Source organism: Jiangella ureilytica, assembly GCF_004348545.1.
In the GTDB taxonomy this organism is placed as follows: Bacteria; Actinomycetota; Actinomycetes; order Jiangellales; family Jiangellaceae; genus Jiangella; species Jiangella ureilytica.
In genome coordinates this window covers 1-115343 of the sequence record NZ_SMKL01000004.1, presented here as the reverse complement: position 1 = coordinate 115343, position 115343 = coordinate 1, and the positions used below count along the sequence as shown (strand labels likewise).

General features: G+C 72.3%; 95 protein-coding genes (1 of these 95 running past the window's edge). 33 read left to right on the top strand and 62 right to left on the bottom strand.

All coding sequences use genetic code 11. The features are described 5' to 3' along the window. Positions 1-922, top strand: the 3' portion of a protein-coding gene (locus tag E1212_RS02980) for a class I SAM-dependent methyltransferase (protein ID WP_131978883.1). Its footprint begins 116 nt before the window's first position; 922 of the gene's 1038 nt are visible here — the last part of the coding sequence; its start codon lies beyond the left edge, outside the window; the stop codon is at positions 920-922. Between the two features lie 16 nt (positions 923-938). Here the strand turns inward: E1212_RS02980 and E1212_RS02975 are convergent, their stop codons facing one another. Then, positions 939-2357 (bottom strand): glycosyltransferase family 2 protein, encoded by a 1419-nt coding sequence (locus E1212_RS02975; protein WP_131978880.1) that lies wholly within the window; start codon positions 2355-2357, stop codon positions 939-941. A gap of 80 nt (positions 2358-2437) precedes the next feature. Between E1212_RS02975 and E1212_RS02970 the strand changes: the two genes are divergently transcribed. After that, positions 2438-3610: a hypothetical protein gene (locus E1212_RS02970; protein WP_131978877.1), complete on the top strand. Its 1173-nt coding sequence runs from the start codon at positions 2438-2440 to the stop codon at positions 3608-3610. An 89-nt stretch (positions 3611-3699) separates the two neighbouring features. On the opposite strand, the gene E1212_RS02965 is transcribed toward E1212_RS02970, so the two are convergent. Then, a complete protein-coding gene (locus tag E1212_RS02965; protein ID WP_131978874.1) occupies positions 3700-6846 on the bottom strand; it encodes a glycosyltransferase in 3147 nt (1048 codons plus the stop codon). 149 nt (positions 6847-6995) lie between these two features. On the opposite strand from E1212_RS02965, the gene rfbD reads away from it, so the two are divergent. Then, positions 6996-7826, top strand: a complete 831-nt coding sequence (gene rfbD, locus E1212_RS02960; protein WP_203416283.1) for a dTDP-4-dehydrorhamnose reductase — start codon at positions 6996-6998, stop codon at positions 7824-7826. Between the two features lie 79 nt (positions 7827-7905). On the opposite strand, the gene E1212_RS02955 is transcribed toward rfbD, so the two are convergent. Both E1212_RS02955 and rfbA read right to left on the bottom strand, forming a co-directional pair. After that, positions 7906-8532: a dTDP-4-dehydrorhamnose 3,5-epimerase family protein gene (locus tag E1212_RS02955; protein ID WP_131978868.1), complete on the bottom strand. Its 627-nt coding sequence runs from the start codon at positions 8530-8532 to the stop codon at positions 7906-7908. Continuing rightward, on the bottom strand, positions 8529-9401 hold the full coding sequence (rfbA, locus tag E1212_RS02950; protein ID WP_131978865.1) for a glucose-1-phosphate thymidylyltransferase RfbA: 873 nt from the start codon (positions 9399-9401) through the stop codon (positions 8529-8531). Before rfbA ends, E1212_RS02955 begins: the two co-directional genes overlap by 4 nt. Before the next feature lie 48 nt (positions 9402-9449). Here rfbA and rfbB point away from each other — a divergent pair, with 48 nt between their 5' ends. Together rfbB and E1212_RS02940 are read left to right on the top strand one after the other, a co-directional pair. Next, a complete protein-coding gene (gene rfbB, locus E1212_RS02945; RefSeq protein ID WP_131978862.1) occupies positions 9450-10424 on the top strand; it encodes a dTDP-glucose 4,6-dehydratase in 975 nt (324 codons plus the stop codon). Positions 10425-10508: 84 nt separating this feature from the next. Then, entirely contained in the window at positions 10509-12641 is a 2133-nt protein-coding gene (locus E1212_RS02940) for an FG-GAP-like repeat-containing protein (RefSeq protein WP_131978859.1), read from the top strand. Between the two features lie 594 nt (positions 12642-13235). Here the strand turns inward: E1212_RS02940 and E1212_RS02935 are convergent. After that, positions 13236-14378: an aminoglycoside phosphotransferase family protein gene (locus E1212_RS02935; protein WP_131978856.1), complete on the bottom strand. Its 1143-nt coding sequence runs from the start codon at positions 14376-14378 to the stop codon at positions 13236-13238. A gap of 202 nt (positions 14379-14580) precedes the next feature. On the opposite strand from E1212_RS02935, the gene E1212_RS02930 reads away from it, so the two are divergent. Genes E1212_RS02930 through E1212_RS02920 form a run of 3 tightly spaced genes read left to right on the top strand, consistent with a single transcriptional unit; the run spans position 14581 to position 19071 of the window. Then, positions 14581-15846: a nucleotide sugar dehydrogenase gene (locus tag E1212_RS02930; RefSeq protein WP_131978853.1), complete on the top strand. Its 1266-nt coding sequence runs from the start codon at positions 14581-14583 to the stop codon at positions 15844-15846. A gap of 11 nt (positions 15847-15857) precedes the next feature. Then, the gene (locus tag E1212_RS02925) at positions 15858-17099 is read left to right on the top strand and encodes a neutral/alkaline non-lysosomal ceramidase N-terminal domain-containing protein (RefSeq protein WP_131978851.1); all 1242 of its coding nucleotides are present in this window, start codon (positions 15858-15860) and stop codon (positions 17097-17099) included. Positions 17100-17109: 10 nt separating this feature from the next. After that, a complete protein-coding gene (locus E1212_RS02920) occupies positions 17110-19071 on the top strand; it encodes an acetoacetate--CoA ligase (RefSeq protein ID WP_131978849.1) in 1962 nt (653 codons plus the stop codon). A 115-nt stretch (positions 19072-19186) separates the two neighbouring features. On the opposite strand, the gene E1212_RS02915 is transcribed toward E1212_RS02920, so the two are convergent. Further along, a complete protein-coding gene (locus E1212_RS02915; protein ID WP_162605273.1) occupies positions 19187-20413 on the bottom strand; it encodes a metallophosphoesterase family protein in 1227 nt (408 codons plus the stop codon). Positions 20414-20533: 120 nt separating this feature from the next. On the opposite strand from E1212_RS02915, the gene E1212_RS02910 reads away from it, so the two are divergent. Continuing rightward, complete coding sequence (locus E1212_RS02910) at positions 20534-21682, top strand: epoxide hydrolase family protein (RefSeq protein ID WP_131978847.1); 1149 nt, start codon at positions 20534-20536, stop codon at positions 21680-21682. Between the two features lie 83 nt (positions 21683-21765). Here the strand turns inward: E1212_RS02910 and E1212_RS02905 are convergent, their stop codons facing one another. Then, the gene (locus E1212_RS02905; protein ID WP_131978845.1) at positions 21766-24309 is read right to left on the bottom strand and encodes a YfhO family protein; all 2544 of its coding nucleotides are present in this window, start codon (positions 24307-24309) and stop codon (positions 21766-21768) included. A gap of 203 nt (positions 24310-24512) precedes the next feature. Between E1212_RS02905 and E1212_RS02900 the strand changes: the two genes are divergently transcribed. Then, positions 24513-25400: a glycosyltransferase gene (locus E1212_RS02900; protein WP_238992227.1), complete on the top strand. Its 888-nt coding sequence runs from the start codon at positions 24513-24515 to the stop codon at positions 25398-25400. A gap of 381 nt (positions 25401-25781) precedes the next feature. Here E1212_RS02900 and E1212_RS02895 read toward each other — a convergent pair whose 3' ends face one another. The 4 genes from E1212_RS02895 to E1212_RS02880 all read right to left on the bottom strand — a co-directional run bounded on the left by E1212_RS02895 (position 25782) and on the right by E1212_RS02880 (position 34191). Further along, on the bottom strand, positions 25782-27944 hold the full coding sequence (locus E1212_RS02895; protein ID WP_131978841.1) for a SpoIID/LytB domain-containing protein: 2163 nt from the start codon (positions 27942-27944) through the stop codon (positions 25782-25784). Between the two features lie 11 nt (positions 27945-27955). Beyond that, positions 27956-29950, bottom strand: a complete 1995-nt coding sequence (locus E1212_RS02890) for an FG-GAP-like repeat-containing protein (RefSeq protein ID WP_131978839.1) — start codon at positions 29948-29950, stop codon at positions 27956-27958. A 136-nt stretch (positions 29951-30086) separates the two neighbouring features. Beyond that, entirely contained in the window at positions 30087-32708 is a 2622-nt protein-coding gene (locus E1212_RS02885; protein ID WP_131978836.1) for a glycosyltransferase family 4 protein, read from the bottom strand. Between the two features lie 172 nt (positions 32709-32880). Then, positions 32881-34191, bottom strand: coding sequence for a nucleotide sugar dehydrogenase (locus tag E1212_RS02880; RefSeq protein ID WP_131978833.1), 1311 nt, complete (start codon positions 34189-34191; stop codon positions 32881-32883). A gap of 110 nt (positions 34192-34301) precedes the next feature. Between E1212_RS02880 and wecB the strand changes: the two genes are divergently transcribed. Together wecB and E1212_RS30675 are read left to right on the top strand one after the other, a co-directional pair. Further along, complete coding sequence (gene wecB, locus E1212_RS02875; protein WP_131978830.1) at positions 34302-35372, top strand: non-hydrolyzing UDP-N-acetylglucosamine 2-epimerase; 1071 nt, start codon at positions 34302-34304, stop codon at positions 35370-35372. Further along, the gene (locus E1212_RS30675) at positions 35369-37558 is read left to right on the top strand and encodes an acyltransferase family protein (protein ID WP_131978827.1); all 2190 of its coding nucleotides are present in this window, start codon (positions 35369-35371) and stop codon (positions 37556-37558) included. The genes wecB and E1212_RS30675 overlap by 4 nt, the downstream gene beginning before the upstream one ends. On the opposite strand, the gene E1212_RS02865 is transcribed toward E1212_RS30675, so the two are convergent. The 6 genes from E1212_RS02865 to E1212_RS02840 form a co-directional block, all read right to left on the bottom strand. Then, positions 37479-38636, bottom strand: a complete 1158-nt coding sequence (locus E1212_RS02865) for an acyltransferase family protein (RefSeq protein ID WP_131978824.1) — start codon at positions 38634-38636, stop codon at positions 37479-37481. The genes E1212_RS30675 and E1212_RS02865 overlap by 80 nt on opposite strands. 21 nt (positions 38637-38657) lie before the next feature. Next, positions 38658-39650: a Gfo/Idh/MocA family protein gene (locus E1212_RS02860; RefSeq protein ID WP_131978821.1), complete on the bottom strand. Its 993-nt coding sequence runs from the start codon at positions 39648-39650 to the stop codon at positions 38658-38660. Further along, positions 39650-40741: a DegT/DnrJ/EryC1/StrS family aminotransferase gene (locus E1212_RS02855; RefSeq protein ID WP_131978818.1), complete on the bottom strand. Its 1092-nt coding sequence runs from the start codon at positions 40739-40741 to the stop codon at positions 39650-39652. Before E1212_RS02855 ends, E1212_RS02860 begins: the two co-directional genes overlap by 1 nt. Continuing rightward, entirely contained in the window at positions 40738-41337 is a 600-nt protein-coding gene (locus E1212_RS02850) for an acyltransferase (protein WP_131978961.1), read from the bottom strand. The genes E1212_RS02855 and E1212_RS02850 overlap by 4 nt, the downstream gene beginning before the upstream one ends. Positions 41338-41348: 11 nt before the next feature. Next, positions 41349-44120 carry a glycosyltransferase gene (locus E1212_RS02845; RefSeq protein ID WP_131978815.1) on the bottom strand — a complete coding sequence of 924 codons (2772 nt, stop codon included), beginning with the start codon at positions 44118-44120 and terminating at the stop codon, positions 41349-41351. A 205-nt stretch (positions 44121-44325) separates the two neighbouring features. Continuing rightward, the gene (locus E1212_RS02840; RefSeq protein WP_131978812.1) at positions 44326-45522 is read right to left on the bottom strand and encodes a hypothetical protein; all 1197 of its coding nucleotides are present in this window, start codon (positions 45520-45522) and stop codon (positions 44326-44328) included. A gap of 35 nt (positions 45523-45557) precedes the next feature. Between E1212_RS02840 and E1212_RS02835 the strand changes: the two genes are divergently transcribed. Both E1212_RS02835 and E1212_RS29205 read left to right on the top strand, forming a co-directional pair. After that, complete coding sequence (locus E1212_RS02835) at positions 45558-46928, top strand: glycosyltransferase (protein WP_203416271.1); 1371 nt, start codon at positions 45558-45560, stop codon at positions 46926-46928. After that, positions 46925-47440: a hypothetical protein gene (locus E1212_RS29205; protein WP_162605271.1), complete on the top strand. Its 516-nt coding sequence runs from the start codon at positions 46925-46927 to the stop codon at positions 47438-47440. The genes E1212_RS02835 and E1212_RS29205 overlap by 4 nt, the downstream gene beginning before the upstream one ends. Positions 47441-47537: 97 nt before the next feature. Here E1212_RS29205 and E1212_RS02820 read toward each other — a convergent pair whose 3' ends face one another. The 7 genes from E1212_RS02820 to E1212_RS02790 all read right to left on the bottom strand — a co-directional run bounded on the left by E1212_RS02820 (position 47538) and on the right by E1212_RS02790 (position 55130). Next, positions 47538-48638 carry a glycosyltransferase gene (locus E1212_RS02820; RefSeq protein WP_131978803.1) on the bottom strand — a complete coding sequence of 367 codons (1101 nt, stop codon included), beginning with the start codon at positions 48636-48638 and terminating at the stop codon, positions 47538-47540. A 3-nt stretch (positions 48639-48641) separates the two neighbouring features. Continuing rightward, on the bottom strand, positions 48642-49427 hold the full coding sequence (locus tag E1212_RS02815) for an ABC transporter ATP-binding protein (RefSeq protein ID WP_131978800.1): 786 nt from the start codon (positions 49425-49427) through the stop codon (positions 48642-48644). A gap of 10 nt (positions 49428-49437) precedes the next feature. Then, positions 49438-50298 carry an ABC transporter permease gene (locus tag E1212_RS02810; protein ID WP_131978797.1) on the bottom strand — a complete coding sequence of 287 codons (861 nt, stop codon included), beginning with the start codon at positions 50296-50298 and terminating at the stop codon, positions 49438-49440. A gap of 127 nt (positions 50299-50425) precedes the next feature. Continuing rightward, on the bottom strand, positions 50426-51592 hold the full coding sequence (locus E1212_RS02805; protein ID WP_131978794.1) for a glycosyltransferase: 1167 nt from the start codon (positions 51590-51592) through the stop codon (positions 50426-50428). Further along, positions 51589-52680 carry a glycosyltransferase family 2 protein gene (locus tag E1212_RS02800; protein ID WP_131978791.1) on the bottom strand — a complete coding sequence of 364 codons (1092 nt, stop codon included), beginning with the start codon at positions 52678-52680 and terminating at the stop codon, positions 51589-51591. Before E1212_RS02800 ends, E1212_RS02805 begins: the two co-directional genes overlap by 4 nt. 165 nt (positions 52681-52845) lie before the next feature. Further along, a complete protein-coding gene (locus E1212_RS02795; protein ID WP_162605270.1) occupies positions 52846-54402 on the bottom strand; it encodes an LCP family glycopolymer transferase in 1557 nt (518 codons plus the stop codon). Between the two features lie 215 nt (positions 54403-54617). Next, positions 54618-55130, bottom strand: a complete 513-nt coding sequence (locus E1212_RS02790) for an acyl-CoA thioesterase (protein ID WP_131978785.1) — start codon at positions 55128-55130, stop codon at positions 54618-54620. Positions 55131-55346: 216 nt separating this feature from the next. Here E1212_RS02790 and E1212_RS02785 point away from each other — a divergent pair, with 216 nt between their 5' ends. From E1212_RS02785 to E1212_RS02775, 3 genes are all read left to right on the top strand, one after another. After that, entirely contained in the window at positions 55347-56156 is an 810-nt protein-coding gene (locus E1212_RS02785) for an SAM hydroxide adenosyltransferase (protein ID WP_131978782.1), read from the top strand. Positions 56157-56243: 87 nt separating this feature from the next. Beyond that, positions 56244-57500 carry an LCP family protein gene (locus E1212_RS02780; protein ID WP_203416269.1) on the top strand — a complete coding sequence of 419 codons (1257 nt, stop codon included), beginning with the start codon at positions 56244-56246 and terminating at the stop codon, positions 57498-57500. A gap of 29 nt (positions 57501-57529) precedes the next feature. Then, positions 57530-58930, top strand: coding sequence for an FkbM family methyltransferase (locus E1212_RS02775; protein ID WP_131978779.1), 1401 nt, complete (start codon positions 57530-57532; stop codon positions 58928-58930). Between the two features lie 3 nt (positions 58931-58933). On the opposite strand, the gene E1212_RS02770 is transcribed toward E1212_RS02775, so the two are convergent. Then, positions 58934-60250 carry a UDP-glucose dehydrogenase family protein gene (locus E1212_RS02770; RefSeq protein WP_131978776.1) on the bottom strand — a complete coding sequence of 439 codons (1317 nt, stop codon included), beginning with the start codon at positions 60248-60250 and terminating at the stop codon, positions 58934-58936. A 112-nt stretch (positions 60251-60362) separates the two neighbouring features. Between E1212_RS02770 and E1212_RS02765 the strand changes: the two genes are divergently transcribed. After that, positions 60363-61532, top strand: coding sequence for an acyl-CoA dehydrogenase family protein (locus E1212_RS02765; protein WP_131978773.1), 1170 nt, complete (start codon positions 60363-60365; stop codon positions 61530-61532). 32 nt (positions 61533-61564) lie between these two features. Here E1212_RS02765 and E1212_RS02760 read toward each other — a convergent pair whose 3' ends face one another. The 18 genes from E1212_RS02760 to E1212_RS02690 form a co-directional block, all read right to left on the bottom strand. Beyond that, positions 61565-62809: a tyrosine-type recombinase/integrase gene (locus tag E1212_RS02760; RefSeq protein ID WP_131978770.1), complete on the bottom strand. Its 1245-nt coding sequence runs from the start codon at positions 62807-62809 to the stop codon at positions 61565-61567. Between the two features lie 9 nt (positions 62810-62818). Further along, on the bottom strand, positions 62819-62995 hold the full coding sequence (locus E1212_RS02755) for a helix-turn-helix domain-containing protein (protein WP_131978767.1): 177 nt from the start codon (positions 62993-62995) through the stop codon (positions 62819-62821). Between the two features lie 18 nt (positions 62996-63013). Further along, positions 63014-64588, bottom strand: coding sequence for a replication initiator (locus tag E1212_RS02750; RefSeq protein WP_203416267.1), 1575 nt, complete (start codon positions 64586-64588; stop codon positions 63014-63016). Beyond that, positions 64585-66054 carry a hypothetical protein gene (locus E1212_RS02745; protein ID WP_131978764.1) on the bottom strand — a complete coding sequence of 490 codons (1470 nt, stop codon included), beginning with the start codon at positions 66052-66054 and terminating at the stop codon, positions 64585-64587. Before E1212_RS02745 ends, E1212_RS02750 begins: the two co-directional genes overlap by 4 nt. 2 nt (positions 66055-66056) lie before the next feature. Continuing rightward, on the bottom strand, positions 66057-66185 hold the full coding sequence (locus E1212_RS30670; protein ID WP_275296145.1) for a hypothetical protein: 129 nt from the start codon (positions 66183-66185) through the stop codon (positions 66057-66059). A gap of 560 nt (positions 66186-66745) precedes the next feature. Then, positions 66746-66910, bottom strand: coding sequence for a hypothetical protein (locus E1212_RS29200; RefSeq protein ID WP_162605269.1), 165 nt, complete (start codon positions 66908-66910; stop codon positions 66746-66748). 87 nt (positions 66911-66997) lie between these two features. Next, positions 66998-67324, bottom strand: a complete 327-nt coding sequence (locus tag E1212_RS02740; protein WP_131978761.1) for a hypothetical protein — start codon at positions 67322-67324, stop codon at positions 66998-67000. After that, complete coding sequence (locus E1212_RS02735; RefSeq protein ID WP_131978758.1) at positions 67321-67623, bottom strand: hypothetical protein; 303 nt, start codon at positions 67621-67623, stop codon at positions 67321-67323. The genes E1212_RS02740 and E1212_RS02735 overlap by 4 nt, the downstream gene beginning before the upstream one ends. A gap of 2 nt (positions 67624-67625) precedes the next feature. Continuing rightward, entirely contained in the window at positions 67626-68096 is a 471-nt protein-coding gene (locus E1212_RS02730; RefSeq protein ID WP_203416265.1) for a hypothetical protein, read from the bottom strand. 107 nt (positions 68097-68203) lie between these two features. Next, complete coding sequence (locus E1212_RS02725; RefSeq protein WP_131978755.1) at positions 68204-69409, bottom strand: helix-turn-helix domain-containing protein; 1206 nt, start codon at positions 69407-69409, stop codon at positions 68204-68206. Continuing rightward, a complete protein-coding gene (locus E1212_RS02720; RefSeq protein ID WP_131978752.1) occupies positions 69406-69726 on the bottom strand; it encodes a putative quinol monooxygenase in 321 nt (106 codons plus the stop codon). Before E1212_RS02720 ends, E1212_RS02725 begins: the two co-directional genes overlap by 4 nt. Positions 69727-69843: 117 nt before the next feature. Next, the gene (locus E1212_RS02715) at positions 69844-70941 is read right to left on the bottom strand and encodes an MBL fold metallo-hydrolase (protein ID WP_131978749.1); all 1098 of its coding nucleotides are present in this window, start codon (positions 70939-70941) and stop codon (positions 69844-69846) included. Between the two features lie 600 nt (positions 70942-71541). Next, positions 71542-72270: a hypothetical protein gene (locus tag E1212_RS02710; protein ID WP_131978746.1), complete on the bottom strand. Its 729-nt coding sequence runs from the start codon at positions 72268-72270 to the stop codon at positions 71542-71544. 569 nt (positions 72271-72839) lie between these two features. Next, positions 72840-74006 carry a PIN-like domain-containing protein gene (locus E1212_RS02705; RefSeq protein WP_131978743.1) on the bottom strand — a complete coding sequence of 389 codons (1167 nt, stop codon included), beginning with the start codon at positions 74004-74006 and terminating at the stop codon, positions 72840-72842. A 194-nt stretch (positions 74007-74200) separates the two neighbouring features. After that, the gene (locus E1212_RS02700) at positions 74201-74602 is read right to left on the bottom strand and encodes a type II toxin-antitoxin system VapC family toxin (RefSeq protein WP_131978740.1); all 402 of its coding nucleotides are present in this window, start codon (positions 74600-74602) and stop codon (positions 74201-74203) included. Further along, on the bottom strand, positions 74602-74766 hold the full coding sequence (locus E1212_RS29190) for a hypothetical protein (RefSeq protein WP_162605267.1): 165 nt from the start codon (positions 74764-74766) through the stop codon (positions 74602-74604). Before E1212_RS29190 ends, E1212_RS02700 begins: the two co-directional genes overlap by 1 nt. Before the next feature lie 60 nt (positions 74767-74826). Next, positions 74827-75393, bottom strand: a complete 567-nt coding sequence (locus E1212_RS02695; protein ID WP_131978737.1) for a cytochrome c-type biogenesis protein — start codon at positions 75391-75393, stop codon at positions 74827-74829. 352 nt (positions 75394-75745) lie between these two features. Then, on the bottom strand, positions 75746-76594 hold the full coding sequence (locus tag E1212_RS02690; protein ID WP_131978734.1) for a hypothetical protein: 849 nt from the start codon (positions 76592-76594) through the stop codon (positions 75746-75748). Positions 76595-76737: 143 nt separating this feature from the next. Here E1212_RS02690 and E1212_RS02685 point away from each other — a divergent pair, with 143 nt between their 5' ends. Further along, positions 76738-77154: an NUDIX hydrolase gene (locus E1212_RS02685; protein ID WP_131978731.1), complete on the top strand. Its 417-nt coding sequence runs from the start codon at positions 76738-76740 to the stop codon at positions 77152-77154. 18 nt (positions 77155-77172) lie between these two features. Here E1212_RS02685 and E1212_RS02680 read toward each other — a convergent pair whose 3' ends face one another. After that, positions 77173-79038, bottom strand: coding sequence for a hypothetical protein (locus E1212_RS02680; protein ID WP_162605265.1), 1866 nt, complete (start codon positions 79036-79038; stop codon positions 77173-77175). Positions 79039-79144: 106 nt separating this feature from the next. Continuing rightward, on the bottom strand, positions 79145-80245 hold the full coding sequence (locus tag E1212_RS02675) for an alkene reductase (protein ID WP_131978725.1): 1101 nt from the start codon (positions 80243-80245) through the stop codon (positions 79145-79147). A 55-nt stretch (positions 80246-80300) separates the two neighbouring features. Here E1212_RS02675 and E1212_RS02670 point away from each other — a divergent pair, with 55 nt between their 5' ends. Continuing rightward, entirely contained in the window at positions 80301-80660 is a 360-nt protein-coding gene (locus E1212_RS02670; protein ID WP_131978722.1) for a MerR family transcriptional regulator, read from the top strand. Positions 80661-80702: 42 nt separating this feature from the next. Here the strand turns inward: E1212_RS02670 and E1212_RS02665 are convergent, their stop codons facing one another. Both E1212_RS02665 and E1212_RS02660 read right to left on the bottom strand, forming a co-directional pair. Next, complete coding sequence (locus E1212_RS02665; protein WP_203416263.1) at positions 80703-81095, bottom strand: DUF4234 domain-containing protein; 393 nt, start codon at positions 81093-81095, stop codon at positions 80703-80705. 196 nt (positions 81096-81291) lie between these two features. Further along, entirely contained in the window at positions 81292-81717 is a 426-nt protein-coding gene (locus tag E1212_RS02660; protein ID WP_131978716.1) for a MarR family winged helix-turn-helix transcriptional regulator, read from the bottom strand. Positions 81718-81802: 85 nt separating this feature from the next. Here E1212_RS02660 and E1212_RS02655 point away from each other — a divergent pair, with 85 nt between their 5' ends. From E1212_RS02655 to E1212_RS02640, 4 genes are all read left to right on the top strand, one after another. Then, on the top strand, positions 81803-83689 hold the full coding sequence (locus E1212_RS02655) for an ABC transporter ATP-binding protein (protein ID WP_131978713.1): 1887 nt from the start codon (positions 81803-81805) through the stop codon (positions 83687-83689). A 290-nt stretch (positions 83690-83979) separates the two neighbouring features. Further along, the gene (locus E1212_RS02650; protein WP_131978710.1) at positions 83980-84747 is read left to right on the top strand and encodes a FadR/GntR family transcriptional regulator; all 768 of its coding nucleotides are present in this window, start codon (positions 83980-83982) and stop codon (positions 84745-84747) included. An 83-nt stretch (positions 84748-84830) separates the two neighbouring features. Next, positions 84831-85637, top strand: a complete 807-nt coding sequence (locus E1212_RS02645; RefSeq protein ID WP_131978707.1) for a hydroxypyruvate isomerase family protein — start codon at positions 84831-84833, stop codon at positions 85635-85637. Beyond that, positions 85634-86524 carry a 2-hydroxy-3-oxopropionate reductase gene (locus E1212_RS02640; RefSeq protein ID WP_203416261.1) on the top strand — a complete coding sequence of 297 codons (891 nt, stop codon included), beginning with the start codon at positions 85634-85636 and terminating at the stop codon, positions 86522-86524. Before E1212_RS02645 ends, E1212_RS02640 begins: the two co-directional genes overlap by 4 nt. Here the strand turns inward: E1212_RS02640 and E1212_RS02635 are convergent. The 6 genes from E1212_RS02635 to E1212_RS02610 all read right to left on the bottom strand — a co-directional run bounded on the left by E1212_RS02635 (position 86521) and on the right by E1212_RS02610 (position 94038). After that, positions 86521-87426 carry a UbiA family prenyltransferase gene (locus E1212_RS02635; protein WP_203416259.1) on the bottom strand — a complete coding sequence of 302 codons (906 nt, stop codon included), beginning with the start codon at positions 87424-87426 and terminating at the stop codon, positions 86521-86523. The genes E1212_RS02640 and E1212_RS02635 overlap by 4 nt on opposite strands. Positions 87427-87492: 66 nt before the next feature. Further along, positions 87493-88977, bottom strand: coding sequence for a glycoside hydrolase family 3 protein (locus tag E1212_RS02630; protein WP_131978704.1), 1485 nt, complete (start codon positions 88975-88977; stop codon positions 87493-87495). Between the two features lies 1 nt (position 88978). Then, entirely contained in the window at positions 88979-89806 is an 828-nt protein-coding gene (locus E1212_RS02625; RefSeq protein ID WP_203416257.1) for a carbohydrate ABC transporter permease, read from the bottom strand. Beyond that, positions 89803-90660, bottom strand: coding sequence for a carbohydrate ABC transporter permease (locus tag E1212_RS02620; RefSeq protein ID WP_420814347.1), 858 nt, complete (start codon positions 90658-90660; stop codon positions 89803-89805). Before E1212_RS02620 ends, E1212_RS02625 begins: the two co-directional genes overlap by 4 nt. Positions 90661-90805: 145 nt before the next feature. Continuing rightward, positions 90806-92101: an extracellular solute-binding protein gene (locus tag E1212_RS02615; RefSeq protein WP_131978698.1), complete on the bottom strand. Its 1296-nt coding sequence runs from the start codon at positions 92099-92101 to the stop codon at positions 90806-90808. Between the two features lie 737 nt (positions 92102-92838). Continuing rightward, positions 92839-94038, bottom strand: a complete 1200-nt coding sequence (locus E1212_RS02610) for an ROK family transcriptional regulator (protein WP_131978695.1) — start codon at positions 94036-94038, stop codon at positions 92839-92841. Between the two features lie 86 nt (positions 94039-94124). Here E1212_RS02610 and E1212_RS02605 point away from each other — a divergent pair, with 86 nt between their 5' ends. From E1212_RS02605 to pip, 6 genes are read left to right on the top strand one after another with little or no spacing between them, the layout of a single operon-like run. Continuing rightward, entirely contained in the window at positions 94125-94838 is a 714-nt protein-coding gene (locus tag E1212_RS02605) for an SDR family oxidoreductase (protein WP_131978692.1), read from the top strand. A 43-nt stretch (positions 94839-94881) separates the two neighbouring features. Next, positions 94882-96093: a hypothetical protein gene (locus E1212_RS02600; protein ID WP_131978689.1), complete on the top strand. Its 1212-nt coding sequence runs from the start codon at positions 94882-94884 to the stop codon at positions 96091-96093. A 1-nt stretch (position 96094) separates the two neighbouring features. Further along, the gene (locus E1212_RS02595; RefSeq protein ID WP_131978686.1) at positions 96095-96628 is read left to right on the top strand and encodes a hypothetical protein; all 534 of its coding nucleotides are present in this window, start codon (positions 96095-96097) and stop codon (positions 96626-96628) included. Next, positions 96625-97323, top strand: a complete 699-nt coding sequence (locus E1212_RS02590; RefSeq protein ID WP_131978683.1) for a hypothetical protein — start codon at positions 96625-96627, stop codon at positions 97321-97323. The genes E1212_RS02595 and E1212_RS02590 overlap by 4 nt, the downstream gene beginning before the upstream one ends. Continuing rightward, positions 97320-100370, top strand: coding sequence for a coiled-coil domain-containing protein (locus E1212_RS02585; protein WP_131978680.1), 3051 nt, complete (start codon positions 97320-97322; stop codon positions 100368-100370). Before E1212_RS02590 ends, E1212_RS02585 begins: the two co-directional genes overlap by 4 nt. Continuing rightward, on the top strand, positions 100367-101317 hold the full coding sequence (pip, locus tag E1212_RS02580) for a prolyl aminopeptidase (RefSeq protein WP_131978677.1): 951 nt from the start codon (positions 100367-100369) through the stop codon (positions 101315-101317). The genes E1212_RS02585 and pip overlap by 4 nt, the downstream gene beginning before the upstream one ends. Before the next feature lie 22 nt (positions 101318-101339). Here pip and E1212_RS02575 read toward each other — a convergent pair whose 3' ends face one another. Beyond that, positions 101340-101987, bottom strand: a complete 648-nt coding sequence (locus E1212_RS02575; RefSeq protein ID WP_131978675.1) for a hypothetical protein — start codon at positions 101985-101987, stop codon at positions 101340-101342. 38 nt (positions 101988-102025) lie between these two features. Between E1212_RS02575 and E1212_RS02570 the strand changes: the two genes are divergently transcribed. Further along, a complete protein-coding gene (locus E1212_RS02570) occupies positions 102026-102457 on the top strand; it encodes a CoA-binding protein (protein WP_131978672.1) in 432 nt (143 codons plus the stop codon). A gap of 20 nt (positions 102458-102477) precedes the next feature. On the opposite strand, the gene E1212_RS02565 is transcribed toward E1212_RS02570, so the two are convergent. Further along, positions 102478-103284, bottom strand: a complete 807-nt coding sequence (locus E1212_RS02565) for a TrmB family transcriptional regulator (protein ID WP_131978669.1) — start codon at positions 103282-103284, stop codon at positions 102478-102480. 261 nt (positions 103285-103545) lie between these two features. On the opposite strand from E1212_RS02565, the gene E1212_RS02560 reads away from it, so the two are divergent. Beyond that, on the top strand, positions 103546-107964 hold the full coding sequence (locus E1212_RS02560) for a S8 family serine peptidase (protein ID WP_162605266.1): 4419 nt from the start codon (positions 103546-103548) through the stop codon (positions 107962-107964). Between the two features lie 75 nt (positions 107965-108039). Here the strand turns inward: E1212_RS02560 and E1212_RS02555 are convergent, their stop codons facing one another. The 4 genes from E1212_RS02555 to E1212_RS02540 all read right to left on the bottom strand — a co-directional run bounded on the left by E1212_RS02555 (position 108040) and on the right by E1212_RS02540 (position 112130). Beyond that, complete coding sequence (locus tag E1212_RS02555; protein WP_203416251.1) at positions 108040-108987, bottom strand: serine protein kinase RIO; 948 nt, start codon at positions 108985-108987, stop codon at positions 108040-108042. Positions 108988-109234: 247 nt separating this feature from the next. Continuing rightward, positions 109235-109906 (bottom strand): hypothetical protein, encoded by a 672-nt coding sequence (locus E1212_RS02550; protein ID WP_131978660.1) that lies wholly within the window; start codon positions 109904-109906, stop codon positions 109235-109237. A gap of 540 nt (positions 109907-110446) precedes the next feature. Then, complete coding sequence (gene purE, locus E1212_RS02545; RefSeq protein ID WP_131978940.1) at positions 110447-110971, bottom strand: 5-(carboxyamino)imidazole ribonucleotide mutase; 525 nt, start codon at positions 110969-110971, stop codon at positions 110447-110449. Between the two features lie 40 nt (positions 110972-111011). Next, entirely contained in the window at positions 111012-112130 is a 1119-nt protein-coding gene (locus E1212_RS02540) for a 5-(carboxyamino)imidazole ribonucleotide synthase (protein ID WP_131978937.1), read from the bottom strand. Between the two features lie 161 nt (positions 112131-112291). Between E1212_RS02540 and E1212_RS02535 the strand changes: the two genes are divergently transcribed. Then, on the top strand, positions 112292-112813 hold the full coding sequence (locus tag E1212_RS02535) for a GtrA family protein (RefSeq protein WP_203416247.1): 522 nt from the start codon (positions 112292-112294) through the stop codon (positions 112811-112813). Positions 112814-112826: 13 nt separating this feature from the next. On the opposite strand, the gene E1212_RS02530 is transcribed toward E1212_RS02535, so the two are convergent. Genes E1212_RS02530 through E1212_RS02520 form a run of 3 tightly spaced genes read right to left on the bottom strand, consistent with a single transcriptional unit; the run spans position 112827 to position 115258 of the window. Continuing rightward, complete coding sequence (locus E1212_RS02530; RefSeq protein ID WP_131978657.1) at positions 112827-113735, bottom strand: hydroxymethylglutaryl-CoA lyase; 909 nt, start codon at positions 113733-113735, stop codon at positions 112827-112829. Next, positions 113728-114513, bottom strand: a complete 786-nt coding sequence (locus tag E1212_RS02525) for an enoyl-CoA hydratase/isomerase family protein (RefSeq protein WP_131978654.1) — start codon at positions 114511-114513, stop codon at positions 113728-113730. Before E1212_RS02525 ends, E1212_RS02530 begins: the two co-directional genes overlap by 8 nt. A gap of 22 nt (positions 114514-114535) precedes the next feature. Continuing rightward, on the bottom strand, positions 114536-115258 hold the full coding sequence (locus E1212_RS02520; RefSeq protein WP_131978651.1) for a nucleotidyltransferase family protein: 723 nt from the start codon (positions 115256-115258) through the stop codon (positions 114536-114538). Positions 115259-115343 lie beyond the last annotated feature (85 nt).

Genomic DNA, 115343 nt, shown 5'->3' with positions numbered 1-115343 from the left:
CCAGGCGGCACTCGCGCTCCTGCTCGGCCTGGCCCTCCTCGGGCTGGTCGTCGTCGGAGCCAGCGCCCGCGAGGCCGAACAGCGTGCGCGCAAGGTCGAGAAGCAGCTCAAGGAGCTCGCCGCGACCACCCGTACCATCGCGTCCACCGTCGAGGCCATCGGGCGGCGGCAGAACGACCCCTCCGGCGGCCCGCTCGCCGCGATCATCGGCGCTCAGCGCGTCGACGCCGCCGTGCGCCACGACGAGCTGGTGGGGCTGCACGAGGACCTGCGCACCACGCTGACCGAGGACCAGCTGGGCGAGCTGTCCGCGCTGGCCAACCTCTACGCCGTGCTCGGCACCGACGACGAGGTCCCGGTGTTCGGCGGGTATGCGGCGTCGCCGCAGACGGTGCTCCGGCTGGTGTCGCTGGTGCGCCGGCTGCCGCAGGACGCGCTGATCGTCGAGTGCGGCAGCGGCAGCTCGACGGTCTGGCTGGCGCTGGCCTGCAGGCGGGCCGGCCGCGGCCGCGTCGTGGCACTGGAGCACCACGAGCGCTACGCCGGACGCACCCTCGACGCGCTGGCGCGGCAGGGCCTCGACGACGTCGCCGAGGTGCGGGTGGCGCCGCTCGAGCCGGTCACCGTCGGCACGGAGAAGCACGACTGGTACGCCGGATCCACCTGGTCCGATCTGCGCGGCATCGACCTGTTGTTCGTCGACGGGCCGCCTGCCTATGTCGGCACGCGCTCGCGCTACCCCGCGCTGCCGCTCCTCGCGGCCGCCCTCGACGACGGCGCGCTGGTCGCCCTCGACGACGCCCAGCGTCCCGCCGAGTCCGACATCGCCTCGGACTGGCTGGCAGAGGGCGCCGACGGCGTCCGGCTCACCGACGGCGGGCTGGTCGGGCGGACGCGTTTCTTCACCGCGAGCCGCAGCTGACGCCGTCGCCCCGTCGTCAGCCGCCGGGCGAGCCGTCGACGAGCATGCCCTGACGGGTGACGTCGACGACGGCCGGCCGGACGCCGATCTCCGAGCCGCTGACCCAGTGCACCCCGAACAGCCGCCGCGCGGTCTCGTCGATGCCCCCGTCGGCGACGTGCCGGCGGGCCCGGTGCAGCGCCCGGGTGGCCCACAGCTCGACCGGCGGGCGGGGCTCGTCGGACACCGTCGCGCGGACCAGGCCCACCGCCTCGGACTCCGACAGCGCCAGCAGCGTCCCGACTGCCGACCGGCCGATGGCCACGCCGGCCGGGACGACCAGCGAGAACGGCGCCGGGAAGCCGGTGCGGACGGGGTCGGGCGCGAAGCGGACCCGGGCGTCGGCGGCGAAGTAGTCGATGACCCAGCGCGGCAGCTCCTTGCTGGGCGACACCGTGACGACGAGGTCGGTGTAGGCCGAGGCCAGGATGCTGTCGACGGTGATCTGCACCTCCTCGGCCGTCCCGCTGGTGGCGTCGACGACGGCGTTGACCACCGGCACCTGCCACATGCGCCCGACGTCGGACGGGCGGAACAACGGGATCGGCAGGTGGTTCGCGGCGAGGCCGGACCGCTCGCGCTTGATCTCGTCGCCGCGAGTGGCGAAGTTGCGGGCGCCCTGGTGGTAGCTGCGCGCCGACGGCTCCGGAATCAGCACCCCGCCGGCGGTGAAGATGCGGTAGCCGAACTCGGTGTCGACGATGCCGCGCAGCCCGAACGTCGAGAACCCCCCGCTCTCCGCGTAGAGCGCGCGCGGCGCCGAGACGCTGGCCCCGACGACGGCGAGGAAGGTGTCGTCGGCGTACCTGGTGAGCCGATCGGCCTCGCGGATGAAGTCTTCCTGCCAGGTGTGCCGCTTCTGCTTGCGGCCGTCGAGCAGCTGGTCGAACGTGTCGCCACGGGTCGCGTCGAGTACGTCTCCGGCCGTGATGTCGTCGAAGTCGACGAACAGCTTGTACCCGATCACGACGGCGTCGGCGACGGCGTGGTGCCAGCGGGCGTGCGCCTCGACGTGCGTGCGCGTGGCGACGATGTCGGCGTCGAGGAACAGCACGACGTCGCCCGTGGCGGCCTCGGCGCCGGCGTGCCGCGCGCGGCCGGAGCCGTGCCCGTCGCCCGGCGGCAGCCGCAGCACCCGCGCGCGCTCCGGATGGATCGCGGAGAGCCGCAGCGGCTCGGCGGACGCGTCGTCGACGACGATGACGTCCATCAGCTCGGCCGGGTACGTCTGCGCCGCCAGCGCGGCCAGCGTCAGCTCGAGCTCGTCCTGGCAGTCCTTCGCCGGAAGCACCACCGTCACCGACAGGGTGGGCGCCCAGGTGCCGAGATCCGGCACCGCGACGGTGGTCCACTCCTGCCGCGGGACGGCGACCGGCGTCCGGACCGTGGTCGACATCGTTCCTCCGCTGCAGCCGGGTAGGGTGGGGGCCGCCGCTCTCCGGGCGGCGACACTTCGAGAACCTACCGGGCCCCGTGATGCCGACCAAAACCGACCTCCCACCAGCAGCGATATCTGACCCGTTCGTCCCGGACTGGGCCGGCCTGGCCGCACTCGCCCCGTCTGCGCTGAGTGCGGCGGCGGGCGCCATCGTCGCCGCGCCGCTGCCCGCGGTGAACACCACGCTGGTCTCTCCCGCCGGCTTCGACCCCTTCGACGACGACGGCCCCGGCTCGCCGCCGCGGCGCCTCACGCACCTGCGGACGCAGCCGTCCGGCGAACTGCGGATCGACGACGGCCGCACCCGCCTGGTCGAGCTGGACCGGCCCGCCGTGGTGTCGGCCGCCCAGCTGGCCGCGCTGCGCCCGTACGCCGGCGTGCGGGTGCCGTTCGGTGCCGGCGCCGGCCCGGTCGAGCTGGCCGGACTGTTGCGCCAGCTGCTGGTGGGCGGGGTCCCGGTCCTGGCGCCGGACCTGCCGCTGGTGGTCCGGCGGCTGCTCGGCACAGAGCTCGGCGGGCTGGTCGCCGGGCTGACGAAGGCGACGCTGGCCGACCCCGACCGGCGCGAGCGGTGGTCGGTCGCGGCCCGGCGGGCTGCGTTGCGGTCGGCGACCTCGGCCGCCGGTGTCGCCTCCTCGCCGCCGTCGGTCACCGCCGTCGTCCCTCCTGGTGATCGTGCGCTCGCGCGCGACCTGCGGCGGCAGACCTGGCCGGCGCTGACGGTTCGGGTCGCCTCGGGCGCTGTGGAGCGACGGCGGGCGCTGGAGTCGTGCGAGACGGAGCTCGTGACGCTGCCGGCCTCTGGTCTGAGCTACGCGGCCGAGCACATCGAGGACCTCGTGCTCGGGCGCGGCTACGGCCAGCGACCGCTCAGTGGGGCGGTCGTGCGACGGACGTACCTGCCTGCTCTGGACGTGACGGTGCGGGCGGCCGGCTCCGGGGCAGGCGAGCGGCCGGCGACGGTCCTGACGGCGGCGACGGTGCTCGGCTCGCCTGCCGACCTGCTGCGGCTGGGCGTGGACTCGCTGGAGGACGCTTCGGCGACCGTCGACGTCGGCGACGACGGGTACGCCATCCACGACCTCGGCGTGCAGCGGGTGGTCCGCGACGCTGCCGGCGTCGAGGCGGCGTTGCGCGCAGGTGGACGGCAGTTGGTGGGAACCGGCCGGGTCGATCCCGGGTACGCGTCCTACTTCGCCCGCACCGCCTGACGCTCGCCTGGGGCTCCGTCCGCCGGGCCGAGTGGGCGCACCACCCCCATGAGGCGGGTGCCCGCGGCTCAGAGAGCGGTACCAGCCGGCTAGCGGGCCAGGTCGCGTTCGACGTGGAGCTTGCGGACGGTCTCGACCAGCTCCTCGGCGCGCGCGTCGAAGGAGTGCTCGCGCCGCACCAGCTCGGACAGCTTCTCCCGCGCCGCAGCGCGCTCCGGCGTCTCCGCGAGCTGAGCGTTCACGGCGGCGGCCAGCTCCTGCGGCGTCGTGTACGTCAGCACGACGTCGCCGAAGACGTCCTCGATGCCGGGAACGACGTCGGTCACGATGCGCGCCCCACACGCCGCCAGGTCGAACAGCCGGTTGGACATGAGGCCCTCGGCCTTCATGTCGTCCCAGTGGTCGTTCAGCACCACGCCGGCCGCGGCGTAGACGGCGGGGAGGTCCTCGTTGGGGATGTACTCGCCGAGCCAGGCGCCCTCGGGCAGCAGCCCGCGCCAGCGCACGCCGTAGACCGACGGCACGATGCCGGCCGACAGCGCGGCACCGACGGAAGCCCGCATCCCGCGGGCGTTGCCCACGAACAGCACGTCGTGGCGGCGGCGGGGGTCGGGCGGCACCGGACGGAAGCGATGAGCGTCAGTGGCCTGCAGCAGCGGCCGGACCGGCGCGCCGAGGTCGGTGGACATCCGCCGCGCCAGGCTGGTGGAGGCCGCGAAGACGGCGTCGAAGGAGGCCAGCTCGCGGCGGGTGACCCGCTCGGGATGGCTGATGACCCACGACAGGTTGATCTGCTGCGGATTGACGGTGTAGACGCTCACCCCGCGCAGTACGAGCGCGACGTCGTCGAAGCGGGAGGTGGGGCGGTACCAGGCCCGCTTGGCGTCGATGACGGCCTCGTGTCCCAGCCGCTCCAGCGCCTCCTTGAGCCCGATGGCGAAGTGCCAGTCGCCCCAGTTGGTACGGCGCTCGACGTCGGGCGCGCCGATCTTGATGGCCCAGCGCAGCGGCCGCTCGGCGCGGTCGCGCACGACGATGGGGTCGAACCCCCAGTGGGTCGGTGCGCCGCCGTCGTAGCCGACGATCGTGTACCCGCGCGCGCTCCACACCGCCACGTCGTCCTGGCCGACGGTGTCCTTCCAGCGGCCGGTGAACAGCTCGGCGTTGTCGGTCGCGGTGGTGGTGGCCGACGCCGTGGTGCGACGCTCCGGGGTTTCGGTGAGCGCGACCACCGCCGCGGGCTCGTACCGCAGCGCCCGCCCGGTCCGGCGGGCCAGCCGCAGGCTGAGGTCGGGGTTGTCGATGTCGTTGACGAACAGCGGGTCGAAGCCGCGGACGGCGGCGAAGTCGGCGGCCCGGACGGCCAGCGCGACCGGCGACAGGCCCGACGGGGCCGACGGCGCCACGACCTCGGCGGCGTCGCCGGGAAAGCGGCGGAAGAGGTGGTGCGGGTGCGCGCCGCGGGCGAACGCCGCGCCGGCCGACCACACCGTGCCGTCGCGCAGCAGGACCAGCGGCTGGACCGCCGCGGCGCCGTCGGCCAGGGCCGCCGTCAGCGGCGCGAGCCAGCCCTGCTCGACCCAGGCCGCCGGGGGCAGGAAGACGACGGTCTCGCCGGTGGCGTGCGCCGCGCCGATGGTGCGCGACAGCTCCGTCGACAACCGCTGCGTCTGCCGCAGCACGCGCACGTTCGGGTACCGGATGGTCAGGAACTGCAGCCGCATGGCCTCGGCCTCGGTCGCCTTGGCGTCGACGATGACCACCTCGACGTCGTCCTCGGTGACCTCGAACAGCCGCTCGACGGTGGCGGTGACGGCCTGGGCGTCGTCGCCGGCGTGGATGACGACGGACACCGTCCCCGGACCGCGCGAGGACAGCCCGGCGTCGACGGCGTCCCAGTCGACCAGGTGCTTGGCGCGGATGACGAAGCGGTAGCCGAACAGCTCGTTGATGGTGATGCGGTCGCTGCGCTCCTCCCACGCGTCGTAACGGGTCGCGATGAACGGCGCGAGCTCGAAGTCGGTGACCGCCGACATGCGGATGAACAGGTCCCAGTCGACGTTGCGGCGCAGCTGCTCGTCGAACGTGCCGACCTCGTCGAGCAGCGACCGCTCGTGCAGGACGACGATGCAGTCGATGAAGTTGCGCTCGACCAGCGCCTCGCGGTTGAACGGCAGCGACCGGTAGCCGGTGCGGCCGTTCTTCTTCTCCTCGGCCAGCTCGGAGACGGCGTAGCCGAACCGCAGGCCGCGGGTGCGCACGAACGCGACCATGACCTCGAGGAAGTCGTGCGACCACACGTTGTCGGAGTCGAGGTACGCGACGTACTGACCGCGGGCCTGCGCGAGCCCGGCGTTGCGGGCGGCCGAGACGCCGCCGGCCCGCTCGCGGCGGACCAGCTCGATGCGCTCGTCGCCCAGCAGCGCCTCGACCGCCTCGGCGGTGCCGTCGGTGCTGCCGTCGTCGACGACGACGAGCTGCCAGTTCCGGTACGTCTGCGCCACGACGGACTCGATGGCGGTGAGCACGCCCTCGCGCCGGTCCTTCGTCGGGATGACGACGGTGACCAGCGGCGGCTCCTCGGCGCGCCGGGCGTAGTCGGCGAGGACGCCCCGCTTGAACGCGTCGGCGGCCTCGTGGTCGAAGCCGGCGGCCGTGCGCGGCAGGTGCTCCCAGCCGCGGGTCTCGTGCATGAGCCGGCGAGTGCGGCGGGCGAAGTCGGCCAGCGGCGGGCCCTGCACGTCGCCGAAGGCGCCGGTGTAGGCCTCGACGTCGAAGGCCGCGCTGGGCCGCGCGCCGGACTTCCAGCCGGTCTCGAGGTAGTGCCCGAGCGGCCCGCCGCGGTGCTGGGCGGCCTCGGGGTGCTGCTCGGTGTAGAACTCGGGGTCGAACAGCGGGTGCGGCGACAGCCCGCGGCCGATGCCGCGGTTGAGGTAGTGGATGAACGGCGCGACGTCGAGCTTCTTGGGGCTCCTGGGGTGGTCGCGGTACCACTCGCTGACGAAGCACGGGTTCGGCGAGACGTCGGTGGACGAGCCGACGGTGACGTAGTGGTCGACGGGGTCGACTCCAGCGGGGATCGGCTCGCTCAGCTGCTCGCGGTACCAGTCGGCGTCGAACAGGCCGCTGGACCTGATGGCCGAGGCGACGCGCCGCCGCCGGGCGACATCGTCGAGGTACGCCTGCGGCAGCACCTTCTTGACGAGACGACGGACCCTGCCGACCGGCAGTTTCATGCCACGAACTCCTTGGGGACGATCTTGACCCAGACTGCCCCAGGCCATCGGACCCAAGTGCATCGGCCGCATTCGGACCCTCGGTATCTTAGACGCTTCACGAGGGCAGGAGGTGCCGAGTGCGGTGGTTGATCACGGGTGCCGCCGGCATGCTGGGCCGCGACGTGGTGACGGTGCTCCATGACGCCGACGTGACGGCGCTGGGGCGGGCCGAGCTCGACGTCACCGACGCTGACGCCGTCGACCACGCCGTCCGCGGCCACGACGTCGTCGTCAACGCCGCTGCCTGGACCGATGTCGACGGTGCGGAGTCTGCCGAGGCCGCGGCCACGGCGGTCAACGGCGACGGGCCCGCGCACCTCGCCGCGGCGTGCGCCCGGCACGGCGCCCGGCTGGTGCAGATCTCCACCGACTACGTGTTCGACGGCGCCGCCACCGCGCCGTACGCCGAGGACGCACCGACCGGGCCGCGATCGGCCTACGGACGCAGCAAGCTCGCCGGCGAGCGGGCGGTGCTCGCGACGCTGCCCGACACCGGTTACGTCGTCCGCACGGCCTGGCTCTACGGCGAGCACGGCGGCAACTTCGTCGCCACCATGGCCCGGCTCGCGGCGGCGCGCGACACCCTCGACGTCGTCGACGACCAGCGCGGCCAGCCCACGTGGTCGCTCGACCTCGCCCGCCGCGTCGTCGAGCTGGCGACGGCGGACGCTCCGGCCGGCGTCTACCACGCCACCAACAGCGGCGAGACGACGTGGTTCGGCCTGGCCAGGGCGGTCTTCACGCAGCTCGGGCTCGACCCCGAGCGGGTCCGGCCCACCACCACGGACACGTTCCCGCGCCCGGCGCCGCGCCCGGCGTACTCCGTCCTGGGTCACCGGGGCTGGGACCGCGCCGGGCTGGCACCCATGCGCCGCTGGGACGAGGCCCTGGCCGCCGCCGCCCCCGTCGTCCTCGCGAAGGCCTTCCCGAACTCCTAGGGTGTGTCTCCCAAGTCCATGGCCTACTGCGCGACGCCCAGGCGGCGCCTCGCTGCGGCCGAGACTTGGGAGACACACCCTAGGACCCCGCGAGCGACGCGTAGAACTCGCGCGTCGCGGCATAGTCCGGCAGCAGGCCGGACTCGCGCGCGGCGGCCAGCGACGGCGCCGCCCGGTCCTTGTCCGACAGCGACAGCGTGATCGGCCGGCCGTCGCGGTCGGTGGTGGGCCAGTCGATGCCCAGCTCCGGGTCCAGCGGGTCGACGCCGTGCTCGCGGCCGGGCGCGTACGGCGCCGTGCACAGGTACATGACGGCGGACCCGTCGGCCAGTGACAGGAACGCGTGCCCCAGCCCCTCGGCCACGTACACGGCCCGCCGGTCCACGTCGTCGAGCAGGACGGCGTCCCACTGGCCGAACGTCGGCGACCCGACCCTGATGTCGGCCACGACGTCGAGCACCGCGCCGGAGATGCAGGTGACGTACTTGGCCTGGCTGGGCGGGACGTCGGCGAAGTGCAGGCCGCGCAGCACGCCGGCCGCCGAGACGGACAGGTTGGTCTGCACGATGTCGGGCCGGTGCCCCAGGTGCGGGGCCAGCAGGTCGCCGCGGAAGGACTCGAGGAAGACGCCGCGGGGGTCGCCGAACTGCTGCGGCGTCACCGCGAAGGCGTCGCCGACGGACAGCGGCTCGATCTTCGGGTTCACGCGGGCGCCCCGTCGAGCAGGCCGAAGAGGTAGTCGCCGTAGCCGGACTTGCGCAGCCGCTCGCCGCTGGCCCGCAGCTGGTCGTCGTCGATGAAGCCCATGCGCCAGGCCACCTCCTCGGGGCAGCCGATCTTCTGGCCCTGCCGTGCCTCGATGACGCGGACGTACTCGCCGGCGGCCAGCAGGTTGTCGAACGTGCCGGTGTCGAGCCAGGCGGTGCCGCGGGGCAGCACCTCGACGTGCAAGGCGCCGCGCTCGAGGTAGGTGCGGTTGACGTCGGTGATCTCGAGCTCGCCGCGGGGCGACGGCTTCAGGTCGCGGGCGATCTCGACGACGTCGCTGTCGTAGAAGTAGAGGCCGGGGACGGCGAAGTTGCTGCGCGGGACGGCCGGCTTCTCCTCCATGCTGACGGCCCGGCCGGCGTCGTCGAACTCGACGACGCCGTAGGCCGAGGGGTCGGCGACGTGGTAGGCGAAAACCAGCCCTCCGTCGACCTCGCTGTACTTGCGCAGCTGGGTGCCGAGGCCGGCGCCGTAGAAGATGTTGTCGCCCAGCACCAGCGCGACGTGCTCGGAGCCCACGAAGTCGGCGCCGATGACGAACGCCTGGGCCAGGCCTTCGGGGCTCGGCTGCTGGGCGTAGGAGATGGAGATGCCCAGGTCGGAGCCGTCGCCGAGCAGCGACCGGAACTGCTCCTCGTCGCGCGGCGTGGTGATGACGAGGATCTCGGTTATGCCGGCCAGCATGAGCGTGGTCAGCGGGTAGTAGATCATGGGCTTGTCGAAGACCGGGAGCATCTGCTTGCTGACCGCCACGGTGAGCGGATGCAGCCTGGTTCCCGAGCCGCCCGCCAGGATGATTCCTCGCATGAGCGCCTACGATAGCCCGCGGTAGTGATGGTTCCGGGAGGGGTCGAGATGCGGTTGTTGGTCACGGGCGGAGCCGGGTTCATCGGCTCGCACTACGTCCGCCAGGCACTGTCGGGGGCCTACCCCGGGCTCGACGGCGCCGAGGTCGTGGTCCTCGACAAACTGACCTACGCCGGCAACCCCGCCAACCTCGAGCCGGTCGCCGACCACCCCCGGTTCTCCTTCGTCAAGGGCGACATCCTCGACACCGGTCTGGTCGACGAGCTGCTGGCCGCCGCCGACCAGGTGGTCCACTTCGCCGCCGAGAGCCATGTCGACCGCTCCATCCAGGGCGCGGCGGCGTTCGTGCAGACCAACGTCGTGGGCACGCAGACGCTGCTCGACGCGGCCCGGCGCCACGGCGTCGAGCGGTTCGTGCACGTGTCGACCGACGAGGTGTACGGCTCCATCGAGTCCGGGTCGTGGACCGAGGACCACATCCTCGAGCCGAACTCCCCCTACAGCGCCAGCAAGGCCGGCAGCGACCTCGTCGCGCTGGCCTACCACCGCACCCACGGCGTGCCGGTGTCGGTCACGCGCTGCTCGAACAACTACGGGCCCTACCAGTACCCCGAGAAGGTCATCCCGCTGTTCGTCACCAACCTGCTCGACGGCCTCAACGTGCCGCTCTACGGCGACGGCCTCAACGTGCGCGACTGGCTGCACGTCGACGACCACTGCCAGGGCATCGAGCTGGTCCGCGCGGGCGGGCGGTCCGGCCAGGTCTACAACATCGGCGGCGGCCGCGAGCTGACGAACAAGGAGCTCACCGGCCTGCTGCTCGAGGCCTGCGGCGCCGGCTGGGACCGCGTCGACCACGTCGAGGACCGGCTCGCACACGACCGGCGCTACTCCGTCGACGACGGCAAGATCCGGGCCGAGCTGGGCTACGTGCCGCGGCAGGACTTCGCCGCCGGGCTGGCCCAGACCGTCGCCTGGTACCGCGACCAGCGGTCGTGGTGGGAGCCGCTGAAGAACCGCTGACCGCGGTTGGGCGCCGCCGGCCCAGGGCATACTCGAAGCCAACCCCTGTGGTCGATTCGGGAGGATTCGAGGAATTTGCGGCGAGTGATCGGCGTCATTCTGGCGACGGTGCTGGCGGCGACCCTCCTCTCCGGCTGGGCGCCCGGCTGGCTCACCGGCGGTCCCGACGGCGCGCGCGACGTCCGGCGGCCCGAGCCCAAGACCGTCGACGTCGGGGCGTTCCTCGCCTCGGGCCGCAGTCACGCGTCCGCCGTCCAGTCCGCCATCGACGCCTCCGAGCCGGGCCAGACCGTCGTCTTCCCGGCCGGCGTCTACCGGCTCGACCGGCCCATCCGGTTCGCCTCGCGCCGGAACTACACCGCCGCCGACGGCGCCCGGGTCGTCCTGCGCAGCACGAGCGCCGACGGCGTCACCATCGCCCAGGACCTGCTGCGCGACGTCACGATCAGCGGGCTGGAGTTCGACGACGTCCGCCTCGAGCTGACCGGCTCCGACGACTACAGCTCGGTCTCCGACGTCACGCTGCGCGACTGCACGTTCCGCAACGGGCAGACGTCCAGCGAGTGGGGCGTCGCCTACGTGCTGCTCCGCCACACCAGCGGGGTCACCGTCGACGGCTGCGAGTTCCTCCGCGACAGCGCGCACCCCGGCCGCGGCGTCGTCGCCGACACCACCCGGCTCACCGTCGTCAAGGACTCGTGGTTCGGCACCACCCGCGACCTCGACCCCGAGGTGCCCGACGGCTGGTTCCGCACCGCCGTCAACCTGTGGGGGCACGATCTCGCGACCGGGCAGGGCAACGACGATGTGGTGGTCGACGGCAACGTCTGGCGGCGCACGCCCGGCATCGGGGCGCCGGCCGGCTGCAGGTTCTGCCAGGACCACGGCCTCTACGCGTGGGGCAGCCGGCGGCTGGCGATCGTCGGCAACCGCGCCGACGGCTGGGACGCCTCGCCCGCCGGCGGCTCGATGAAGCTGCGCAACCAGCACGACACCTACGTCGTCGGCAACCGCATGCGCTCGTCGGGCATCTACAGCTACGTCTACGCCAGCCAGGTCATGCCCGAGGTGTTCCGCCGCGTCTCCATGCGCGACAACACCATCGACATGCGCGGCGCCACCGGCTGCCGGCACTACTGCGGCGTGACGTACTGGCGCGACGCCGAGATCGCCGGGCAGCAGGGTGCGCCCGAGAGCGACGTCTTCATCGGCGGCAACGCGTTCGTCGACGGCGGCATGATCTCGGTCTCGACCAGCCGGGCCGCGGAGTTCTGCGTCCAGGGCAACGCCCGCGCCGCGCTCGTCTCGCACCTGGGCGCCGTCCGCACCAGCGACTGCGGCACCACGCCGGAGTGGGAGGAGCCGTTCGCCGGGCTGCACCGCGGCGACTTCGACGGCGACGACCGCGAGGACTTCGTCCAGCTGGTCCGCGAGCCGGACCGCGACCCGTACTGGCGGGCGCACCTCAGCGCCGGCACCGGCGTCGAGATCGTCCGCTGGCCGGCCCGGCTCGGCGGCGCACAACTGGCGGCCCGTTTCGGCGTCCAGGTCGGCGACTTCGACGGCGACGGCCACGACGACCTCGCCTGGGCCGGGTCCTGCTCGGGTGAGACGCACTGCTGGCGCGTGGCCCTGGGCGGCGACGACGGGTTCGCACCGCCGCGGCCGTGGGCGCGGCTCGGGCCCACCACCGGCGAGACGGCCGGCCTGGGCGTCCAGGTCGGCGACTTCGACGGCGACGCCCGCGACGACCTCCTCTACCGCGGCGCCTGCGGGGCGGCGAACGAGCGTTGCTGGCGCATGCTGGGCAGCGACGGCGAGTCCTTCCAGGCCCGGTCCTGGGGCGACGACGTCGCCTGGACCGTCGAGACCGGCGTGTACGGCCTGCTGGTGGGCGACTTCACCGGCGACGGCCGCGACGACGTCGGCTACCGCGGCGCCTGCGGCAGCGCCGGCGAGCCCTGCTTCCGGGTACACGTCAGCGGCGAGCACGGCTTCGAGGTGCGCCGCTGGGGCGGCGACTTCTGGCCCGCCGCCGACGGCTCGACGGCTCACTACGGCATCTCCGTCGGCGACGTCGACGGCGACGGCGACGCCGACCTCGGCTACCGCGGCCGCTGCGGCGACGGCACGTCGCAATGGCGGTACCACGTGAGCACCGGGTCGGGCTTCACCGTCGCCTGCGCGACCCGGGCGAAGCTCCCGCCGCCCCCATGACACCCCAGTTGGCTGGGGGTTTGAGGTGGGCTCCCCGTCCCCCTTGCTGCCCATTCTCTTGACCCCGGCCACCCGCCTCAAGCCGGCGCCCGCTGTGGTTGCTTGACCGTGTGGTTGGGCGGCTTCGGCCTGACCCGGGCACCCGGGGCCCAAGAACGGGCAGCTATCAGGGGGACGGGGAGACCCTGGGCACGCCTCACCGCTTCGCGTGCCCGTTTCGCCCCGGTTCGCCGGACTGTGCACCGCGATGATCATCGGCGATCCGCTACATCACCAGGCCTTCTGCCACATCACCAGGCATGCAGGCCTGGTGAAGCGGCAGAGAACCTCGTGATGGCCCCGCGAAACGCGCCAAATCCCACCACGTGGACACCAGCAGGGCCGCCAGGACCCCGGCACCCGTCGCCAGACTCCCCCCGTCCCCCTGATAGCTGCCCGTTCTTAGGCCACGCGGGTGCGGTCAAGTCCAAGCGCCCCCACCACGGCGGCGCCCAAGCACAGAGCGCGCGGACTTGAGGGCATCCGCGCGGCTTAAGAGAATGGGCAGCAGGGGGACGGGGGAACCCACGCAACCACACGCACCCCCAGGACCCGCTACGGCAGCAGGTCGTCGAGCATGCCGAGCAGGAGGTGCATGCGCCGGTTGGCGGCCTTGACGCTGCCCCGCTTGACCGCGCGGAAGTAGCGGTTGCGCCAGCCACTGAGGAACAGCACCAGGGCGACCGCCACCTGCAGCCGCCAGGGGACGGCGCCGGCCGCGGACAGGGCGGGCCGCAGCGAGGCCGGCTCCTCGAGCAGCCGCGCCAGGCCTCGCGGGTCGGGCGCGGACATCAGCACCTTGACGACGTCGTGGGCGACCGGCCGGTAGCCGGCGTCCTCCCAGTCGACCAGCGCCAGGCGGCCGTCGGCCAGCCGCAGCACGTTGCCGAGGCCGGGGTCGCCGTGGCTGAGTCCGACGGTGAGCGGGCGGCCGTCGTCGAGCAGGGCGCGGACCCGCAGCCAGGTGTGGTGGGGGTCGAGGTCGTCCGGCCAGATGCCCGGCGGCGGGTCGTCGGCCAGCCCGGAGAACGCCGTCAGCGCGCGGGTCCGCTGCTCGCCGCTCAGCCGCTCGTGCGTCAGCCCGAGCCGCTCCCAGGTCTCACCCAGCAGGGCGAGCAGCTCCGGCACGGCGTCGGCGGCCTGGCCGGGGCCGACGGGGGCGCCGTCGAACACCTCCTCGACCAGCCAGTCGGCGACGGCGTCGGCTCCCAGTCCGCGCCGGGCCAGCCCGCTCTCGAACACCTGGGGGACGGCGAACGGCGTGCGGCCGGCGAGCGCGCGCTGGTGCTCGCTGCCGACGGCCAGCGGGGTCGGTGTGGTGGGGTCGAAGCGCTGCTGCACGACGAGGGTCCGGTGTGCCTCGGTGACGTAGAACGCCCGGAACCGCAGCTGCTCGGCGGTGCGCATGGCGCCGGCCACGACGACGTCGGCGGCGGCCACCGACCGCACCGTCGGCCGACCGCCCGCCACCAGCACCGAAGCGCCCGTGCGGTGGTCGACGAAGACGCCGCTGGACGGGAACGGCGTCGCGGTGTCGAGCTGGGCCGAGAACGCGATGCGGTTGTCGTGGAAGAAGTCACGCCGCCGCAGCCGGGCGACACCCCGCGCGGCCGGCAGGCTGCCCGTCGTCCGCTCGATCGCGGCCGTCCACTCGAGGGACCGGACCGCGTCGGAGATGTCAGGGGCGTGGGCAGGCATCAGACATGCTAACCAGCGCAATGGCACTGTTCAGCCCACTTCGGCACCCAAGCCGGATGAGAGTGTTCTCATTTTTTCGGGGCCCCATGGGCAACGCCCCGGGGGTGCGCGCGCGTGACTGCTGTAAAGTCGTGCGGTCACGTCAGTCAGGCGCCACGAGCGCGACGTGGCCTCACATAGTCGTACGGACGGGAACGAAGCAGTGTCGACAGATGTCGCGGTGGTTGGACTGGGGTACGTGGGCCTGCCCCTGGCGCAGGAGGCGAGCCGTTCCGGCCTCCGGGTCATGGGCTTCGACGTCAGCACCAGGGTCGTCGAGGGTCTGAACGGGGGGCGGTCGCACGTCGACGACCTCTCCGACGCCGACATCGCCGAGATGCTGGCCGCGGGCTTCCGGGCCAGCGCCGACGAGGCCGACCTCGACGAGGCGGCCACCATCGTCATCTGCGTGCCGACGCCGCTGTCCGACGAGGGCGGGCCCGACCTCGGCGCCGTCAAGGCCGCCGTCGGCACCGTCGGGCGGCACCTGTCCGCCGGCATGCTGGTGGTGCTCGAGTCGACTACCTACCCCGGCACCACCGACGAGGTCGTCCGGCCCATGCTCGAGGAGGCCTCCGGGCTGGTCGCGGGCCGCGACTTCCACCTCGCCTTCTCGCCCGAGCGCATCGACCCGGGCAACCCGAGGTTCGGCATGCGCAACACCCCGAAGGTCGTCGGCGGGCAGACGCCTGGGTGCACCGAGCGCGCCGCCACGTTCTACCGCCGCTTCGTCGACACCGTCGTCGAGGCCAAGGGCACCCGCGAGGCCGAGACGGCGAAGCTGCTCGAGAACACCTACCGCCACGTCAACATCGCGCTGGTCAACGAGATGGCGCGGTTCTGCCACGAGCTGGGCATCGACCTCTGGGACGTCATCCGGCTGGCCAAGACCAAGCCGTTCGGGTTCCAGGCGTTCTACCCCGGCCCCGGCGTCGGCGGGCACTGCATCCCCATCGACCCCAACTATCTGAGCCACAACGTGCGGGTCCGCCTCGGCTACCCGTTCCGGTTCGTCGAGCTGGCGCAAGAGATCAACGCCACCATGCCGGCGTACGTGGTGCAGCGCATCCAGAACCTGCTCAACGTCGACGGCAAGGCGCTCAACGGCTCGACGGTGCTGCTGCTCGGCGTCACCTACAAGCCCGACATCGCCGACCAGCGCGAGTCGCCCGCCGTCCCGCTGGCGAAGCGGCTGGCCTCGCTGGGCGCCAACGTCGTCTTCCACGACCCCAAGGTCCCCACGTGGAAGGTCGACGACACCGTCCACGACTCCGTCCCGGACCTCGAGGCCGCGCTGGCCACAGCCGACCTCACCGTCGTCCTGCAGCCGCACAGCGAGTACGACGGCCACCTCATCGCCAAGACCGCGAAGCGGGTCTTCGACACCCGCGGCATCACGCCGCTGGGCGACAACGTCGAGCACATGTGAGCTGATCGGCGGTGTCGAACCTGCTGCTCGGGGTCGACCGCGCCGACATCACGCCCGGCCGGCCGGTGCCGCTGGCCGGGTTCGCCGCCCGCGCCGGGATGGGTCCGGCCACGGGCACGGCGGCCCCGCTGCGGTTGCGGACGCTCGCGTTCGGCGGCCACGACGGCGGCGAGCGGGCCGTGCTCGTCTCAGCCGACCTGCTCTGGTGGGGCTTCGACACCGCTGAGCGGGTCCAGGCCGAGCTGACCCGGCGGTACGGGCTGCCGGCGAGCGCCGTGCTGCTGCACGCCACCCACACGCACTCCGCGCCGCAGGTGTCGCGGCGGTTCGTCCCGTCCATCGGCGCCGTCGACGACGCCTACGTCGACCAGGTCTGCGCGGCGGCGGCCGACGGCGTCGGGCGGGCGCTGGCGGCGCTGCGGCCGGTGACGATCGACCGGTTCGCCGACCGCGCGGCCATCGGCCACGACCGCCGGGCCGCACGATCGCCGTCGACGGTGCCCCGTTCGTCCGTCGACCCCGCCGTCACCGTGCTCCGCCTCACCGGGCCCGACGGCGTCGCCGCCCTGCTCGTCCACCACGCCTGCCATCCCGTGGTGCACCGCGGCAACCGGGTCACGCCCGACTTCGCCGGTGTGGCCATGGACCTGCTCGAACGCCGCTACCCGGGCGCGGTGGCGGTCTACGCGCAGGGCTGCTGCGGTGACGTCGACCCGCTCCCGTCGTGGGGGTCGGCCGACAGCGCGGCCGTCGAGCTGGCCGACGCCGTCACCCGGGCGCTCGGCGGCACCCGGATCGCCGTCGGGCCGGCCGGACTACGGACCGAGCGGACCACCGTCGGCCTGCCGCTTCGTCCTGCCCCTACAGCTGCGGAGCTGCGGGAGCTGACCGGCGACGACGGCGTCCGCGGCGAATGGGCGCGGCTGCTGCTGTCCGACCCCGGGCGGGCCCGGACGGCGGCGCCGGTCGTGCTCTCGTCGCTGCGGCTGGCCGCGGACCTGCAGCTGCTCGGGATGTCCGGCGAGCCGGTGAGCGCGTACGGGCGACGGGTCGCCGTGCTGTCCGGCGGTGCGACCCTGCCGCTCGGCTACACCAACGGGATGACCGGCTACCTCGTGACGGCCCGGCAGCTGGCCCAGGGCGGCTACGAGGCGGACGAGGCGCCGTACTGGTTCGGGCTGCCCGGGCCCTTCGCGCCGGCCGCCGAGGAGGTCCTGCACCGCGCCCTCGCGACGGCCCTGCGGTCGCGTTAGGTTGTGCGGCATGACCGACGACGCCGAGGTCGTGTGGCGGCCCGACCCCCAGTCCGTGGCCGCGAGCCGGCTGACCGCCTTCCGCGGCTGGCTGCGTGAGCAGGGCATCGCCGACACCGCCGACTACGACGAGCTCTGGCACTGGTCGGTCGCGCAGCCGGGCGCGTTCTGGGGCGCTCTGGCGCGGTTCTTCGAGGTGGGCTTCGTCGACCAGCCGACCGACGTGCTGCCCGACATCGTCATGCCCGGCACCCGCTGGTTCCCCGGCGCGACGCTCAACTACGCCGCGCACGCGCTGCGGCCCGGGCCCGGCAAGGGTGACGACGACGTCGCCGTGGTCTTCCGGCGCGAGGACGGCCTGCGCACCGAGCTGACCCACGGCGAGCTGCGCCGTCAGGTGGCGGCCATGCGGGCGGCGCTCGCGTCGATGGGCGTCGGCCCGGGCGACCGGGTGGCGGCGCTGGTGCCGAACGCGCCGAAGACGCTGGTCGCGTTCCTGGCCACGGCGAGCCTGGGCGCGGTGTGGTCGTCCTGCTCCCCCGACTTCGGCGTGCGGGCGGCGGCCGACCGGTTCGCGCAGATCGAGCCGGTGGTGCTGGTCGCGTGCGACGGCTACGTCTACAACGGCAAGGCGGTCGACGTCCGGCCGACGGTGGCGGCGTTGCGAGCGCAGCTGCCGACGGTGCGCGCCGTCGTCGGCATCGCGTTCGGCGGAGCGGCATTGGACGACGCCGAGGACTGGGACGAGCTGGTGCGCCGCCACGACGGCGCCCCGCTCGAGTTCGACGCCGTCCCGTTCGACCACCCGCTCTGGGTGCTGTACTCGTCCGGCACCACCGGGCTGCCCAAGGGCATCGTGCAGGGCCACGGCGGCATTCTGCTCGAGCACCTCAAGTCGCTCGGGCTGCAGCTGGACCTGAAGCCCGGCGAGCGGTTCTTCTGGTTCACCACCACCGGCTGGATGATGTGGAACTTCCTGGTCAGCGGGCTGTTGGTCGGGTCGACGGTGGTGTTGTACGACGGCAGCCCGGGCCACCCGTCGCTGGCGTCGCTGTGGGACATGGCGGCGTCGGAACGGGTCGCGGTGTTCGGCACGTCGGCGCCGTTCGTGCAGGCCTGCCTCAAGGACGGGGTCACGCTGGAGCCGTCGGCGCTGCCGGCACTGCGCGCCGTGGGCAGCACGGGGGCGCCGTTGTCGACCGACGGCTTCCGCTGGCTGAGCCGCAACCTGGGCCCGTCGGTGCAGATCGCCAGCCTGTCCGGCGGCACCGACGCCTGCACGGCGTTCGTCGGCCCGGCGCCGGACGTCCCGGTCTGGCTCGGCGAGCTGTCGCGCCCCGCGCTCGGCGCCGCCCTGGCCGCCTTCGACGAGGCGGGACACCCCGTCATCGACGAGGTCGGCGAGCTCGTGCTCACCGCGCCCATGCCGTCGATGCCGGTCTCGTTCTGGGACGACGCCGACGGGTCGCGGCTGCGGGCGGCGTACTTCGAGGACTACCCCGGTGTCTGGCGGCACGGTGACTGGATCACCATCACGCGGCGCGGATCGGCGGTCATCCACGGCCGCAGCGACTCGACCCTCAACCGCGGCGGCGTCCGCATGGGGACGGCCGAGTTCTACCGCGTCGTCGAGGGCCATCCCGCCGTCCTCGACTCCCTGGTCATCGACACGTCCGGCGCCGGATCCGACGACGGCGAGCTGCTCTGCTTCCTCGTGCTGGCCGACGGCGCCGCGCTCGACGAGGTGGAGCCCGAACTGCGCAAGACCCTGCGCGCCGAGCTCTCCCCGCGGCACGTCCCCGACCGCTTCCTCGTGGTCGACGACGTGCCCCGCACCCTGACGGGCAAGAAGTGCGAGGTCCCGGTCAAGCGGATCCTCGCCGGTGTGGTGGCCGACAAGGCGGTCAGCCGCGAGGCGCTGCGCAACCCCGCGGCGCTCGACCCGTTCGTCGCCCTGGCCGCCGGCCGCTGACGTAGCGACGCCCGGTCACCTGTCGGTCCGCGCCCGTAAGGTGGGTCCCACCCTGGACGGCGGAGACCCACTTTGGACGCTGGGTCCCACCGACCCGAGCCGCCAGCTGGCGCCGTCACTTCTTCCGGCGGCGGCCCTCCGGCAGCGGCAGCGGGTCGATGCTCTGGTCGTTGGCGGTCAGGTCGATGCCGAGGTCGGCCGCGAACACCATGTGCGTCTCGATGTCCACGTCCTCGCCCTGGTCGGTGAGGTTGAAGACCCGGGCGCCGCGCAGGCGGTTCCGCTCGGCGCCGCTGAGGCCGTAAGTGCCGAAGCCGGTGTTGCCCGCGTAGCCGAGCATGACGCCGTAGTAGTTGCCGACGTAGGTGTTGACGTGGTCGTGGCCGCAGAACACGCCGCGCACGTCGCCGCGGTCGAGGATGGCCGAGAACATGCCGGAGTTGAACGGGCCGGGGCACTCGTCCTCGTTGCGCTCGCCCACGATCCCGTGCTTGGCGATGGCCCGCTCGTGGTCGGCGGCGGTGCGGCTGTCGACGCTGGCGAACCACATGAAGCGGTACTCCCACAGCGGGATGTGAATGAACATCAGCGCCGGGACCTTCGTGCCGCCGGCCCGCTTCTCGACCAGCTCGGAGGTCTCGGTGTACCAGTGCACCTGGTTCATCCGCAGCCAGTCCCAGTCCGGGTAGCCGGCGAAGTCCTGCCCGGCGATGGTGTCCGGCGCGTAGCGGCCGCTGTCGAGCAGGAACAGGTTGAAGATCGGCTGCTGGCCGCGGTGGCGGCGGATCAGCAGGTTCATGTTGCCGCTGCCGGTGACGCCGCGCGGGCTGGGCTGGTTCTGGTTGTAGCCGTAGGACCGGTAGAACTCGAGCATGTCCTCCTCGTCCATCCCGGTCTGCGGCGTGGAGTCCTCGTCGTGGTTGCCGTAGGTGACGACCCACGGGATCCGACGCGACTCCATCGGCTGGACGATGTTGTTCATCGCCTGCTTCATCTCGGTGGCGTTCGCGCAGCCGCCGGTGATGTTGTCGCCGTTGTGGACCACGAGGTCGGGCTGCTCGGCGTCGAGCACCTTCTCCATGAGCTCGATCGTGCGCCGGTCGATCCGCTCGTCGTCCTGGGTGTCGTTGAACTGGACGATCTTGAACGTGCCGTCGGCCTTGAAGCGCAGCGCCCGGTCGCTGTCGGCTGCACCGGCCGGGGCCGCGCCCGCGAGCGCGCCGGTGGCGCCGAGGGCGAGGGCGGCGGTGCCGAGGCCGCCCATGCGGACGAAGTCGCGCCGGTCCCAGCCGGCGCTGGTCTCGGTGTCCTGGCCCGGGAGCTGCTGGTCATGCTCGGTCATGGCGGCCTCATCTCCTGTGACGCGGTGGGGGTGGTGCCGGGGACGCTAACGACCGACGGGCACCAACAGCCGTCGCTGCGGTGATGGGCGGATGAAGCGCACCCGAATAGGGTCGGTGGGGTGGAGCCGTTCCGGATCGACGTCCCCCGGTCCCAGCTCGACGATCTTCGCGATCGGCTGCGCGCCACCCGCTGGCCCGAGCCCGCCACCGTCGACGACTGGTCGCAGGGGGTGCCGCTCGGCTACGTGCGCGACCTCTGTGACTACTGGGCGACGGCGTACGACTGGCGGCGGGCCGAGGGGTGGCTCAACGGCCTGCCGCAGTACCGGACGGAGGTCGACGGGCTCGGGATCCACCTGCTGCACGTCCGCTCGCCGCACGCCGACGCGTTCCCGCTGGTCATGACGCACGGCTGGCCGGGCTCGACCCTCGAGTTCCGCAAGGTCGTCGGCCCGCTCACCGACCCTGTGGCGTACGGCGGCAGCCCCGCCGACGCCTTCCACGTCGTCGTCCCGTCGCTGCCCGGCTACGGGTTCAGCGACAAGCCCGGCCGCTCGGGCTGGGGCGTCGAGCGCATCGCCGCCGCCTGGGCGACGATCATGGACCGGCTGGGATATCGCCGTTACGGCGCCCAGGGCAGCGACTGGGGCACGACGGTGTCGACGTTGCTCGGCGTGGCGCACCCGGACCGCGTCGCCGGCATCCACCTCATGCCGCCCCTCGCGCCGCCCGATCCCGCGACGTTCGACTCGCTCACCGACGCCGAGCGGTCGGCGCTCGACAGCCTGCGCGAGGCCGACGAGTGGGGCTCCGGCTACTCGCGGCAGCAGGCGACGCGCCCGCAGACCGTCGGCTACGGGCTGGTCGACTCGCCGGCCGCGCTGTGTGCCTGGATCGCCGAGAAGTACTGGTTCTGGACCGACCACGAGGGCTCGCTCGACCCTGTGGTCAGCCGCGACGAGCTGCTCGACACCGTGATGCTCTACTGGCTTCCGGCCGCCGGCGCCTCGGCCGCGCGCCTCTATTGGGAGAGCATCCGCCAGGTCGACGAGTGGATCTCGTCGAGCTCCGGGGTGGCGGTCGACGTGCCGACGGGCTGCACGGTGTTCCCGAAGGAACTGCAGCGGCCGTCGCGGAGGTGGGCGGAGCGTCGGTTCACCAACATCGTCCACTGGGGCGAGCCCGCCCGCGGCGGCCACTTCGCCGCCCTCGAACAGCCGGGCCTCTTCGTCGACGAGGTCAGATCGTTCTTCCGCCTGGTCCGCTGACGAACTCTCCATGATCGACCCGAGCGGCCGCCCGGGTTGATCGATGGTTGAGGGATCGGTGTCGCCCTGGCGACACCGATCCCTCAACCATTGCCGGCGTCGCGGCGGCGGCGCTGGACGAGCGCGACCAGCCCGAGCAGCCCCACGACGGCCAGGGCGGCGGCGCCCAGGGCGAGGCCCATGCGCAGCCCGCGCGGCTGCCACTCGCACGCGACCGAGGTGACCCCGGCATCGACCGGGACGGCGATGAGGCCGCCCACCGTCTCCGGCGTGGAAGCAGCACCGTCGCCGGCCGAGCAGCGCCAGCCGGGCGAGCGGATGACCCCGAACACGACCGTCGACGCCGCGCCGCCGGCCGGCAGTGAGACCGCGATGCCGTGGCCGCCCACGTCGATCGACGAGGGCGCCCCCGCCCGCAAGCCGGCCACGGCCGCCGTCAGCGCACCACGGTCCAAGCATCCGAGCGGGCTGGCCGGCAGCCGGGCCGGGCCGTAGACGCGCAGCGCCACCTCGACGGAACCGTCGGGACCGGCGACCCCGACCCGCAGCACCGGCGCGCCCGTGTACACGCCCGGCGCCCGCGTGGTCTGCCGCAGGACGGTCCGCCAGCCGATCGTCTCGTCGAGCACCTCGCCGACGAAGGCCGGCGACGCCAGGTACACCTCGGAGCCTGCCGGGCAGGACGCCGTCACCCGCACCTCGACCGGCACGGTCGCGCCCGCGACGGGCTGGAGCAGGAAGTCGCGACGGCGGCCGCTGACGGTCAGGGCGGGGTCGGGCGTCAGCTGCACCCGCGGGACGGTGTAGACGTCGGCGCCGAGGGCGGTCTCCTGGTTCCCGAACGGTGCCGGGTCCGCCGACGCGTACGGTGCGGCGGGGCGGACGGTGACGAGCGGCGCCACCTCGGGGTTCTCGGCCAGCCGGAGCGAGCCGGAGTCGCCGGCGACGACCCGGGCGCCGACGGCGAACACGGCGTCGACCACGGGGTTCTCGGGGTCGAGGTTGGCCCGCACGTACGCGCTGTAGCCGAAGCCGAGGCCGGCCAGCACCTCGGACACGTCGTCGGGGATGGTGCTGGAGTAGTACTGCGGGCCCTGCCCGCCCAGGAGCATGGGGTCGTTCTGCGTGACGTGTGCGCCCGACGACACCCGCGCCTCCGGCCACCGGTCGCCGTCCAGCACCAGCGCGCGGACCTGGTCGTTCTCGGTGCTCCAGGTCGGGTAGGCGTGCAGGAACTCCGCGCGCGCCTGGTCGATCGCGACCGCGCCGGCCGTGGCCTCGACGACCCCCGCGGCGCCCACCGCCGTGGCCGCCACCGCCGCGACCCAGGACGGCGGCCGCGCCCGGCCGCGCTCGGCGAGCCGCCTCCCCAGCCAGGCCAGCAGGACGACGGCGGCGACCACCGGCACCGCCACGCGGGTGGTGGGCGTGACGAACGGGCCGTTGCGCACCACCAGGTACAACCCGCCGACCAGGACCAGCGGCGCGACCACCGGGACCACTCCGCGCACGCCCGCCGACCCGGAGATCCAGCCAGCGATCACGACCATGCCCGCCACGACGAACGCCTGGCGGAACGGGCTGCCGTTCGGGGTGTCGAATCCGTGCCACACCGCGTGCGTCAGCGCGACCTGCATGCTCAGCACCGTCAGCCCGACGCCGGCCACCCACACCAGCCGCTCGCGCCACGGCACCGCCGCGTTGAACGGCAGGCTGACGGCCAGCAGCAGCATCAGCGTGCCGACGGCGAGGCCCGGGCTGGAGCCGACGCCCTCGCTGCCCGCGAGCAGCCGGGACAGGAAGTCGAGCCAGTCCATGGCGTGGAACTGCACCTCGGGGCTCGGCCGCGAGTACCGCACCGCCCAGAACGTCGGCACCAGCAGCGGCGCCGCCAGCCCGATGCCGGCGCCGACGGCGATCGCGCAGCGCAGCACGCCGACCGCCCGCACCCGCCACGAGACCGACGCGTCGTAGGAGATCACCCGCACCAGCACGACGACGGCCGCGCCGATGGTGGCCATGTAGACGGTGTAGAAGTGCGAGGTCCACAGCAGCGCCACCACGAACGGCGCCACGCACACCGGCAGCCACGACCGCCGTCGCCGCAGAATCCACTCGCACAGCAGGCACAGCACCGGGAACGCCACCAGCCCGTGCAGCCAGATGGTCATGTACGAGCCGTCGTCGAGCGCCCAGCCGCACAGCGCGTAGGAGACGCCGGCGACGACCGCGAGCCAGGCCGGTCCCGCGGGGCGGAGCAGGCGCAGGTACGCCGTCATGGCGGCCGCCGCCAGCGCCAGCGCCACGACCGCGATGACGAACAGCGCGAGGTCCATGCCGTCGCGCGGGAACAGCAGCACCAGCCAGGACAGCGTGCTCCCGAGGTAGGACATGTAGTCGCCGAGGAAGGGGACGCCGAACCCGCTGTTCCAGCTGAACAGCAGGTCGCCCGCGGCGTCGCCCGTGAGCACGTCGCGCAGGTGCGCGTGCATGGGGATGAGCTGCTGGCCGAGGTCGTTGGTGTTGCGCGACACGTCGCCGAACGGGAACGTCCCGCGCACCATCCCACTGACGACGAACCCGCCCGCCGCGAGGACCGCCGCCACCAGGACGGACGGGCCGTGCAACCTCGCGGACGTCTTGCGCGTATACACAGTAGTGCCCCAATCCACCAGGTCACGAGGGAGTAACAAATTTCGGCCTCCAGATCAGCAGACACTATCATGTCATTAGATGCATAATGACAATGGAGGACGGCGTGCGCGAGTCGGTCGAACGCGATATCGCAGTGATCATCCCGTGCCATAACGAAGCCGTCGCCATAGCGACGGTGGTCACCGAGATCCGCGCTTCCCTGCCTGAGGCGACCATTTACGTGTACGACAACAACTCCACCGACTCCACCGTCGCCGAGGCGCTCGCCGCAGGCGCGGTCGTGCGTTCGGAGTCGCGTCAGGGGAAGGGCAACGTCGTCCGCCGGGCGTTCGCCGACATCGACGCCGACGTCTACGTGCTGATCGACGGCGACGACACCTACGACGCCTCGTGCGCGTCGATGCTGGTCAAAGTGCTGCTCGACGGGCCCTACGACCACGTCGTCGGGGTCCGTACGCACACCGACGAGGCCGCCTACCGGCCCGGCCACGTCCTGGGCAACCGCGTCCTCACCGGCCTGGTGGGTGCGCTGTTCGGGCGCCAGATCACTGACATGCTCAGCGGCTACCGGGCGTTCTCACGGCGCTACGTGAAATCGTTCCCCGCACTGTCGCGTGAATTCGAGATCGAGACCGAAATGACCATCCACTCGCTGCACCTGCGCGTTCCTGTGGCCGAGATAGCGGTCGGCTACAAGGAGCGCCCGGCCGGCGGTGAGAGCAAACTGCGCACTTATCGCGACGGCTGGCGAATCCTGCGCTGGCTGGTCAACATCACCCGGCACGAACGGCCCACGCTGTTCCACGGCGCATTGGCCGCGTTGTTCGGCGTGGTCGCGTTGGTGCTCGGCGTCCCTGTTGTGGTCGAGTTCCTGCAGACCGGCCTGGTCCCCCGGTTCCCGACGGCGATCCTGGCGGCCGCCGTCGCGATCATCGCGTTCGTGACGCTCGGCATCGGTTACCTGCTCGAGACGGTCCGGCGCGGCCGCGAGGAGGCGGCCCGGCTGGCGTACCTGCGCTACCCGGCCCCGGGCGGCCGGGGCCGGCCGGCGTCACGGCTCTGAGCCAGGCCCGCTCGTCCGGCGTCGAGAGAAGCCTTGCCGGAGCGGGGAAGTCCCCCTCGACACGGCCCCGCCGGCCGTCTCCACTGCCGCCGGCCGTCTCCACTGCCGCCGGCCGTCCTCACCACCCGCCGGCCGTCCTCACTGCCGCCGGCCGTCCTCACCAGCGCCGGCCGTCTCCACTGCCGCCGGCCGTCTCCACTACCGCCCGCCGTCCTCACTACCGCCGGCCGTCTCCACCACCGCCGGCCGTCTTCACTGCCGCCGGCCGTCTTCACTGCCGCCGGCCGTCTTCTGAGCTCCCATACGCAACCAGAAGACGGCTCACGGAAGTGAAGTCGACCCACGGACGTGGAGACGCACCGAGAGGAACCCTCGATCGCGTCAGCCGATCGCGTCGACGGCGGTCCAGCCGGTGCCGATGCGCCGCACCGTGCGGATCTCGCCGCGTCCGTTGCCGGCGTAGAACCAGAGCGCTCCGTCGACGGCGCTGCGCGCGATCAGGTCCGCGCGCCCGTCGCCGTCCCAGTCGCCCGGCGCCACCAGGGTGTTCATGTCGCCCCACCCGTGCCCGATCCGCCGGACGGCGCCGAACCCGCCGCGCCCGTCGCCGCGGAACAGCCAGAGCGTGCCGTCGCCGCGCCGCCGGGCCACGACGTCGGCATGGCCGTCGCCGTCGAAGTCGGACGTGCCGGTGATGAGGTTCCAGGCGCTCCAGCCGGTGCCGATGGGCCGCACGTCGCCGAACCCGGACCGCCCGGCGCCGGCGTACAGCCACAGGGTGCCGTCGGCCGCGCGCCGCGCCAGGAGGTCGGCGCGGCCGTCGCCGTCCCAGTCGCCCGGCGTGGCGATCGCGTTCATGCCCGACCAGCCCTGGCCGATGGGACGGCCCGACACCCCGCCCGCGCCGTCGCCGGAGTACAGCCACAGGTCGCTCTCGCGCGACCGCGCCACGATGTCGGAGCGCCCGTCGCCGTCCCAGTCGGGCGTGACCCGGATCGAGGTCATGCCGCGCCAGCCGGTGCCGATGGGCCGCGTCGCGCCGAACCCGCCGGCGCCGTTGCCCGGATACAGCCACAGCGACCCGTCGGCCGCGCGCCGCGCCACCAGGTCGGCGCGCCGGTCGCCGGTGAGGTCGTGCCCGGCGCCGGCGGCGCCGCTGACCCGCCACCAGCTGCTGCGCAGACCCAGTGCCGACCGGAACCGCTCGCCACTGACCTCGGCCGACCCCTCGGCGCCCACCACGACCACCGACGTCGTCCGACCGCCCCAGGCGCCGTGGCCGTCGCGCCCGGTGACCCGCAGCGCGACGGGGCGGCCCACGCGCGGGAAGGCCGCCGCGACCGCGCGCGCGGTCAGCGTCGTGCGCCAGCGGTGCGGCGAGCCGGAGACGACGCCGTCGTACTCGTCGGCGAACGACGTCAGGTACGGCCGCGAGCCGCGCACCGTCCAGCCACCGTTGGCGGAGGTGAACTGCGTGAACGCGGGACTGCCCTCGTGGAGCAGGATCCGCTCGGCGGTGGCGCCGACGGCGGCGTCGCTGGCCGGGTGGTCATAGCGGCGGATGAGCTCGCCGCCGGCGGTGTAGTCGGCGGCGCCGTTGAAGACCTGGCAGGCGGTGCTGTCGCAGGTGTCGTACCAGGTGCCGGGCTCCTCGGTGCGCTGCCAGCGCGCGTAGGTGCGGGCGGCGACGGCCTGCGCCTGCAGCGCCGGTGCGGGCCAGCTCGCCGGCATCTCGGCGGGCACGACGCCGCGCAGGTACGACTCCAGCGAGGCGACCACCCGCGTGCCGACGCCCGACCCGGTCGCGACGGCCTCGACGGCGCCGCGGTACTCGCGATGGGTGGAGCCCAGGACCAGACGGACGGCGCCGGCCGGCGTCGTGAACGCGATGGGCCCGGCGTGCGCGGTGGCGCCGCCGATGGCCGTGGTCCGCCAGCCGCCGGCGTGCCCCTGCAGGACCAGCCGGTCGCCGTCGCGGACCACCCGCCAGGCCGTCACCCGGCTTCCCGCCAGCGACGACGGCAGCGTCAGCGCGGTGTCGCCGGCGGTCGCCGTCAGCCCGCTCGCCGGCGCGACACGAGTCTCGCCGTCGTCGTCGGCGGTGATGCGGACCCGCAGCCGGACGTCGTCGCGCCGCTCGAGCGTCGTGCCGCGGTAGTAGTGCGCGAGGATCGCGTCGTAGCGCAGCCCGCTGACAGCGGCGCCGTACGCGCCCCACTGCGACATGCCCCGGCCGTGCCCGAACCCGCGGCCCTCGAGCACGAGCTCCCCCGACGACGGCCAGCGCACCACCTCGACGGCGGGGTCCACCGGGACGTCCACCTCGTCGGCGAACCCGACGGGCAGGTCGTCCGGCAGGCCTGTCAGCGGCACGGTCCGCGCCGCCTCGGCCTCCGCCTCAGCTGCCCACTCCGTCAGGTCATCGGCCGGCACCTGCGACGACGGCGTCGGCCCCGGATCCGCCGGGGTCACCTCGGAGCCCGGCGGGGCCGCCGTCGCCGATGCGATCAGCAGCGCCGTCAGCACCAGCGCCGCGCCACCCACCGTGACCGCCCTCAGCTGCGCAGGTCGAAGGCGTTCCAGCCGGAGCCGATGACCCGGCTCGCCAGGAAACCGCCCGTCCCGCTGCCGGGGTAGAGGAGCATGGTGCCGTCGGCCTTCCACGCGACGAGGTCGAGCACGTAGTCCTCGTCGACGTCGCCCGCCGCGGCGATGCCGGTGAACGCGGCCCAGCCGGTGCCGATGGTGCGCGCCTTGCCGAAGCCGCCCCTGCCGGTGCCCGGGTAGAGCATGAGCACGCCGTTGGGCAGGCGCGCGATGAGGTCGACGGCGCCGTCGGCGTTCCAGTCGCCGGAGCCGACGATGGCGGTGAACCCGGCCCAGCCGGTGCCGATGGTGCGCGCCGCGAGGAACCCGCCGCGGCCGTCGCCGGGGTACAGCACCAGCACGCCGTCGCGGCGGCGGGCGATGAGGTCGGCGCGGCCGTCGCCGTCCCAGTCTCCCGGCGCGATGACGTAGGTGAACGCGGCCCAGCCGGTGCCGATGCGCCGTTGCGAGAGGAAGCCGCGGTCGGACCGGCCGGAGTACAGCCAGAGCCCTCCGGTGCCGGCCCGGCCGATGACGTCGTCGTGGCCGTCGCCGTCGAAGTCGCCGGGCAGCGCGACGGAGACCATGGCCGACCAGCCGGTGCCGAACGGGATGCGGCTGCCGAACCCGGCGACCGTGCCACCCGGCCAGAGCCAGAACGAGCCGTTGGAGCGCTGCCGGGCCATGACGTCGGACCGGCCGCCGCCGTTGACGTCGCGGCCGCCGGTGGAGTCGCCGCCGATGCCCATCTGCCGCAGCGTGCCCGCCCGGATGACGTTCAGCTTCGCGTACAGGGCGTCGCCGGGGCAGGCCGTCGCGGCGGCGTCGCGGTGCCCGGCGATGGCCGGCCAGGCCTCGCCGTCGTAGTTCACCTGGCGCAGCGGGCGTACGCCGTGGATGCGGAACTTCCACGCGAACAGCCGCGCGTAGGCGCCCAGCATGACGTTGCGCGGCGCGGTGTTCTCGTAGGTGCCCAGCGCGGACGCGGCGAACGCGTCGTCGTTGTAGCTCTGGGTGTGCGCGCCGACGACCGCGCGGCCGATGCCGCCGTAGCGGCCCTCCCAGATGCGGCCGAAGCGGTCGATGATGAAGTTGTAGCCGATGTCGTTCCAGCCCCGCGACCGCACGTGGTAGACGTAGATCGACCTGATCAGCGCGGGGACGTCGGCGGTGTCGTAGGCGTTGGCGCTGACGGTGTGGTGCACGAACGCGCCGCGCACCTCGCCGTAGCTGGGCGCCTCGGCACGCAGCGTCTCGTCCGCGCCCCACTGCGCCCGGCTGTACACCGACGGCCCGCCGCTGACGGCGACCTGCGGTGCGTCGGCGCGGGCGGCGGCCGGCGCCGCTCCCGGCTCGACGAGGTCCAGCCTCAGGTCGGCCGGCCGGCGCGACCCCGAGCGCGCCCCGTCGACGCGCACCTGGATGCCGTCGGACTCCGGCACCAGCAGCGGATCGGTCCCGTTGCGCGCGCCCGCCGCCTCGGCCGTGCCGGGGTCGGGCTGATGGTCGTCGCCGCCCGGCAGCTCGTACCACTGCGACCACGCGCCCTCGGAGCGCACCCGCACCCACGCGCGCACCGGGACGGCGCCGGTCCAGGTGACCGCCGCCAGCCGGAACGGCCGGACGGTGTACTCCTCGCTGTAGACGATGGGGATCTGCGCGGCGAACTCGGACAGCTCGCGCGGACCCGCGCCCGGCGCCGGCGGCAGGCTGGGCAGCCGCCCGAACGCGCCGGTGGCGACCGGCAGGCCGATGGTCTGCAGGTCGTCGGTGGCGGGCAGTTCCGGACTGCGGGTGTCGGTGGCCGACGGCGTCCCGGTGTCCGTCGCCGACGGTGTGAGGGTCGCCTCGGGCGACTGCGACTGCGACTGCGACGGCGTCAGCGGCGCGGCCGGTGCGGGCACGGCCGGCGCCATCGCGAACGCGACGAGTGCCCCCGCCAGACCCGCTGTGGTGACCTTCACGACTCGTCCCCCGCCGACCAGGTGCGATGCTTCAGATGGCTACTGTTGCATCAACAGTCTCACCAGTCACAGGAGTCACGCAACCGATTGGGCGGAATCGTTCGGACGATTCGGTTCGGTGCCGTTCGGGCCTGGTTCAGTCGCCGACGCCCAGGAAGGGCGCCAGCACCCGCGCCGAGGCCCGGCCGTCGTGGAACCGGCGGACGAAGTCCGGACCGGCCGCCGCCGCCTTGACGGCGGGCTCGCGCTCCGCGACCAGCCGTTCGACGACGGCGCCGAGATCGTCCGGCGTCGCCTCGATCAGCGGCAGCTCGGCCGGGATCGCGGCCCGGACGTGTCCGGCGACGTGCCCGACGGTGACCCGTCCGGCCGCCATCGCCTCGCACGCCATGACGCCGTACGACCCGAGCAGCAGCTGGTCGACCACGATGTCGGAGTCTCGCACCTGCGCCATGAGTTCGGGGTGCGCCACGCCCTCGACGCGCCGGTACTCGATCAGCCCGCGGTCCTGCAGGTCGCTCAGCACGGGGTCGGCGACGGCGGAGCCCTTGAGCACGCCCCGCGACGGCGCGTGCAGCACGACCGGCAGCCGCCGCTCCAATACCGGCCGGTCGGTGGCGAGGTCGTCGACGTCGACCACGACGGGCAGCCACTGGGCGTCGTCGATGAACTCGAGCAGATCGGGCGTGGTGACGAAGCAGGGGCCGTCGAAGTCGCGCAGGTGGCCGAGCACCACCTGCGTGGCCTGCTGCAGCTTGTGCGTCAGGGGCTCGTCGGGGTCGCCGAACGGCGAGTAGCGGAACAGCTCGCGGTGCCGGCGCGGGTCGCGGATCTCCGAGCCGTGCAGGATGACCCCCGCCGCGATGCCGGCCGCACGCAGCGTCGGCAGGTCCTCGGTGAACAGCTGCCCGCGGGCCTGGCCGAGCACCGGGCGTGCGGCCTCGAACAGCACGTGGGTGACGGTGCGCAGCACGTGGTCGGCGAACTCGACCACCCAGGCGGCGTCGTGGTGGAAACGCTCGGCCGGCACCACGTGGTCGGCCCGGAACGCGAACGAGCCGGCCTCGGCCATGAGGTTCTCGGCGACCGCCGGCGGCGCGTACCGCTCGACGGCGCGCGCCCACCGCCAGCCCTGCCCGGCGCTGTTGGAGGGGCCGATGAGCAGGTGCGGCGTCGGGGCGGGGGCCGGAGTGGCGGCCGCGGCCACGGCGGCGACGGAGGCGGACGCCGTCGGCGCCCCCAGGAGGTCCGCGTACAGCTCGCGCAGGTGCTGCGCCTGACCCTCCCAGGAGACCTCGCGGCGGAACTCCGGGCGCTCCAGCCGGGCGCGGTAGGGCGCGGGGTCGGCCAGGACGGTGCGCACCTTGGCGGCGAGGTCGGCGGCGTCGCCGACGCGGTAGACCTCGCCGATGCCGGACTGGTGCATGAACTCCGTCAGGCTCGGCATGTCGCTGGTGACGACCGGCAGGCCGGCGAAGGCGTACTCGAAGACCTTGTTCGGCAGCGCCATCTCGTGGCTGGGGTAGCGCAGGATCGGGATCAGCCCGACGTCGGCCGACGAGAGGAACGACACCACCTCGTGCGGGCGCACCGGATTCAGAACGTGCACGCGGTCCTGGACGCCGAGCCGGGCGGCCAGCGCGCGCAGCTGCTCGACCGGCGCGATGTCGATGTGCGGCACCGACACGACGGCCAGATTCACGCCGGGCAGCGACGGCAGCGCCTCGACGGCCGTCTCGACGCCGCGGGCCTTGGTGACGCCGCCGCTGTAGACCAGCAGCGGCACGTCCGGCGCGAGGCCCGTGCGCGCCCGCAGGCCGGGGACGTCGTCGCCGGTCAGCTCCGTCATGCTCGGCGAGTTGATGACGACGGTGGGCTCGCGGTCGAGGCGGTACCGCTGGTGCAGCGTGCGGGCGATGGCCGGGCTGACGGTGACGACGCGGTCGGCGCGGCCGATGTACTCGCGCTCGTGGTTGGCCCAGGCGGCGATGAACCGTGGCGTGCGGGCGCCGTAGCGCGACAGCCCGGGCACGTACTCGTGCGCGTCGTAGACGACCGCCAGACGCCGGCCGGCCGCGCGGGCCCGCTCGGCCGCGCGCACCGCGACGCCGATGACGTGCATGTCGTGCGCGTGCACGGCGTCGGGCGCCAGCTGGTCCAGCAGCGGGCCGAACGCGAGCTCGTAGTCGTAGGCCTGCGGGTGCACCAGGCGCCAGCGGGCCGGCCACGGAGTGCGGGCTGCGACGCCGTCCCAGGCCCGCCAGCCGAACCGGAACGCCTTGTCGGCGCGGTTGCCCATGCCGGCGCGCAGCCAGGCGGCCCGCTCGGCGGCGGTCAGCCGCAGCCCGGCCAGCCTGGCGCCCGCGCCGCGGGTCCGGCCGGCCAGCTCGGCGCGGCGCGCCTTCAGCGCCTGTTTGCGCGCCGCCTGCGCCGTCTTGACCGGATAGCCGACGAACGGCGGGCGCCAGTCGCGGTGCGACCGGCGCTTGCGGTCGCGCTCGTCGCGCAGCTGGAACGCCACCGGCACCCGCACCACCAGCACGTCGCCGATCAGCTCGAGCGACCGGCGCCCGTCGGCGGCGACGCCCAGCACGGTGACCCGGTGCCCGGCGTCGGCGACCGCCTGCGCCTCCTTCTTGACCCGGCTGTCGGTGACGACGTCGTTGGCCACCAGCATGACGACGTGCGTGCGGCCCGCCCCCGGCCGGCGAGGCTGCCCCTCGCTCGCGGCAGACCGCTGCTCCGGCGAGGTGGTCATGCCCCGCCCCGTTCGGCTGGGTCCCACCCTAGGGACGGGCACTGACAAGACCAGCGCCGAACGCACAGCGGCCGACCGGCCCGCGCCCCCACCCACCGTTGATCATGGAGACGTCGGGGTTCCGGGTCGCCGGGACGCCCGATCTCTCCATGATCACCAGTGGTCGGCGGGGTCATGCGGGTGAGGAGGCCGCCCGGCCCACGACGATGCGCGTGACGCCGTCCCAGCGGGCGGCGTCGGTGACGTCGCGGCCGTCGACCAGGACCTTCGCGCCCGGCACGTCGGCGGAGCCGACCTCGGCGTACTCGGGGTGGTCGGCCTGGACGACGACGGCGTCGGCCGGCTCGCCGAGGTGGTACGGCTCGAAGCCCAGCCCGCGCAGCTCGTCGTCGGTGTAGAGGGGGTCGTGCACCAGCACGTCGGCCCCGCGCTCGCGCAGCGCCGCCACCGTCGGGAAGACGCCGGAGAACGCCGTCTCCTTGACCCGGCCGCGGTAGGCCGCGCCCAGGACGACCACGCGCAGGCCGTCGACCGAGCCGCCGGCCGCGGCCTCGACCAGGCCCACGGTGTACTCGGGCATGCCGACGTTGGCCTCGCGGGCGGCCCGGACGACGGTGGCGTCGGGGTCGGTCCACAGGTACAGCCGCGGGTACACCGGGATGCAGTGCCCGCCGACGGCGATGCCGGGGCGGTGGATGTGGCTGTAGGGCTGGGAGTTGGACGCCTCGATGACCTGGAAGACGTCGATGCCGTTGGCGGCGGCGAACCGGCCGAACTGGTTGGCCAGGCCGATGTTGACGTCGCGGTAGGTGGTCTCGGCGAGCTTGGCCATCTCGGCCGCCTCGGCGCTGCCGAGGTCCCAGACGCCGTTGCCTCGCGGGAGGTCGGCGCGCTCGTCGAAGTCGAGGACGGCCTCGTAGAACGAGCGCGCCCGCTCCGCACCCGCCGGCGTCAGACCGCCGATGAGCTTGGGATACTTGCGCAGGTCGGCGAAGACCCGGCCGGTGAGCACGCGCTCGGGCGAGAACACCAGGTGGAAGTCGGTGCCCTCGGTCAGGCCGGAGACCTTCTCGATGAGTGGTCTCCACCGGTTCCGGGTGGTACCGACCGGCAGCGTGGTCTCGTAGGAGACCAGCGTGCCCGGCGTGAGGTTCTCGGCCAGCGACTGCGTGGCGGAGTCCATCCAGCCGAAGTCGGGCTCACCGGTGGTGTCGTCGACGAACAACGGCACGACGAGCACGACGGCGTCGCTGCCGGGGACGGCGTCGGCGTAGTCGGTGGTGGCCCGCAACCGCCCGGCGCCCACCACCTCGGACAGCTTCTCGGCCAGCTGGTCCTCGCCGGGGAAGGGCTCCTCGCCCTTGTTGACGAGGTCGACGACGGTCCGGTTGACATCGACGCCGATGACCTCGTGACCCTTGGTGGCGAACTGGACGGCGAGCGGCAGCCCTATCTTGCCCAGGGCGACGACGGTGATTCTCACGTATGACCTCGGTCGTGATGGCGGATGCGGTCCGGCGTATAGGCTACCGGGGTTGGTTCGCGGCCTTGCCCATGTCTGAGTCGTGCCAGGTGTTTCGAGGACGGTCTTCCATGCAGGTGCTCAGCATCGTCGGAGCCCGCCCGCAATTCGTCAAGCTCGCTCCTGTAGCCGAGGCGCTGACGGCGGGCGGGCACGAGCACGTCATCGTGCACACGGGGCAGCACTATGACACGAACATGTCCGACGTGTTCTTCGCCGACCTGCGCATTCCCGCGCCCGACGTGCACCTGGGCATCGGCTCGGGCAGCCATGGCACGCAGACCGGCGCCATGCTCGCGGCACTGGACGGCGTGCTGGCCGAGCGCCGCCCCGACTGGGTTCTCGTCTACGGCGACACCAACTCCACCCTCGCCGGAACGGTCGCGGCGGTCAAGTTGCACCTGCCCATCGCGCACCTCGAGGCCGGCCTGCGCTCGTTCAACCGGGCGATGCCCGAAGAGCACAACCGGGTACTGACCGACCATGCGGCCGATCTCCTGCTCGCGCCCACCGACGTCGCCGTGGCGAACCTCGCCCGCGAGGGCCTGGCCGAGCGCACCGTCCGGGTCGGCGACGTCATGACCGACGTGTGCTTCCGGGTCCGCGACGCCGTGCGCGACACCCCGCCGCGGCTGCCGGCCGGGCTGGAGCCGGGCGGCTACGTCGCGGCCACCATCCACCGCGCCGAGAACACCGACGACGCCAAGCGGCTCACCGCCGTCGTCGACGCGCTGGCCGGGCTGCCCGTGCCGGTGCTGCTGCTGGCCCACCCCAGGCTGGTGGCCCGCTGCCGCGAGTTCGGCATCGACCTCGATCGTCCCGGCAGCTCGCTGCACACCGCGCAGCCGCTGCCCTACCCGGCCATGGTCGCCGCCGTCCTGCACGCGGCGAGCGTCGTCACCGACTCCGGCGGCCTGCAGAAGGAGGCCTACCTGCTGGGCCGCCCGTGCAGCACGCTGCGCACCGAGACCGAGTGGCTCGAGACGCTGCGGGACGGCTGGAACGTGCTGGTGCCCGAGCCCGCCGACCTCGCCGACGCCGTCGCCCGGCCGCTCCCGTCGGCCCCCCAGGGCACGCCGTACGGCGACGGCCACGCCGCCACGCAGGTGGTCGAGGAACTGGTCCGCGGACGCCCCGCATGAGCACAGACGCGCAGATTTGTCCCGACCACGTCCCCGACCCGGCTCCGGCGGTCGCACCCCATCCGGCCGAACGACGGCGGCAGGCCACCACGGGCGCGGGCGTGGCCCGGCACCGTCCCGAGATCCAGGGGCTGCGCGCCGTCGCCGTGCTGCTGGTGGTGTTCTTCCACCTCTGGCCGGCCCAGCTCAGCGGCGGGTTCGTCGGCGTCGACGTGTTCTTCGTCATCTCCGGCTACCTCATCACCGACCACATCCACCGCGAGACCGTCCGCACCGGCACGCTCTCGCTGCACCGCTTCTGGGCCCGCCGCATCCGGCGGCTGCTCCCGGCGTCGCTGCTTGTCCTGGCGCTGGGCGCGGTGGCGACGGTCACCTTCCTCCCGGCCACGGAGTGGGCCACCACCGCCCGCCAGCTCGCCGCCAGCGCCCTCTACGTGCAGAACTGGGCCCTGGCCGGCGACGCCGTCGACTACATGGCCCAGGACAACGCGCCCACGCTGGCGCAGCACTACTGGTCGCTCTCGGTCGAGGAGCAGTTCTACGTCCTGTGGCCGGTGCTGGTGCTGGGCATCGTCGTGCTGAGCCGGCGCTCGTGGATCCGGTGGTCCGGGCGCCGGCTGCTCGCCGCCGGCATCGCGCTGCTCGGCGCGGTGTCGCTGGTCTACTCGGTCGTCGCCACCTACGCCGACCCCGCGGCCGCCTACTTCGTCACGCCCACGCGCATCTGGGAGTTCGCCGCCGGCGGGCTGCTCGCGCTGCTCGCCCTCCCGACGGCCCGCCGCGGCATCGTCCGCGCGCTGATAGGCGGCGCCGGCCTGGCCGCCATCGTGGCCGCCGGCGTCTTCTACGACGGCGCCACGCTCTTCCCCGGCTGGGTGGCGCTGCTGCCGGTGCTCGGCACGGTGGCCGTCATGGCCGCGGGCCCGACGTCGCGCCGGTTCACGCCGCACTGGTGGCTGACCCGGCGCCCGGCCACGTTCATCGGCGACATCTCCTACTCGGTCTACCTGTGGCACTGGCCGCTCATCATCGTGCTGCCGCACGTCACCGGCACCGACCTGCGCCTCGTCGACAAGCTGGGCATCTTCGCCGCCACCCTCGTGCTGGCCTGGCTCAGCAAGGTCTACGTCGAGGACCCGCTGCGCACCCGCACCTTCCTGGCCGCGGCGCCGTGGCGGGCGTTCGCCTTCGCCGGCGCCGGCATGGCTCTCGTCGTCGCCGGCACGGTCGCCGTCAACACCGACCTCGACCGCCGCGAGTCCGAGGCCGAGGCCCGCGCCGAAGCCGTCCTCGGCGCCGACGCCGTCGCCGAGCCCTGCGTCGGGCCGGCGGCGCTCGCACCCGACAGCGGCTGCGACCCCATCGGCTCCGGCCCGCTCATCCCGCTGCCCGAGGTCGCCGTCGAGCAGAACCGGCGCTCGGAGTACCAGGAGTGCCAGCAGGCCATCACCCAGCCCGACGTCATCCGCTGCGAGAAGGGCTACACCGGGCCCGACCCCAAGCGGGTCATCGCGCTGGTCGGCGACTCCCACGCCACGCACTGGCTGCCCGGCCTCGAGCTCGTCGCCGAGTCCAGCCGGTGGACCATCGTCACGTACCTCAAGAGCTCCTGCCCGCCCACCTCCGCGCGCCGCGTGCTCGACTCCGAGCAGACCGACGAGGCCGGCGACAGCTGCGAGCGGTGGGTGCGCGAGGTCCGCGACGAGGTGGCCGCCGACCCGTCCGTCTCCATCGTCGTCACCTCGATGTACACGACCGCCTACGAGTTCACCGACGGCCGCGACACCGAGCTCGACGATCCCGAGGTCGACGGCTTCGCCCCCGTCTGGGACGCGTGGACCGAGGCCGGCAAGGACGTCGTCGTCATCCGCGACGTGCCGCCCACCCAGGGCGGGTACGTGCCCACCTGCCTGTCGGCGCACCCCGGCGACGAGATCGACTGCGCCACGCCGGCCGGCGACCTGCCCGACGACGCCGCCGCGGTGGCCGCCGGCGAGTCCGACGACCCCCGCGTCCACCTGTTGGACCTGACCGACCGGTTCTGCGACGACGACCACTGCTACCCGGTGGTGGGCGGCGTCATCGTCTACCGCGACTACAGCCACCTCACGCGGGAGTACGCTGCGGCGCTGGCCCCGGAGCTGGGGGCACGGCTGAACCGGGCACTGACGGAGGAGCAGGACTGACCCGCGGGCGCACGGGCCAGCGGAACAGCCAGCCCATGCCAGCGTGCCCGGCGAGGTCGTACAGGCCCACCGCCACGGCCGTCACCAGCACCGCGAACAGGGGCACGAACAGGAAGTCGACCACCCCGTTGTCGAGGTCGCCCAGCGGGTCGGCGCCCGAGCTGCGGGCCGCCCACACCGCGCCGTGGATCAGCAGCGGGTGCAGCACGTAGATGGCCAGCGTCCGGCGCGACAGGTAGCCGGCCAACCGGCGGACCCAGCCGAACCGCTCGATCGCCACCGCGGCCCACACCGCCGCCAGCACGCCCACCGGGGCGAGGAAGAACTCGACGCCGCCGGGCGCGTGGTCGTAGTAGAAGAGGTACGCCAGCACCGTGTAGCCCGCCGCGGCCGCCACCAGGCCGCCCAGACCGCCCGCCGTGGCCACCCGGCGCACCAGCGCGGGCAGGTAGCAGCCGGCGAAGAACCAGACCGCGAACGTCGACACCCGCATGACGTTGACCGTCACCGACTGGTCGCCGTTGGCGCCGACCCAGGTGCCGATGGCCGGCGACGACGCCAGCAGCACCAGCGTCGCCACCAGCACCGGGACGGGGTGGTGCCGCAGCGCCTTCGCCACCAGGAAGAACACGATGAGCAGGCTGAGGTACCAGTACGCCAGGCCGCCGAAGGGCAGCATGCGCAGGTTGTACGCGAACCACCTGCCGGGGTCGTCGGGGATCGTCTGCACCCAGACGAAGCCGAACACCACCGTCCACAGCACGTACGGCCACAGCAGGTCCAGCACCTTGCCGCGCAGCACCCGCGGCCAGGGCCGGGACACCGCCGTCGCCGCCAGCAGCCCGGACACCAGGAAGAACACCGGCATGCGCACCGGGACCAGCACCATGTTGAGGTCGAGCCACGGGCGGGTGGCCGGGCCGACGGTGCCGGGCGCGACCCCCAGGCCGACCCGGCCCACGTGGTAGAAGACCACCAGCACGATGGCGGCGGTCTTCGCGATGTCGACCCACGCGAGCCGACCGGCCCCCGTGTCCGGGAGCCCGCCGAGATCGGAGCGCACCGTGCCGTGGCGCACCGGTGGTCGCTTCGTCCGTGCCTAGTGGGGCAGCCGCACCGTGCTGCCGTCGGCGGCGGAGGCGAGCACGGCCTCCGCGACCTCGACGGTGGCCAGGCCCTGCTGCATGGTGACGATGTCGGTCTCCTTGCCGAGGATGGCGTCGCGGAACGCCTCGTGCTCGGTGCGCAGCGGCTCCGGCTTGGCGATGGCGTAGCGCACGACGTCGCCCTCGGACACGCCGCGGAACTGGGCGAGGTCGTCCCAGGCCGTCGGGATGGACCCGTTGGCGTGGAACGTGAGGTCGGCGTGCAGGGTGTCGGCGATGTAGGCGCCGCGGTCACCGGTGACGATGGTGACGCGCTCCTTCATGGGCGACAGCCAGTTGACCAGGTGGCTGGTGACGGTGCCGTCGGCCAGCTGGCCGGTGACGGCGACGAGGTCCTCGTGCTCGCGGCCGCTCTTGTGCACCGTCCGGGCCGCCACCGACACGTACGGCGAGCCCACGACCCAGGCCGTGAGGTCGATGTCGTGCGTGGCGAGGTCCTTGACCACGCCGACGTCGGCGATGCGGGCCGGGAACGGGCCCTGCCGGCGGGTGATGATCTGGTAGATGTCGCCGAGCTCGCCGTCGATGAGCCGCGCGCGCAGGCTCTGCAGGGCGGGGTTGTAGCGCTCGATGTGGCCGACGGCGCCCACCAGGCCGGCCGCCTGGAACGCCGCCGCCAGCTTGGCCGAGCCCTCGCTGTCCTTGGACAGCGGCTTCTCGATGAGCGCGTGCACGCCGGCCGAGGCCAGGGCCAGGCCGATCTCCTCGTGGTAGGCCGTGGGGGTGGCGACGACGCAGTAGTCGAGGCCGACGCCGATGAGCGCGTCGACGTCGGGATGCACCGTGAGGTCGCCGGCCACCTTGTGGGGGTCGCCGGCGGGGTCGGACACGCCCACGAGGTCGACGCCGTCGAGGGAGCGCAGCACCCGCGCGTGGTGGCGGCCCATCATGCCCAGGCCGACCAGCCCGGCTCGCAGATTCGTCATCAGGCACCCGCCTTTGCCAGCGTGTTGACGGCCGTCACGATGCGCTCGAGGTCGCCCGCGCTGAGCGACGGATGCACCGGCAGCGAGATGACCTCGGCCGCGGCCTTCTCGGTCTCGGGGAGGTCGAGGTCGCGGCCGAACGACGGCAGCCGGTGGTTGGGGATCGGGTAGTACACGCCGCAGCCGACGCCGTGCTCGTCGCGCAGCGCCGCGGCGAAGCCGTCGCGGTCGCCCGGCACCCGCACGGTGTACTGGTGGTAGACGTGGGTCGCGTGCTCCGAGACCGGCGGCACCACGACGCCGTCGAGGTTGGCGTCGAGGAAGGCCGCGTTCTCCTGCCGCTGCTTGGTCCAGCCGGCCAGCTTGGTCAGCTGCACCCGGCCGATGGCGGCGTGGATGTCGGTCATGCGGTTGTTGACGCCGACCAGCTCGTTCTCGTACTGGCGCAGCATGCCCTGGTTGCGCAGCAGCCGCAGCCGGCGCTCGACCTCGGGGTCGTCGGTGCTGACCATGCCGCCCTCGCCCGACGTCATGTTCTTGGTCGGGTAGAGGCTGAACATGGCGAACGTGCCGAAGGAGCCGACCGGCGCGCCCTTCCAGGTGGCGGCGTGGGCCTGGGCGGCGTCCTCGAAGATCTTGAGGCCGTGCCGCTGGGCGATGTCGCCGAGCGCCGTCAGGTCGGCCGGGTGGCCGTAGAGGTGCACCGGCATGATGCCCACGGTGCGCTCGGTGACGGCGGCCTCGACGGCGGCCGGGTCGAGGCAGAAGTGCCGCGGCTCGATGTCGGCGAACACCGGGGTGGCGCCGGTGAGCGCGACGGAGTTGGCGGTGGCGGCGAACGTGAACGACGGGACGATGACCTCGTCGCCCGGTCCGACGCCCGCGGCCAGCAGGCCCAGGTGCAGGCCCGACGTGCCGGAGTTGACGGCCACGCAGGCGCGCCCGGCCACCAGTTCGGCCGAGAACTCCTGCTCGAAGGCCGCCACCTCGGGGCCTTGCGCGATCATGCCGCTGCGCAGGACGCGGTCGACCGCCTCGCGCTCCTCGTCGCCGATGATCGGCTTCGCGGCAGGGATCGGGCTGGTGCTCATGCGTTGTCCTCCGTGCTCTTCCCGGCTTCTCGCAGGTGCCCGTGCTCTTCGATGTACTGCTCGCCGGTGCGCGGGCAACGCCAGCTGCCGCCGCCGGCGTCCTCGAGCGGAACGCCGGCGCGCCCCACCCACGCGACCCGCCGCGCCGGCACACCCACCACCAGCGCGAAATCGGGAACGTCGCGGGTGACGACGGCTCCGGCGGCTACCGTAGCCCATCGGCCCACCGTGACCGGAGCGACGCAGACCGCGCGGGCGCCCACGGAGCACCCCTCGCGCAGCGTGACGCCCACGGCGTCCCAGTCGGACGCGCTCTTGGCGGAGCCGTCGGGGTTCACCGCCCGCGGGAAGGTGTCGTTGGTCAGCACCGCAGCGGGACCGACGAACACGCCGTCCTCGAGCACCGCCGGCTCGTAGACGAGCGCGTAGTTCTGGACCTTGCAGTTGTCGCCGGCCCGCACGCCGGTGCCGATGTAGGCGCCGCGGCCGATGACGCAGTCGCGGCCGAGAACCGCCTTCTCGCGAACCTGCGCCAGGTGCCAGACCGACGAGCCCGCCCCGATCTCGGCGCTGTCGTCGACGTCGGCCGACGCCATGATGCGTACGTTCACCGCTTCGCCTCCCGCGTCGTCCTCTGGTCGCCCTCGGCGCCGCGCGCGGCGTTCTTGAAGGCGCGCCACTTCGTCTCCGGCAGCTCCGGCGGGTCGGGGATCAGCCGGTTGACGATGGTGGCCCCGGGCGCCCACGCGGCGTCGGGCAGCTTCTCCATGACCTCGGCGTACACGGACCGGATGACCTCGGCCTGCGCGGCCCACGAGAACCGGTGCCGCAGCTGGGGGTCGTCGGCGATGCGCTTGGCCAGGCGCTCGTGGTCGGCGAGCACCGCCCGGACCGCCCGCACGAGGCCGCCGACGTCGCCGGCGGTGTAGACCGCGCCGAGGTCGAGCTCGGTCACCAGGTCGGCCTGCGCCGGGGTGTCGCTCGTGATGATGGGCAGCCCGGCCGCGATGTACTCGCAGAACTTGTTCGTGACGGCGATGTCGTGGTTGGGCGCGTGCAGCAGCGGGCTGAGCCCGATGGTGGCCGAGCGCAGGTACAGCGGCACCACCTCGGCGTCGACGAACGGCGCCAGGTGCACGCGGTCGCCCACGCCCAGCTCGACGGCGCGCGCCTGCAGCTCCGCGGTGACGGAGTTGGCCCGGGCGACGATGGCGAGGTGGACGCCGGGCAGCTGCGGCAGCGCCTCGACGGCCGTCCCGACGCCGCGGGCGCGGTTGACGCCGCCGCCGTAGACCAGCAGAGGCACGTCGTCGTCCAGCCGCAGCTGCTTGCGCAGGTCCTTGACCTGGGCGTCGGCGGGCGGCTCGACGGGCGCGTTGAGGACGACGTCGGGCAGGCTGGCCAGGTGGTGGTCGCGCTGCAGCCAGCCGGCCAGCGGCTCGGACACCGTGATGACGCGGTCGGCGTCGTGGATGAACTCGCGCTCGAGGTCGCTGTAGGCCGCGACCCGGCGCGGCGCCACCACCGGCACGCCGGGGATGTACTCGTGCGCGTCGTAGATGATCTTGATGGTGCGGTCGTCGAGCGCCGCCCGGTGCGCCGCGCGCGCCGCGATGCCGAGCATGAACACGTCGTGCACGTGAATGACCTCGGGCTGGATGCGGTCGAGCAGCGGGCCCAGCGACAGCTCCTGGTCGACCAGCTCGGGCATGACCCGGCGCCAGCGCCCCGACGGCAGGTACCGGTACAGGGCCAGCAGCCGCTCGCGCCGCTTGCCGATGCCCATGTCGGTGAGGTCGACCTTGCGCTTGGCCCGCCGGACGGGGTACGCCCGGGCGTCGAGGACGGCCCGGTGCAGCCGCAGGGAGCGCCAGCGCGCCGCGCGCAGCAGCCGCTCGCGGGCGGAGCGCTTGCGGGGACCGCGCACCGCCGACACGCCGCCGGCGCGCTCGCGGTCGCGGCGGTCGCGGCCGCGGTCGCCCCGCAGCTCGCGGCTCGCGTACTGCCAGCGGCCGTAGGCCAGCGTGTACTCGGCCTCGGTGGTGAACCACGGCTTGAGGTTGGCCAGTCGCTTGCGCCACCCCGTGACCAGCACCTTCGACTGGATGGGCGGGCACAGGACGTGCACCTTGCCCAGCTCGCGGGCGCCCTTGAGGCGCCGTCCGGGGATGCCGATGCAGGTGACGTCGAGGTCCCAGTTGGCGACCGTCTGCGCGTACTTGAGCACGCGAGCGTCGGGGATGATGTCGTTGCCGGCCATCATGACGACCTTGGGCCGGATCCAGGACGGCTTCCACTCGGCCGGCACCGTGCTCGGCTGCTCGACGAACGCCGCCAGCGCCTCGGCCGAGCGGTGGCCGTCGTGCACCTGCTCGACGAAGGCCGGCCCGCGCTCGGCGACCTCGCGGCCGCGCTCGGGGTGCGAGATGAGGTCGAGGACGACCTGCTCGATGGTGTCGGGCGTGGCCTCGATGATGGGCAGCTCGAGCCCGGTGTCGGCGACCACGCGGTCGCGGACGTGCTGGGCGATGTGGCCGACGACGACCCGGCCGGCGGCCATGGCCTCGCACGCCGCCACGCCGTAGCTGCCGACGCGGAACTGGTCGACGACGATGTCGGCGTCGCGGTAGACCTCGGGCATGTCGGCGGGGTCGACACCCTCGACCCGGCGGTAGGTGATGAGCCCGCGCTCGGCCAGGCTCTCCATGACGGGGTCGATCAGCTCGGAGCCCTTCATGGCCGACTTGCTGGGCGCGTGCGCCACCACCGGCCGCTCGTGCTCGAGCACCGGGGCGTCACTGCGCCACGTCTCGATGTCGACGACGACCGGGCACCAGACGGCGTTGGGCACGTAGTCGAGCAGGTCGGGCGTGGAGACGTAGACCGGGCCCGGGTACGACGTGAACAGCTCGACCGCGCGCGTGGAGTTGCGCTCGAGCAGCTCGACGGTCTCGTCCTCGAGGTCGGGGAACGGCGACCACGGCTCGGTCTCGACGTGGCGGCTGGGGATGCGCACGTCGGAGCCGTGGGCGATGAGGCCCACCTTCAGGCCCTTGCCGAGCAGGTACGGGATGTCGAACGACGCGTCCTGGCCGTGCATGGTGCCGAAGATCGGCCGTGACGCCTCGATCAGCACGTGCGTGTAGTTGCGCACCACGTGGTTGTAGAAGTTCAGCTGCCAGCGGCGGCTGCGCCGGTAGGTGCCCGCCGGGATGCCGTAGTCGACGGGGTAGTCGAGGACGCCCTTGAGAAAGGCGAACGACGTCGCCTTCGTGGTGGGCACGCGGTCCTCGACGGCCCGTGCCCAGCGGGTGCCCTGACCCGCGAAGTTGGCCGGGCCGACCAGCAGCCGCACCGGCGCGTCGAGCCGCGGCGGCATCCCGTCCCCGGTGGCGGGTGCCCCGGTGGCCGGTGCGCCGCCCGCCGGTGCCGGCTGGTCGTCTCGGCGCCTGTCTCTTCCCCGAGCCACCGTGTTGCCCTCCACGCCCTTCACGAGATCGCGCCCCGGAGAGTCCCGAGGCGGTTGCCGGCCGATCGGCGAATATACCCAGTGTCCCAGAGGGGTTCCGCCGGTTCCCATCAGATCACCGGCTAGTCCGCCGAAGCCAATCGTCGAGCACGGTTCCCGAGATGGTCCCGTCGTGGACCGCCCGGACGAAGCCCGGCCCCCGGGCCGCCCGCTCCCCCGCCGTGTCGGGGTCGGCGGCCAGCGCCGCCACGACGTCGGCGAGGTCGTCGGGCGTCGCCTCGACGATCGGCACGTCGAGGCCCGTGCGCTCGCGGACCCGTGCGCGGACGGTGTCGCCCACGTACGAGACCACCGTACGGCCGGCCGCCATGGCCTCGCAGGCGCCCACCCCGTACAGGCCGATGGTCAGCTGGTCGACGACGATGTCCGCCGCGGCCAGCGCGGCCGGCATGCGGTCGTGGGGCACGCCGTCGAGCCGCCGGTACTCGAGCACGCCCTTGGCGCTCAGCTCCGCCATCGCCGCTTCGACGATCTCGGTCCCCTTGAGCCGCGAGTTCGACGGCGCGTGCACCACGACCGGACGGCTCCGGCCGGGCGACGGCGGCGCCTGCCAGCGATCGGGGTCGACGACGACCGGCAGCCAGGTGGCGCCGGGCAGGTCGTCGAAGAGGTCCGGCGTCGAGACCAGCACGAGGCCCCCGCCGCCGTCGCCGCCGGCGAACGCCGTCGCGAAGGCCGCGTGCCGGCGGGCCTGCTCCTCGAGCCGCTCGGTGAGGTCGTCCTGGATCCGGAACGGCGACCACGGCTCGCGCTCGGCGTGCCGGCTGGGCAGGCGGAGGTCGGACCCGTGGAACAGCAGCGCCACGCGCAGGCCGCCCTCGGTGAGCACGGCGACGTCGCCGCCGGCGTCGCGGGCGTGCCGCGAGCCGAACAGCGGCCGCATCGACTCGACGACGGCGTGCGTGAAGGTCCCGAGGACGTACCGCTCATGCGCCTGCTGCCAGCGCGGGTGCGCGTAGACCGGCACGGGAACGCCGTAGTCGTCGGCGAATCCGTAGCTGTTGCGCCGGATCGCGAAGCAGGCGGCGGCCACGTCGGCGTCCGCGCGCTCGGCCGCGCGAGCCCAGGCCCAGCCCTGGCCGGCCGAGTTCGTCGGGCCGATCAGCAGCCGGGCGGCAGCCGGGCGGACCTGCGGGAACGGCTCCAGCGGCGGCAGCGGGCGGCGCAGCCAGCCGGCCCTTCGCCGGGCCTGCGCGAGGCCGTCGACGACGCTGCCGGGCAGCCAGCGCTTCACCGCCGCGCGCAGTGCCATGGGGACCCTCCGGGTGTCGTAGCCTGTGCGGTGACATGATGACGCACGCCAGCCGGGGGCGGGCCGCCACGCCCCCTGACCACCGGCCCCACCTGCTCTACGTGGCCTGGGGGTTTCCCCCCTGCCGGGGCGGCGGCGTCTACCGCGTGCTCGCCACGGCCAACCGGTTCGCCCGGCTGGGCTGGCGCGTCACGGTGCTGACGGTAGAGCGTGACACATTCGTCCGGTTCACGGGGACTGATCCCACTCTCGAGGAGCGCATCGACCCCGCGGTCGAGGTGGTACGGGTGCCGTTCGCCTGGCCCATCCACGAGCCCGATCTGCGGCAGTGGTCGCGGTTCCGGGCCCGCTTCCCACGCCTCTGGGCGAAGCTGCGGGCCCGCCGCGACGCCGTCCCGTTCCCCGAGGTCGGGTACGGCCCCTGGCGCCCGGTCATCGAGGCCGCCGCCGAGCGCATCCACGCCGCCGACCCCGTCGACCTCGTGCTCGCCACCGCCAACCCGCACGTCGCGTTCACCGCGGCCTGGCGGCTGCACCAGAAGCACGGCGTCCCGTACGTCATGGACTACCGCGACGCCTGGCTGCTCGACGTGTTCAGCGGCGAGCGGCTGCACTCCGAGCGCAGCCGCGCCGCCCGCTGGGAGCGCAGGCTGGTGGCCGGCGCCCGCGAGGTCTGGTTCGTCAACGACCCCATCCGCGACTGGCACCGGCGGCTCTACCCCGCGCACGCCGCCAAGATGCACACCGTCGCCAACGGCTTCGACCCCGAGCTCGCGCCGGCGCCCACGGGCGAGCGGGCGCCGCTGGGCGAGGGCCCCGTCGTCTTCGGCTACGTCGGCACCGTCACCCCGAGGGTCCCGCTGGCCGAGTTCGTCCGTGGCTGGCAGCACGGCCGCGCCACCGAGGCGGCGCTGGCCGGAGCCGAGGCGCGCATCCATGGCTACCTCGGCTTCTACGGGCAGCCGCGGCCGGACCTGCTGGCCACCATCGAGGCCGCGGCGGCCGACGGCGTCAGCTACCGCGGGCCGGTGGGCAAGGCCGACATCGCCGCCACGTACGCGCAGTTCGACGTGCTGCTGCTGATCCTCGGCGCCGGGCGCTACGTCACCAGCGGCAAGGTCTTCGAGTACCTCGCCACGGGCCTGCCGGTCGTCTCCGTCCACGAGCCCGGCAACGCGGCCACCGAGGTGCTGCGCGGCCATCCGCTCTGGTTCCCCGTCGCCGACCTCGAGCCCGGCACCGTCGCCGCCGCCCTGGCCGCGGCCGCCGACGCCGCCCGCAGCGCGACCCCCGAGCAGCACGCCCAGGCCCGCGCGTTCGGCGCCGGCTACCGGCGCGACCTGCAGCTCGACCCGCGCATCGAGGCGCTGCGCGGCGCCCCCGTCACCGTCAAGGCGGCGCCGTGAAGGTGACGCTGCTCGGCACCGCCACACTGGGGCGCGCCCAGCTGGCCGCCGTCGTGAAGGACCTCGGCCGCGACGACCTCGAGCTCACGCTGGTCTCCTGGTCGGCGCCGCTCGACCCGGTCGACGACCTCGTGCCGCAGGTCGTCGTGCTCAACGGCCGGGCGGCGACGGCGGCAGCCGCGGTCCCGCCGGCGGCGGTCCCGCCGGCGGCGGCTCCCTCAGCCGTTCCGGACGCTTCGCCGAACCCGGTCGCGGCTCCCGCGACCGCGCGGCGGCCGGTCTCGCGGCTGCGCAAGCTCGTGCGTCAGGTCAAGGCCGCCCGGCTGGCGGCGCAGTACTGGTCCCGGCTGCGGTCGCACCCCGAGGCCCTGGCCGCCGCCACCGGCGCCGACCTCGTCGTCGTCCTCGACAGCCGCGCCGTCCGCGCCGGCTGGCAGCTCGCCCGCCGTCCGTCGGCCCCGCGCGTTCTCAACGGCGCCGCCGCCGCAGGCCGCGAGCTCACCGCCCGCTGACCCCGAGATGATCACGTTCGGCACGAGATCTCGTGCCGCACGACGCCTGCAACCGTGGTGAGGCTCGGGTGATCGTGGTGCCGGCCCGAGCAGGGAGTCAGGGCGTGGCGGCGCGAGGCGCGAGGATCTCGGCGATGGTCTCGGCGAGCAGGTCGTACGGCGTGCGCTCACTGAGCTTGCGCTCCGTCCACTCGCGGGCGGCCTTGCGGTAGCCCTCGAGATCCTCGGGGCTTTCGCTCCAGCGGCGCAGCACCTCGGCGGCCTCGGCCGGGCCGGCGATGAGCACGCCGCCGCCGGACTCCTTGATGACCGACGTCTGCCGCGGGAGCGGCGTGGACAGCACGGGCAGCCCGCTGGCGAGGTACTCGTAGAGCTTGGTCGGCATCGCCTCGCGGAACGCCGGCGTCTCGCGCAGGAACACCAGGCCGGCCCAGGCGCCACGGGCGATCTGCCAGGCCCGCTCGGGTGGCTGCCGGCCGTGCAGCACGACCCGGCCGGCGACGTCGGGGCGGATGAGCCGGGCGGACAGCTCGTCGCGGTCTGCGGCGGCCACGGGGCCGATGAGGTCGAGCGTCCAGGCGGGCGCGGCGGCGACGGCGTCGACCATGTCGAACAGGCCGCGGCTGGCGCGCAGGTCGCCGATGTAGACCGCGCGCGGGGTGGCGTCGGGCGGCCCGGGCGAGAGCAGCTGCAGGTCGGGCAGGTTCTCGACGACGAGGCGGCGGCGGGCCTGGTGCGGCGGGATGTGGTCGTCGGCCACGACGGTGACGTCGGCGCCCGCGGCGAGGCGGGTGCTGGCGTGGACGATCATGCGGGCGCCGATGCCGATGAGGCCGCGCGCCCAGGACCGGTCGGACAGCAGCCGGGCGTAGTCCTCGTGGATGTCGACGACGACCTTGCAGCCGCGCACGGACGCCGCGGCGCGGGCCATGGGCACGACGTCGGGGTCGACGGTCATGAGGACGCGGGCCCGGCTGCGCCACGGCAGGACCGCGGCGCGAACAGCGCGGCGGGCCATGCCGCCGCGCTGTGTGGTTCGGACCCGGACCCCGGCGGGTCCGCCGGCCGCCTCACCGAGCCCGGCGAGCTCGACACTCAGGCCGGCGCGCTGCAGCGCCGCGCTGATCTTGTGCAGCCGCGCGTCGGCGACGTCATGCCCGGCGGACACGATGGCGACGTCGACACGTGGTGCGCCCACGGCTCAGAGGTCCTCGAGGGTGAAGGCGTCCTCGCCGACCTTGAGGAAGGTGTTGTAGGCCTCGATGACCTCGTTGGGGGTGCCGCGCATCATCAGCTTGCCCTTGTGCAGCCACAGGGCGTCGTTGCAGAGGTCGCGGACGCTGCTGAGGGCGTGGCTGACGAGGAACATGGTGCGCGCGTTGGTCACCAGGTCCTTCATCTTGGCCGCGGCCTTCTGCTTGAACTTGGCGTCGCCGGCCGACAGCGCCTCGTCGATGAGCAGGATGTCGGGGTCCATGTGGACGGCGACGGAGAACGCGAGCCGCTGGAACATGCCCGAGGAGTACGTGCGCATGGGCATGTCGATGAACTCGCCGAGCTCGGCGAAGTCGGCGATCTCCTCGTAGCGCTCCTGGATCTCCTTGCGGCTCAGGCCGGCGGCCAGCCCGCCCAGGACGACGTTCTCGCGCCCGGACAGCGCCGCGTTGAACCCGACACCGAGCGAGAGCAGCGTGCTGACGCGGCCGTTGACCTGGATGCGGCCCTTGGTGGGCGGCAGGATGCCGGCGATCATGCGCATCAGCGTGGACTTGCCGGCACCGTTGGCGCCGATGATGCCGATGGCGTTGCCGTGCGGCACCGCGAACGACACGTTCTGGACCGCGTTGACCTCCTTGACCGCGCGTTCACCGCGGCCGAAGCGCACGATCGCGGTCTTGAACGTCGGGACGCGCTCGAACGTGGTGCGGTACGTCAGCGAGACGTCCTCGACGACGACGGCGTTCGGGGCGGCCGAAGTGGTGGTCACGGCGCCAACCTCAGAGACGGACGACAAACTCGCGCTCCCTCGACATGAAGAACAGGCTCCCCACCACCGCCGCGGCAACCGCCCAGGCGGCGCCGAAGATCCACAGCGAGAGGTCGGGGATCTGCCCGCGGACGATGAGGTCGGTCCAGCCACCCAGCAGGGAGTACAGCGGGTTGAAGATCATGAACGGCTCGAACCGCTCCGGCGCGTCCTCAGCGAACCACAGCACCGGCGACAGGTACAGCCACATGCGCACGAAGTACGGCAGGAAGCTGGCGGTGTCGCGGAAGTAGACCTGCAGCGTCGCGAACATCATCGCCGCGCCCGCGCCGAACACCGTCAGCATGAGCAGGAAGATCGGCGCCAGCAGCATTTGCCAGCTCAGCGGCTGCCCGAACGCGATGTGGATCGGGAAGTAGACGATCAGCGTGGGCAGGAACCGGAAGAACGCCGTGCGCACCGCCGACAGCGGCAGCAGCAGCCGCGGGAACGACATGTTCAGCAGCAGCTTGCCGCCGCCCACCACGCTGGACGCGCCGGTCGTCAGGCAGCCGGAGAAGTAGTAGAAGGCGAACAGCCCGGCGCACAGGTGCACGAACCGCTCCGCCCCGTCCCCGGTATCCTCCCGCAGGATGGTGATCAGCACGTAGTACACGCAGGCCAGCAGCAGCGGGTTGAGCACCAGCCAGATCTGGCCGAAGAACGTGTTGGTGTTCGCGGCCCGGATGTTCGACCGCGACATCTCCGCGGCGAACTGCCTGCGCTGCCACAGGGTGCGGATGTACGGCCTGAGCCGGGGCAGCCCGGCCCGGTGCGGCTCGTACACGTGCACCGACGAGGTGAAGTCCTCGTCGGTACGAGTGGCGTTCATCGAAGGCTTGCCTTTCTACCGCGGCCGGGTGCCGGATCGACTGGATCCGCACCGGATCGGGTCAAGGGTAGACGACACTCTGACGAAACAACGCACCCGTGGGCGGGATGAGACGATGTCGGCCATCTCACTCCGCCTCCAGGTCGGCGTACGCGTCGGCGAGTACGCGGGAGTCGTGCTCCCAGGCCAGCTCGGGTCGTGCCTTGCGCACCGCCTCGACGTGTCCAGTGTAGTCGGCCGCCACCGCTTTCACGGCCGTGGCCAGCGACGATGCATCGCCCGGCTGGTACAGGCGGCCGAGGCCGTAGCGGAGGACGACGGCGTGCAGCTCGGGCAGGTTCGCGGCCACCACGGGCACCCCCGCGCGGACCGCGTGGAACAGCTTGTTGGGCAGCGCCAGCCGGTGGTTCGCACAGGTGTCGGTGAGCGTGACGACGGCCACGCCCACCTCCTGGTAGAGCCGGTCGACTTCGGCCAGCGCCATCGGCGGCAGCAGCTCGACGCCGGCGGGGTCGAGACCGTAGCCCGGGTCGGCCGGGCCGGCGAGGACGGTGCGCAGCGGCGCCAGCCGGGCGGCGGCGCCGACGACGGCCTCGAGGTCGCGGCCGGGGCCGATGCGCCCGGCGTAGGCGATGCCGGCCGGGGCGTCGGGCAGCTCCGGCGGCTCGCTGCCGGCCATGGGGAAGGTGTTGCGGACCACCCGGACGTCACGCAGGCCGCGTTGCCGCAGCCGGGTGGCGATGCCCTCGCTGACGGTGAGCACCACCTCGGCGCCTCCGGCCAGCCGGGTCTCCTTGCGGCGCCCGCGCCGCCGGCCGAGCGGTGTGGGCCGGCCCGGCAGGCCGCGGTCGAACCAGAGCTCGTGGCTGTCGTAGACCAGCCGGGCCGACCACCGTCCCGCCAGCTCGGCGCCCAGGCCGAGCGTGTTGTAGTCGTGCGCGTGCACGACGTCGGGGGCCGGCCGCCCGGCCAGCAGCTTGGCCGCGTCGTCGCGCCAGCGCCGCTCGGTGCGCTCGCGGTGCTCGGGCAGCAGCAGCCAGCGCCCGGCCCGGCGCACCACCGCCCTGGGGCCCGACGACGACGTCAGCGCGGCCCCGCGGGGGGTGCCGGGCGGGCGCATGCCGCGCGACCGGGTGACCGACTCGACGGTGACGCCGTCGCCGGGATCGAAGCCCTCGGGGACGTCGCGGCCCACGATGTGCACCGTGTGCCCCTCGGCCGTCAGCGTCGCGGCCTCGCGGAGCACGCGCGAGTCGCCGGCGATCGGCGACTGCACGAGCATCAGGACCTTCACGTGGCCGGTCCTTCCGCGGCTGCGGCACCCGGTGCCGGGGCGCCGCGGCGGGACCGCGCGGCGTCGCGGGACCCGGCGATGAACCCCGCGCCCCAGGTCAGGTGCATGGTCGCGAGCACCGGCGGGAGCCAGGCCCGGGCCTTCGCCGGCAGGCCGCGCCCGGCCAGCGCCGCGGCGCCGACGACGCCCAGCGCGTAGCCGGCCGGCGCCAGCCAGCCGGCGAGCAGCCACGACGGCCCCACGAGCCCGGCGATCCCGGCCACCGTCCCGGCGGCGACGGCGACCGTGACGGCCGGCGCGGCGAGATAGCGCACGTTCGCGGTGTCCGGGTAGCGCCGGACCACCTCGCGCCGCCACTGGCCGGTCTTGAAGAACTGCCGGGCCAGTGCGCGCAGGTTCGGCCGCGGCCGGTAGCTGACCACGAGGTCGGGCGTGAACCAGACGGTCTCGCCGGCGGCGCGGATGCGGTAGTTGAGCTCCCAGTCCTGGGCCCGCACGAAGTGCTCGTCGAAGCCGCCCAGCCGGTCGAGGACCTCGCGCCGGAACACCCCGAGATAGACGGTGTCGGCGGGGCCGGCCCGCCCGCCCAGGTGGAACTTCGCGCCACCCAGCCCGAACGGCGACGTGTACGCCCAGGCGACGGCCCGCTCGAAGTCGGTCTGCCCCTCGGCGTTCATGATGCCGCCGACGTTGGCCGCGCCGGTGCGCTCCAGCTCGGCGACGGCGGTGCGGATGTAGTGGTCGGACAGCACGCCGTGCCCGTCGACCCGCACGACCACGCCGTGCCGGGCGACGCCCAGCGCGGCGTTGAGGCCCGCGGGGGTGCGGCCGGCCGGGTTGGGCACCAGCCGGATGCGCGGGTCGGCGGCGGCCAGCTCGCGCGCGATGTCGTCGGTGCGGTCGCGGGACGGGCCCAGCGCGAGCACCAGTTCGAGCTCGCCCGGGTACTCCTGGGCGAGCACGCCGGCGACGGCCTCGGCCAGGTGCCGCTCCTCGTCGAGTACGGGCATGATGACCGAGACGGCCGGCCACACGCGCTCGTCGGGCGTGGTCGGCCGGCCGGTACGGAAGGGTTCGGCGGCGTTCATGTCGGCGAGCACCTTACCCGGTGCCCGCCGTCTCGCACCCGATGATCCACTGCGCGGTCTCCCCGGCAGCCTCTTCGCTTCGTCATGCGTCGTCCTCGCGAGCGCCCGCCGTCCGTCGACGAGGTCCTGCGGCGAGCCCGCGCACCCGCCGGGCCCGGCCGCCGGCTACTCGTAGGAGCAGGCCGACGACATCTCGACCGGGTCCGCCGGGTCGTCCTCGTCCTGGCTCGGCTCGTCGCGGGGTTCGTCGTCCGGTTCCTCGCTCGACTCGTCGCTCGGCCGGTCCTCGCTCGGCCGGTCCTCGCTCGGCCGGTCCTCGCTCGGCTCGCCGGCCGGTTGCTCGGCCGGCTCGTCCGCCGGCTGCTCCTCCGACTCCGCGGACGACTCCGACGGGGCCGACTCCGACGGGGCCGGCTTCGCGTCGCCGTCGAGCAGCGCGTCGACCTCGTCGTGGATGAGGCCGATGTCGGGGTCGGCCGGCACGATGAGCGGCGGCACGAACTGCAGCGACGTGATGTCCTGGTCCTTCGCCTTCATCGCCAGCCCGACGAGGTTGGCGAGGTCCTGCTGCGGGATGTCGGTGGTGATGACCGACTTCGACGCATCGGCGAGGTCCACGAAGTTCGACAGCACGGTCTGCGGGTCGGCCTGGTCGACCAGCGCGCCGAGGACGCAGCGCTGCCGGGCCATGCGGGCGTAGTCCGACGAGCTCTCGCGCGAGCGGGCGTACCAGAGCGCGTGGTAGCCGTCGAGCTCCTGCAGCCCTGGCTCGAGCACGCGGCCCTTTTCGCCGATGGGCAGCTCCTCGTTGACCCGGATGGTGATGCCGCCGATGGCGTCGATGATGTCGCGGAAGCCCTGCAGGTCGACGGCGACGTAGTAGTGCACCGGCACGCCGAGAGTGCCCTCGACGGCCTGCTTGACGGCGGTGGGGCCGGGGCCGGACGGGCCCTCGAACAGCTCCGGGTTCTCCTCGCCGAACGTCCACGTCGCGTTGAGCATGTAGTCGGACGCGTCGCCCTCGCCGTCGCCGGAGAAGCCGCGCGGGAACTCGTCGTCGGCGGGGGTGCCGTCGGCGAACCGGGCGTTCTCGAGGTTGCGCGGCAGGCTGATCATCGCCGGCTCGCCGGTGCGGACGTCGATGGACACCAGGTTGATGCTGTCGGGTCGCACCCCGACGCGGCCGTCGCCGGCGTCGACGCCGAGCAGCAGGATGTTGAGCCGGCCGTCGCTGGCGGCCGCGACCTCGCCCGACGGGAACATCTCGACGACGGCGTCGTGGGCGGCCGTGGCGTACCGGGCGGCGACGACGAACGGGGTCGACACCATGGCCGCCAGGGCCAGCGTCGCGCCGATCATGATGAGCCGGTGCTTCTGGTTCAGGCCGGGCGGGTGGCCGAGCCGCCAGGCGTCGAGCAGCAGCACGACCCAGGCCGCGGCCACTCCGAACGCCAGCAGCTTGAACGCCGTCAGCAGCCACGGCCGGACGGCCAGCCCGGCGAGGTCCTGCAGCGGCACCAGCCAGAGCACCAGCGCCGTGACGCCGAGCAGGCCACCGTAGATCCCCAGGGCGATCTTGCCGGTCTTCTTGTGCCCGGCGACCAGCTGCGCGCTCCCCGGCGCGACGACGGACATGGCCATGAGCGTCACCGAACGGCGGAAGCGCGCCGCCTCGGCCCGCTGGGCCTTGAGCGCGGCGATGGCTTCACGGCGGGCGCGCACGCGCCGAGGATCCGGCGGCCGGGCCGCTGTCGTCATGCACATCCCCCAAACCGGACGAGCCGGCGAGTCCCCACGCTCACCGCTTCGTCAGTATCACCACAAGGCATCGCGATCTCACGGGCGGCACGCCGAACCCAAGCGTCTCTTCCGTCACACGAGTCACACTCTTGGGGACGAAGCCAGGCATACCCACTCAGACCCGCTCGAACCGTCCGTCAGACGTCGGCGAGACCCTGCTCGCGGGAGCGCAGGATGGCGGCGCGCCGGGCCAGCCGGTGCGTCCGGCGGATCTCCGCCTCGGCGAACCGGCGGCGGTCCTCGTCGGTCTCGGGCAGCACCGGCGGCACCTCGCGCGGCGAGCCGTCGGCCCCGAGCGCCACGAACACGAGGTACGCCGTGGCCACCGGCGTGGCCGGGCGGACCTCGTTCCAGGGCTCGGCGACCACCCGCACGCCGACCTCCATGGACGTCCGGCCGGTCCAGTTCACCTTCGCGTGCGCGTGCACGAGGTTGCCGACGTGCACCGGCTCGAGGAACGTCATCTCGTCCATCGACGCCGTGACGGCCGGTCCGCCGGAGTGCCGCTGCGCCACCGCGCCGGCGACGTCGTCGACGAGCTTCATGATGACGCCACCGTGCACGGTGCCGAGCAGGTTGGTGTCGAGCGCGGTCATGATGCGCGACAGGCTGGTCTGCGCGGCCGACGACGGCCGGCCCTCGGGACTCATGCTCGCCACCGTACGGCTTGACCACGTCGAACGCGCGTAGGTACGGTCTGTGACGTGACGCACGGCCAGGCCATGATGCGAATGCTGCACTCCTTGTGCGGCCGTTCGATGCTGGCCTGACGCGTCCACGTCAGCTCACCGGGCTCCCGCACACGCGGGGGCCCTTTTTTGTTGCCCATGACGTGTCATGCCCACCTCCCGGCCCCGAGGGGAACGATGTATCCGCCGATCACGTACCTGACCGACTGTTCGGACACCAACGCGCAGGCCCGGCTGACCACGCGCATGGCCGCGCTGTTCGGCCGGTCGCCGGTGGTGCTGCCGCTCGGCGGGCCGGCGCCCCTCGAGGCGGCCGGGCTGACCCTGCTCGACGTGCTGCTGTCCACGCGGCTGCTCGGCGAGGACGGCTTCCCGACGGCAACGCTGGTCAACGTCGCGCCGCGCGACGGCAGCTGGCCCAACGGCGCGCCGTTCTGCTGGTTCCGGCACGGCCGGCACACAGTCTTCTCGACCTACGACCCGCTGCTGCTCGACCCGGTGCGCCGCCACCTCGGCGTCGACTCGGTCGAGGTGACCGACGCGCCGACGGTGCTCGACGCGGCCGGCTCGTGGGCCCGCATCGGCGAGCCCGACGCCGTCGACGTCGCCGCCACGCAGTTCCGCAGTCTCTGGTACCTGCCGCTGCTGGCGAAGTGGGTGCTCGACGAGCGCCCCGTTCCGTCGTCGCCGGTCGAGCTGCCCGTCCCCGACCGGCCCGACGGCGTCCGGGTCGCCCTGGTCGACAACTTCGGCAACTGCAAGCTCACGTGCACGGCCGCCGACCTGGCCCTGACGGCGGGCGACCGGGTCGCCGTCGGCCGGACGAAGGTGCGCTACCACGACCACCTGTCCGAGGTACCGGCCGGCACGGCCGCGCTGGTCACCGGCAGCTCGGGGCCCGGGTTCCTCGAACTGGTCGTCAACGGCGGCTCTGCGGCGCTCGAGTTCGGCCTGCGCGACGGCGACACCGTCGACCTGCGCAGCTGACGCGCCGCGCCGGTGCCGATCGGCAGGTTACAGAGTGGTTCGGCGACGGTATGGTCGAGCGTGATGCGACCAGACGGCGATGCAGGCATGGCGGCGCCCGGGGCGGACGGCGGAGCACGCGGGACCGAGATCAAGGTCACCACGTACCAGGCCGGCCACGTGCCCGGCGTCTCCTATCGCGGCGGCACGGCCCACAGCCCACGCGACGACGAGTCTGCCCAGGCGGCGGAGCCCGCTCCTGCCATGGCCGCACCGGCCGGCGGCACCAGCATGATGCCGGCCGACGCGTACGGCCCGGCCGACACCGACGGCCTCGGCGGCCCGCCCGCCACGCCGCCGCCCACCCGCCGTCGCCGCGACGGCGCCGAGCCCCCGGCCCGGCCGAAGAAGCGGCGCTCCGGCGCGGGCCGGTTCTTCCGCTGGCTGCTCGCCATCCTGCTGGTCATCGTCGTCGCCCTCGGCGTGCTCATCTGGTACGTGTGGGGCCGCATCGAGAAGGTCGACGCCATTCCCGAGGACCACGGCTCGGCGCTCTCCGAGGGGCGGGTGTTCCTGCTGGTCGGCTCCGACAGCCGCGAGGACCTCACCGACGAGGAGCAGAGCGAGCTGGGCACCGGCAGCACCGAGGGCCAGCGCACCGACACCATCATGCTGCTGCACGTGCCCGGCGGCGGCGCCCAGAACGCCCTCGTCAGCATCCCCCGCGACTCCGTCGTCGACATCCCCGGGCACGGCGAGAACCGCATCAACGCCGCGTTCGCGTTCGGCGGCGCGCCGCTGCTCGTGCAGACCATCGAGGCGTCCACCGGCGTCGCCATCGACGACTACGTCCAGATCGGCTTCGGCGGCTTCGCCGGCATCGTCGACGCCCTCGGCGGCGTCGAGATGTGCCTCGACGAGCCGGTGCAGGACGAGCAGGCGCACATCGACCTGCCGGCCGGCTGCCAGGTTCTCGACGGGCCCAATGCGCTCGGCTACGCGCGGGCCCGGCACTTCGACCCGACCTCCGACATCGGCCGGGTGCAGCGCCAGCGCGAGCTGATCTCCGCCATCGCCGACAAGGCGCTGTCGCCCGGCACGCTGGTCAATCCCATCGAGCTCACCCGCACGGCGCTGGCCGGCGGCGACGCGCTCGTGCTCGACGAGAACACCGGCCCCATGGACATGTTCGCCTTCGCCCGCGGCATCGGCTCGGTGTCCGGCGGCTCCGGTGCCACGATCACCGTCCCACTCGGCTCCGTCGGCAACACCGTCACCTGGGATCCCGAGCTCGCCGGCGCGCTGTGGACCGCCCTTCAGAACGGCGACGACATCCCGCCCGAGGTCATCGAGGCCCAGCCGTAGGCGCCGCCGCCTTTCGCGAAGGGTCGCCGATGCTGCTCCGAGACCTCCTCATGTCGCAGGCCGCGCACGCCGGCGACCTCGCGTGGGCCGGGTCGCCGTTGCCCGGCCATGCCGCGCTCGCCGGCCTGCGGGCGGCGGACCCGAGCGAGCGCCCGGTGGTCCGGGTGTCGGCCATCCGCACCGCCGAGCTGCCCGCGGCGCTGAGCGTGCTCGACGATCTGGCCGAGAAGGAGCGCGCGGTGCTCCTCATCGACGCGCTGCCGGCCGAGCCGGTCAGCCGCGAGCTGGCCGTCGAGCTGGCAGAGCGCGGTGTCGAGCTGCTGCACGCGGTCGAGATCGACGACGCCGCGAGCGTGCGGGTGCTGGCCGGCCTGTCGCTGCAGCGCTCAGGGGCGGGCGCCGGTCTCGCCGCGGCGAACCTGGCGGCGGTCACCGTCGACGGCAGCAGTCCGGACTGGGCGCGCCTCCGGGCGGTCCTCGCCAGGGCGTTGGCGGGACACGAGAGCTGCGCCGAGACGCTCGCCGCGGTCAGGGCCGAGCTCGACGCCGTGACCGCGCCGAGCGGCGGCGCCAGGCCGGTGCAGGGCACCGACCGGTTGCGCCTCGAGGTGCCCGCTCCGGTCCCGCCGGGCGACGGCCGGCACCAGCCGCCGGCGTTGCGGGTCGAGGTGCCGGCGACATCCATGGTCGGACGCACCCTCGATCGGGCCGGAATCGGCGGCTACGAGCCGACGACGATGGCCTGGTTCCTGGCGCTCTGCGACACCGTGCAGCCCGGTGCCGTCTGGGACGTCGGCGCCAACCTGGGGCTCTACTCGCTGCTCGCACGCGCCTACACCGATCGTGAGGTCGTCGCGTTCGAGCCGACGCCGGAGGTCGCGGGCTGGGCCCGTCAGCTGTCCGCCGTCAACGGCCTGGACTACCCACTGGAGCAGGTCGCTGCCGGCGAGGTCCCGGGCGTCGCCACGTTCTACCTCTCGGAGAAGAGCGATGCGTCCAACTCGCTGGCCAAGGGGTTCCGAGACTCCAAGCGGCAGCTCGACGTGCTCGTCGAGCCGCTGGACCGCTACCTCCGTCGCACCGGCTCGGTCCCAGCCGTGCTCAAGATCGACACCGAGACCACCGAGCACTACGTGCTCCGGGGCGCCCGCGAGGTCGTCGCCAGGCACCGGCCGTGGATCTTCTGCGAGGTGCTGGCCGACCAGGCGCCGGAGCAGGTGCTGGCGGCGCTGATGAGCAGGTTCGGCTACCACTTCTTCCACCTGAACGGCGCCGATCCGCTGGCCGAGACCGACGTCGTCGTCGGCGACCCCACACTTCAGTACATGAACTACCTGTTCGCACCCCGTCCGCTCGAGCCGCGGATGATCGACGCGGCCCGCGCCTGGCAGGCCGCACTCGAGGCGACGCCGAAGGCGATCCGCCGCTGAGCGTCAGGGCCGCCCGAGGCCCCGGTAGGTCCAGCCGGCGGCCCGCCAGGCGTCGGCGTCGAGGCAGTTGCGCCCGTCGACCACCACGGGGTTCTCGACCATGCGGGCCAGCTCGACGGGGTCGAGGTCGCGGAACTCCTGCCACTCGGTGAGGTGCAGGACCACGTGCGCGCCCCGGCAGGCGTCGAGGGCGGACTCGGCGTACGGCAGGGTCGGGAAGATCTTGCGGGCGTTCTCGGTGGCCTTGGGGTCGTACACGGACACCCGTGCGCCCTGCAAGTGCAGCTGCCCGGCGATGTTCAGCGCGGGCGAGTCGCGGACGTCGTCGGAGTGCGGCTTGAACGCCGCGCCCAGCACGGCGACCCGGCGGTTGGCGACGCTGCCGCCGGCCAGTTCGCGGACGATGTCGACCACGCGCTGGCGGCGCCGCAGGTTGATGGCGTCGATCTCGGCGAGGAACGCCAGCGAGTGCGAGGCGCCCAGCTCGCCGGCGCGGGCCATGAAGGCGCGGATGTCCTTCGGCAGGCAGCCGCCGCCGAACCCGATGCCGGCGTTGAGGAACCTGCGGCCGATGCGGGCGTCGTGCCCGATGGCGTCGGCGAGCTTGGTGACGTCGGCGCCGGCGACCTCGCTGATCTCGGCCATGGCGTTGATGAAGGAGATCTTCGTGGCGAGGAAGGCGTTGGCGGACACCTTGACCAGCTCCGCCGTCGGCAGGTCGGTGACGATGACCGGGGTGCCGTCGTCGATGGCGCGCGCGTAGACCTCGCGCAGCCGCCGCTCCGCCTCGGCGGACGTGACGCCGAAGACGAGGCGGTCCGGGTGCAGGGTGTCCTCGACGGCGTAGCCCTCGCGCAGGAACTCGGGGTTCCAGGCCAGCTCGGCGCCGGCCCCGACGGGCGCGGTCTTGGCCAGCCGGTCGGCCAGCGCCGCCGCCGTCCCCACCGGCACCGTCGACTTGCCGACGACGAGGCACTGGGTGGTCAGGTGCGGTGCGAGGGAGTCGACGGCGCCCTCGACGTAGCGCAGGTCGGCGGCCATGCTGTCGCGGCGCTGCGGGGTGCCGACGCAGATGAAGTGCACGTCGGCGTCGGCGGCCGCGGCGAAGTCGGTGGTGAAGCTGAGCCGGCCGGTGCCGGAGTGCTTGGCCAGCAGCTCGTCCAGCCCCGGCTCGTAGAACGGCGCCTCGCCACGGGCGAGCGCGGCGACCTTGTCGGCGTCGACGTCGATGCCGACGACGGTGTAGCCGAGCTCGGCCATGCCCACGGCGTGGACCGCGCCCAGGTAGCCGGTGCCGATGACGGAGATGCGCAAGCTCACGATCAGATCCCACCCGTTGTGGCCGGTTCGTCGGGTCGAGGCTACAAGTCGGCTGGGGCGCTCGCCACGGCGCACTTGCCACAGCGAGGCTACCCACGAGTAGCATCAGGGAATGGATGCCGACTTCGACCTGTACCGGCTCAGCGACGAGCACGAGGCGATCCGGTCCGCGGTGCGCGAGCTCTGCACCGACAAGGTGGCGCCGCACGCGGCCGAGGCCGACGAGACCAGCTCGTTCCCGCAGGCCTCCTACGACGCCCTGCGCTCGGCCGACTTCCACGCCCCGCACATCCCCGAGCAGTACGGCGGCGCGGGTGCCGACGCCCTGGCCACCTGCATCGTCATCGAAGAGGTCGCCCGCGCCTGCGCGTCGTCGTCGCTCATCCCGGCGGTCAACAAGCTGGGCACCATGCCGCTGCTGCTGGCGGCGTCGAACTCGGTCAAGGAGAAGTACCTGCCGCCGGTCGCGGCCGGGCAGGCGATGTTCTCCTACGGCCTCTCCGAGCGCGAGGCCGGCTCCGACACCGCCGCCATGAAGACCCGCGCCGTCCAGGACGGCGACGGCTGGGTGCTGTCGGGCCAGAAGTCGTGGATCACCAACGCCGGCGTCTCGCAGTACTACACCGTCATGGCGGTCACCGACCCCGCCGCGGGCTCGCGCGGCATCACCGCCTTCGTCGTCGAGTCCTCCGACGAGGGTTTCTCGGTCGGCGCGCCGGAGCGCAAGCTCGGCATCAAGGGCTCGCCGACGCGCGAGCTGCTCTTCGATCGGTGCTGGATCCCCGGTGACCGCGTGGTCGGCGACCTCGGCCAGGGCCTGAAGATCGCGCTGCGCACCCTCGATCACACCCGCGTCACCATCGGCGCCCAGGCCGTCGGCATCGCCGCCGGCGCGGTCGCCGCCGCCACGGCCTACGTCCAGGACCGCCAGCAGTTCGGCCGCCCCGTCGCCGACTTCCAGGGCGTCCAGTTCATGCTCGCCGACATGGCCATGAAGACCGAGGCCGCGCGGCAGATGGTCTACCGCGCGGCCGCCGCCTCCGAACGCGACGAGTCCTCGCTCGGCTTCCTCGGCGCGGCGGCGAAATGCTTCGCCTCCGACGTCGCCATGCAGGTGACGACCGACGCGGTGCAGCTCTTCGGCGGCTACGGCTACACCCGCGACTACCCGGTCGAGCGCATGATGCGCGACGCGAAGATCACCCAGATCTACGAGGGCACCAACCAGATCCAGCGCATGGTCATGGCAAGACAGCTGCTCAAAGGGGTTGTGAGCTTCTAGCGCGGAGGCGCTTGCGGGGCCGGTTTTCATGATCAGGCCGTCTCCAGGCCGTCAGTTTCGGGTCCGAACACGGCATCGATGGCCTGTCGCGCCCTCTCGTGGCTGGACGGCACGAGGTGGGTGTAGGTCCGCAGCGTGAAGCCCGCGTCGGCGTGTCCCAGGTACTCGGCCAGCTCCTTCACCGAGACCCCGCGGGCAAGCAGCATCGAGGCGTAGAAGTGCCGGAGCCCGTGCATGCCGTCCGCGCGCGGTCGGTAGACCAGGCCAGCGGCCTTGAACGCGTGCTGCCACACCACCTTCGTGAACAGGTCACCGGAGTACAGCCGACCGTTCTCGCCCGTCACCATCAACCGAGCCGCGACCGGCTCACCGTCAGGGACGCGCCAGGGCAGCTTCACCTCGACCGGCGGGAACTGCTCGCCGTACTCGTCCAGAACGTCGATCAGTCCGCCCGACGCCGGGACCGTCCGGGTCTTGCCGCCCTTCGGGAGCGCGAACATCTGAACGCCCTTGACCGTCTTGAGCTGCCGCTGGACCAGGACCACCTTCGCTGAGCGGTCGATGTCGTCGGGGGAGATCGCCAGGATCTCCCCCTGTCGCAGGCCGAGCCCGGACCCGAGCGGCACAGTCACACCGAATCGCTCCCCCAGGCCGGCGCGCACGGCGTGCACCCGCTTCTCCGTCCACACCACGACTCTCGGACTGGCGCCCACCGGCCGTCTTACGGTCTTGGCCTTGCACGGGTTGTCGCGGATCAGCCGGTCGTCCACCGCAGCATCGAGCACCGCCGACACCAGCGTGAACAACGCCACCTGGTAGTTCGAGGCATATCGGCGCTCTTCCAGTTCCCCCAGCCAGTCACGCACCATCGACGGCGTGATCCGGCCCACCCGCACGTCGCCGAAGGACGGATAGATCCGGCTCGTCAGACGGCTGCGCAACACCTCGCGCGTGCCGGGGTCCGGTGACTGTCCTTTCAGCCAGTTCTCGGCCTGTTGCCGAAAGGTGATGGCCGACGCCGCCGGGTCGATGTAGCGCCCCTCGCGCTTGTCCGCCTCGACCCCGATGAGGAAGTCCTCAGCCTGCCGCTTCTGCCGATCCGGGAACGACTTCGATCGCTCTTTGTTGTCCGGCGAGAGGTAGCGCACCTTGTACCGCATGCCGGTGCCGTGCAGCTCGGTCTTCTCCAGCACCGGGCGGCCGGACGAGCTGAACACCGGCTGGCCCGACTCCGGGTCGATCTTCTGCCGGTACCAGCGGTCCTGGATGTGTCCCACGAGGCCGCCTCAGTCCTCGGCGTCCAGCCACATCCGCAGCTTCGCCGGGTCGTACCGCAGATGCCGGCCGACCTTGCGTGCGGGAGGCCCTTCACCACGCCATCGCCACTGGTAGAGCGTCTTCACCGGAACTCGGAGGAAGTGCGACACGTCGTCCACCGTCCAGAGCTGATCCATGCTGGTCATGCGGGCTGTTCCTTCCGTTCACGCCGCCGGGGCAGCGGCAGGTTGTGCGGTTGCCGAAAGATCCAGCGCCGCGGGTCCGGCGCGGGTCTTGGCGTCCTCGTACTGCGCCCGCCAGCGTTGTTTCTGTGCGATGGCGTGGGCGATGAGGCGGGCGTAGGTGGGGCCGTCGACCTCGCCGGGGTGGGTGACGGTCCAGACGAACCGCGGCCTGCCGTCGGGGGTGGTGGCGGTTGCCGCAAGCTCGTCGTGGTCGTCCATCTCAATGCCGGCTTCGGTGAGGACGGCGCGGACGACGGCGGCGCGGTCGGCGCGGTGCTGGTCGAGGGTCTTGCCGGTCCAGCGGCGGGAGACGAGGACGCGACGCCCGCCGAGGCCGAGGTGGTCCCGGTCGTGCGCCTTCGAACCACAGCGGCCGGGTTCGAGCCCGCCTGTCGCGTTCTTGGGTTGGATGCCGTAGCGCAGCCAGTTCGCACAGGTGGGCGAGCAGGGCAGCCACCGGACTTCGTCGGCGATCCGGTCGATGTGCGCACGGCGCGCGGCCGAGACGGGTGGCTGACCGTCGGTGTCGTCGTCGTGGAGCGGGTCGGTGATCGACTTGGTCAGGTACTTGGTCAGGTAGCCGATGACCCGGTCCGCGAGCGGGGTTCCGGCGATGACGCCTTGGATGTCGACCTGCGACCCGGCCCGGATGACGTGCGCCGGCCGGGCGTCGGGGTCGTCGTCGATGGCGTCCAGCGCCTCATCCCACGTCGGCAGCACGGCACCGGTGGTCGGGTCGGCGTAGGCCTGAGCCAGCTCGTCCCACACCGGCAGCTCGTCCAAGTCGGCGTAGACGACTTCGTCGAGTCGCGGCCACCACACCTGGTGATACGTCGCCGCCACCACCTGCTTGAGCAGCTTGCGCGGGATCGCGCCACGGATCGCGGCATGGAGGTGCGGGGCGAGTCGGCGTTGGGGTTCGACGGTGGCGAAGTACTGCACCGAGTAGCCGGTGGCGCGGCGCAGGTTCTGCCAGAACCGGTCCACCAGCTTCGGGAAATGCATCGCATCCAGCGCGGCCCGCCGGTAGTCATACGAGCGCGGGTCGACCGGAACACCCTCAGACGTGACGCGCCCGTAGGACGGCAGGGTGAGGGTGACGAACATCGACGGCCGGTAGGTCTTGCCGTCCGATGTCTCGAACACCCGGCCCGTGGTGCGGTCGGATACGGCGAGGCGCGGGAGGTCGGGTGCGTCCTGCCGCCGCCGCGTGGACCGCACCCGCCGGCCGTTGTCCTCGTCGTGCTCGTCGGCCTGGTCGCCGTCGTCGTCCCCACCGTCCTCCGTGGTCTCGGGTTCGGGTTTGGGTGGGTCTTCGGTGAGGTGCCAGCCCTCGCGGCACTGCTGGATCCGCAACCGGCGCGCGGTGTCGGCGCAGGACGGGCAGACCTTGGCGCGGGTGGCCCCGCACGCGATCACCACCGTCCTGGAGGCGCCGGTCATGGTGTCGGTGACGTGCTGCAGGATGGGCCGCACGCACACGCCCTTCGCGGCGGCGAGCTCGCGCAGGGTGGCGTCATCCGGCACCTCTCCGGTGAGTGGCGTGACGGTCACGCCCGCACCCCCGCCGGGTCGTCCTCGGCCTCCTGGTCGTCCTCGACAGCGGGTGCGCCGAACTCGGTCAGCTCCCGGCGCAGACCCGCCACCCGAGCAGCGATGATTTCGGCGGTGTGCTCGTCGACGAAGGGGAACCGGACCCGTTCCAGCCGCCCGGCATCGGTCGCGACGACGGCGATGCCGCGCATGGCCTCCGGGATGTCGACCGGGGACACCTCGGTGTCGCGAACGATGGGGCCGAGGATGGCTTCGGCGGCGTCCTTGGACATGACCCGCCACGCGGTACGCACCGAGGCGTTGTCGCGGATCGCGGTCGGCAACGCGTCGTTGGTCGGCTTCTGCGTCAGAAGCCGGGTCACGATGCCGGCGGAGCGGCCCTTCTTCACCAGCGCCGACAACCGCGCGGTGATCTGCCAGGCGAGCTGCTTCGTCTCGGGATCCATGCCCTTGGTGTCGGTGAACGTCTGCACCTCGTCGACGACCAGGAACACGGCAGGGTGGTTCGGGTCGAGGGGGAGGTTCCAGAAGTTCGCTTCACCCCGGTTCGCCTTCTGCGTCTTGAGGCGGTGCCGCATCAGGCCGTGCACCTGTTCGACGACGGCGAGGACCGCGGTCAGGTCTTCGTCTTCGGCGCAGTAGGCGGCTGCTCGAGGTGCGATCCAGGACCAGTCCTCCCCGCCCTTGCCGTCGATCACGACGTACTGGACTGCGGGGTTCTGGATCAGCCCGCACGCGAGGCTCGTTTCGCCCGCGGTCTTGCCGGAGCCGGGGACGCCGCCGCCGACCTCGGCCGCGATGTTCGCGTAATTCCTGGTCCGCCACTCTCCGTCCTCCCCGATGGCGAACCGCACGCGCCGCAGGTCCGTTACCGGCGGCACGTCAGTGAGGATCACGGGTTCGTCGAGCACGTCCAGCAGCACGAGCACCAGCTCGACCCGGCCCGGACCTGTGGTGGTGACGCGGACCTCGGGAACGCCGAACGCGTGCGCCAGCTCGTCGGCCTGCCGTGCGAAGTCGGCCGGCGCCTGCCCATCCAACAGGCGAACGTGCAGCACGTCCCCCACCGGAGCCAAGGTCACCTTCTGAAGAGTCGGGGTGATGTGGTCGCCGCCGGGAGCAGGTACGTGGAGGTTGCAGGCGACCATGACGGCGTCCCAGCGGGACCCGTAGGTGTGGCGCAGCCGATGCCGAGCCGTGAGGCCGTTGACGAGCCAGGTGTGCGAGACCGGGTGCAGCACCCGCCACGCGAACGACAACACCGGCGGCAAGACCGCCAGGAGCACGAGGCCGACCCAGCCCCACGTCGAGTAGACGAACAGGACCACCAGCGTCATTGCGACCAGGCCGCGGAGCCGCCAAAGCAGCCGGATCAGCCACCACCCGGTCAGCAGCGACGCCGCCCCGTTCACTCGCTTGCGCGGCAGAGTCAGCAGCGTCTTTACGAGCGTGAGCAGGTTGCTCATCGTCACCACCCGCCGATCTGCTCGTCGGCCAGCGTGGCCGCGACGGCAGCACGGGCACGGCCCTCGAACCGCTCCGTGCGGGTGGTCACCCAGCAGGACGGGCACAACGTCCCGGCACCGTGCAGCGGCATCCCCGCACCGTTCAGGCTCGTGGCGCAGCGGTTGCAGTGCCTCGTGTGCAGTCGTGGACGGCTTCTCATCGGAACTCACCTCTCAGCGCGGTCAACCGGGCATGCCGGGACCGGACGGCTTCGTGACAGTCGGTGCAGGTGGCCTCGCCGGTGCCGGGGTGGAACCACACCTCCACGGCATCCACGGCGCGGCCGCAGGACGAGCAGGCGGTCAGCGCAGACACGACAGATCACCGCCAGCACGGGCCTGCTCGGGCAAGCAGTCCGGGCAGCGGGCGTTCCCCGGCACGTCGGCGACGGTGAAGACGAACCAGGCCCCCGCGTTGTCGGCATCGGTGGTCGTCGCTCCGCAGCCGTCGCAGGACAGGACGCGCGGCCGGTTCACCGGGATCCACGACCCTTCGTCGTCCGCCGACGGGTGGGCTTGACCACGGGTGCGCAGTCCCGGCACGGCTGGTCGGGTGTGGTGGAGCGGACCTTGTCGCAGACCGGGCAATGGAACGCATACGCCCGGGCCGTGGAATCGAAGGGCAGCAGCCCGAACAGGACCGGGTCGCCGTTCACGACCGACCACCACACCGAACGAACTGCGCGGCGTCGGCAGCGTCGGACCGCTCCGCGTCGACGTCGGTGACCGCGGTGGCGAGCTGCGCGGCGGTCAGGACCAGGACCGCCAGGACGGTCAGTAGGGCGACGGGGAGTCGCCAGAACGTAGGCTTGGGCACACCAATCCCCTCCCTCGTGGGGGTGTGGTTGGGGCCACCGGGGACGGGGACGGTTTCCTAGGCCTTGCACCCGTCCCCGGTGGGGTCTCATCGCGAGACGACAACACCACCGCGGGCAGTCGTCGTCGTTGTGAGTGGTGAGCGACGCGGGGCACGGTCCTCGAACGCTGCGCCGAGCCGGGTCAGCGACCGGCCGAACGACGACGCCACCGCCGGGGCCACTTCGAGCCGCACCGGTCGCCCGTCCCGCCCGGTCGTCGTCAGCACCACCACAGCGCCACCGTCGACTGCCTCCGCCGTCGATGTGACGACGACCCCGCGGGCGGACAGGCTGTCGCCGTAGAACCGGCACGCACCGTCATGACCGGCCGCCTGGTCCTCGCACCATGGCTCATGCTCGACCGTCGTCGTCATGTCGCCACCCCGACCGACGCCGGTTCGGCGGTGGGGATGGCGTCGCGCCAGTGGTGCGCCAGCGCCTCCCCCGCCGCATCCACCAGCCGCCGAGACAGCCCGTCCGAGTCGCTCGCGAGGACGGAGCGGATCAGCGACGCCGCCAGCTCCGCGGCCTGCTCGACGGTGAGGTGCATCTGCAACGACGGATAGGCGCCGTGGGCACCGGTGATGATCACGACCTCGTGGGCGGATGACCAGGACGCCGCCAGCGCCACCGGCACACTCACGCTCAAGTAGGCCTCACGCTCGGTCGGCATCGTCAGCCGGCCTTCTGCTCACCGTGCTTGGCCTCGCCCTGGCCGCGAGCACCAGCGGCGGGCGGGCGCGGGGCAGCGTTCGGGGCCTTGACGCCGGTGGCGCGGTACTCGTAGCCGAGGTACTTGAACTCGCCCTGACCCATCACCTTCGGCGACGCCGTCACACCCACCAGCTCGATCGGGCGCATCCCCGGCAGCACCTCATCCGGCAGCGGCGCGGGCTGCACCTCCGCGAGGAAGATGACCTCGAACGACGCGCGCTTCGCCTTCGCCTCATCCGGGTCCGTCACGGTGGCCTTCCACTGCCGCAGCTTCGTGATGTCGTCCACCCGCTGCCGCTGCTCCTTGCCGCGCGCCCGGTCCTCCTGCGACTGGTACTCCAGATCCGGCTCGATCTCACCCACCATCACCAGACCCCGCGGGAACGCCTCACCGAACTCCACCGGGAACCGGTGACCCTTGATCAACGCCATGACTGGCCTCCTTCACGCGGCGCCGAGGACGTTCCCCGGCGTGCCTCATGACCAGAAGGCTACCCGTACTAATAGTGCGGGTCAATACTTAGAGTGTGGAAAGGTGCTCAGAGTGTCATGCCGACCTGCCTCGCCAGGTCTCGAACGTCAGTTGCCTGTCCGCCTTCGGTCCGCAGCAGGTCGGTCAGTAGCGCATGGACGGTCGGGTGGCCCACGACCAGTTCAGGCGCGATCTCGTAGGCCTGCCGGATCGCTGCCACGGCGGCGGGGGCGTCGCGGCGTTGAGCGTGCGCGCGAGCTAGCTCGACCTGGTAGCGCGAGCGCCGCTCCGGCGAGAGGCCCCCGGGATCGAAATCTGCCGCGATCCGCAAGGCGCGGCCGGCGTCACCGAGTTCGACTGCGACGGTGACCTGATGGAGCGTGACGTTCGTCGGCCCGAACTCGGTGCCGTAGTCGTTGCGATCCGTACCGAGGGCCTGTGCGAGTCGTTCCGCGTCGACCAGGTAGGCGTAGGCCTGGTCGGCGTTGTTGCGACGAGCCTCCGTGATGGCCATCTGCATCAGCATCGAGCCCGACAACGAGATGGCCGCGGGATCCTCGGCGGCTACCCGGCCGGCGAGAGCATCAACTGCGGTCGAAGCGGTCCGGATGACCTGGCCATAGAGGCGGGCGCTCTGGAACACAAGAGAGAGCCGGAACGCCCCTTCGGCCATCAACAGCGCATCACCAGAGCGTTCCGCGGCCGCGATCGCTCGGTCCGCGGACACCCAAGCGCCCGACGGCTCGCCGAGCTTCGACAGAACGGCAGCACAGGCGTGATACGTCCGGGCCAGCGCCGCATAGACCGCGCTCCGAGGCTCACCGTCCGAGGCGCGAGCCGCGAACTCCAGCGCAGGCAGCAGCCGCATCATGAGGTCACTGACCCGCTCGTACTCCGCCGCATGAACCAGCGACCAAGCCTGGTCAACCGACCCCGTCAGCTCCCGCAAATTCGCCGAGGAACGATCAGCGAGGACCGCCGCAAGCGCGTTGCTCGAACTCAACGCCAAGGTCAGATTGACCGCAGCCGCCGGCCGTTCATGCGCCGCGGCGACGACCGGCCTGTCCGGTGCCAACTCAGTGAGCGGCACTTCCAGCACCTCAGCCACGCGTTCCAGCACGGACATGCGGTCGATCTTCCGCACGCCACGTTCCACCTGCGAGAGCCACGTCTCGGAACGGTCAAGTAGGCGAGCCAACTCCCGCTGCGACAAGCCGCGACGCTTCCTAGCCTGAGCGACCCTGCGGCCTAACGCCTGAACGTCGTCCGTCACCCTCTCGCCCCGTCTGGCAGCCCCTTGGCCGGGCCATCGGTCAGGAACTCCACCCGCGTCGATGCCAAGTACTGCCCACGCTCAGTCAGGAACGCCTTGACGTGCGGCTGCTGCTCATGCGCCTCGAATGCAGCACGGTCCGCGTAGACCTCGTAGAACACCCGGGCCAGCGGGTCACCCTCGACGCCATGCGTCGCGTAGACCAGGGTCCCCGGTTCAAGATCCCTGATCCCCGGAGCCGTTCGGGCCACCAGCGCATCAAACGCCAAGGCCGCATCTTCGTCATGCAGATCGAACCGCACCACCAGAGCGAACATAGCAACTCCCCTCACCAAGGCACACAAGAAGTACGAGGCCGCACCAAAGGTAGCAGTGCAGGAGGTCAAGCCTCCAGCGAGGGCCGGGCGGCACAGCAAGACCATCGACTCCTTGCACTACGGGGAGCACAGAGGGCGAGCGGTCTCGGATAAGTCAATGCGCCACGCCCTGTCGTCCGGGCTACGCCTCGCCCTAATCTGCCCCGAGCGGCCCCACGGCTCATGGACGCGCATTGCCAATGGACCCAGCGCCGCGGCTGTTGTCTTAACGGCACGTCGCGGTTTAGGAAGATCGGGCGAAGCGGTGACAAAGGCCTTATCTGTCAAACCACAAATTCGTTCCCGGTCAGCCTGGGCCGGACGATACGTTCGGCCCCCGCGATAAGGTGCCAGTAACGCCACCGGCGCACCTTCTAGCAACGTCGCCCAAACCTCATCATGATGCGCATTGGGGGAGCCATGATGCGGCACCTTATGCAACGATGCCGGAAAGTCCGGCGTAAACTCCGCGAGTACTGCACCCCAACCACAGCCGGCCGGTCCTTTCAGAAGGTCTGCACCTAAGAGTGCTGCACATTCTCCGACCTCCACCCATAGTGCAATCGCTAGCTCATTCGGATCGTGCGCCGGCAGTCGTAGACGCTCGCCGATCGAGGCCGCGCCACGCGCGAGACTCTTCAGCGCTCTAGTGACTGCTTCATCCGAGGGCGACAAAGCGGTGACGGTCATTGGTAGGTCCGACTGTCGCCGCTTCACGAGAGTCTTCCCATTGGACGCCCGGACCATCGACTTCAAGCCAATGGCCGAACGACCTCGGTCCTCGACATGCTGGATCACCTTCCGATACTCGCTTAGAGCGCTTGCACGCATCAGCCTTTCTAGTTCTTCATCTATCTCGGTGAGCGCATAGAATTCCTCCGACACCACTGCCGGTGAACAGACAAAACTGGACCGTTCGCAAACTCGGAACACCTCTGCGATGCCAGCAAAATGATCGTCATGAGCATGAGTCGCCACAACAAGAAGAACGGACGACGAGTCAACGCCCAACTGCTCCAAATAGCGCAGCGCCGGATTCGAACCATCGACTTGATCGATGCAAGAGTCTACGATAATCCACTCGTTCTGCCCTAGGTGGACGACGATCGACTCGCCCTTTCCTGGACCGAAAATCGAAACCTCAAACTCGTCCTCGGCAGGCGGATCAGTCAACATACTTCTGAACTCGCGCTAACTTCCCTCGTGCGCGCTCTCGTATCCGTTCAATATCGCTTTCCGTCCAGCGTCCCAGCCGCCTGAGCCGGAGGCTCGACGTTGTCGTCCTGTGACCAGCACCCTCTTCGACCGTCCGAACCGTGAGATAAAAGGCATCGCCGGGTCGCACTTCCGATTCGTCCGGCGAAAGCAGTTGAAGTTCAAAGTCTGCACGAACCGTCGGGCTGCGATCGGTCGGATCGAGTGGAGTCAGCTCGGCCGTGAAGACGTCACCCTCAATCTCAAGCACACGACCTTGCCACTTCTTTAGACCAAGAACCGGCTTAGCCTCAGAATGCGCCAATGGCTGCTGCCTCGAAACATCTCCGCTTGCTACTTCACCAGGATTCCGCACGCCGCTAGCCTCGAAAGCTGTGGGTGACTTAGGGTCCACCGTCGAGAGTGGAGCGGTCTCACTCTCAGACGCCGCCTGCAAATGGCGACGCCATACCTCCGCAACTGGATCCCGCCGTTCCGGCCAGCTAGCACTAGCACTGCCGCCCGTGCCTGAGCTTGTCGCCCAAGCGGCCTGTGTTCCACCGTGCATAGTTGTCTCAGCCATCATGCCCCCGCTCTTTGCGCCGCGACGCGCTGCACCACGCGCTGCGAACGTTTCATCGACTCCGACCACTGGTCGGTTAGTACCTCGACGGCGATTGCAGCCTTTTCGGAAGACAACGGTACCTCGCCAGCGGTCGGGCGGGCCGAGCCGAATTCCTCCCTCGACGCTGGCTGCGATTCTACAATCGACAGATTGTAATGATCGTTATATGCGACAAAGACCCCGAAATCCACTCGCGCAGAAGGCTGAACCTGCACTTGGATGAAGCCCGAGTACTTGTCCGGCCTCACCCCCCACGTAGTCACGTCCGCCATACCCGGAAGGATAAGCACGTCCTCCCAGAAATCGTTCCGCACAAGGGAGTCCCCGACGGCGTGCCATTCACGAGCATTATCAACCGCAAAATGAACCTGCCGGTTGATGCCTAGCTGGCTAATCGGTGTGCCAGGCAGGGCCGCCAAGATGCCGACCGCAACGTCTCTCAACGACTCGTACGCGTCTGTCTTCTCAGTCAAGACCTGGAGCGTCTCGGTCTGGACGTGGATCTGAAGCCAATCCACCTTGAAAGAGGCCACTGGGGCGGCAATCGCGTCGACCTTCGCGGCGCTCGCCTCCGCTTGGCCTATCAAGCCATTCAACAAAAACCAGGACGGTGAGAATACCGCGGGGTTGAACTGGCCCCGGATCACGACGGACGCGGCTTCGAGAGCTATTTTAGGGGCTGCCACCGGTAACCCTTCGCTCTAGGCACGCACGCACGCGCGGAGAACCGCATCATGCCACGATGAGGGACTGATGGGAAGGCTCCGGGCGGCGGAGCAAGGTCGGTACCAGGCACACTTAACGGTACCTCGCAGGGGTTCCTCAGCGTTCCGGGACCGTTGAGGGCCTACACAGATCGTTGTCCGTCTTCGGCGTGCGTACCTGCGGTGCGGAGGGCTCTGCCGATCCTGGCTCTTTAAGATCAAGCGGCGCGCTGCGCGCGCCGTGCCCGCCCGGCCTCCGGGCCGGGCGTGCGGCCTGGCGGCCGTTCCGGGCCCTGTCGGCCGGCGGGCACCGACTGGCCGGCACCAGCTCGGCCGCGCCTGCAAGATTACGTGGTGGCGTCCCCCTCGTAGCGGCCATTCTTTGGCCTCCGCTCCACGCGTCAAGGGCGCCTACGGCGTCACTACGTGATCGGCTACGCCGACCCTTGACCCGCTCCGTTCCAGCCAACGACCGGCAGCTACGAGGACGACGCCTCGCTATGAGCGGATCCGGAATCCAACCGCTGGCATGTGATTTGAACTCCTGACCGTTACGGCTCGTCCGCAGAATCGTTTACGTCGGCAGCGGATGGCCTCCCTAGCATCGCAGACCGAATAGCCGCATTTTGCGTCTTCGCCAGTGCAGCCATCTGCTCATAAATCCGGGGTGTGAGATTCGACTGCCGCACAAGGTTATCGACCATCTCTCGATTTCTGGCAGCAAAGCCCGCGTAAGCATGATTGATGGCGGCCACATTAGCTGCTGTGGCGTTTTCTAGATTGTAGAGCTGAGCTATTTTTGCAGCCACAGCGCGAGTGTTCGCCTGATCCGCTGCCTTAGCCGCGGCTTCATCCACTTCCTCTACTTCTTCGATCGTCGCATCATCGATCGATAGGCTCAGGTGCGCACGCGCTAGCTCTAGGAATCGATCAAAGCTGACTTGATAGTAGCCGTGCGGCGAGTGCTGAGCAAACTCTGCAATCAGCTCCTTTCGCGGCCCAAGCCGTCTTCCCTTGCTCTGCTCGTACCAATCACCCTTCCTTTCATCGGTCACAAACAGGAATGGCCGCTGTACCTTGGTTGAATGATCCAATATCTCACACCAAATAAAATAATCGCCCGCCCGCCTCAAGCCATCTTTTGCGGAGTCTTCGTACCCGGGCGGCACCCTATTTGGCATCCTGAAGTCTAGGAATTCTGTAGCGCGCGATTTCAGCACATCCATAGTCGGCTGAGTGCCAACTCGGTCCGTAAAGAGGCGCTCCACCCGGGGCATTACCTGATCATCATCAGGGTCGATTATCGCAACATCCCCGTCCTTTAGTGAGCCCAAGAGCGTACTGAGCTGATCTAATGAAGCGCCAACGCTGTCCTGGACGGCCCTGCGAGAACTCTCGAAGCGCCTTCCTTCGCCGAACGCTGTCGCGACGGCCTTTCGGACGGTCTTCAACGATTCCATGACACGAGTGTATGCATCTGGCAGTTCGTCAATTACGTCTCGGCGGTTCCTCAAGTACTCGATACCGACCTGATACGGCATCCATAGCCGGTCCATCACCACTGGATCCTCTAGGACCTTGAGCGCTTCCTCCCGAGCATCAACTCCCAACCTATAGACGCTTAGCAGCACGTTCGCGTCCAGAATGATCAGGGCGTCTTTGATGAAGCCTTCGGGCTCTAGCGGCGATTCGAAGTACTCAGGAAAGTGTGCGCGCATGATCCGATTATGCTGTAGACATCGCTTCGCTTGCTAGCACCTGTTGCGCGCCGACCCGGGTCGGGAGCGCCGCCCAGTGTGATGGGCTTCCGGGAGTGCCCGCCGTCCGAGACTTCTTCGACGATGAGGGTGGTCAGTATCTGGCAGAAGGGCGCTCCAGCGAGCAGAGCGAGCGCCCTTCGGTGGCCCGCCAGTCAGGAAACGATCACAGGCACGTTCAAAGACGGTGCCTTTGCGAGTCTCCTGTCCGCGGTAACGAGAGTGGCGTTGAGGTGGCGGGCGAGGGCGACGTAGAGGCCGTCGTGGATGGTGATGTTGTTGCGCATCGTCCAGGCGTCTCGCAGCAGCGGTGCGGACTGGGTGACCGATAGCGGCCAGCGGACCAGGCCGTCGACGAGCTTCCCTGCCTGGGCGTCGGTGAGGACGCCGCGGAGCACGTCACGGCGGATCACCTTGGCGACCTCGACGTAGAAGTGATCCACGGTCCATTCCTCGGCACCGGGCCGGAACGTGTGCGCGGTCAGGGCCAGGCCAGAAGGCGTGCGATTGAGGATCTCGACACCGGCAGAGGCATCGAGGACGTAGCGCTGTGGCACTAGTCTTCGTCGCGGATCTCGGCGAGCACGTCAGCCGCCGGCCGGTCCCGCTCGACCGCGGGCAGGGTGGACCACCACGCCCGCCACTCCGCACGTTCCCGCTCGGGGTCGGCAGGCGTCGCGGTGACCACAATGGCCGGATCGCTGAACGCCGGAACCGTCATACCCCCATGGTAGCGGACACCCATTCGCACGCCTCCTAGCTGCACATTCACACTCGACGACTACGTTCTCCGGATCCCGGCCTTGTCAATCGACGCCCGGTGCAGGCGCTCCAGGTCGGTGAACGCCTGCTGCGCCTCGACCAGCCGCCCGGACACCTCACCGAGGCGCCCCAGCTGGTCGACGACCTCACCGATCGCCCCCGACGCCTGTCCCGCGGCGGCAGCGGCGTCCTCGGCCAGGAGCTGACGGCCGGCCTGACTGGACAGCTGCCCGCGGAAGCCGTGGATGCGCTCCCCCAGCCGCTCAGTCAGCGCGTCCAGCCGATCCCGGATCTCGTCATCGGTCGCGTCAGTCAGATAGTGCTTGCGCACGTCGGCCAGCATCTTCCGCGACCAGCCCGCACGCTGCGCCTGGTCCGCGATCGCCCGCAGACTCTCGGCCAGCTCGCGCGCCTCCAGCGGCGTCAAGGTGAACTCACAGAACATGTCCGAATCGGTGGGCTTCACCTGCACGTCGATGATCGGACCTTCGGCACCGAGGTACGCCGCCATCTCCCCGACCTCGGGATGAACGAACGGCACACGGGTGATCTCTTCACGCTTCTCAGGGGTCGGTACGGTAACCACGGGTCTTCCTCCAGCTTGGTTCTGGTGGTGGATCAAGTCCCCGCCCGGGTGTTCCCGCACCCGGCGGGGGCGACTGAAAGATGAGGCAGATCCAGCCACAGGCGGGCCGCGAGCCCAGCGCCACACGACCAAGATCAGGCCGTCTGTGGGCCGTGGGACGTCGGAAACGGCCATGATCCAACGAGAGCTGTAGAGAAGGTTCGTGCAGGTCAGCGGCACTTTCGCCCAGGTCAGCGCCACCAGGCAAAACGCCGCTGAGAAACCACCCAGATCTACGAGGGCACCAACCAGATCCAGCGCATGGTCATGGCAAGACAGCTGCTCAAGGGCACCGTCGGCTTCTGAACCGGCGTCAGCCGCAGGCCGGCGCGAAGGTGAAGTCGTTCGTGACGACGCGCTGTCCGCGGTCCTTCAGCGTGTGGTCGGCGTCGATCTCGAAGACGTCGAGGAGCGGGTTGGTGTTCAGGTCGAACTGGAGCCGCTCGATGTCCGTCGTCCAGGAGAGGTCGCCGTAACGGCCGTCGGACACCTCGACGAGGCGGACGTCGTCGAGGTACTCGCGGCCGGTCGGGCTGGCCATCGTGAACGTGCGGCTGACCCGGGAGCCGTCGGCCAGTGTGAGGTCGACGGTCGTGGCGGGGTCCTTGGACGGCAGGACGTAGTGCAGGCCCCTGGTGTGCGCCCGCAGCCGCCCGTCCTCGACGGTGAACGTCGCGTCCATGAACAGCGGCTCGTCGCCGGCACCCGGGGAGACCAGGTCGTAGGCGCCGCCGGCCATCCGGACGCGCACCTCGCCGCCGTCCATCGCCACCGTGACGTCCTGGATCACGTGCGCGTCCGGCTCGAGGATCGGGTAGAGCAACGGCGTGGTCGAGCCCCAGAACCCGCCCTCCATGGGGCCGCACCCGGTGTCGGGCGCGATGCCGGCCGCGTGCCGGTCGTCGGCGGGGTCGTCGTAGTCGATCGCGAGGGTGATGCCGCTCGGCACGTGGGTGGCCAGGATCGCGTTCCCCGACCGGTCGAACTCCGTCAACTGCCACTCCGACCGCGCCTGCCGCGAGTACGTCAGCTCGGCCGGCGCGGCGTCGACGACGATCGGGCGTGGCGCCACCGCGGTCGGCGAGATGCGACGGTCCAGCGGACCGGCGTCGGCGGGCACGGTGGCGGCCAGGAGGCCGGCGGCGCAGACTGTGATCAGCATCGCCCGAGGCTTCATGCGCGCCACGTTAGGACGGCCGGGCGAACAGCGGGCGGCCACGGGGACAACGCCGCGGATCGCCCGGACGGCTCCTTCCCCGGCGATTCGCCCGCATCACGCCACGTCATGCGTCACACTTGTCCGCCATGACCGACCCGACCAGCGAGGCACTCGAGACGAGCCCGTTCGTCGCCACGATCGTGGTGACCAGCCGGGGGCCGAAGGGGCCGCACGTGCTGCTCCTGCACCCGGCCGACATCGAGGCTCTCGACGGTGAATGGGCCTGGGTGCCGCCGGGCGGCGTCCGCGACCCGTGCGAGAAGATCGCCGACTGCGCAGCCCGTGAGCTGCGCGAAGAGACCGGGATCGTCGCCGAGCCGGAGCCCGTCCGCGTCGATGAGGCCGAAGAGGTCGGGGTGTACCGGCTCGAGGTGCCATGGGGCACGGCCGTGGAGCTCAGCGCCGAGCACACCGCGTCCGAGTGGGTCCCCCTCGACCGGATCGCGCAACGCTGCCAGCCGGCCGAGCTGCTCGACACCGTCCGGGTCGGGCTCGGCGCCTGACCCTGCCCGCGCACGCGCTCAGGAGCCGTAGAGCTCGACCTCGTTGAGGAAGGCCTCCAGGGTGTTGGTGATCGTGTTGGGGTCGCTGATCCGCACGTACTGCGCCGTCACCGGGCTCGCGAACGGACGGAGGTACCCGTCGCGGGCCGCGCGGGCGGGTGTGGTGAAGGTGACGCCGTCCGTCGAGACCTGGATGCGCGCGTCGGCCGGGCCCTGCAGGTTCATGTGCAGGCCGACGCCGGTGAGCTGGTAGGCCCGTGGCAGGCGCAGCGTCACGGAGCGGTTCGGGGTGACCAGGCTGGTGTCGGACCGGATGTCGCCGTCGAACGCGAACGCCGCGTAGGACTGCCGGCAGCCGGCGATGCCGTCCGGGCAGAGTCCGTACCTGCTGAAGGCCGTCTCCGCCACGGTCAGCTGGTCCGCTCGGAACATCGCCGGCAGGTCCAGCCGGCCGGCCCGCCCGTTGTTCACGGTGACGGTGGTCTTCCACAGCCCGTGCGTGGTGCCGCGGGTGTAGCCGCCGGCGCGCTGCGGACACATCCAGCCGGCGCCCCACGGGCAGGGGCAGCCCCAGCCGGATCCGCAGTTGTCGCCGATGACGAAGGCCTGGTTGCCGGAGATCGCCTCCACGCCCATCGTGCCGCTGGAGCCGAGGTGCCGCATCGGCCGGTAGAGGCAGCAGCCGGAGGCGTCCGCGTCGTACCGGTACCAGCCGGCGAACTCACCGCTGGTCTCGCCGCCGGTGGTCGGGTAGTTGGTCCACGGCCGGTACGGGCCGTCCCAGGTGGTGCCGCGGCCGTCGTAGGAGAACCGGAGCTGGTTGTCGGTGCGCCCGGACGCGAGCACCAGGGATCCGTTGCCCAGGAGCTCGACGGACGGCGAGTTGCCGCCGTCGCTCGACAGCAGGATCGGCGCGCCCCAGTTCTCCCCCGTCTGGTCGCTGGAACGGACGGTGTACAGCGCGACGTTCGACGGGATGGCGCGGCTCTTGAAGTTCTCGTCCTTGCGCAGCACCGCGATCAGGCCGCCGTCGCTGGTCGGAGCGAGGCTCGGTTCGGCGAAGCTCTGGGCCGCGGTCACGGAGAACTCGTGGACGAGCGACCAGTTCTGGCCGCCGTCGCCGCTCCGCACGACGCCCGTGAACCAGGTCCAGCCGTGAGCCTGGCCGTAGCGGCCGTACATCGTGCTCAGCATGGTCCTGCCGTCGCTCATCAGGATCGGCCCCTGGTGGAACCGCGCCCAGGCCACCGTCTTGCCGGCGAAGTAGACCTTCGCGTCCTCGGCGACGTCCACCCACGTGCTCCCCGCGAGCATGCGACGGTTGAACACCTCACGGCACCACTGGATGGCGCAGTTCGGGTTGCCGTCCGCGTCCGTGCCGCGGGTGGTGTAGAGGTCCTCGAAGTCGATGGCGTAGACGGCTCCGCTCGCGACCGGCAGCCGGACGAAGTTCATCGGCTGCAGATAGCCGTCGGCGGAGGCGAACGTGCCCCAGACGCCGCCGCCGTCGGTCGACTCACGCAGGACCACCGACCCGGCGCCGACGGCGTCGCGGTTCCTGTTGTAGCCGGCGATCAGCCGCTGGTTGCGGACGCCCTCGCCGTTGGTCGATGCGCCGTTGAACAGGCCGGGGAAGCCCATGAAGTGGTCGTCCGACACGGTGAACAGCGCGCCCGGCGGGACGGTGGCGCTGCCGGCGAGCGCGGCCGGCGCCGCCGGTGGCGCGGCCGGAGCGGCCGGCGCCGCGGGCGCCGCGGGCGTCTCCTCCTCCGCGTCCGGAAGGGAGAGGCCGGGCGGGCTCGCCGTCACCATCACTCCGGCGGCGACGGCGATCGCGAGGGCGACGCGGCCCAGGGCTCGAGGGAGGGATCGATGCAGTGCCATGTCGGTCCTCCTGGGAGTCGACAGGCGGACGGGGGTGTGACGAACCCTCTGACCAGCGATGTTCCATGTCACGCGGCCGGATCGTCCGGTGCAACGGCGGCCGCGCTCAGTGCATCGTGAGCTGAGGCTCGCGCGCGACGGCGGGGTAGTCGGTGTAACCGACCGGCCCGGGCGTGTACAGGTGCGCCTCGTCCAGCGGGTTCCACGCCAGCCCGTGCCGCAGCCGGTGCGGCAGGTCGGGGTTGACCAGGAAGCCGCGGCCGAACGAGACCGCGTCGGCCAGGCCGGCCGCGAGCACGCGGACCGCAGCGGACGCCGTCGTCGCCGCGCGGTTCTCGCCGACGTTCGCGATCAGCGTGCCGGACCACCGCGGCCGCAGGTCGGCGAGCGCCGGGTACACGTCGTCGTCGGTGAGGTGCAGGTAGGCGAGGCCGAGCCCGTCCAGCTCGGCGAGGAGCGCGCGGTAGACCGGTGCGGGATCGCGTTCGCACATCTCGAACTGCGGGTTGCCGGGCGAGAGCCGGATCGCCGTCCGATCGGCGCCGACGGTGCCGGCGACAGCCCGGGCGACGCGCAGCGGGAAGCGGATCCGCCCGGCGATCGAGCCGCCGTACTCGTCGGTGCGCAGGTTGGTGTTGTCGGCGAGGAACTGGTGCGGCAGGTAGCTGTTCGCGGCGTGGATCTCGACGCCGTCGAACCCCGCCGCCAGCGCGTTCGCCGCCGCCGTCACATACGAGCCGACTGCGCGGTCGATGTCCGCGACCGTCATCGCGCGCGGCGGGGGCGGCACGGCCTTCGACCCGTCGGGCAGGTGCTCCGCCTCGGTCGTCGCGACGGCGGACGGCCCGGCCGGGACCGACCCGTCCCAGCGCGCCAGCGGATGACCCTTGCGGCCACCGTGCATGAGCTGGGCGACGACGGTGCCGCCTGCGGCGTGGACCGCCGCGGTGACCCGGCGCCAGCCGTCGACGTGGCGGGCGTCGGAGAGGCCGGGAACCCGCCATTCGCTCTGCCCGGCCGGCTCCGGCCAGATCCCCTCGGTGACGATGAGCCCGGCGGTCGCGCGCTGGGCGTAGTAGACGGCCATCTCCGGCGTGGGGGTTCCGTCCTCGGCGGCGCGCAGCCGGGTCATCGGGGCCATCACGATGCGGCTGGGCAGCTCGAGCCGACCGGCCCGCACCGGGCTGAACAGGGCGTCTGTCGTCATGACGCTACCGTAGAATCTGACATTGATGTCAGCTTCAACCCCTGGGAGGCCGGCGATGCGGATCGGTGAGCTCGCACGACTGACGGCCGTCAGCGAGCGATCGCTGCGCTACTACGAGGAGCAGGGCCTGCTCGCGTCCACGCGTACGCCCGGCGGCCACCGCGAGTACCCGCCCGCCAGCGTCGACCGGGTCATCCGCATCCAGGAGCTGTTCGCCGCGGGACTCAACTCCGCCACCATCGCCGAGCTGCTCCCCTGCATGCGCGACGTCGACGGCGGCCCGGGCGAGAACGCGACGCCCTGGCTCGAGCAGGAGCTCGTCGCCCAGCGTGACAAGCTCGACCGCGCCATCGGCGACCTCGAACGCTCCCGCCAGGTCCTCGACGAGGTCATCAAGGCCGCCACCGGCCGGTGACCCCCACCCGGGTGGTCACCGGCCGTCCGCGCCGCGGCCCGATCAGGCCGCGGCCAGCCGCGCCGGCTCGTCAGCGACGCTGTTGAGCTGGATCTGGTAGTACACGACGTGCAACCCGAGCAGGAGCGAGAGCAGGAGCCCCACCCACGGCTGGCAGGTCGGCTCCAGCCCTGAGTCGCGCTGAGCATTCCGGATGCGCTCACCGGTGTTGTAGACGCTGACGAACGGCGGGATGATCACGAGGCCGCCGATGGTGATCGCCAGGACCGCCCCCATGGGGCTGACCTTGCGATGCGGGAACGCCTCGGCGATCTCGCGGTTGACGTTGTAGTACCAGATCAGCCCGTAGATGCCGAGCGTCACGAACATCAGGACCCAGGCGAGGCCCGGGTTGCGCCGCTTGAGCTGCGGCAGCGCGGGCTCGGACATGGGCATGGTTCCGGACATGGTGTACCCCCCAATGCGGTGACCGGCGGCACCGCGCCGCCGGTCCTGGCCGTCGGCCAGGCGCGTCACCGTACGCACGGGGTCGGACTCTTCGCCGGTTCGCTCAGTTGATCATGGAGAGATCGGACTTCCGCCGCGGCCAGAGGCCCGATTTCTCCATGATCAACGGTGCCGACCGGCGGGGTCAGTCGTCGGCGGTGAGGATGGACAGCAGGCGGATCAGTTCGGCCTGCTCATCCGCCGTCAGCCGGTCGAGCAGCTCGGCGAGACCGGCCGCACGACGCGACCGCAGTGCGCGAAGGACGTCGCCGCCCGACGGCGTCAGGGCGACCAGGGTGGCCCGCCGGTCGTCGGGGTCGGGGCGGCGCTCCACGAGACCTCGCGACTCCAGCAGGTCGACCACCGACGTCGCCGACCGGGGGATGACGTCGAGGCGCCGGGCCAGCTCGCTCACCCGCAGCGGCGACGCGGCTCCGGCCAGGACGCGCAGCACGCGCAGCTGACTCGGCGTCACTCCGGACGCCTCGAGCGAGGGACCCGACGCCCGCCGTAACCGGCGGTTCGTGCTGGTCAGCAGGTCGGCGATGCGCGCCGCGGACTCCGTCTCCACACCGCCACCCTACCACGAATTTGCGCTGCAATCTCTTAAAGAGGTAAACTCTGCATTGTCAGATGAGAGAAGCCAGGAGGGTCATATGGATGACTCCGCTCGCGGGCGAGGCGCCCGCTCCTTCACCAAGGACCGTTCGGTCACCACCCACAAGCTCGCGCCCGGCACGTTCCGGCGCATCCTCACATTCGCCCGCCCCTACAAGAGGCAGCTCGCCGTCTTCCTCGGCCTCATCCTGGTCGACGCGGTGCTCGGGGCGGCGCAGCCGCTGCTGTTCAAGCTGATCATCGACGAGGGGATCCTCGAGGGCGACCGCGGCATGGTCATCGGCCTGTCCGCCGCCGTCGCCGGCCTCGCCGTCGTCACGTCGGCCATCGGGCTCACGCAGCGCTACGTCTCGGCCACGATCGGCCAGGGGCTGGTCCACGACCTGCGCAGTCAGGTCTTCGCACACGTCCAGCGCATGCCCATCGCGTTCTTCAGCCGCACCCAGACCGGCGCGCTCGTCAGCCGGCTCAACGGCGACGTGCAAGGCGCCCAGCAGGCATTCACCTCCACCCTGTCGACGGTGGTCGGCAACGTCGCGACCACGGCAGCGGTGCTCGGCGCCATGCTGGCGCTGTCGTGGCAGATCACGCTCGCCGCGCTGGTCCTGATCCCGCTGTTCGTCCTGCCGGCCAAGCTGGTCGGCCGCAAGCTCGCCGACATCACCCGCGAGCGCTACGAGCTCACCGCCGAGATGGGCCAGACCATGACCGAGCGGTTCAACGTCGCCGGCGCGCTGCTGGTCAAGGTCTTCGGCCGACCCGAGGCCGAGGCCGCCGAGTTCGACGAGCGGGCCGCCCGGGTCCGCGACATCGGCGTGAAGTCGGCCGTCTACTCGCGCGTGCTCATGACCTCACTCGGCCTGCTCGCGGCCCTGGCGACGGCGTTCGTCTACGGCCTGGGCGGCGTGCTGGCCATCGCCGGCTCGCTCGGGGTCGGCACGGTCGTCGCGCTGACGGCGTACCTCGGCCGGCTCTACGGGCCCATCACGTCGCTGTCGAACCTGCAGGTCGACATCATGACCACGCTGGTCAGCTTCGAGCGAGTGCTCGAGGTGCTCGATCTGGAGCCGATGGTCGCCGACGCCCCCGACGCCCGCACCCTGCCCGCCGACGCCGCCTCCGTCGAGTTCGACCACGTCGACTTCGGCTACCCGGCCGCGTCGGACGTGTCGCTCGCCTCGCTCGAGTCGGTCGCGGGCCTGCCCACCACGCCGGGCGACCAGGTCCTGCACGACATCACCTTCACCGCCCGCCCGGGCGAGATGATCGCGCTGGTCGGCCCCTCGGGCGCCGGCAAGTCGACGGTCACCGGCCTGGTCTCGCGCCTCTACGACGTCACCGGCGGCGCCGTCCGCGTGGGCGGTCACGACGTCCGCGACGTCAGCCAGCAGTCCCTGCGCGACGCGATCGGCGTCGTCACCCAGGACGCGCACCTGTTCCACACCACGCTGCGAGCCAACCTGCTCTACGCCCGCCCCGACGCCACCGACGATGACATCTGGGCCGCGCTCGACGCCGCGCAGATCGCCCCGCTGGTCCGGTCGCTCCCGGACGGACTGGACACCGTCGTCGGCGAGCGCGGCTACCGGCTCTCCGGTGGCGAGAAGCAACGGCTGGCCATCGCCCGCCTGCTGCTGAAGGCGCCGCGCATCGTCGTCCTCGACGAGGCCACCGCGCACCTCGACTCCGAGTCCGAGGCCGCCGTCCAGCGGGCTCTCGAGGCCGCACTGACCGGGCGGACCTCGCTGGTCATCGCCCACCGGCTGTCCACCGTCCGCGACGCCGACCAGATCCTCGTGGTCGACGGCGGCCGCGTCGTCGAGCGCGGCACCCACGACGAGCTGCTCGCCGCGGGTGGCGCCTACGCCGGCCTCTACCGGACCCAGTTCCGGTCGCAGGAGACGGCGGCTGCCCTGGCCGCCTGACCGCCGCGGGTCAAGGGCCGGGGACGAGGGTGCGCACGGTGACGATGTCGGACCGGCGGCCCGGGTGGCGGACCTCGACGCTCGATTGGTCCAACCACCCGGCCAGTCTGAGACTGAAGTGACCCTCACCACGGTCGACAGGCCGGTCAAGGCCGGCGGCTCCGGCGGCCACGCGTCCGCCACCGCCGGCAGGTGACGCCGACACCGATACTGACCTGCGCGTTCACGACCCACATCGACGTGGAACGACGACTACAGTGGTCCGGAGGCGACGAGAGGATCGACATCAGGTGGCCCCACCAGAAGGCCCCGCGTTCCACGCGGTCGAACGGTCGAAGGTGTACTCCTCGGTCGTCGACCAGATCCTGGCGAGCATCCGCGACGGGCGGCTGCCGCCGGGCAGCGCGCTGCCGGCCGAGCGCGTCCTGGCCCACCAGCTGCAGGTGAGCCGCGGCTCGCTGCGCGAGGCGATCCGCGTGCTCGAGCACGCCGGCGTCCTCGACGTCCGGGTGGGCAGCGGCACCTACGTCAGCCTCGACAGCGGCTCCGACACCACCATCCTGCGTGCCCAGGCGGCCGTGATCGGCGAGCACAGCCCGCTCGACCTCATCGTCGCCCGGGCCGCCATCGAGCCGGTCTGCGCCGAGCACGCCGCCCGCTCGCACCACCCCGGTGACCTGCAGGCCATCGAGGACGCCGTCACCGAGCAGGCCGAGGTCACGCACGCCGGCGGCGACCCCAGCGAGGCCGACGCCGCCTTCCACCTGGCCGTCGCGGAGGCCACGCACAACGGCGTCCTGGTGGCGCTGCAGCGCAACCTCAACGACCTCATGCACGAGCAGATGTGGAGCGATCTCAAGCACCGGTCCCGCTCGCGGTCGCACGCCTCCGAGGACTACCTCGAGCACCACCGGCTGGTGCTCGAGGCGATCCGGCAGCACGATCCGCGGCGGGCCGGCCAGCTCATGGTCATGCACATGAGCGCCATCGAGACCGGCCTGCTGGCGGAGCTGGACCGCGCCGGCGAGGGTCCGGCCGGCCCGGCCGCGGGCGGTTGACAGCGCTTTCACGGCGCTTCTATGGTCGAATCGGCCGAGCGGTTGGACCAATCGACGACGGGCCGGACCTCCAAGGGATTGTGATGCCTGAGCCGCGATTCGCCGTCAACTGCTCGATCCTGCTGGCCAGCCTGCCGTTGCGCGAGCGGCTCGACACCGTGCGCGCCGCCGGCTTCGAGGCGGTCGAGTTCTGGTGGCCGTTCCCCACCGCGACTCCGAGCGACGCCGAGGTCGAGACGTTCGTCGACACCGTCAGGGCGTCCGGGCTGCGGCTGGTCGGGCTGAACCTGTTCGCCGGCGACCTGCCGGCCGGCGAGCGCGGCGTCGTCTCCTGGCCCGGCCGCGAGGAGGAGCTGCTGGCGAGTGTGCAGGTGGCGACGTACATCGGCACCGAGCTGGGCTGCCGCCGCTTCAACGCGCTGTACGGCAACCGGCTCCCGGGCCGCGACCCCGCGGAACAGGACGCCGTCGCCGTCGGGACCCTCATGGCCGCCGCCACCGGGCTGGGCGTCATCGACGCGACCGTGCTGCTCGAGCCGGTCAGCGGCATCGACGCCTACCCGCTGCGCACGGCCGCGCAGGTGGTCGCCGTCGCCGACCGCGTCGCCGCCGAGACCGGCCGCACGAACCTCGGGCTGCTGCTCGACGTCTACCACCTGTCCGTCAACGGCGACGACGTCGCCGCCGCCATCGAGCTGTACCGCGACCGCATCGCGCACGTGCAGCTGGCCGACGCGCCGGGCCGGGGCGCGCCGGGCACCGGGTCGCTGCCGCTCTCCGACTGGGTCGACGACCTCACCGCCGGCGGGTACGACGGGTGGATGGCACTGGAGCACGTGAGCGCCGACGCGGACCCGTTCGCGTGGCGCAAGGAAGGGAGCTGGCGATGACGGCCATCGGTTTCATCGGCCTGGGGGTCATGGGCGGGCCCATGGCGGCGAACCTGGTGAAGGCCGGGTTCGAGGTCACCGGCTACAACCGCAGCCCCGAGAAGACGCAGCGGCTGGTGGCGGCCGGGGGCCGCGGCGCGGCGTCGGCGGCCGAGGCCGTCGAGGGCGCCGACGTCGTCATCACCATGCTGCCCGACTCCCCCGACGTCGAGTCCGTGCTCCTGGGCTCCGGCGACGACGGCGTCATCGCGCGGCTGGCGGCCGGGACCACCGTCGTGGACATGAGCACCATCCGCCCGGACGTGGCGCGGTCACTGGCCGCGGCGGGTGCGCAGCGCGGGGTCGGCGTGCTGGACGCCCCGGTCAGCGGCGGCGAGCAGGGTGCGATCGACGCGACACTGTCGGTCATGGCCGGCGGCGACGCGGCGACGTTCGAGGCCGCCCGGCCGGTGCTCGACGCCGTCGGGAAGACCATCGTCCACGTCGGCCCGGCCGGTGCGGGGCAGACGGTCAAGGCGGCCAACCAGCTCATCGTCGGCGGCACGCTGCAGCTGGTCGCCGAGGCGCTGGTGTTCCTCGACGCGCACGGGGTGGACCGGGCGCGCGCCGTCGAGGTGCTGGCCGGCGGGCTCGCGGGCAGCGCCGTGCTCGACCGCAAGGCGCCGGCCATGCTGGCCGCGAACTTCCGGCCCGGCTTCCGGGTCGACCTGCACCACAAGGACCTCGGCATCGTCACCGCCGCCGCCCGCGAGGCCGGGGTGGCGATCCCGGTGGGCGCCCTGGTGGCGACGCTCATGGGCTCGCTGCGCGCCCAGGGCCACGGCGACCATGACCACGGCGCGCTCCTGCTGCAGGTCGAGCGGCTCTCCGGCCGCGCGTCCGCCTAGACGACGCCGGTGTAGGTGAGCACGAACGTCACGCTCGGCACCAGGAACAGCGTGGCGACCGCGATGATGCCGCGGAAGCTCTGCTCGGCCCGGACCAGCCGCCGGTACGCCACCACCAGCAGGGGCACCAGCACGATCTCCATCGGCAGCATCGACCGTGGGATCACCACGTCGGCCGCCGACATGACCAGCGACAACAGCCCGGCCGCCAGCCACAGCACCAGCCCCAGTAGGTACGCCCGCCGCGGCCCGAGCCGCACCGCCACCGTCGTGTAGCCGCTGATGCGGTCCGCCTGCAGGTCGGCCAGCGTCGTCGGCACGTACAGCGCCGCGCCGACCAGGGTCCCGAGCACCGCCATGGGCCACGGGAACTCCGAGAGCGGGCGGAGCAGCGACCAGCCCGCCAGCTGCCCGGCGGCCCCGATGGCCAGCGCGTTGACGGTGACGTCGAAGCCCGGGCGGGCCTTGAGCCGCAACGGCGGCGCGCTGTACGCCCACCCGACGAGCAGCACGAACGCCGTCCCGAGCGCGAACAGCGGCCCCACGAACCACGACGCCGCCACCGCCAGCGCCGCCGCACCGGCCGAGACCCCGAGGGCGGCCGACGGGGTCAGCCTGCCGCTGACCAGCGGGGACCCGGCCTTGCGCGGGTTGAGCCGGTCGCCGCGCAGGTCGTGCGCGTCGTTCACGGCCAGCACCGAGAGCCAGACCAGCGGGCCGATCACCAGCGCACCCAGCGCCAGCATCGGCCAGTCGCCCACCGGCGGGACGAGGCGCCGGGTCGCCAGCACCACGCCCAGGTAGTACGGGACCAGCGAGACGAACCAGAACCACGGCCGGCCGATCGCCAGCACGTCGCCGGCCAGCTGCCGGACCCCGGGCCGCGTGCGCGTCATCGTCATACCGACGATGCTCCCGGCCGGCCGGTAGGGTCGGCCTCCCCCGTACGGGGGAACGGCCCGGCGCCGCTACCCCTGCGGAGCTAGACCCACGGCGAGTCGCTCGGCGGCGGCCTCCGCCGTCACGCGGGCGGCGCCGTGAGTCAGCAGGTAGTGCTCGCCCAGCACCTCGGGCAGCGGGTTGACGTCGTGGTCGACGACGATGAGGTCCGGGCGGGCGGCCCGGGCGGCCTCGACCACCGCGACCTGCCACGGACGCCGTCGGACCCCGCGCACCCCGATGACCAGCCGCCGCTCCGGCAGCGCGGCGAGCACCGACGGCAGGTCCGCCGTCGACTCCGTGACCCGCGCGAGCACCGTCCCCGGCAGCCGGTCGACCAGGTGCCGGCCGATGCCCCACGGGATGGGGCCGGCGGCGATGGTGGGGTCGTCGTCGAGCTCGACGACCAGCGGCGGCGCGGTGAGCGTGACGTCGCCGTGGACGGTGACGGCGGCCCGCGCGGCGTCGGCGGCCGCACCATGGACCACCGGCGACGGCGACAGCTCACGCAGCCAGCGGCACAGCGCCTTGACCCGGCCGGCCGCCTCTGCCAGCCGCTGCTCGGGCAGCCGGCCCGACCGCACGGCCTCGACGATCGCCGTGACGATGGCCTCGAGCGGCTCCGGTGTGACGGTGTCGCCGCCGATGCAGAGCGCGTCGACACCCGCGGCCAGAGCCAGCACGCCGCCCTCGGGGTGCCCGACGGTCTGGCTGATGGCGTGCATGTCCATGCCGTCGGTCATGACGAGGCCGTCGTAGCCGAGCTCGTCGCGCAGCAGGCCGGTGATGACCGGCCGCGACAGCGTGGCCGGGCGGTCGCCGTCGAGCGCGGGGAACCGGATGTGCGCCGTCATGACGATCTTCACGTCGGCCTTGACGGCGGCCCGGAACGGCGGCAGGTCGCGGGCCTGGATGACGTCGAGGGAGTCGTCGATGGACGGCACGGTGAGGTGGCTGTCCTCGCTGGTGCCGCCGTGGCCCGGGAAGTGCTTCGCCGTGGCGGCGACGCCCTGCGCCTGCTGACCGGCGACGAACGCCGCGACGTGCCGTGCGACGAGGTCGGGGTCGAAGCCGAACGAGCGGACCCCGATGACGGGGTTCAGCGGGTTGGAGTCGACGTCGGCCACGGGGGCGAAGTTGAGGTCGATGCCGCAGGCGCGCAGCCGGGCGCCGACCTCGGCCGCCACCCGCTCCGTCGCCTCGGGGTCGTCGAGCGCGCCGAGCGCGGCGTTGCCGGGCAGCGTCGACCCCGTCGACACGTCGAGCCGGGTGACGTCGCCGCCCTCCTCGTCGATGCCGACCAGCAGGTCCGGGTTGGCCGCGTGCAGGGCCGCGGTGAGCGCGGCCACGCCGGCGTCGCCGCGGGCGGGGTCGACGTTGCGGCCGAACAGGACGACGCCCCCGAGCCCTTCGGCCGCCAGGCCGGCGAGCCAGGACGGCACCTCGTGGGCGCCCAGGAAACCCGGGAAGAGCGTGGCGAGCGCGAGCCCGCGCAGATCGTGAGGGTGGTTCATGTCAGCCCTTCACCGCCCCGGACACCAGACCCGAGGTCATGCGGTGCTGGACGAGCAGGAAGAAGATCATCACCGGCACCGCCACCAGGACGGATCCGGCCATGATACCGGCCCAGTCACTGATGCGATTGGACTCGGTGAACGAGCGCAGCCACAGCGGAAGAGTCATGTTCTCCGGTCTCGTCATGATCACTAGCGAGAGGGTGAACTCGTTCCAGGCCTGCAGGAACGCGTACACCCCGCTGGCGACCAGGCCCGGCGCCAGCAGTGGGAGGGTGATGCGGAAGAAGGCCTGCAGGCGGCTGCAGCCGTCGACCAGCGCCGCCTCCTCCAGGTCGCGCGGGACGCCGTTGACGAACCCGCGCAGCATCCAGATGGTGAACGGCACGACCGCCGCGATGTAGAGCAGCGACAGCCCGATGACGCTGTTCAGCAACTGCCAGCCCTCGAGCAGCTTGAACTGCGAGATGAACAGGCCCTCGGCCGGGATCATCTGGATGATCAGCACCGCCAGGATGAAGCTGCGCCGGCCCTTGAACCGGAACCGCGACAGCGCCAGCGCGGCGAGGAACGCGAACAGCAGCGCCGCCACGACGGTGATGCCGGTGACGGTCGCGCTCACCCGCAGCGTGTCGAAGAAGTTGCTGTCGAACACGCGGCCGTACGCCGACACCGTCCCGTTCAGCGGCAGGAAGGTCGGCTCGGCCGCCCGGATCCGGTTGTACGGCAGGAAGGAGCTGTTCAGCATCCAGTAGACCGGGAACATCCAGATCAGCGCGATGACGACGGCGACGACGCCGAACGTGCGCTGCCGCGTGCGCGTTCTCACAGCTCCTCCTCGCGGACCAGGACCCGGACGTAGTAGAGGCTCAGCGCGACGGTGAGCAGCAGGACGAACCACGACGCGGCCGCGGCCAGGCCGAACTCCCCCTCGCCCAGCCCGAGCCGGTAGATGTAGGTGCCGATGAGGTTCGTCTCGGCCGTGATGCCGCCGGCGTCCTGCAGCACGAAGATCTGGGTGAACACCTTGAGGTCCCAGATGATCTGCAGCAGCGCCACGATCAGCAGCACCGGCTTCACCAGCGGCACCGTGATCTGGCGGAACCGCTGCCACGCCGTCGACCCGTCGATCTCGGCCGCCTCGTACAGCTCGCCCGGCACCTGCGTCAGCCCGGCGTAGACGGAGAACGCCACGAACGGCACGCTCATCCAGACGACGATCACGGTCGCCACCGTGAAGAACGACAGCTGGTCGATCAGCCACGAGTGTCCCGCGAACTGGTCCAGTCCGAGGTTCACCAGCAGCCAGTTGATGACGCCGTACTGCGAGTCGAACAGCCACTGCCACACCGTCAGCGACGCCAGGTGCGGCATCGCCCACGCCAGCAGCAGGCCGATCTGCAGCGTCAGCCGCGGGCCGCGGCCGACCAGCGTCATCAGGACCGCCAGGGCCGTCCCGGCCACCATGGTGATGGCGGCGTTGGCGACGCAGAACACGATCGACCGGGCGATCACCGTCCACAAGTACGAGTCGGTGACCAGCGTGACGTAGTTGTCCAGGCCCACCCACTCCGGCGGCTGCCCGAACTGCTGCGCCAGGCCGTACTCCTGGAACGACATGACCGCCTGGCGGTACAGCGGGTAACCCAGCGCGGCGACCAGGACCGCCAGCGCCGGCACCAGGAGCGCGTACGGGAGCGGCGAGCGCCGGGGCCGCCGGGGCCGGCGGGGTGCGACGTCACCCGCCGGCCCCCGCCCGGTCCACGTGGTGGGGGGAGTCGGCCGGCCGGGTCCCTGGTCCCGGCCGGCCCGCTCCTCCGCCCGGCTGCTAGCCGAGCTGGTCGGCGATGGCGGCATCGGCTTCCTCGGCCAGCTGCTGGACGTCGCCGCCGTTGGCGATCGCGACGAACAGGTCCTCGAGGATGCGCGAGCCCTCGACGGTGGCCCAGTTGGACGCGGCGGGCGTGAGCTTGGCGTTCGTGACCGCCTCCTGGGTGGCGGCGGCGAACTCGTCCGTGCCCAGGCCGCTGGCCAGAGAGACCTTCGCCGGGGTGAGACCGTTCTCCGCGTACTGGCTCTGGAACTCGTCGCTCATGATGAGCTCGAGCAGGTTCGCGGCCAGCTCCTGGTTCTGCGACGTGGCCGAGATGGCGATGTTCGAGCCGCCGAGCAGGACGGGAGCCGGCTCGCCGTCGCTGCCGGGCAGGGCGAAGACGCCGACGTTCGCCATCATGTCCGGGCAGCCGATCTCCGGGTCCTCGAGGCTGCCGCGCAGCCAGCCCGGACGCAGCATCATGCCGACCTCACCGGCGCAGAACGGGACGTGGCCGTCGGCCTCGTTGCCGTCCTTCGGCGCGCCGGAGGCCTCGGTGAACAGGCGCTGCACCAGCTGCAGTCCCTCCTGCGACTCCGGGGTCGAGAGGGCGCCGGTCCACTCGCCGTCCTCCTCGACGGCGAAGTCGCCGCCCGCGTCCCACAGGAACGCGGCGCCGTCGCGCCAGTCCTGGCCGGGCAACCAGAAGCCGGAGAAGTTCGGGACGCTCGCATTGTCCTGCTTCAGCTTCACCGCCGCGTCGACGAACTCCTGCATGTTCGTCGGCACGTCCAGGCCCGACGCCGCGAGCAGGTCCTTGCGGTAGAAGATGTAGGACGAGCCGGCGTACAACGGGACGGCGTACGTCTTGCCGTCCGCGCTGCCCGCCTCCACGAAGCCCTGCAGCAGGTCGTCGCCGCCCAGCTCGGGCACCAGGTCGGTGATGTCGGTGAACGCGCCGACGGTGGTGAAGGTGGGAGCCTGCGTGTTCCCCACCTCGACGACGTCCGGCGTCTCCGACTCGCTGCCGAGCGACGTGGTGAGCCGGTCGACCAAGCCCTCCCACTGCTGCTCCTCGATGGTCAGAGTCGAACCGGGGTTCTGCTCCTCGAACTCGGCGACCAGCCAGTCGCGCATCGACTGCGGCGTGTCGGGACCATTGAGCCAGAGCCGCAGGTCGGCGGGCTCCGGCGTGCCGGCGTCCTCGCCGCCGGCGGCGGGTTCGGTGCTGTCGTCGCCGTCGCCGCCGCATGCGGAGAGGGCGAGCGCCGCGGCGGCCAGGCCGGCGGTGAGGCGAAGTGCTCTGTTCACGGCGGTTCCTCCGGTTCGGCCCGAGCAGGGCGCTGACGGTGAACTGGAAGCTTACCTTCCAGTAATGGAGCCTACTGTAAGGTTTCTTGCCAGTGTTGGCAGTCACGATCCCGTAACTTCGGGATTCGCCGGAGGTTGGCCGAGGTGGCCGGTGGTTGGCCGGGTTTGAGGTTGGCTCCCCGTCCCCTTGCTGCCCATTCTCTTAACCCCGGCCACCCGCCTCAAGCCGGCGCCCTCTCTGGTCACCCGCCGCTGTGCTTGCGAGGCTTCGGCTTGACCCGGGCACCCGGGGCCTAAGAACGGGCAGCTATCAGGGGGACGGGGAGACCCTGGGCACGCCTCGCCGTTTCGCGTGCCCGTTTCGCTCAGTTGGCCCGGTTTGCCGGGATGTGCACCGCGATGATCATCGGCGATCCGCTACATCACCAGGCGTTCTGCCACATCACCAGGCATGCAGGCCTCGTGAAGCGGCAGAAAACCTCGTGACGGCCCCGCGAAACGCGCCAAATCCCACCACGTGGACACCAGCAGGCCGCCAGGACCCCGCACCCGTCGCCAGACTCCCCCCGTCCCCCTGATAGCTGCCCGTTCTTAGGCCGCGCGGGTGCGGTCAAGTCCAAGCCCCCCAACCACGGCGGCGCCCAAGCACAGAGCGCGCGGACTTGAGGGCATCCGCGCGGCTTAAGAGAATGGGCAGCAGGGGGACGGGGGAACCCGACACAACCAGAGAGCCCGCCCTACTCCGTCGACCCGAACAACGTCTGCCGAGCCAGGTCCACAGCGGTCAGCACTGCACCCCGCAGCACCGGCGCATCGGGGACCATCGTGGGGACCACCAGAGGGTCGACCGGGGCGATGCGCCGGACGTCGTCGCCGACCATCTCGCACAACCGTTCCCCGCCCGCGGCGCCGATCTCGCCGGCCACGACCACGAGGGCGGGGTCGACGACGGTGCAGACGGCCGCGACCCCCAGGGCCAGTCGGTGCGAGAACACCTGCAGGAACGCCTCGGCCGCCGCGCCGCCACCGGCCAGCGCGGCCCGCACAGCCGCCGCGGCGCCGTCGGCCAGCACGCCGTGCGACGCCGCCAGCTCGTCCACCGCACCCGCGCCGACCAGTCCCTGGAACGCGCCCTGTGCGGGCCGCTCCACCGTCGCCGGCGACCGGACGCCGCGCACGGGCAGGTACCCGATCTCGCCGGCCGCCCCGGTGGCGCCGCGGTGCAGATGGCCGCTGAGCACCACCGCGAGACCGACACCGCGGCCCACCCACAGCAGCACCATGTCGTCGACGTCGCGGCCGGCGCCCTCGGCCCGTTCGGCGACGGCGGCGAGGTTGACGTCGTTCTCGAACGTCACCACGCAGCCCAGGTCGGCGGCCAGCCGCTCGCGCAGGCCGCGGTGCCAGCCGGGCAGGTCGAAGGAGAGCTGGATGTCGCCGGTGGACGGGTCGACGACGCCGGGCATGCCGATGACGAGGTCGTCGACGTCGGCCAGGGCGATGCCGGCGTCCGAAGCCGCGGCGAGCGCCATGTCGTGGACGAGCCGGCGCGCGTCGGCGCCGCCGGCCCCCATCTCGGCAGACACGTCCGCCGTCGCCGACCCGATGACCGCGCCGGTGACGTCGGCGACCGCCGCCTTCGCGTGGTCCGGGTTCAGCTCGACGCCGACCGAATACGAGCAGCCGGGCCGCACGGCGTACAGCTCGGCGTTGGGCCCGCGCCCGGCCGACCGGGTGCCGACCACCTCGACGAGGTCGCGCTCCTGCAGCCGCGCGAGCAACTGGGACGCCGTCACCTTGGACAGCCCGGTCATGCGGCCGAGGTCGACACGCGTCAGCGGCCCGGCGGCCAGTAGCAGCTCGAGCGCGCTGCGGTCGTTCATCGCCCGCAGCAGGCTCGGAGTGCCAGGTCGTTGCGACACGTCTGCTCGCTCCATCCGGAAAGACACCTTCCGATGAAAAGTATTACCGCATGCGCAAGCCGGCGGCGCGACACGACGGCGGAACGGCCTAGGGTCGCGCCATGACGGATCCGGTCCTGCTCATCACCGGCGCCTCCCGCGGCATCGGCGCGGCCGTCGCCCGGCGGGCCGCGGCGGCCGGCTACCGCCTCGCCCTCACCGCCCGAGCCGCCGGCCCGCTCCACGCGCTGGCCGACGAACTCGGCGACGACGGTGTCAGCCCCGGCCACGTGCTGGCCCGGCCTGTCGACGTCACCGACTGGACGGCGCTGACTGGGCTCGTCGCCGAGGTCGAGGAGCGCTTCGGCCGCCTCGACGCCGTCCTCGCGAACGCCGGCGCCAGCGTCCTGACGTCCTTCCTCGGCGACGGCGGCGCCCCGCCCGAGGAGTGGCGCGACCTCGTCCTCACCAACGTCCTCGGGCCGGCGCTGACCGCCCGCGCCACCCTGCCCGCGCTCCGGAGGACCAGGGGCCACCTGCTGCTCACCGGCTCGACCGCGGGCCGCGGCGTGCGCAGCGGCAGCCTGTACTCGGCCACGAAATGGGCGGTCACCGGGCTGGCGCAGGCGATCCACGCCGAGTGCGCCGGCACGGGCGTGCGGGTCACGCTGCTGCAGCCCGGCCTCACCGACACCGGGTCGATCCCGCCGAGCCGCCGCGACGACCCGCGGCTCGACCCCGGCGACGTCGCCGAGGCCGTTCTCTACGCGCTCCGGCAGCCGCCGCACGTCGACGTCGCGGAGCTCGTCGTTCGGCCGATCGGCCGGCAGCTCTGAGTCCGTTGGACAGACGGCCCGCCTCGGATGGCATGCTGTCCCGATGACCGCCGGGCCCGAGCTGACGCTGGACCAGCTGGCCGGCGATGCCGCCGTCGAGCGGCTCTACCGGCAGGTCTTCGCCGTGCTCGCCCGCGAGTCCGGGGCCATGATCAGCGACGTCGAGCTGCTCGACGTCGACGAGGCGATCCTCGACGCGTTCGCCGACGCCGGACGCGACGGCCTCACCGTCGACCAGGCGGTCGCGGCCTGCCGCCCGATCGATCCGGGGCTCATCCACCGCCGGTTCGAGGTGCTGCGCGACTACGGCGCCATCAGCAAGGTCGTCGAGCGGCCCCATGAGCGGTTCCACCGGGCCGCGTTCGCGCCGTACGTCATGCTGCTGTTCCTCCGCCGGCTGGCCGAGCAGGGCGGCCAGGCCGAGCTGCACCAGCTGCTCACGCTCGAGCACGTCAGCGTCACCGCGCCCGACGCCGGACCCGAGACCGGGCAGACCACGATCAGCCGGCTGACCAGGATCTTCCGCCATCTCGGCAACGAGCTCGCCATCCTCGCCGCCGGCAGCACGGCCGAGCAGCTGGGCGACCACGCGCAGCTGCTGTGGGGCAACAAGGGCCTGATCAGCCAGGCCGAAGAGGTCCACACCGTCGTGCTGACCCGCTGGCCGCAGCTCGACCGCGAGTGCACCGCGCTGCGCATCGCGCTGGCCGCCTACGGCGACGCCGTCGAGAAGGCCGCCGGCCGGTTGATCGAGCAGGCCGGCACGACGCGGGCGCTCGGCCTGCTGTCGGTCGAGACCTGGCTGAGCTTCGCCCGCACCGCCTCCGAGGACGACCTCGCCGGGGTGCTCGACACGTTCGTCTTCGACGCGCCGGCGCCGTGGTTCTCGCCGAACCTGCTCACCGAGGCGGTCGAGAGCGGCCGCAGCGCGGCCACGGTCCGGCAGCCGCCGCCCCGGCCCGAGGGGTCGGCGCCGCCGCCGCCCGACGACCTGCGTCCGGCCGACGACGCCACCGGTCTGCGCGAGACGGCGGAACGACTCCTGAACAGCGGCGACGGCGACACCGTGGCGGTCGCCGCCGTGCTCGACGGCGTCGGCGACTGGCTCGCCGCGCGCCGGGTGCTGGCCGACCTCACCGCCATCCACCACCATCCCGACCTCGAGTACGAGCTGACCTGGTCCGACGGGTTCCGGGTCGACCCCGAGCGCAGCCCCGCCTGGGCCTCCGAGGGCACGTTCCGCAGGACCGCCTGACATGACGACTGACGACGACACCACCCTCTGGTGGGCGCGCTACCGCGCGGCCGGGCCGCAGCGGGTCGCCCCGGCCAGCGCCTACCCGGCCGGCATGACCCGGCTGGTCGAGCCCGACGCGAGCGCCGTCTGGCTGCTGCCGGCACTGCCCGACAACGCCCGCCCCGACGTGCTCGACGAGCTGGGGCTGGCGGGCGTCGCCGTCGACCAGCCCAATGACACCGCCCGTGTCCTCGCGGCCTGCCTGCGCTGCTGCTGGACCGAGCCCAGCGGCCCGGTCTGGCCCGCCGCCCCGGCACCGTACGACCAGGTCGTCGCCGTGTTCCGGGCGGTCACCGGCAACCGCGACGAGCGCGCGCTGCATGCCGCCGCCATGGGTGCGGCCCGCCGGCTCGCGGGCGCCGGCTGGGTGCTGTTCGACGAGGACGCCCGGGTCGTGCGGCTGGGCCCGCGGGTCGCGTCGTGGAGCGCGGCGGAGCTGAGCACCCTGCGTGAGCTGTGGCGCTCCATGCCGGCACCGGAGCGCGAGGCATGACCATCTTCGACACCGTCCTCGCCGACCTCAACGAGCGCCACCGCGACGAGGTCATGGCCGCGTTCGCCGCCCTCGAGCACGGCCGCGAGCCGGTCGCCGAGGCCCAGCTGCTGGCGCTGCGCGACGCGACCGTCCGCCGCGACCTGCAGCGGCTCCTCTTCCGCATGGGCCGCACGCTGGTCCGCGTCGGCAGCACGCACTGGACGTCGGGGTTCCGCGACGACGTCACGGCGCAGCTGGCCGCCGAGGGCGCCACGGCGCAGTCGCGGGTCGACCGCGCGGTCCTGGTGCTGGTGCTCATCCACTCGGTCGCGATCCCGCGCAGCCAGGGGCTCATCGGCGGCGACTCGTGGACGTCGGGGCATCCCACGCCGGTCGACGAGCTGACCCGGTACACGCAGTTGCCGCGCGGCGAGATCCGCCCCGCGCTGCAGCGGCTGCGGGCCGCCGGGCTGGTGCAGATCGCCCCGGCGCGCGGCCGGGCCGCCCCGACGGACGGGCCTGCCTACCTGCCCGGACCGGCGCTGCACCGGCTCACCAAACCGGCGCGCGAGCGGCTGGAGCACGAGCTGATCCTGGCGGCCGCGCCGGACAGCCCGCTGGCGGCGGCCATCCGCGCCCGCCGCCCGGCTGCAGCTGCCGCCGTCGCCACCCCCACCCGCACGAGCACGACGGAGAGGAACGAGGACACGTGAGCGCTGCCGCAGCGGGCGCCTTCGACGTCGTCGGCGAGCGGGTGCTCGTCGGCATCCAGGTCGTCGACATCTCCCGGCTGTCGACCCACCCGGTCCCGATGATCGGCCAGGGGCTGGTCACCGTCGCCGGGCAGGGGCCGAAGGACTCCAACGGCGCCGGCAAGTCGTCGTTCATCGCCGCGCTCAGCCTGCTGCACGCAGACGAGCAGTGGCGGCTGGCCAGCGGCGCGGCGGGGGCCGCCGAGCTGCTGTTCACCGCGGAGCTGGCCGCCCAGGAGGGCCGCTGGTCCAACGTCGACCGCGGCTACGTCATCGGCGTGTTCGCCCCGCCCGGAACGGGGTCGCTCACCGAGCTGACCAGCGACGTCATCACCGTCTGGCTGCGCATCAACCGTAAGGCGCCCTACCTCGACCTGCGCTGGACCGGCGGGCTGCACGTCCCCTACGGCGCGACGGAGTCCGAGCGGGCCGCGCGCGTCGACGAGCTCTGGGCGGAGCTGCCGCGCAGCAACGGCCGCACCGACTTCCACGCCGGCCAGCTGTCGCGGGTGCTGTTCGGGCAGAACGCGCGCTGCGTGTCGTTCCTGTCGACGTCGGTGCGCGCCAGTCAGGCGGCGAACCTGCTGGCCCAGCCGCTGAACGACCTGCCGCCGCACCGCATCTTCGACGCCATCGCGACCCTCACCGGGCTGGACCGCGAGCTCGAGCACGAGCAGGTGCTGCGCACGGCCGAGCACCGGCACCGCAGCGACGTCCTCGACGCCGAGCGCGACCTCGCCTCGTGGGAGAGCGAGATGGCGGTCGTCGAGGCCGGCATCGCCCGCCGGCTGGCCGCGCGCGAGCTGCTCGACGAGGCGCGTACGGCCTGGCGCTCGCGGTGCGCCCGGCACCTGCTCGACGGCGTCGAACGGGCGTCGGAGCTGCGCCAGGCCCTCGCCGGCCTGGACGAGACCGAGGCCGAGCTGAAACAGGAGATCGACGCGGTCGAGGACCGGCTGGCCGCGCTGACCGACGACGACGAGTCCGCCCGCCGGTTCGAGGCCGCCCAGCGCACCCGCAACGAGCTGATCGCCCGCGACCGCGAGCTCGAGGCGGCGCACCTGGCTGCCGGCCAGCATCTCGACCGGCTGACCACGACGCACAGGTCCCTCCTCGACGAGGCGCGCGCCGCCGACGGCCGCACCCCGCCGGTCGCCGCCGCCGAGCTGGACGAGGCCCGCACGGCGCTCGAGGAGGCCATCGCCGCGCAGGCGGTCGCCCGGGCCGCCGCCGCCGAGGCCCGGCGCAGGGTCACGGCCACGGAGTCCGGCGACGACGTCGCCGCCGAGCAGGTCGAACGGCTCCGGGCGGCGAAGGTCGACGCCGTCGCGCTGGTCGACGTCGTCACCGTCGACCCCGCCGAGCGGGACGTGTGGGAGCCGCGGCTGACCCCCTACCGCGAGGCCGTCGTCGTCGGGCGCAAGGACGCGACGACGGCGGTGAAGGCACTGGCCGGGCTGCCCGGCTCGCTGCTCGTGCTGGCCGACGGCAAGAAGGGCGCACCCGACCTGACGGCGTTCCTCGACGCGATCGCCGCCCGGGCCGCAGCCGACCCCGTCGTCGACGAAGCGGCCGGAGTGCTGGCCATCGGCGGGTTCGCCGAGCCGATCACGGGTCAGCCCGCGCGTGTCGCCGCCGCCGAGGAGGCGCACCGCGAGTTGACGACGGCGCTCGACGCGGCCTCCGCCGTGGTCGAGCAGGCCCGGGCGGCGCTCGCCCGGGCCGACGCGCGGGCCAAGGCGGCCGACGCCGCCGAGCGCGCCGACGCGCTGCGGAAGGAGATCGGTGAGCTGCGCGAGGCGAACACCGACCGGCAGGACCGCCGCGAGGCGCTGGTTCCCGACCTCGCCGCCGCCGAGGACGCGTACGCGCGCGAGCTGGGCGTGCACAACTCGCGCGAGGAGCGGGTGACCAGCCTCCGCGACACCCGCAAGCGGCTCACCCAGACCCTGCGCGAGAAGGAGGCCGAGCGGTTCGCGCTGACCGAGGAGCGCGACGGGCTCGGCCTGCTCGACCGCGAGAAGGCCTGGGGCGACTCCCCCGACGCCGCCCGCCGGCACCTCGTCGCGCTTCCGGGCGACACGCAGGCGCGCACCACCGCGGCCTGGGACGACGAGGCCACGCGGCTGACCAACGAGGTCGCCGTCCGCTGCTTCCCGCCCGGCACGCCGCCCGAGGAGCTGACGGCCGAGCTGCGCGAGCTGCTGGTCACGCAGAACTGGACCGGCGGCACGCTCGAGACCCGGGTGACGCTGGTCGCGCCGCTGCTGCGCGCGCTCGACACCCACCTCGAGGACACCGAGGAGCACGACCAGCACCAGCTCAAGCAGATCACCGAGCAGCGCTCGCGGCGCACCGCCGACCTCGCCGCCGCCCGGCTCGGGCACGGCGAGGCCGAGCAGACCGCGCGGGCCCACCGCACCTCGCTGGCGTCGGGCATCAAGGCCATGCTCAAGAAGGTGGCTGCGGAGTTCGACCGGCTCGACCAGGAGTACGGCGGCTACGGCGCCGGCCTCGACTACCCGGAGCCGGAGCCGCCGTCGGAGCCGGACAAGCCGTGGCGGTGGACCGTCAGCCCCAAGTGGCGCCGGGCCGAGGGGCAGCGGATGTCGGCCTACACGCTGCGCAGCAACACCGCGCAGATGGACGAGAAGGCGGTCAAGCTGGTCTGCGCCGCGGCGCTGGCCCGCGGCGGCGACCGGCCGCTGCTGCTGATCCTCGACGAGCTGGGCCGCAACCTCGGCAAGCAGCACCGCCGCGAGGCCGTCGCCCTGTTCGAGCGCATCGGCAACGACCACAACATCACCGTCGTCGGCGCCCTGCAGGACGACATGGAGCGCTACGCCATCGAGGCGTCCGGCCTCTACGTCAAGCTGCGGCGGCGCTCGGACACCATGGCCTACAACGAGGAGCCGGTGGTGGTCGGCAACGACGCCAACGCCGCCCGGGTCGAGCTGCTGCGCACCTGGATGACGTCGTTCCGGCCCGGCACGCTCGACGTCGCGTGATCGAGCCGTACGCGCACGGGCTGCTCGACGTCGGCGACGGGCAGCGCGTCTACTGGGAGGAGTGCGGCAACCCCGGCGGCGCGCCCGCGGTGGTGCTGCACGGCGGCCCTGCCGCCGGTTGCTCCCCGGCGCACCGGACGCTGTTCGACCCGGCGGCGTACCGCATCGTCCTGCTCGACCAGCGCGGCTGCGGCCGGAGCACGCCGCGCGTCGCCGACGAGCACAGCGACCTGTCGGCCAACCACACCTGGGCGCTGGTCGACGACCTCGAGCGGCTGCGGGCCGACCGTGGGATCGAGCGCTGGCTGGTGCTCGGCGGCTCGTGGGGCAGCACGCTCGGCCTGGCCTACGCGCAGGCGCACCCGTCGCGGGTGACGGCGCTGGTGCTCGCCAGCATCGCGCTGCTGCGGCCCGACGATGACGACTGGCTGTACGGCGGCGGCGCTGCGCGGTTCTTCCCGGAGGCGTGGGCGGCGTTCAGCGCGGCGGCGGGCGGGGCCGGCGTCGCGGGCGCCCGCGAGCTGATCGAGGCCTACCACCGGCTGCTGCACGACCCCGACCCCGCGGTCCGCGACGGCGCCGTGGCGGCCTGGTGCGCCTGGGAGGCGGCGACGCTGAGCCTGCACCCCGGCCCGCACGCGTCCACGGCCTTCGCCGACCCGCTGTTCGCGGAGACCTTCGTGCGGATCGTCGTCCACTACTTCCGCCACGGCGCCTGGCTGGCCGACGACCAGCTGGTGCGCGAGGCCGGCCGGCTGCACGGCATCCCCGGCGTGCTGGTCGCCGGCCGCGCCGACATGCAGACCCCGGTCCAAGCGGCCTGGGATCTGGCGCGGGCCTGGCCCGACGCCCGGCTCGTGGTGGTCGACGGCGCCGGCCACGTCTCCGCCGACGCCGGACTGGCGACCGAGCTGCGCCGCGCCACCGACGCCTTCGCCGCCGGGTGAGACGCGGCGTGGCACGCCCGGTTCAGGGCCGGAAGAACGCGTCCGGGTTCGAGCCGTCCTCCTGCATCAGCGCCGCGGCCTCGGCGGCGACGTCGACGCCGTCCTCCTCGAGCTCCTCGACGACGGTGTCGGCGTACTCCTCGTCGAGCGCGTCGTACGGCAGCTCCAGGTCGCGGCGGACCCGGAATCGGGCGGCGAGCAGGGACGGCACCGCGCCGGCGGGGTCGCCGTGCCGCTCCGCCGCCGTCAGGCCCATGGTGAACCAGCGATGCGCCTTCGCGGAGTGCGCGCGCTCCTCGTAACTCTCACCCAGGAACAGCAGAACGAACGTGTCACCGCCGCGCACGCGACGCAGCTCGCCCGCCAGCGCGTCGGCCTCCTCGACGCGGCCGGCGGCCAGCAGCGCGTCGACGAGGAAGCACCGGGTGTTGGGCGGGACCTCGTGGCCGGTGTCCACCGCCCGGCGCGCGGCATCGACCGCCCGCTCGTGCTCGCCCGCGCGGACCCAGGCCTCGCTGGCCCGGACCAGCAGCGTGCCGGTGTCGTCGACGTCGCCGGGCTGCGGGTCGGCGGCCCAGTCCTCGAACTGCCGCGCCAGCCCGGCCGGATCGCCGCTCGACGCGGCCTCGGCTCGGTCGATCTGCCGGTCGGTGAGTGGCGGTCGGGTCATGACTCGAGCCTACGACCCGGCGGGCATACGCTCGAAGGGTGACCACGCACGTGAACGACCCCGGTACCGTCCGCCGGCTGCTCACCACCCCCGCCACCTGGGCCGTCGTCGGGCTCTCGGAGAACCGGGCCCGCGCCGCCCACGGGGTCGCCCGGTTCCTCCGCGACCGCCTCGGCATGACGATCGTGCCGGTGAACCCGCGCGGCGAGGGTGCCCACGACGAGACCGGCTACAAGAAGCTGGCCGACGTCCCCGGCCCGGTCGACGTCGTCGACTGCTTCGTCAACAGCCGGCGGGTCGGCGAGGTGGTCGACGACGCCATCGCCGAGAAGGACAGGCTCGGCATCACCGCCGTCTGGCTGCAGCTCGGCGTCGTCGACGAGGCGGCCGCCGAGCGGGCGAAGGCGGCCGGGCTCGAGGTCGTCATGGACACCTGCCCGGCCATCGAGGCCCCTCGCCTCGGCCCGTAGCCGGACCGCTGCCAGGACTGCTAGTACGTCCGCGCCGCCACGACGTCGTCGAGCGTGCGGCCCTGGGACCAGAGGCTCTCGAACGCGATCTTCAGCGTCGTCGCCAGCGCCTCGTGCTGCACGACGAGCGTGGTCACGGAGCCGTCGCCCTCGGCGGGATCGGGCATGTTGAACGCCACCGACCGGCCGTCGACGATGGTCAGCTTCAGCGGCAGCTCCGTCGTCAGCCTGATCTGCTCGCCCAGCGCCGCCCACGTCCGCACCCGCTCGGTCATCTCGGGGTCGTCGAGGATGGACGTCTCGTAGATCGACCGCTGCACGATGCCCACCGGCACCTCGGAGTTCGACGGCGTCGACGCGCCGAGATAGGGCGGGTGCACGAACGTCAGCACTTCGTGCCGGGCGTCGGTCCAGAGCCGCTGCACCCGCTCGACGGCGTGCTCGCGGTCGCGCAGCACCTCGACGAAGTCGAACGGGTTCCCGTGGTCCTGGCCGCGCTGGAACAGCGAGCGGAGCTGACTCACCATGTCCGTCGTGTTCCGGGCCAGCCGGTCCAGCTCGCGCCGGCGCACCGCGAGGAGCAGCTCCGTGACCTGGTCCGGCGGCTGAGCGCGGTAGCGCACCGCCTGGCCGGGCACGTGCTGGACCAGCCCTCGCTCGGAGAGTGAGGCCAGGACGTCGTAAGCGCGCTGCCGCGGGATGGACGCCATCCGCGCGATCTCGGCCGGCGTGGCATCGCGGCGGCCGATGAGCGCCAGGTAGGCCCGCGCCTCGTACCGGGTCAGGCCGAGGTCGACCAGCCCGGCGACGTTCGCGGCGGTGTCCATGGCGGACACCTTAATGTCACCATTGACAGTGGTGACAAGGTTCGTCTAGTTTCACCGGTTACCGGGCAGCTCATGACAATGTGCATCTCCGCACGTCATCTGCCAGGGAACGCACCGTTTCGGGAGGCCGGTGATGCCGACGCCATCGCGTTGTCACATCGGCTGCCGCACCCCCGACACCGTCCGCAGTTCGCTCGAAACCCAGACCCGCCGCCACCACACCCCGGAGTGGCCGGCGGGTTCGTCGTTGAAGGAGCCCGCATGTTGCGTCGCAGCCTGACCCTCGCGGCTGCGGTCGCCTGTGCCCTGGGACTCACCCAGGGCGCCGGCGCCGCGCCCGCGGAGGCGCCGATACCTCCCCAGCTCGAGGCGGTGACCGACCTCGCCCTGCACCAGCAGGAGAAGGGCGTCGCGCTCCGCCTCGGCACGGCCGCCGCGCCGGAGCTGTACATCGTCCAGCTCGAGGACGCCGCCGTTCCCGCCTACGACGGCGGCATCAAGGGCCTGGCGGCCACCGGCCCCGAGGCGCGCGGAGCCGCGCCGCTCGACGTCGACAGTCGCGCCGCCCAGGCCTACACCGGCCACCTCGAGGCGGCGCAGGCCGAGCTGGTCGACCAGATCGGCGACGAGATCGGCCGCACCCCCGAGGTCCCGTTCACCTACACCTACGCGCTCAACGGCATCGCCGTCGAGCTGACGAAGGACGAGGCGCTCGCCGTCTCTGAGCTGCCGGGCGTCACGTCGGTGCAGGTCGACCAGGTGCGTGAGCTGCACACCGACCGCGGCCCGGGCTGGATCGGCGCGCCGGCCCTCTGGGACGGCTCCGGCACCCCCGCCGCCGACGACACCGGCACCAAGGGCGAGGGAATCGTCGTCGGCGTCATCGACACCGGCATCAACCCGGCCAACCCGTCGTTCGCCGACGTGGTGCCGACCTCGGCCGGCGGCGACGGCTACGACCACACCAACCCGCGCGGCGCCGGCAACTACGTCGGTGTCTGCGACCCGGCCAACCCGAATCACATCCCGAACTGGGGCTGCAACGACAAGCTGATCGGCGCGTGGGACTTCGCCACCCCCGACGGTCCGAACCCGTATGACAACGACGGCCACGGCAGCCACACCGCCAGCACGGCGGCCGGCAACAAGACCGACGCCACGGTCTACAGCGCCGAGGGCACCGAGCACGAGTTCAGCGTCACCCGCAACATCCAGGGCGTCGCGCCGCACGCGAACGTCATCGCCTACGACGCCTGCGCGGCCGGCTGCCCCGGTGCCGCCACGCTTGCCTCGATCAACCAGGCCATCGCCGACGGCGTCGACGTCATCAACTACTCGATCGGCAGCCCGGCGGCCTCGCCCGACCCGTGGACCGACACCGACGCCGTCGGCTTCCTGAACGCCCGCGCGGCCGGCATCCACGTCGCGCAGTCGGCCGGCAACGAGGGCCCGGGAGAGGCCACCGTCGGCTCCCCCGCGGACATCCCCTGGACCACGTCGACCGCCGCTGCCCAGCACGACCGGCAGTGGCAGGCCGAGGTGCAGAACGTCACCGCCGACGGCGGCGTCACCCACGACCCGGTCCGCGGCCTCGGCTTCAGCGCCGCGACCACCGGCACGTTCCCGATCGTCTACGCCGGCGACCTCGGCAACCCGCTCTGCCTGACCGGCGCGTTCCCGGCCGGCACCGACTTCACCGGCGAGATCGTGGTCTGCGACCGCGGCAACAACGGCCGGGTCGAGAAGGGCCAGATCGTCGCCGCGCTCGGCGCCGAGGGCATGATCCTCGCCAACGACGCCGCCAGCGGCGACTCGCTCAACGCCGACGCGCACGTGCTGCCGGCCGTGCACATCACGTACGACGACGGCGTCGAGCTGAAGGCCTGGATGGCCTCGGTGACCGGCGAGAAGGCGTCGCTGTCCGGCGGCATCGAGGTCATCTCCGACTCCGTCGGCGACATCATGGCCTCGTTCTCCAGCCGCGGCCCGAACCGCGCCGTCGAGATCGTCTCGCCCAGCATCACCGCGCCGGGCGTCGACATCATCGCCGCCAACGGTGTGGGCAATGAGACCAGCTGGGGCTTCATCTCCGGCACCTCGATGGCCAGCCCGCACATGGCCGGCTCGTACGCGCTGCTCAAGTCCATCCACGGCGACTGGACGCCGGCCGAGGCGCAGTCCGCGGCCATGACGACGTCGAAGACCACCGTCACCGACAACGACGGCACCGTGGCCGACTGGTTCGACATGGGCTCCGGCCGGGTGGACCTCAACGTCGCCGCGAAGGCCGGCCTGGTCCTGGACGTCACGCCGGCCGAGTACGCCGCGGCCAACCCGGCCGAGGGCGGCGACGTCAAGGACCTCAACCTGCCGAGCATGGCCGACCGCCAGTGCCTGGAGACCTGTGAGTGGACCCGGACCGTCACCGGCACCGAGACCGGCGCCGGCACGTGGACGGTCAGCACCGAGTCCCTCAGCGACGGCATCACCGTCACCGCGGAGCCGTCGACGTTCACCATCGCCGAGGGCGAGGACGTCGAGATCACCATCACCGCCGACGTCGCGGGCGCCCCGACCGACGACTACCTGTTCGGCGCGGTGGTCCTGACGCCGCAGGAGGGCTCCGAGGCGCCGGCGGCGCACCTGCCCGTGGCGGCACTGCCGTCGACCGGCGTGCTGCCCGACGGCATCGAGATCGACACCCGCCGCGACGCCGGCTCGCAGGAGTCCGCGCCGATCGAGGCGATCGAGATCGAGGACTTCACCGCGACGGTGTCGGGCCTGGTCCCGGTGCAGGAGCAGCAGCTCTCGATCCCCGAGGACACCACCAACACCGACCCGTACGACGGCAACGGCACGCAGACGATCCTGGTCGAGGTGCCCGAGAACGCCGCACGGCTGATCGCGGACCTGTCCGACTCGACGGCGCCGGACCTCGACCTGTTCGTCGGCACCGGCAGCACGCCGAGCGCCGCCACGCAGGTCTGCTCCAGCGCCACCGGCACCGCCGACGAGTTCTGCGACGTCGGCAGCCCCGAAGCCGGCACCTGGTGGATCCTGGTGCAGAACTGGGACGCCTCCACGCCGGGCGGCACCGACACCGTCACGCTGGGCACCGCCGTCGTGGCCGGTGACCAGGGCAACCTGACGGTCGAGGGCCCGGAGTCGCAGCCGGCCGGCGAGCCGTTCACCATCCGCGCCTTCTACGACGAGGACGACCTCGACCCGGGCGAGACCTGGTACGGCGCCATCGCGCTGGGCTCCGCGCCGGACTCCGAGGGCGACATCGGCGTCATCCCGGTCACGGTCAACCGGCACGCCGACGACGTCACCAAGACGGCCTCCGTCGACACCGCCGGGCCGGGCGACACGATCCGGTACATGCTGACGGTCGCGCCGAACGTCACGCCCGAGGACCTCACCTACACGATCACCGACACCCTCCCCGAGGGCACGACGTACGTGGAGGGCACGGCGACCGAGGGTGCCACCGTCGAGGACGGCGTGCTGACGTGGGAGGGCACCCTGCCCACCGCGGTCGGCGCGGAGGGCGCGTACTCCATCACCACCAGCGCCACCGACCCGCAGTGCGTCAACCCCGTCACCGGGACGCAGGAGTACTCGAACCTGCAGGACTTCGGCATCCTGGCGCAGGCGGGCATCGAGGGCGACGGCATCGTCGTCACCGCCCTGGCCAGCCGCACTTACGGGTTCTACGACCGGCCGTACGCCGGGGTCGGGCTGTCCGACGACGGCTTCCTGATCTACGACTACGCCGCCAACGACGGCGCCCGTCCGGCCACTCCGCAGTCACTGCCGACGGCGGCACGGCCGAACAACCTGGCCGCGATGCTCTGGCAGGACATGCAGATCGTCTACAACCAGGCCGCCAACTCCGGCATCTCGCTCGCGACGGCGGGCGCCGGCCTGGCCGTCATCGAGGTCGACGACCTGCGCCTCGCCAGTGACCCCACTGGTGCGCAGGGCACGTACGACATGGAGGCGTTCCTCTTCACCGGCAGCAACGACCTGGTGTTCGCCTACGACAACATCACCGGGCCGCTGGCGGGGCCGATCACCATCGGCACCGAGAACGCCACCGGCACGTCGGCGACGTCGCTGGTCAACGCAGGCAGCGCGGCCGGTGTCATCGCCAACGACACCGTCGTCTGCGCCAGCTACGAGGGGCCGGACCTCGACCCCGTCGTCATCACCTACGACGTCACCGTCGACGCCGACGTCGAGGACGGCGCGGTGCTGACGAACTCGGCGGTGCACGTCACCGACAACCCGGGTGCGCAGGAGGTCACCGTCTCCGACAGCGTGGCGGTGTCGCTGCCGGCCATCACCGTGGCGGCCACGGCCGACGCGGTGGAGCCGGCGACGGACGGCACGGTCACCTTCACTCGTCCGGCGGGCTCCGCGGCCGGCGAGCTGACGGTGAGCTACTCCGTCGAGGACGGCCGCTACACCCGGCCGGGCCGCGACTACGAGCCGCTGGACGGCACGGTCACGTTCGCACCCGGCCAGACCACCGCGGTCGAGACCGTGGGCGTCATCGACCGGCGCGGGCCCAGCCCGCAGCCGCGCTCGGTGACGATCACGGTCTCGGACGGCCCGGGGTATCTGGTGGGTGACCCGGCCTCCGCCACGGTCGACATCGTCAGCGACGGTCGCTGACGGGTCTGATCCGCAGTAGCGCCGGTGCGGCGGGCTCCTTCAGGGGTCCGCCGCGCCGGCGTTCGCGTTGTGTCCTCAGGCGAGCCGCGCGTCCTTGGCGAGGGCCTCGCTGAGGTCGCCGACCCGCCGCGGGTCGAGGCCGCGGGCGGTGAACCAGCCGCCGACGTTGCGGACGTCGCGGTCGAGGAACTCGCGGCCGTGCGGGTTCCCGACGACGTCCACGATCTGCGGCACGTCGATGACCACCAGCCGGCCGTCGTGCACCAGCAGGTTGTACGCGGACAGGTCGCCGTGCGCGTACCCGGCCAGCGCCAGCAGCGTCAGGTTGTGCGCCAGCTGGTCCCAGAGGTCGTCGCGTTCGTCCGGTGTGGGCCGCAACTGGGCCAGCCGCGGGGCCGCCCCGCCGTCGCCGTCGCCGATGAACTCCATGAGCAGCTCGGTGCCGAGGATCTGCACCGGGTACGGGACGGTGACGCCTGCGGACCAGAGCGACGTGAGCGCGTCGAACTCGGCACGCGCCCACTGCCCGGCGATCGCCTCGCGGCCGAACGCGCTGCCCTTGGCGATGGCCCGGTTGACCCGCGACTCCTTGTCGCGGCGGCCCTCGCGGTAGCCGACGTCGCGGTGGAACATCCGGTGCTTGGGGTCGCGGTAGCGCTTGGCGGCCATGAGGGTGGCGCGTTCCGTACCTGGCACCGAGCGCTCCAGCAGGAAGACGTCGGACTCCTTGCCGGTCTTCAGGATGCCGAGCTCGGTGTCGACGGCGCCGAGGTCGGTGACGACCCAGTCCGGGTACGGCCGCGGGCCGCGTTCGCCTGCGGTCGAGTCGTCCCAGGTGGTCCACCGATCCCCGTACGGCGGGTCGTCGGTGACCGTCTCCTCGCCGGGCGGGGTGAGGCCGTACTCGGCGGCGTACCGGGCGAACGTGTCGTCGACGTGGTGCTTGGTGACGGGGCCGCGGTCCTCGCGGGTGCGGCTGCGGCCGCGGGAGCGCATGGGTTGGAACTCATCGTGGTTCGGCACTGCGGTGGTCTCCTGACGAGGAGGTCCCCACCGCGGCTCCTGGTGGTTCAGGCGGTGGGAACGGGAAGGTGAGGACACTGTGGCGCGCACGCGAAGTCGCGCCGCCTCGAGCGGGCAGCCATCAGGTCACGCCTCCCTTCACCAACGCCGGACGCCTCGTGGGCGCCGACACACCTGTGCACGGCCCAGCCAACCCGTTCCGCGCCGGCGCGCGCAACTGAATTTCCGCGCCTTCGGCCGGCCCGGGTCAGCGGTCCCAGCCGCCCGGCAGGACGATGCCGCTCGGTCCCGGCGACGGCCAGTCCTCCGGTTCGGGCTCGACGGCGCCTGTGCCCGGGACGTGCTTCCACCAGCGGATCGGCCGCTCGTTCTGGGCGTTGTCACGGAGCAGGACGGCGAACCGCTGAGCGAGCTCGTCCCGATTGCGCACGGCGAGGTCCCAGCCGAACCGCACCACGTCGAGGCCGAGGCGGCGCAGCCGCCACTCCCGCTCGCCCTGCCGCGCCACGATCCGCGCCGCGTCGTGACGGTTGTCGTACTTCACCGCACCGTCGGCCTCGAACACGGCCCGGTGATGGGGCCACAGCCCGTCCACTCGGTACTCCGGATCGTTCTCGCCCACCCACGCATTGCAGACCGGCAGCGGCAGGTCGAACTGCAGACACGTGAACCGGCCCAGCGTCTCCAGCGGCGACTCCGCCCGCGGGTCGGCATGCTCGGCCACCCACCGCGCTCGCGTCACCCCCGGCCAGTGACCCATGTGACCGATCGCCTCGTGGATGTCGAAGCCCGATCGAGCGACGGCGTCGGCGATGATCAACGCTTCGATGACCGGCGCCGTGCGGGCGATGTCGGCCGCGGCCCACGGCCGGCTGACGACGGGCGTTCCCGCCGCACGGCGTCGATGGACTTCGGGCACGTGCGCGACCAGGACCCGTCCGAACGCCCTGACCGCCGGCTTCAGAGACGGTGTTTTGCACCGCACGACGGTGGGCAACGGCGGGAGCCCACGCGTGAGGATGATCGTCACAACACTCAGATTGATCGATCGCTCGGCCGGAGAAGCCGCCGATTCCCGAGAATGTGGACAACTCCGCCGGCCCGGTCGATCTGTGGAAACAGCCGCCGGCGTCGTCACGTCCGGGGGTCGTCTTCACTCCTGCCGACCGTCTGCACTTCCGCCGACCGTCTCCACCACCGCCCACCGTCGTTACTTCCGGGAGTCGTCTCCACTTCCGCCGACCGTCTTCACTTCCGCCGACCGACTCCACTCCCGCCGACCGACTCCACTCCCGCCGACCGTCTTCACTGCCGTCGATCGTCTCGTGCGGAGGTTCTGGGACGCAGAAGACGGTTTGCGGAAGTGAAGACGACTCCCGGAAGTGAAGACGGCGGGCGACGGAGAAGACGGCTCAGCGCGGGTGCGGGCGGCAGCGGTGAGCGGGCAACGGGTCGGAGGTCAGGGCTCCGGCGTGGTCAGACGGGAGCGGAGAGCGGCGCCCTTGGCGGTCGCGGCCTCCTCGAGGGACGCGCGGAAGGCGTCGAGGCGCTCACGCAACGACGCGTCGGACGCGCCGAGGATGCGGGCGGCCAGGAGCCCCGCGTTCCGGGCACCGCCGACCGACACCGTCGCGACGGGCACGCCGGCCGGCATCTGCACGATCGACAGCAGCGAGTCCATGCCGTCGAGGTACTTCAGCGGCACCGGCACGCCCACGACCGGCAGCGACGTCACCGACGCCAGCATGCCGGGCAGGTGCGCGGCCCCGCCGGCCCCGGCGACCAGCACCCGCAGCCCGCGCCCCGCGGCCTCGGCACCGTAGGACAGCATCGCCTGCGGCATCCGGTGCGCCGACACGACGCCGACCTCGTACGCCACCCCCAGCTCGTCCAGCACCGACGCCGCCGCGGACATCACCGGCCAGTCGGAGTCCGAGCCCATGACGATGCCGACCAGCGGCTCACCCGAACCCCGCGCCGTCACCAGGTCGCCGACGCCGTCGCCGACACCGTCGCCGGAAGCCTCACTCATCGATGTCCCCTCGGATGTAGTCGGCCGCGTGCCAGGTCCGTTCGCGCAGGTCATCGAGGTCCGAGCCGTACGCCGTCACGTGCCCCACCTTGCGGCCCGGCCGGACGCCCTTGCCGTACCAGTGGACCTTCAGCCCGGGGTCGCGCGCCATGATGTGCCGATAGGTCGGGTACACCTCGGGCAGGTCGCCGCCCAGCACGTTCACCATGACGGTGTACGGGGCGCGCGCGGCCGGCGAGCCGAGCGGCAGGTCCAGCACTGCCCGCAGGTGGTTCTCGAACTGGCTGGTCACGGCGCCGTCGATGGACCAGTGCCCGGAGTTGTGCGGCCGCATCGCCAGCTCGTTGACCAGCAGCCGCCCGTCGGTCGTCTCGAACAGCTCGACCGCCAGCACCCCGACCACGCCCAGCGACGACGCCACCGTCAGCGCCAGTCGCTGCGCCTCCACCGCGAGCGACGACGACAGCCCCGGGGCGGGCGCGACCACCTCGACGCAGATGCCGTCGCGCTGGACCGACTCGACGACGGGGTAGGCGACGGCCTGGCCGTGGGGCGACCGGGCGACGACGGCGGACAGCTCGCGCGCGTAGTCGACCCGCTCCTCCGCCAGGACGGGGACGCCCGCGCGGAAGGGCTCCGCCACGACCTCGGCGGGCGTGTCGCCGGAGACCAGCCAGACGCCCTTGCCGTCGTAGCCGCCGCGGGTCGTCTTCAGCACGACCTCACCGCCGGCGGCGAACGCGGCCACGTCGTCCGGGCCGGACACGACGGCCCACCGCGGGCACGGGATGCCCAGCGACGTCAGCCGCTCCCGCATGACGCCCTTGTCCTGGGCGTGCAGCAGGGCCGCCGACCCGGGCCGGACCAGGACGCCGTCGGCCTCCAGCGCCCGCAGATGAGCGGGCGGGACGTGCTCGTGATCGAACGTCAGGACGTCGCAGCCGGCGGCGAACGCGCGGAGGTCGGCCAGCGACTTCTCGTCGGCGACCACTGGGTCGTTGACCACCTGCGCCGCCGACTCCTCGGGGGACGCCGCGAGCACCTTCAGCCGCACGCCGAGGGCCACCGCCGCCGGCTGGGTCATCCGGGCCAGCTGTCCTCCGCCGACCATGCCCACCACGGGCCACGTCGCTTCATCACCCACGAGCCACGAGATTACGGCACCGCGCGCCGCCACCCGCACAGCCACGTCGTGAGACGAAGGATCAAGCGCTGACCTGCGCCAACCGAGCGGAATGCGACGATCCGGGCGGCGTGCCTTACCCTGGGGCCGTGCTCGATACCGCACCACAGAAGCGCCGCACCCCGCGTCTGCCGGGTGCGGTGTCCCGACTCTGGTACGGCTTGCACCACCTGATCCGCGAGGCGGCGAAGTTCGCCACCGTCGGCGGCGTCGGCTTCGTCGTCGACCTGATGATCTTCAACGCGCTGCTGTTCTGGGGTCCCGACGGCATCGGCCCGCTGCACGACGCCCCGCTGTGGGCCAAGACCATCGCCGTCGTCGGCGCCACGTCGGTCACGTACACCGGCAACCGGCTGTGGACCTTCCGGCACCGCGCCCGCACCGGCCTGGCCCGCGAGTACACGCTGTTTTTCGTGCTCAACGGCGTCGGCCTCGGCATCGCGCTGGCGTGCCTCGGTTTCTCGCGCTACGTGCTGGGGCTGTCCGGCCCGCTGGCCGACAACATCGCTGCCAACGTGGTCGGCCTGCTGCTGGGGACGCTGTTCCGGTTCTGGTCGTACCGCACCTGGGTCTTCCCCGCGCACGCCCAGCCGCAGCAGCAGACCACCTGAGCGGCGACCGGCCTCAGCGCACCGCCGGCCCGGCCCGCAGCACCTGCGAGTCCAGCTTGCGGCCCACCAGCTGCTCGGCCAGCTGGGCCACCCCGATCATCGCCCGCAGGTCGATGCCGGTGTCGATGCCCATGTCCTCGAGCAGGTACACCAGCTCCTCGGTGGCGATGTTGCCCGAGGCTCCGGGCGCGTACGGGCAGCCGCCCAGCCCGCCGACCGACGCGTCGAAGTCGTCGATGCCCAGCTCCAGCGCCGCGTAGACGTTGGCCAGCCCCGTCCCCCGGGTGTTGTGGAAGTGCAGTCCCAACGCCACGTCAGGGTGCGACGAACGGGTCGCACCCACCAGCCGGGTCACCCGCGGCGGCGTCGCCATGCCGGTGGTGTCGCCGTAGACCAGCGAGTCCACCCCCGCCGAGAGCCCGCGCGACACCACCCACAGCACCCGGTCGACCGGCACGTCGCCCTCGTACGGACAGCCCCACGCCGTCGAGACGATGAGCTGCAGCGTCCCACCCGCCTCATGCACGGCCGACACCAACGACGGCAGCTGCGCCAGCGACTCCTCCGTCGTCCGGTTGATGTTGCGCTGGTTGTGGGTGTCCGACGCCGACACGACGACTTCCAGCTCGGTGAACCCGGCGGCCAGTGCCCGCTCGGCGCCGCGCAGGTTCGGGACGAGCGCGGAGTAGCGGATGCCGGGGTCGCGCGTGACCTTCTCCCAGACCTCGTCGGCGTCGGCCATCTGCGGGATCGCCTTGGGGTGGACGAACGACAGGGCCTCGATGCGCCGCACGCCGGTGCGGCCCAGCGCGTCGATCAGCTCGACCTTCGCGTCGGTGGAGATCGGGTCCTCGTTCTGCAGCCCGTCGCGCGGGCCGACCTCGCGCACGCTCACGCGGGAGGGGAACGTCACGTCACTCACCTGGCCAATCCGGGCGCCGTTTCTGGTTGAACGCGGCGACGCCCTCCTTTCTATCCCCGCTGAACGCGGTGGCGCGCCACGCGGCGTCCTCGATGTCGAGCCCGGCCGCGAGCGGGGCGTCGAAGCCCTGCCGCATGGCCCGCTTGGCGTTGCGCACGCCGACGGGCGAATGGCCCGCGATCGTCGCCGCGAGCGACAGCGCCTCGGAACGCGCCGACCCCGCCGGCACCAGCCGGTCCGCGAGCCCGAGCCGGTACGCCTCGGCGCCGTCGAACCGGCGGGCGGTGAAGATCAGATCGGCGGCCCGGCTCCAGCCGAGCCGGCGGGTGAGCAGCTGGGTCCCGCCGCCGCCCGGGATGACGCCGACGGACACCTCGGGCAGCCCGACCACGGCGGTCTCCTCGGCGACGATGAGGTCGCACGACAGCGCCAGCTCCAGCCCGCCGCCGAGCGCGTGCCCGTGCACCGCCGCGATCGTCGGCACCGGCAGCTCGAGCAGCCCGGTGAACATGGCCCGGAACACGACGCGCTGCGTGCGCAGGCCGTCGTCGTCGATGTCGTTGCGCTCCTTGAGGTCCGCACCCACGCAGAAGGATCGAGGCGCCGACGACGACAGCACGACGGCGCGCACCTTCGGGTCGGCGGCGATCTCCTCGACCGCCGCGACGAGCTGCCGCGCGTGGTCGGTGGAGAGCGCATTGTGCGCCTCGGGCCGGCCCAGAACCAGCTCTAGGACACCCGGCACCTCATCGAGCCGGGTGATCGTCACACTGCCCATGGGCCCAACCTACCGGCCGCGCTCAGTCGCCCAGCGACGACCGCAGCGCCTCGAGCTCCTTCGCCGCCTCGGCGAGGTCCTTCGGGGTGTCGATGGCCCGCCAGTACCCCTCGATGGGATAGCCGGCCAGCAGCTGCTCCTTGGCCAGCGACGGGAACGTGGTGCGCTCGTGGTCGCCGACGTCGGGCAGCAGGTCGAGGATCTGCGGCGAGAAGACGTAGACGCCGCCGTTGATCGGATAGGGCGACGGCGGCGACTCGACGAAGTCGGTGACCCGGCCCAGCTCGTCGAGCTCGACGACGCCCCACGGCATGCGCGGGCGGGCCAGCCCGATGGTGGCGACGGCCCGCCGCTCGAGGTGGTACGCCGTCATGCCGCGCAGGTCGAAGCGGGTCCAGATGTCGCCGTTGAGCGCGTACCAGCCGTCGTCGGGCGCGGGCAGCTGCTTGCCGGCGTACTTCAGCCCGCCGCCGCGGCCCAGCGGCTCGTCCTCGACCACCGTGCGCACCCGGACCGGCAGCTCGCGCGAGGCTAGGTGGTCGAGCAGGACCTCGCTGAGGTGCCCCGCCGACACGACGACGTCGGTGACGCCGGCCTCGGCCAGCCAGTCGAGCTGGTGGTCGATGATGCACCGGCCCGAGATCTCGATCATCACCTTGGGCACGGTGTCGGTGTAGGGCTTGAGCCGCGACCCCTGCCCACCGGCGAGGATCACGGCCTGGCGCACCGTCGCTGCGCTCGTCATGCCGCGGACCTTACCCGGCCCCGGCGACACTCGCGCGAACAGCAACCGGCCGGCTCGACCGTCAGGCCGGGGCCGGGGCCGGGGG

Coding starts and splice junctions, on each gene's coding strand:
- E1212_RS02975 (WP_131978880.1), bottom strand. CDS start 2,357: ATGTCGACCACGGTCCGGACGCCGGTCGCCGTCCCGCGGCAGGAGTGG.
- E1212_RS02970 (WP_131978877.1), top strand. CDS start 2,438: ATGCCGACCAAAACCGACCTCCCACCAGCAGCGATATCTGACCCGTTC.
- E1212_RS02965 (WP_131978874.1), bottom strand. CDS start 6,846: ATGAAACTGCCGGTCGGCAGGGTCCGTCGTCTCGTCAAGAAGGTGCTG.
- rfbD (WP_203416283.1), top strand. CDS start 6,996: ATGCTGGGCCGCGACGTGGTGACGGTGCTCCATGACGCCGACGTGACG.
- rfbA (WP_131978865.1), bottom strand. CDS start 9,401: ATGCGAGGAATCATCCTGGCGGGCGGCTCGGGAACCAGGCTGCATCCG.
- rfbB (WP_131978862.1), top strand. CDS start 9,450: ATGCGGTTGTTGGTCACGGGCGGAGCCGGGTTCATCGGCTCGCACTAC.
- E1212_RS02935 (WP_131978856.1), bottom strand. CDS start 14,378: ATGCCTGCCCACGCCCCTGACATCTCCGACGCGGTCCGGTCCCTCGAG.
- E1212_RS02920 (WP_131978849.1), top strand. CDS start 17,110: ATGACCGACGACGCCGAGGTCGTGTGGCGGCCCGACCCCCAGTCCGTG.
- E1212_RS02915 (WP_162605273.1), bottom strand. CDS start 20,413: ATGACCGAGCATGACCAGCAGCTCCCGGGCCAGGACACCGAGACCAGC.
- E1212_RS02885 (WP_131978836.1), bottom strand. CDS start 32,708: ATGACCACCTCGCCGGAGCAGCGGTCTGCCGCGAGCGAGGGGCAGCCT.
- wecB (WP_131978830.1), top strand. CDS start 34,302: ATGCAGGTGCTCAGCATCGTCGGAGCCCGCCCGCAATTCGTCAAGCTC.
- E1212_RS30675 (WP_131978827.1), top strand. CDS start 35,369: ATGAGCACAGACGCGCAGATTTGTCCCGACCACGTCCCCGACCCGGCT.
- E1212_RS02860 (WP_131978821.1), bottom strand. CDS start 39,650: ATGACGAATCTGCGAGCCGGGCTGGTCGGCCTGGGCATGATGGGCCGC.
- E1212_RS02855 (WP_131978818.1), bottom strand. CDS start 40,741: ATGAGCACCAGCCCGATCCCTGCCGCGAAGCCGATCATCGGCGACGAG.
- E1212_RS02850 (WP_131978961.1), bottom strand. CDS start 41,337: ATGGCGTCGGCCGACGTCGACGACAGCGCCGAGATCGGGGCGGGCTCG.
- E1212_RS02845 (WP_131978815.1), bottom strand. CDS start 44,120: ATGCCGCCGCGGCTCGACGCGCCGGTGCGGCTGCTGGTCGGCCCGGCC.
- E1212_RS02840 (WP_131978812.1), bottom strand. CDS start 45,522: ATGGCACTGCGCGCGGCGGTGAAGCGCTGGCTGCCCGGCAGCGTCGTC.
- E1212_RS02835 (WP_203416271.1), top strand. CDS start 45,558: ATGATGACGCACGCCAGCCGGGGGCGGGCCGCCACGCCCCCTGACCAC.
- E1212_RS02810 (WP_131978797.1), bottom strand. CDS start 50,298: ATGAACGCCACTCGTACCGACGAGGACTTCACCTCGTCGGTGCACGTG.
- E1212_RS02800 (WP_131978791.1), bottom strand. CDS start 52,680: ATGAACGCCGCCGAACCCTTCCGTACCGGCCGGCCGACCACGCCCGAC.
- E1212_RS02790 (WP_131978785.1), bottom strand. CDS start 55,130: ATGAGTCCCGAGGGCCGGCCGTCGTCGGCCGCGCAGACCAGCCTGTCG.
- E1212_RS02785 (WP_131978782.1), top strand. CDS start 55,347: ATGTATCCGCCGATCACGTACCTGACCGACTGTTCGGACACCAACGCG.
- E1212_RS02780 (WP_203416269.1), top strand. CDS start 56,244: ATGGCGGCGCCCGGGGCGGACGGCGGAGCACGCGGGACCGAGATCAAG.
- E1212_RS02775 (WP_131978779.1), top strand. CDS start 57,530: ATGCTGCTCCGAGACCTCCTCATGTCGCAGGCCGCGCACGCCGGCGAC.
- E1212_RS02765 (WP_131978773.1), top strand. CDS start 60,363: ATGGATGCCGACTTCGACCTGTACCGGCTCAGCGACGAGCACGAGGCG.
- E1212_RS02755 (WP_131978767.1), bottom strand. CDS start 62,995: ATGACCAGCATGGATCAGCTCTGGACGGTGGACGACGTGTCGCACTTC.
- E1212_RS02745 (WP_131978764.1), bottom strand. CDS start 66,054: ATGAGCAACCTGCTCACGCTCGTAAAGACGCTGCTGACTCTGCCGCGC.
- E1212_RS30670 (WP_275296145.1), bottom strand. CDS start 66,185: ATGCCGCTGCACGGTGCCGGGACGTTGTGCCCGTCCTGCTGGGTGACC.
- E1212_RS02740 (WP_131978761.1), bottom strand. CDS start 67,324: ATGACGACGACGGTCGAGCATGAGCCATGGTGCGAGGACCAGGCGGCC.
- E1212_RS02735 (WP_131978758.1), bottom strand. CDS start 67,623: ATGCCGACCGAGCGTGAGGCCTACTTGAGCGTGAGTGTGCCGGTGGCG.
- E1212_RS02730 (WP_203416265.1), bottom strand. CDS start 68,096: ATGGCGTTGATCAAGGGTCACCGGTTCCCGGTGGAGTTCGGTGAGGCG.
- E1212_RS02720 (WP_131978752.1), bottom strand. CDS start 69,726: ATGTTCGCTCTGGTGGTGCGGTTCGATCTGCATGACGAAGATGCGGCC.
- E1212_RS02715 (WP_131978749.1), bottom strand. CDS start 70,941: ATGTTGACTGATCCGCCTGCCGAGGACGAGTTTGAGGTTTCGATTTTC.
- E1212_RS02705 (WP_131978743.1), bottom strand. CDS start 74,006: ATGCGCGCACACTTTCCTGAGTACTTCGAATCGCCGCTAGAGCCCGAA.
- E1212_RS29190 (WP_162605267.1), bottom strand. CDS start 74,766: ATGACGGTTCCGGCGTTCAGCGATCCGGCCATTGTGGTCACCGCGACG.
- E1212_RS02690 (WP_131978734.1), bottom strand. CDS start 76,594: ATGCTGATCACAGTCTGCGCCGCCGGCCTCCTGGCCGCCACCGTGCCC.
- E1212_RS02685 (WP_131978731.1), top strand. CDS start 76,738: ATGACCGACCCGACCAGCGAGGCACTCGAGACGAGCCCGTTCGTCGCC.
- E1212_RS02680 (WP_162605265.1), bottom strand. CDS start 79,038: ATGGCACTGCATCGATCCCTCCCTCGAGCCCTGGGCCGCGTCGCCCTC.
- E1212_RS02675 (WP_131978725.1), bottom strand. CDS start 80,245: ATGACGACAGACGCCCTGTTCAGCCCGGTGCGGGCCGGTCGGCTCGAG.
- E1212_RS02670 (WP_131978722.1), top strand. CDS start 80,301: ATGCGGATCGGTGAGCTCGCACGACTGACGGCCGTCAGCGAGCGATCG.
- E1212_RS02665 (WP_203416263.1), bottom strand. CDS start 81,095: ATGCCCATGTCCGAGCCCGCGCTGCCGCAGCTCAAGCGGCGCAACCCG.
- E1212_RS02655 (WP_131978713.1), top strand. CDS start 81,803: ATGGATGACTCCGCTCGCGGGCGAGGCGCCCGCTCCTTCACCAAGGAC.
- E1212_RS02645 (WP_131978707.1), top strand. CDS start 84,831: ATGCCTGAGCCGCGATTCGCCGTCAACTGCTCGATCCTGCTGGCCAGC.
- E1212_RS02640 (WP_203416261.1), top strand. CDS start 85,634: ATGACGGCCATCGGTTTCATCGGCCTGGGGGTCATGGGCGGGCCCATG.
- E1212_RS02635 (WP_203416259.1), bottom strand. CDS start 87,426: ATGACGATGACGCGCACGCGGCCCGGGGTCCGGCAGCTGGCCGGCGAC.
- E1212_RS02630 (WP_131978704.1), bottom strand. CDS start 88,977: ATGAACCACCCTCACGATCTGCGCGGGCTCGCGCTCGCCACGCTCTTC.
- E1212_RS02610 (WP_131978695.1), bottom strand. CDS start 94,038: ATGGAGCGAGCAGACGTGTCGCAACGACCTGGCACTCCGAGCCTGCTG.
- E1212_RS02605 (WP_131978692.1), top strand. CDS start 94,125: ATGACGGATCCGGTCCTGCTCATCACCGGCGCCTCCCGCGGCATCGGC.
- E1212_RS02600 (WP_131978689.1), top strand. CDS start 94,882: ATGACCGCCGGGCCCGAGCTGACGCTGGACCAGCTGGCCGGCGATGCC.
- E1212_RS02595 (WP_131978686.1), top strand. CDS start 96,095: ATGACGACTGACGACGACACCACCCTCTGGTGGGCGCGCTACCGCGCG.
- E1212_RS02590 (WP_131978683.1), top strand. CDS start 96,625: ATGACCATCTTCGACACCGTCCTCGCCGACCTCAACGAGCGCCACCGC.
- E1212_RS02575 (WP_131978675.1), bottom strand. CDS start 101,987: ATGACCCGACCGCCACTCACCGACCGGCAGATCGACCGAGCCGAGGCC.
- E1212_RS02565 (WP_131978669.1), bottom strand. CDS start 103,284: ATGGACACCGCCGCGAACGTCGCCGGGCTGGTCGACCTCGGCCTGACC.
- E1212_RS02560 (WP_162605266.1), top strand. CDS start 103,546: ATGTTGCGTCGCAGCCTGACCCTCGCGGCTGCGGTCGCCTGTGCCCTG.
- E1212_RS02540 (WP_131978937.1), bottom strand. CDS start 112,130: ATGGTCGGCGGAGGACAGCTGGCCCGGATGACCCAGCCGGCGGCGGTG.
- E1212_RS02525 (WP_131978654.1), bottom strand. CDS start 114,513: ATGGGCAGTGTGACGATCACCCGGCTCGATGAGGTGCCGGGTGTCCTA.
- E1212_RS02520 (WP_131978651.1), bottom strand. CDS start 115,258: ATGACGAGCGCAGCGACGGTGCGCCAGGCCGTGATCCTCGCCGGTGGG.